Raw genomic sequence first — 115,343 nt, forward strand, 5'->3', positions numbered from 1 at the left:
CATGATCACCCACATGGACAAGCAGATTGGCGCACTCATGCAGTTGCTCCGGGAACTGAAAATTGACGACAACACACTTGTCATGTTCTCGAGCGACAACGGCACAACGTTCAACGGCGGGGTCGAAGCCGCTTATTTCAAGAGTGTTGGCCACCTGCGGGGCCTCAAAATGGATGTGTACGAAGGCGGCATCCGCGAACCGATGATCGCCCGCTGGCCCGGCCGGATAGCCGCCGGAAGGGTGACTGATCACATTTCGGTGCAGTACGATCTGCTGGCGACGCTGGCCGAACTTGTTGGTTATCAACAGCCTTTCGCCACCGACGGTCTTTCGTTTCTGCCCACGCTGCTGGGCCAACCGACCCGGCAGAAAAAACACGAATTCCTCTACTGGGAATATCCCGAAAAAGGCGGTCAGCTGGCGATTCGGATGGGGAACTGGAAAGCCGTCAAGACCGATGTGCGCAAAAACCGGAAAGGCCCCTGGAAGCTGTACGATCTGCGCAAAGACGAAAGCGAAACCACCAACCTGGCCCCTCAGCACCCGGACCTGATCAAACAATTTGATGCGATTGTCGCCCGCGAACACACTCCGGCGCACATCAACGAGTGGGAAATCATTAATCCAAAGATTCCTGTTGCGACGAAGCCATAGTTCCGGTCGTTGGGCAAAAGCCGGTCTGTTCCAATGCGTTTATGCTTCTACAAAGAGGTCATGTGGCCAACGATCAGCTTTTAACATTCGGGTAATACTGCCGCGGAACAAATTTTAAGACCGCCCAATAATACCCTATAAAAAATATAGATTTAGTTTGGAATTTACACAAAGGCCTATTACCTTTGCATCATCATCTTAATTACTTCTTCACGAAGTAGTTCCGGGACGCCGGTACGATGGGTTTATAAAGAAAGGGGGAGAGACAGGCTCGATGAACCCTTAGCAACTTTCCAAAGGCAATGCTGGCGGAATAAGTGCTAACCTGCCTAAAACAATTAGGAACTATAAATTAACAACCATCATGAAAAAGCAAACTTCGTATCAGCGTTGTGATCCCGATCAGGATTGGCACTTGGCCCCGATCCGGTAATCCACAGATCTCTCAACAAAGAAATAGCCAGCGGTAGTCAGCGCTGGCTATTTCATTTTTAGCGGTTTCTGGTTCAATAGGCCAACAGCCGCCCGCAGGCAATTATAGCCAGCCACACCAGAATCGAGCAGATGGCCGCGGCTTTGGCCCCGGGCGGTGTTTTATCCCCTTGCCAACCCGCTGGCGACCGAAACGTAATTCGGTGAAAAACGGCTACGTTCACCCCCGCCACCACAATCAGGATCATTTTTAGCCAGAACATGGGGTCGTTCCCGAGCGATTCGGCGTTCGTACTGAACAACAGCAGACCCGACGGTACCACGAGCGCCAGTCCCCGGCGTGACCAGGGCAAAACATGCGCTGCCAGGTCATCCACCGGTAGTTTCGGGGAAAACCCCAACAGGCGCCAATCGAAGACGAAGGCTCCGCCCACCAGCAGCACAATACCGACAATGTGAACAATTTCGAGTCCGGGATACAGCCAGTTCGACTGCCGGATGGTAGCGGCCATCCCGGTATTTTCGATCTGTTGTAGCCATTCGACGGGAATAGGCCCGCTCATCGGCGGAGCTCGTATTTGTTTCCGTCAATAAAAATGCATTCGGCGCGCATCTCATCTTTGACTTTCTTATGTGGATAACCCACCACCCGCACCGAACCGCCTTTTTTCAGCATGTCGGCGCTGACACCCCGCTCCTGCATCCGGCTGGTAGGTGCCAGCACCACCAGCCAGGTTTTGTCTTTGTCTTTCACCCTGGCCGTTGCGTGCGGATTCTCGTACTTGAAATCTTCGATGGTACCCGTGTAATCCAGTGTTTTGGTCTGGTCGTAATCGGCCCAGCCGTGGTGCAGGGGCGCAAAAGCGGTTCCCAGAAAAAGCAACAGCGCAACCAGCGAAGTTTTTAATAAAGCCATGATTTTAAGGTTTAGAGCGTTATGAATAGAGAAATAATATAAAAGATAAGAAGCTTCTGCGTTGGGTTGAATCTATCCCAATTGCACGGGCAGATGACGAATTCTTTGTCCGCAAGCCTGGTAAACGGCATTGACCAGAGCCGCACCCGTTGGACCCTGGACCGCTTCGCCCGCACCCAACGGTTTTTCATTGGGTCGGTCAATGACCACCACCTCCGTTTCCGGCACGTCGCTGAACCGAAAAATCGGGTAAGACACCCAATCCCGGCTGCTGACGTGCTGTTGATCAAACTGGACTTTTTCTTTCAGCGTCCAACTGGCGGCCTGTATCATACCGCCTTCCGTCTGGTTTTTGATACCGTCCAGGTTGATCACTTCGCCCGCATCAATGACCGACCACATTTTCAGCACCCGCACCGTCCCGGTTTTAGGATCGGCCCGTACCCGCGCGGCCACGGCGCAGTAAGCGGCCACATTTTTATACCGGGCAAACGCAACACCGATTCCCTCGCCAGGTTTCGGTTTATCGGTTTTGATCAGTTCCTGCAACTTTTTCAACACCGCAACGGCCCGCTCATCGGCCAGATGCATAAGTCGGAATTCGAGCGGATCCTTGGCGGCTTTGGCGGCCAGTTCGTCCATAAACGATTCGATGGCAAACACGTTTCCATAGGCCCCCAGGCTGCGCAGGGCTGACACCCGGAGCGGTCCTTCAAAAAAGTGCGCATCTACTTTCAGGTTTGGAATGGTGTAATACGGCTCGGAATTGCGGTAGCCGCCCCCACTATACCCCGATGACGGTTGCGAAAACGGTTTTTCCAGCGAACGGGCCGCCAGCAAATTACCGGGTTCACCGCCCGGCCGGGTGCTGTGCGAGTCCGTCCAGACCCCATACCGCCAGTGGGTTATCTTTCCCGAACCGTCCAGCCGGGCTTCAACATCCATCTGCATGGCGCTGCCGTACGGTTCCCAGCCGTGTTCATCATCGCGCGACCATTGCAGCCGCACGGGTTTTCCGGGGTAGGCCATCGCCAGCAAAGCCGCATCGGCCGCGACATCATCCGCTCCGTTGTGGCCGTAGCATCCGGAGCCCGGAACGCCCACTATGTGAACCGCTTCCGCGGGCAGGTTCAGCATTTTCTTCAGGGCTTCCTGCAACGGATAAACTCCCTGGCTGTGGGTCCAGACATGCAGCTTTTCACCCTGATACCAAGCCACGGCGCACGACGGTCCAACCGACCCGTGCATGTGGTACGGCTTAAAATAACGGGCCTTCAGCGAACTCCCCGCCGATTGGTCCAGCCGGTTTACGTCGCCGGTTTCTTTAACCGTCCGGTTTTTGGCAGGTAGTTTCTTAATGTATTCCGCCAGGTTCTGATCATCCGGCAGGGGTTTGGCCGTTTCCCACTTGGTTTGTTCCCGGGCTACCAGTTGCGCCTGAACGGCTTCGTATTCTTCCGTGGTGATGATGCCCACAAAATCGCCGTTGACGACGGTTTTCAGAACGCCGGGCACCGCTTTCTTCACAGCCGCTTCATCGAAGGACCTTAGTTTGGCTCCGTACGCCAGCGGGCGCACCACCCGCGCGTGCACCATACCCGGCAGGCGCAGGTCCTGCACGTACAACGGCTCAGCCCGTGCCATTCTTTCAATGTCCGCCCGGGGAATGGCTTTCCCGACCCAACGGTATTCCGATTTTGGTTTGAGTTTTACCGGCAGCCGTACTTCGTCGGTCAGTTGCGCGCCGTTCAGCAGTTGCGCGAACGTCAGTTGATCGTTGCTGTTTTGAGCGGTGATGGCTCCATCGGCCAGGCTGAGTTCTTCGACGGGTTTGTTCCAGCGCCGGGCGGCCATGTCCAACAGCTTCTGGCGTGCGGCTGCGGCTGCGTAGCGTACCGCCATGGCGCTGTTTTCGATGGAACCGCTTCCGGCCGTGTAGCCTTCGTGCGGAGTGCGACCGGTTTCGGCCAGATGGACTTCCACCCGGTTCAGTTCCATGTCCAGTTCCTCGGCGGCCACTTGCGCGATGGCGGTGCGAATGCCCTGACCCAGTTCCATTTTGCCGGTTAAAATCCGAATTCGCCCGTCCTCCAGCACTTCCAGCCAGGCGTTGATCCGCGGTTGTTGCCGCAACGAACCCGGCAGTGAATCCTGCAAAGGCGGTTGGGGCGCAGCCGACAAAGGCTGGCAGGCAAACGAAAAACCGATGGACAGGCATCCGGCCGTTTTCAGGAAATCCCGTCGCGACAGAGCAGGAGTAGTCGTTGGCTCGTTCATGTCGGGAAGAAGTTACGGATTAGAGTCGTTGGCGGCCTGGCGGATGGCCCGGAGAATGCGCGAATGGGTACCACAACGGCACAAAACCCGCTCCATGCCTTCGCGAATGGCGGCTTCGTCGGGGTGCTTATTTTCAGACAGTAAAGACGTTGCGGAAATGACCATGCCATTCAGGCAATAGCCGCACTGAGCCGCCTGCTGCTCCACAAATGCCCGCTGTACGGGATGTAGCTTGCCGTCGGGCTGGGTCAGTCCCTCAAGGGTGACAATGGCTTTGTCGGTGACGGTTTCAACGGGAACCAGACAACTGGGCTTTGCTTTCCCGTCCAGCAGGACCATGCAGGCGCCACATTGCTCCAGACCACAGCCGTATTTAGGCCCATTCAACTGGAGATTGTTTCGTAAGACGTAGAGCAACGGCGTGGCCGGATCGACCTCAACGGTGTGCCGCTTCTGGTTTACTTCGATGGTTAGCCTGGCTTTCATGATCTTGCCTTTTGTTCACCGGTGTGTAAGCTAACAACCCGTTAAAAAGCAATTTGTTGGACAACCGTACCCGCGGCTGAACAGACTAGCCCTTGCCGGTCTGGGTTTGCTCCTGAACCAGAAATTCTTTCAGGCAACCGCGGATGGCAACGATCAGATCGTACTCGCTGGCTTCGAGTACGAACGTTTCGGGGAGTTTGCAGAACTTCAGAAAAGCCGTCAGTCGCTCTTCTTTCAAGTCCGTGATGCGCGAAATCCAGACGGGATCCAGCCGCGCCGAGTAACGTTGCTTGTTGCTTTCGGCCTGATTGAACTGCTGTAGTTTGCGCTCATTTTTGGCTTCTTTGCTAAACTTGCCGTATAAGGCCGAAACGGGGCCTTTTAACGTCATTTTGGGCGCCAGTGTTTTGTAATCGTACCCCATCCGCCCGACGTTACCGAGTTGTTTGCCCACCAGTTCCGGGGCCGCTTTGATCACAATGACGGGTTTGTTGTTGTGAATATTCAGCTTTAGAAATTCTTCCTTGAAACGGCTTTCGGTCCAGCCTTTGATCACAACCTCATTCAATTGCTTTACTTCCTGAACCATTTCCGCCAGTAACTCTGATTCGTCGGCGGGGACCACCACGCGCTCGGCTTTGTAACCGACACAGGAAATCAGTAACGTATCATTCGGGGAAGCAGTCAGCCGGAACTGGCCGGACTCGGTACTGGTCACCGCCCGGCGGAGAGTAAGGTTCTGAACCGTGGCCAGCGCCACGGGTTTCCGGCTGACCTTGTCGATCACCGAACCACTCCGGATGGTTTGGGCCACACCGGTCAGCGTCGTTGATACCGCTAAAAGAAAGAAGAGGAGCGCTTTTTTCATACAGTCCGGGGGCCAGTAAAACGGCAACGGCAAGCTACTTCTTTTTGCGATAGGCGACCCGGATTTTAACATTTTTTAGCTTTCCCGGCTCCGACCCAACTGCCTTTTTCGGATCATTGCTCGTCAGACGCTTGAATAAACGCCTTTGCTTTCCGGACGTTGGTGTTGATCCGGTCGGTTTCAATCAGGCCGTCGCGTAATCGAATAATCCGGTGGGCGTATTCGGCAATGTCTTCTTCGTGCGTTACCATGATTACCGTGTTGCCTTTGCTGTGAATCTGATCGAACAAATCCATGATTTCGTAGGAAGTCTTGGTGTCGAGGTTTCCGGTCGGTTCATCGGCCAGCAAAATACTGGGGTCATTCACCAGCGCCCGCGCGACGGCCACGCGTTGCCGCTGCCCACCCGAGAGCTCATTGGGGCGGTGTCCGGCCCGGTGTTCCAGTCCCACGTTTTTCAGGGCCTGCATGGCTTTTTCGGTCCGATCGGCTTTGCTGTAACCCGCGTAAATCAGCGGCAGGGCGACGTTTTCCAGCGAAGTCTGCCGGGGAAGCAGATTAAACGTTTGAAATACAAAGCCAATCTCTTTATTCCGGACTTCCGCCAGCGCATTTTCACTCATGTTACTAACGTCCTGCCCGTTCAGGATATACGAGCCGGACGTAGGGGTATCCAGACAACCCACGATATTCATCAACGTTGATTTGCCCGAACCCGATGGACCCATAAAGGCTACGTATTCCCCTTTTTTCACGTTAATTGTCACCGATTTCAACGCTTCGATGACTTCGCTGCCCATCACGTATCGTTTGGAGATCTCGTGGGTTTCAATAATGTTTTTGCTCATAATCAGTTGAAAACAGCCTACACGGTAATTCCGGACAACGAAACAGGATTAGGTCGTGGCGATTTTACGTTTACGCAGAAAATAATTTCGGACAAACAACCCCGTCAGGATCAACATTTCGGCGTTGGGCAATTCGGTTACCAGTTCAATAGTCCCTTCGTCGGCCAGAAACTTCCGCGTGCGGTCGTAGTGCACAATTTCCTGTCCGGAATGGGTGTCGGGATCGTCGGTGACCAGACTCCACTCGTGCATCATAAAGTTTTCCCGTTGCCAGACGTACTTCTCGCCGGTTTCTAAGTGGACACTCGCGCCGTTGAACACCCCAAAGTCAATCCGGCCAATGATCTTGTCACCGGCGTTTTTGTCGTGAATGTTGACCGAATGGGCCAGAAATCCCGTGACATCAAAGAAAATATGAACATCGTTCAGGTAGGCATCAACATCCCGAACCAGCAGATCGCGGTGCATAGCGCCCACGACCCGATCACCGTCCATGATCACGACCTGACGGCTAAATGCTTCATTCACCCAATGCAGTTGCTTTTCCATAGAAAACAAGGATTTGGAACAACTGTTAAACTTACTAAATTATTGGAATGACTCCCGCTGTTTTTCAATCAACGCACGTCTGGCCTGATAGCTTGTCAGAAATGCCTGATAATCGGCGGGCGAGGTAGCCGCCCGGAGCCGCGCCAGGCTCTCCTCGGCGTAATCGGTCAGCCCCTGATCCAGACAAAGCAGGGAATACAACTTCAGCAAATCTGCATTGCGCTCGTTGAGCGGCAATGCTTCCAGCACCAGGTTGTAGGCCCTTTCTGTCTTACCGTTCTGCCGTTCAAACGCAGCCGCTGCCGACACAATTTCGGCGTTGAAGGGTGCCCATCGAAGCGCTTTGTTGTAAGCCTGCCGGGCCTGAGCCGCCTGCCGTCGGCCCTGGTAAGCCTGCGCAAGAATGAAATCCTTTTCCGCCTGAAACGCTGGTATAACCTCCTGACGGCCATCGGATATCGTCTGCTCAAACTGCCCTTGAGCATTGCGCAGCCGCAGATACGCTACCGTCATGGCCGATCCGGCATAGGCGCTTAATTTGGCTTCCTGCGGAATCTGCCCGTACCAGCTTTGGGCCAGGGGCGGCTGGCGGGCGGCCAAATACCGCTTCGACAGGACCGATGCAACGATGGTTTTCAGGTTGTCATCCCGCATGGACGCATACAGCTCCCGCTGTTTTCCGGCCTGGTCGAGCAGGGGGTCATACAGCAGGGCAAAGGCTTTTTCAAGATCCGTGGCCGGTTGCTTTTTGCCGTACAATACCTCCGCCAGTGACCGTACGGCGGGATCGTTGCGTCCGGCGTTTTCCCAAAGCGACTGCGCCATGAACGAATCTCCCGACTTGGTTCGGGCCAGGGCCTGGTAATACATCGAGAGCGTGTCGGTATTCTGAGCCAGAATGTCGGCGGCTTTGCCATACAGCCCCTGCTCCAACATCCAGAGGCCCGTCACAGAATTATAAAATTCGCCGGTTCGCTGATTGTCGCTGGCCAGCTGGTCGGTCAGCTCGAACGCCGTTCGTTTGTTGGCGGTGTAATAATTCGCCACCGCCCGGGCAAACAACAGGTCATCCGTAAAATCCTGATTCGCGGGGTTCTGCCCCATCTGATACAGCACGTTGAGCAAAGTTGTATCCGTGGCCCGGTTACCGACCGCGTAATTATACAAACGCGCAAACCGCCCTACGCTCAGCCCGGCATCCGTCAGCGGTTCGTCGAGCCAGTCGGGGCGCGGAATGGACACGCTGTCGGCATTGGAGCGGAAAAAAGCCAGGGCCGACCGGTTGGCTTCGTAGGACTCGTACGACCGGGCCTCGGAAGCATTCGCCAGCGAATCGAGTGAAACCAGCCGGGGGTTGCGCGCCCAGAACGCCAGCAAGTTCGTCTGGGGCACCTCCTCGCGGGCCGTGTTCCCGGCGGCTGCGGCCAGGTAATAGTAAGCTGAGTCGGCTACGCTGGTTCGGGCGTAGAGATAGCCCAGGTTGTTCTGCAATTCCCCGTTTTCCGGAAAGGCCCGGATGCCGCGCTGTAACATCTTGACGGCTTCAAAAAACAGGTTATCCTCCAGCAACACCGACGTCAGCCCGGCATACGCCTGCGGAGAGGGTTGTTTGAGCAGGGCCCGCTGAAAGTAGTAAGCCGCCGTCACCTTATCGCCCTGCTTCAGGGCCAGCGATGCCATGGCGTAATTGGCCTTATGGTTCTGAAATTCGGCGTTCAGAGCCAGCCCGTAGTATTGTTCGGCAATTCGGACCTCGCCCGTCTCGGCGTGAAAGTCGCCCACGGTATTGAAGTATCCGGCAACGGCCTGATTCAGCGGGAAGAAATTCTCGACCCCCATGATGACCACGGTCAGGATAATGGCCACCAGTCGGGTTTGCCACAACGAAAACCGCGTGGGTTTGTACAGCACTTTGTAGACGGGCAGGGCCTGGCGGTAAAGCGGTAGAAAATTTAAAATAACGTAGACGACAAACACCACCCCGGTTGCCAGATGGGTGTATACAATGACATCCTCCAGCGCTTCAACCAGCGGATCATTGGCGGATGCAAACGCATACGCGATAGTCAGCGTAGTGATAAGCGCCATACCCAGGTACAGAAACGCCCCGCCGTCGTGAAACGACATGAAGTTTTCGCTCTGCCGCAGTTGCTGCCGAAAACCCCAGAGCCCCAGCAGCAGTGAAATCAGAAACAGAATGAACGGACTAACCACCACCGGATTCCAGTTGATCACTTTCGTATTATTCAACCAGATCAGCAGTAAGTTGATCAGGTACAAAACGCTGATAAATAGAAAATTATTCAGCCCGAGCGGACGACCCGATCCGTCGCTGCGGGTGTTGCGGGGCACGGAGGTAACGTACACCAGAGCCGCAATGATTTCCGCCGAAATCCAGAAAATAAAGACCAGCGACAACACCAGCAACCCCGGCAGGGCGTAGCCCACAAACGCCAGCGCCGGTGACGATTGCCCCGCCAGCTGATCAACGGCCAGCCAGCCCAGCCCGGTCAGGGCCGCAAAAACAAGCAGCCGAACGGGCAGGAGAATCTCGATGCGAAAGGCGTGGAAGTAGTAACTGACCAGACCCAGCACCAGCACCAGGGCCAGAAACGGCAGTCGCCCGCCCAAAGCCGTTGCCAGAACGCCGGGTAATTGCAGTACCTCCAGCCGGAATGTAGCCAGCAGGACAATCAGCGCGGCCATTGATACCAGGTAGTACCAGCGCGGAAGCCGGGAGATGGCCGCCAGCACGAATACCAGTCCTGCGCAAACGCCCAGCGTTACCAGCCGGGCCGCCAGTCCGTTGGCCTGCATGGCTGAAGCCACAAACTGCTCGGTGACGATGTAGGTTTTGCCGGTAACGGTGTAGTCGAACAACCCATCCGTAAAGGCGCGGATGGTAGCGGGCAGCTCGCTTAGTTCGCTCAGGACGTTCCAGCGCACCACATTTTGCAGGCCCAGCATCCAGGCCCAGATCATTCCTACGATGGCCGTGCAGAACAGGACCAATCCCGTTAAATAGGCCGTTCGATGGGCCGTATTCCAATTTTTCCAGAAAAAGAGCATAGTATTAAATACAACCGGCCAAGATAGAAAGCTCGCCGGTTAAACTACTCATAAGCAACGCTGCGACGGATTAGTTAGTGCCTCGCCGGCAAACCGATTCAATAAAACCATTTATTTGGTGAAATGGCTGTTTTTTTCGCAGCGAATGGCCTGATTCTCTTGTTCATCGCCCCCGCATCTTTTTTGCAGATGGATAAATAAGACCGGCTCAGGCCCAAATCTTTGTTTTGTGCAAACGGCAAAAGTGGGCCCTTCCGTAGCAAACTAACTGTAACAAAAACGATTTGGGTCTTTAAATCTTAAAAGTAGATTAAAATGGAACTTGGGTTTCAGCAAATTATCAACTAATTTTGCAGTCGCATTTAACACGCTTTTCCTATTTAAATTTCTCAACTTCATAGCATGACAACTGCAACAGCAACGAATACGGGTAAAATCACGCAAGTGATCGGCCCGGTTGTTGACGTGAGTTTTGAGGGCGAAGGGTCGCGGCTACCGGCGATTCTGGACGCTCTGGAAGTCACCAAAGCCAATGGCCAAAAAGTTATATTGGAATGCCAGCAACACCTTGGTGAAGACCGGGTTCGCACAATTTCGATGGACGCTACCGAGGGACTTGAACGCGGCATGACCGTAGAGCACCTGGGTACGCAGATCACCATGCCGACGGGCGACGGAATTCGCGGACGGTTGTTCAACGTCGTTGGTACGGCCATCGACGGTATTCCGCAGCCTCAAAGCACGGGCGGTTTGCCCATCCACCGGAACGCTCCGAAGTTTGAGGACCTCGCCACGTCAACCGAAGTACTTTTCACCGGGATTAAGGTTATCGACCTGCTCGAGCCCTACGCCAAAGGGGGTAAAATCGGTCTGTTCGGTGGTGCCGGTGTAGGAAAAACGGTATTGATTCAGGAATTGATCAATAACATCGCCAAAGCCTACTCGGGTCTGTCGGTATTTGCCGGTGTGGGTGAGCGAACCCGCGAAGGAAATGACCTGCTGCGCGAGATGATCGAAGCCGGCATTATCAAATACGGCGATGATTTCAAACACTCGATGGAAGAAGGTGGCTGGGATCTATCGAAAGTGGATTCAGACGCGTTGAAAGAAAGCCAGGCTACCTTCATCTTCGGACAGATGAACGAGCCCCCCGGAGCCCGCGCCCGCGTAGCCCTCTCAGGGCTGACCATTGCCGAGCACTTCCGTGACGGTGACGGTACGGGCCAGGGCCGTGACATTCTGTTCTTTATCGATAACATCTTCCGGTTCACCCAAGCGGGTTCGGAGGTGTCGGCCCTCCTGGGCCGGATGCCGTCGGCCGTAGGGTATCAGCCTACGCTGGCTACGGAGATGGGTACGATGCAAGAACGCATTACGTCAACCAAACGCGGTTCGATCACGTCGGTACAGGCCGTTTACGTACCTGCCGATGACTTGACTGACCCTGCTCCGGCTACGACGTTTGCCCACTTGGATGCCACAACGGTATTGAGCCGGAAAATTTCCGAGTTGGGAATCTACCCCGCCGTAGACCCGCTGGATTCAACCTCCCGGATTCTGACTGCCGAAATTTTAGGTGATGAGCACTACAACACGGCTCAGCGTGTGAAGGAAATTCTGCAACGCTACAAAGAATTGCAGGATATCATCGCCATCCTTGGTATGGAAGAACTTTCCGAAGAGGATAAAATGACGGTGAACCGGGCCCGCCGGGTACAACGCTTCCTGTCGCAACCCTTCTTCGTAGCGGAACAGTTTACGGGTCTGAAGGGCGTTCTGGTACCGATTGAGGAAACCATCCGTGGTTTTAACGAAATCATCGACGGTAAATGGGATCACCTGCCGGAAGCCGCTTTCAACCTGGTTGGAACCATTGACGATGCCGCTGCTAAAGGCGAACGTCTGTTGAGAGAAGCCGCCGGAAAATAAGTTGGATTAAAAGACAAGAGATGTGGGATAAAAGACATTTGTGATTCGTCACGGCGGTCTTTCGTCTCACCTCTTCCATCTTTCATCTTAAGCATACAAAATAATGCATCTGGAAATCATTACACCGGATCGGAAAATCTTCGCCGGCGAAGCAACAGCGGTTACCTTTCCGGGCAGCGAAGGTCAGTTTCAGGTTCTGAACGACCACGCTCCCATCGTCAGCACGCTGGCCCGCGGACCGGTCACGGTAGCCACCAGCACTGGAACCCAGACGTTTACCGTAGATGGTGGCGTGGTGGAAGTGCTGAATAACAAAGTACTGGTTCTGGCGGAAGCCGTCATTGCGGCCTAAACCGTTCCGTATTGCCCTCCTAAACCCCCGAGAAGCCAGTGACGCTTCTCGGGGGTTTGTTTTTAGTGGCTATCCCTGCGGCTGAAAGCGGTACAGATACGGCGCTTTGTTGGCCGCACCCGTAAATTTCTTCTCCAGACGCTCCAGCACATTCAGCTCCAGCATTTTTTTCTGAAAATTGTTGCGGGCAAACGGTTTGTCAAAAATGGCTTCGTAAAGCTCCTGCAACTCCTTCATCGTGAACGTTTGCGGCAACAAATTGAAGGCAATCAGCTTTTGGTCAAGGTTCAGGCGCAGCGTTTCGAGCGCGTTGGCCACCATTTCGTTGTGGTCCATGATCATCGGCGGCAACTCCTTGATCGGACACCATTCGATAGACGCGTCCATTTCACTCTTCTGAGGCACCACTTTGTTAATATCGACCAGCGCGTAATAACCAATTGACACAAACCGCCGGGTAATCCAGTCAAACTCTTTCTGATTGAACCAATGATCCCTCAGTTTCTCCTGATTGAGCTGAACCAATCGCTCCAGGACTTGAAGGTTGGTTCGCTGGGCATCACCAAACACCCTGAATTGTTCCAGATAAATGTCTTTAATACCGGTTCGTCCTTCCAAGATCCGGCGGGCCGCCTGGTCGATGTTCTCATCCTGGTAAATAAACCCCGCTGGCAGCGCCCAGAAGTCGCCCCTGAAATTCATCTTCGGAACCAGAACCTTAAGTTGTTTCTCCTGATAACCGAAGATGACGCAATCAATTGAAAGCTGCTGAATGTAGTTCTGTTCACTGGGCGCTTGCATAACCGGTCGGTTTCCGTCGATAATTGGGTTTAAACTTAGCATTTCTTCACGTTTTACCCGTTAAGACCATTCTTCTTTCTAAAGGATCAGGGCCTTCTTACCCATCTTCTGCTCTTCCTACTTTTAGCCATTGAAAGCAGAAATTGGTAAAAATCCCTTTCCTGTTTCCATCAAATATCAAGTTCCCTTCATAAATAGCACTGTAAATATATCAAATTGAATTAATTTTATTGTCTCATAAATAGACAATAACAATTTTTATTTTTTACATTTGTTCATCTTCGTGAACGACTCTATTAAGATGAAAACAAACATTTTCAAACTCGCAGCCCTGCTTTACGGATTAGGGTTGCTGCTTCATTCTGCTTTAGCCCAATCTCCCGCCCGCAACGTCCTTGTCTTCAGCAAGACAGCTGCCTTTCGTCACCAATCTATCGAAGCGGGCAAGAAGGCGCTTGCCAAAATGGGGGGCGAAAAGGGCTTTAAGGTGAATTTTACCGAAGAAGCAAACCAGTTTACCGAAGGCAACCTAAAAAAATACAACACTGTTATTTTTCTCAACACAACGGGTGATGTCCTAAACAACGAGCAGCAGTCGGCCTTTGAGCGCTACATTCAGGCCGGTGGTGGTTACGTAGGCATTCATGCCGCTACCGACACCGAATACGAATGGCCCTGGTACGGTAAGCTGGCGGGTGCTTATTTTTTAGACCATCCCATGACGCCGAGCAATGTGCAGAAAGGCAAATTTATCGTTGCGATGAAAAGCCATTGGGCGACGCAGGGAATGCCCGATACCTTTGAGCGAACCGACGAATTTTACAGCTTCAAAAATATTTCTCCCAAAATCAACGTTCTCCTGACCATTGACGAAAAGAGCTACATCGGCGGTAAGAACCCTGATTTCCACCCCATGAGCTGGTACCAGGAGTACGACGGTGGACGGGCCTTCTACACGGCCATGGGCCACACCGACGAAACTTTCTCCGAACCGCTATTTCTCAATCACCTCTGGGCCGGCATCCAATATACCACCGGGGGCAATGCGCCCAAAACGCTGGATTTCTCGAAGGCCCGACCCGAAGAAAACCGGTTTACCAAAGTTGTTCTTCAGGAGAAACTGGACGAACCGATGGAGCTCAGCGTCCTGGACGACAGCCGGGTTCTGTTGATCCAGCGCAAGGGGGAAGTACGCCTTTACAACACCAAAACGAAGGAACTCAAAACCATCGCTACCATTCCGGTGAGCGTTAAGTATGTGTCCAAAGAAGGAAAAGAGTCGATGGGGGAAGATGGTCTGCTGGGTTTGAACAAAGACCCCGACTTTGCCCAGAACCACTGGATCTACCTGTATTACTCCGTACCGGAAGAGCCGAAAAACGTATTGGCCCGCTTCGAGCTGCGCGGAGATGAACTGGTCATGGAGTCGAAAAAAGTGCTGCTGGAAGTACCGACCCAGCGCGAAGAGTGCTGCCATACGGGCGGTTCGATTGCCTGGGACCGGGCCGGTAACTTGTACCTCTCCACGGGCGACAACACCAATCCCCACGGCTCTAACGGCTTTAGTCCCAGCGACGAACGGGAAGGCCGCAGCGCCTGGGATGCGCAGAAATCATCGGCCAATACCAATGATCTGCGGGGTAAAATAATCCGGATTAAACCCCAGCCCGACGGCACGTACACCATTCCGGAAGGCAATCTTTTCCCGAAAGGCACCCCGAAAACCCGCCCGGAAATCTACACGATGGGCCATCGCAACCCCTTCCGTATTTCGGTCGATCCGAAAACCGGCTATCTGTACTGGGGTGAAGTAGGGCCCGATGCCGCCAAACCGGATTCAGCCCGTGGCCCGGCCGGACACGATGAAGTTGGGCAGGCCCGTAAGGCGGGCAATTTCGGCTGGCCGCATTTCGTGGGCGACAACAAAGCCTACCACAAATACGATTTTGCCGCCAGCAAATCCCTCGAGAAATGGGATGTGAACGCGCCAACCAACAACTCGCCCAATAATACGGGCCTGAACGTGTTGCCCCCCGCGCAAAAGGCGTTTATCTGGTACCCGTATGACGGCTCACCCGAGTTTCCGCTGGTGGGGGCCGGTGGGAGGAATGCCATGGCGGGCCCCGTGTATCACGCCGATGCGTTCGCGAAGGCCCCCCGGGCTTTTCCCAAGTACTACGACGGCAAACTGCTGACCTACGACTGGATGCGGGGCTGGGTTATGGCGGTAACGATGGATCAGGAAGGCAACTTTCAATCGATGGAGCGCTTCATGCCGAGCTATAAATTTTCCAATCCGATGGACATGGAGTTTGCCGCGAACGGTGATCTGTACATGCTTGAATACGGTTCGGGCTGGTTCACGGCCAACGACGACGCCCGATTGATCCGGATTGAATACAACGGAGGAAACCGCCAGCCGCAGGTTCAGGTTGCGGCCAATAAAATGGGTGGATCGGCTCCCTTAGCGCTGAAGCTCAACGCCAAAGGAACAACCGACGCCGACGGTGACGCCCTGACCTATTCCTGGAAAATCACCTCCAAGAATGGTTTCGCTCAGGTTATTAATTCGTCCGACGCCAATCTGACGCTGGGCAAAGCCGGTGTTTACAAAGCAACCCTGACCGTCAACGACGGCAAAGGCGGAGTGGCTTCCCGGTCGCTGGATATTTCCGTGGGGAACGAACCGCCGGTGTTGAGTCTGGACATGCCCGGTGCCAACAAATCGTTTTACCTGGCCAACAAACCGTTTCCATATGATGTCAAGGTAAGCGACAAAGAAGACGGCACCCTGGCCAAAGGCATTGACCCCGAACGGGTTGCGGTAAACATCGATTACCTGGCCGAAGGCTACGATCAGATCGCGATTGCGCAGGGACACCGGTCGGCCGACGCGGGGGCGCTGCTGGCAACCGGTAAAAAACTTCTCGAAGCAAGTGATTGCAAAGCGTGCCACAGCCTGACTAAGAAATCCATCGGACCGGCCTACGCGGATGTTGCCAAAAAATACAAAGGTGATAACACGGCGCTGGAAAGACTGGCGAAGAAAGTCATCACGGGCGGAGGAGGTGTCTGGGGAGAAACGCCGATGTCGGCCCACCCACAACTGTCCACCGCCGATGCCGCCGAGATGGTCAAGTACGTTCTGAGCGTATCAGGTGAAGCCGCCAATAGCAATTCCTTACCAGTGAAGGGCACTTATGCGGCTAAAATTCCGGCGGGAGATAAAGGCAAAGGAGTTTACATTGTGCGCGCTTCCTACGAAGACAAAGGGGCCAAAGGACTCCCCCCGCTGCGCTCGGAGCAGACGCTCGTACTCCGTAATGCAGCCATTGACGTACACGGCTTTGACACCTACGATAACGTCAATAAGATGTCTTTCGGGGGCAACAACCTCGCCATTCCGGCCAAGTCGGGCGCCAGTATGAGTCTCAAACAAATTGATCTGCAAGGCGTATCAGCATTTCGGATTATGGCAACAGCCCCCAAACCGCAGCTTAATGCTTCAGGCGGCAAGATCGAATTACGACTGGATAGTCCGACGGGTAAGCTCCTGGGCGAATCCGCGTTTCTGGAACCTTCTGATAAACTGGATTTCAAACCATCGGAGCTGACCATTCCCGTCAAGCTACCCGCTCCATCCGACAAAAAACCGCACGATGTATACGTGGTCTTCGTCAATCCCAACCAGGCGCTCGGAAGCCTGATGGTGGTCATGAGTCTTGAAGCCGTCCTTGATTCTAGCGCCCAGTAAGTGACCTCCTGGAAAGCCCGTACCTGCTCATTTCACCATACCAGGAATGAGGAGTTTCTTAAAGTCTTCTAACTCGTTAACCTGATTGTTATGAAGAAATTAACCCTTCTGGCCTGGATGCTGCCGGCGTTGGTCGTTGCGCAGCCGTTACCGCTCCAGAAATCCTTCCAGGAACCCCCGAATGCCGCCCGGCCCCGCGTCTGGTGGCACTGGATGAACGGCAACATCACCAAAGAGGGTATTACCAAAGACCTCGAATGGATGAAGCGCGTGGGCATTGGCGGCTTTCAGAACTTCGACGCCAGCCTGATGACGCCCCCGGTTACACCCAAAAAACTGGTGTTCATGACGCCCGAATGGAAAGACGCCTTCAAACACACGACCGATCTGGCCCAGCAACTCGGCCTGGAAATGGCCATTGCCGGTTCGCCGGGCTGGAGCGTGACGGGGGGACCGTGGGTGCCGGCCAGCGATGCCATGAAAAAGTACGTCTGGACGGAAACGCGGGTTACGGGCGGACAAGCGTTTTCGGGTAAATTACTCCAACCACCCGCTACGACGGGCAGCTTTCAGAATGTTTCGATGCCCACCGGGGGAGGATTTAGCGGTTCAGAACCAGCGGGCGAACTGCCTACTTATTACGCCGATGCGGCCGTCATTGCCTACCGTATACCAGCGGCCGAAAGGCCGCTGGCCGCATTTAATCCCAAAGTAACCTCGAGCGGTGGGAGTTTCAACCTGACCCAACTGACCGACGGCGACCTGGCTAAAACAACGCTGCTGCCACCGACGGAGATCGGTCAGGACATGTGGGTTCAGTACGAATTCGACAGTCCACAGACCTTCAAGGCGTTTACCATTGTGGGCGCAAGCAGCGGAGGCCCCCTGGCGGAATTTCGAGGAGCACCCGACAACCGGGCGCTGAAAGTGAGCGACGATGGGGTGACGTTCCGGGATGTGGTGGTTATTAAAGGCAGCACGGTTCCGCAGAATACCATGAGCATCGTGCCCACCACCGGTAAGGTTTTCCGGTTTACGTTCAAAACGCTGCAACCACAGGGCAACCCCTTTGCTTCGCTGTTTGGCGGTAGTGCAGCCCCCGGCAAGCCGGAGGGTATTCCCGTCGCCGAACTGGTGCTGCACAACACCGACCGGATTGACCTCTTCGAAGAAAAAGCCGGTTTTAGTCCATGGAAGGAAGATACGCATTCGCTGATCAAGACCGACGCCGACGCCATTCCGACCGAGGATGTTGTGGATCTGACGGCCAAACTGAGCCCCGACGGTACACTGAACTGGACGCCCCCCGCGGGTAACTGGGTGGTCCTGCGCCTGGGTTACTCCATCACGGGCCGTAAAAATCACCCGGCCTCGCCCGAAGCTACGGGGTTGGAAGTGGACAAACTCGATAAGGTGGCCGTTCGAAAATACATCGATACCTACCTGGACATGTACAAAGAGGCCACCGGCGGAAAAATGGGGGCAAAAGGCCTGGGATACATGGTGCTGGACAGCTACGAAGCCGGCCACATGACCTGGACGAAATCCATGCCGGATCAGTTTGCCAAACGCCGGGGCTACGACATCAAACCTTGGCTACCCGTACTGACCGGCCGAGTTGTGAAGAGCGCCGAAGCCAGTGAGAAATTTCTGTGGGATTTCCGCAAGACCATCGGTGAGATGATTGTGGAGAACCACTACGAAACCATCGGCGACGCCCTGCACGCGCGGGGAATGAAACGCTATACTGAGTCGCACGAAAACGGTCGGATTTACCTGGCCGACGGCATGGACGTCAAGCGGAAGGCCGAAATTCCGATGTCGGCTATGTGGACGCCGGGTAGTCTGGCTGCGGGGGCAAACGAGGAGGTTCGTAGCGAAGCCGACATTCGGGAAGCCGCTTCGGTGGCCCACATCTACGGCCAGAATCTGGTGGCCGCTGAATCGATGACGTCGGTCATGAACGCCTTTAGCTGGCATCCGGAAAAACTCAAGCGCACGGCGGATCTGGAAATGGCGTCGGGGCTAAACCGTTTCGTGGTTCACACGTCGGTTCATCAGCCACTTGATGATAAGAAACCCGGCTTTTCGCTCGGCCCCTTCGGTCAGTATTTTACCCGGCAGGAAACCTGGGCCGAACAGGCCAAAGCCTGGGTAGATTACCTAAGCCGAAGCTGCTTTTTGTTGCAACAGGGCAAACCCGTCGTGGACGTACTTTATTACTACGGCGAAAACAACAATATTACGCAGGTTTACGCCCAGAAGCTTCCCGCCATTCCAGCGGGCTACGCATTTGATTTTGCCAACGCGACGGTCTTGAAAGAAGCCCTGAGAATAGATGGTGACCGGATTGTCACCCCGAGCGGTCAGTCGTACCGGGTGCTTGCCCTTGACCCCACGGCGAAAACCATGACGTTGCCAGTTTTGAAAAAAATGGACGAACTGGTCAAAGCGGGCATGAAAGTGGTGGGTGCCAAACCGGAACGCTCCCCGAGTTTAAGCGATAATCCGGCGGAATTTACCGCGCTGGCGAATCAGATCTGGAGCAATCCAAACGTATCCGCCGAGCCGCTGGAGGCCGTATTGAAGCGGATGGGCGTGGCGAAAGACGCCGACATTACGGACGCCAGGGCGGATGTGCTGTACGTACACCGCCAGACCGCCGACACGGATCTTTACTGGCTCGATAGCCGCAGCGAGAATCCAAACGAAGCCACGGTCAGCTTCCGCGTAACCGGTAAAGTGCCCGAACGATGGAACCCGGAGACGGGCAAAACCGAAAAAGTATCGTACCAGATCAAGGAAGGCCGTACGGTCGTGCCGCTCAAGTTTGAGCCGTGGGAAGCTTATTTTATTGTTTTCCGCGACAAAGCGACGGCTGTCTCTTACACTAAACCCGCGGTTACGGAGTCACCGGTGGCCCGGATTGAGGGCGCGTGGACCGTGCGGTTTCAGGAAGGCCGTGGCGCTCCCGCGCAGGCCAGCTTGAACACCTTGGCGTCCTTGTCCGAAAACGCCGATCCGGGAATCAAATATTTCTCCGGTACAGCCGCTTACACCAACACGTTTGAACTGCCAACCCTGCGCAAAACCGGCTCGTATGTTCTCGATCTGGGCGACGTAAAAAACATCGCGGAAGTAGTTGTAAACGGCAAGAATGTGGGTACAGTCTGGAAGAAGCCTTTCCGCCTTGACATCACCGGAGCCCTGAAACCGGGCCGTAATGCCGTCCAGGTAAACGTCACAAATCTGTGGGTAAACCGCCTGATCGGGGATTCCCAACCCGGTGTAACGAGCAAGGTTACCTTCACGACCCTGCCCTTCTACCGGGCCGATTCCCCCCTGCTTCCGTCGGGTTTGCTGGGGCCGGTTCGCGTCCTGACAACCACGACAGGTTCAGGCCTGGTAAAGCAATAAATCTTTGTTTCACCCTAAAATGCAAATCGTTTTACTTAACTCTATTTAACCATGAAAAAAGGTAGCCTTTTTCTTTTCGTTTTCTTTCTGGGCCTCACCTTCCGGGGCTTCTCACAAGCACCCGCTCCCGAAGACTTCTTTGCCGGAAAGTGGGAAATCGTCATCACGGGAACACCGAACGGCGATGCCAAATTCATAACAAACCTTGTCCGAAAAGACGGTAAGCTCACCGGTGAAATGGCCGATCCCACCGACGCCACCAAGGAGAAAATACCGCTGACCAAAATTGAAGAGAGTTCCGACAAACTATCCCTCTACTTCACGGCGCAGGGCTACGATGTTAACGTCGATCTGGCGAAAGTCGACGATGACAACCTCAAAGGTTCCCTGATGAATATGTTTGATGCTAAAGCCAAGCGCCTGAAAGAGTAAACGAACGCATTTTTGACACAGGTTACGGACAGGGCGGTGAACAATCACCGCCCTGTGTTTTGTCCGGCCTTTTCGATTCGCAATTCAGGCAGAAAACCAAACTGGTAGAGAATGGGCAGAAGAGAAAAAACCATGACACACTCTTTACTACTGACGGCCATCTCAGAAAAAGGTAACACTAAGTTTTATGGGGCTGATGACCAAAACTGTAGCCTCATAAATCTGGAAAACAGCTTTGTTGTCTGAAAATCCCTCAGGAACTGATTAGTCCGGGCAACAAGTGCGGCAAATATGCCGTGTTTATCGAGTGAAGTTAGGTTTACTGAATTTTTCGTGAGCTGAAACTGGCAGGCCACAAGCTAAAAGACAAGCAGGAAGATCTGTCCCCCTGCCTTTTGCCCCTCAGGGCCTTAACCCCGTTGGCAGGGGAAACAATTACACCAGTTTCCTTAAGCTGGCCGAATTAGTTTTCAGGTGGCTAGTACCCAGTAGATTATAAATAAGCAGAAGAGCGCATAAGCCAGATCAAATAGAATAATCTAATCTCTGAAAGGGGTTACCTATCGCGCAAAATACAAACGACAAAACTTTTCCTAGCGGTTTTGAAGAATGTTCAATAGAGGCAGTTAGTCTTGGAGACTGATAGTTACTTCATTATGATCAGGCCTACAAATCCGCAATCACCGTAATCCCGCCTTTCGTTTTCTCGCCAATTTTCACTTTGACATCGGCATCTAGCGGCAGGAAGAGGTCGACCCGGGAGCCGAACTTAATGAAGCCCAGTTCGTGGCCCTGCTGCACCTGCTGGCCTTCTTTGGCATACCAGACAATCCGCCGGGCCAGCGCCCCGGCAATCTGGCGCAACAAGATTTCCGCGCCGTTTTTAGCCCGGATTACCACCGAGGTCCGTTCGTTTTCCGTACTTGATTTCGGATGCCAGGCCACCAGGTATTTGCCGGGGTAGTATTTTACGTATTGAACCGTACCCGTAACCGGATGGAAATTAATGTGCACGTTCAGGGGCGACATGAAAATAGACACCTGCCGACGCGGCTCCTTGAAATATTCCGGCTCGTTGACTTCTTCGATCACGACCACCGTACCGTCGCAGGGCGAAATCACGTGCTGGTCGTTGAGCGGAGTAGACCGGCGGGGCTTGCGAAAAAACTGGAGAATCAGCAGAAACAGCACCAGACTGATTGCCAACACCAAGGTGATCGCCGTTTCGTTGCCATTGAACAGGTACGAAACAGACAAAATGTTGACTGCCAGCAGAATCAATACAGTCCAGAATAAAATTTGGTATCCTTCCTTGTGGATGGTCATACGTGTGGAAAATCAGTTGCGACGTAGAAAGCGGAGTTGGAGCGTGAAGGTACGAAACAAACGCCATTGCCTCCAATTCGAACCAATACATTCCCCACCCTACCCAGAAACGGTTCCAGCCCGGTTGGCGGGCTGGAACCAAATTCGAAATCAATAGCCGCCCCGGTATTTATAGGTACTGGCCACTTTGTCGATGGCGACGATGTATGCCGCCAGCCGCATGGATACTTTGTATTTTTGTGAAGTTTCAAACACGCGGTCGAACGCATCTTTCATGTTGCGGTCAGCCCGGCGGTTGATCCGGTCGAGCGTCCATTTGTAACCGATGCGGTTTTGTACCCACTCGAAATAGGAAACCGTTACCCCACCAGCGTTGGCCAGAATATCCGGCACCACCATGATTCCCTTCTCGTTGATGATGTCGTCGGCGCTCGCTGACGTGGGTCCGTTGGCCCCTTCGACAATCATTTTCGCCTGAATGGAATCGGCATTTTCGGCGGTAATGACGTCTTCTTTGGCCGCCGGTACCAGCACATCGACCGGCAGCGCCAGCAGTTCTTCGTTGGTAATCCGTTCAGCGCCTTTGTATCCGTCGAGCGTCCCTTTGTTAGCGTTCCGGTAAGCCATGGCCGCCCCAATATCCAGCCCTTTTTCGTTGTAGTAGCCGCCCGACACGTCGCTGACCGCCGTGACCGTCACCCCTCGTTCGTGGAGCAACTCAGCCGCAAACGACCCCACGTTTCCGAACCCCTGCACGGCCGCCGTTGAGCGGTAAGGGTTGATCCGTAATTTATCCATAGCCGCCAAAGCCGCCACCGTCACTCCGCGACCCGTAGCCTCATTGCGCCCTAGCGAACCTCCCAACACCAGCGGCTTTCCCGTTACCACGCTATTGATGGTCATGCCGCGGGATTTCGAATATTCGTCCATTAACCACGCCATTTCGCGCGGACCGGTTCCCATGTCGGGGGCCGGAATATCGCGGTCAGGACCGAAAACGTCGAGCATCGCTACGGTATACGCCCGCATCAGTCGCTCGATTTCGCCGGCTGACATTTCCCGCGGGTTGCACGCAATACCGCCTTTGGCACCACCGTAAGGAATATCAACGACGGCGCATTTCCAGGTCATCCAAGCCGCCAGTGCCCGTACTTCATCGAGCGTTACGGCCGGATCGAACCGGATGCCACCCTTGGACGGCCCCAAAATGGTGGAATGAATTACACGGTGACCTTCAAAAACTTTGATGGAGCCATCGTCCATGGTGATGGGCAGACCCACTGTCACTTGCCGGGCTGGTACCTTTAAAATGTAGTACATTTCTTCGGTTATCCCGAGCATCTGTGCGGCCGCATCGAATCGAGACATCATCGATTCGAGGGGGTTTTCTTTATCTTTTATAGGCGCTGGTTCTATATAAGCCATGATACTGTTTTTTAGTTGGTAAGTTTAATGGTGTGCTGATAGCAAACTTACCAAAAAAGACAACGATATACGTTAAGAACTATTTTTTCGAGGATTTGTATAATTCCTGGTTCCAAAATCATTTTTGTCTGGCATCTCATACATCCAAACATCGCTGTGCTAACCCCTCACTAAGCCAAATTTTGATTGGTGTTTTTGGGTAATTACCAATAACTGTTTTTTGAACTTTTTTTTATACGGTAGCCCTATTCGTTGAAAAAGAATCAATAGAGTTGTAATTTTGTTGTTTCATTGACGGAAATATTTTCACCCACTTAACTAGCTGATCAGTACGATGGTTCAGGAAGAAAAGAAAAGATACTCGGAAGAGGAGCTAAAAGAGTTCGAGGTGCTGATTACTCAGAAACTGGAAGTCTCCCGCAGTGAGCTAAACTACATCAAGGAAACGCTCAGCAAGCGTAACGATAGCGGTACGGATAATACGTCGGGTACCTCTAAATTACTTGAAGACGGTGCCGACACCAGTGAACGTGAAAACTTCAGCCAGCTGGCCGCTCGTCAGCAGAAGTTTATTCAGCAGCTTGAAGCAGCTTTGATCCGAATCAAAAATGGCACTTACGGTATCTGCATCGACACCGGCCGGCTTATCCCCAAAGAGCGGCTGCGCGCTGTTCCCCACACCCAGCAGACGATCGAAGCCAAATTGAAACGGGCGTAATTCTGCTCAATAATTTGAGGAAAATATTTTAATACCTGGCCCGCTCCATACGCATGGAGCGGGCTTTTTTATAAGCACCAAAGTGACCGCCCGGATTCTGATTGCGACCAAAAGCAAAAAACTACGCTGGATGTCAAAGATTTTCTAAACAAAACGGATAATAATTGGTAACTACTACAGCAGCCACAAATGAAGAACCGTTATGCTAGAGAAACTGGAAGAAATCAGAGAAAGCATTTTTAAATACCTGGAAGCCCGGATCGAATTATTCAAACTAGAAACTCGTAGCCAGGTCGAAAACATTGCTTTGAACGCCGTACACGGCATCGTCCTTGGGTTTTTGATAACCATCACCACGATTTTCCTGTTTTCCTTACTGGCCGCTTACCTCAACGAAGTATTGGACAGCCGGTATCTGGGATTCCTGATTGTAGCCGGTTTTTTCCTCCTGTTGACCTTAATCTGGGCTTTTGCGAAAGGCAGCATTGAAAACATGCTCCGCAAAATGACCTATAACATAATTAAAAACCAGCAGGAGAAAAAAGCGGAAGAGCGGGCCGAAGCCATTGATGACCTGATGACCCAAACGCGCGAATCACTGAGGGAAAGCGGCCCGTTGAAAGAGTGAAAAACTGGCAATTCCCCTCAAATTAATAACTAAGTAGGACGTATTTTCACAAGTCAATCCATTTTTTACTAATTTTAGAACGCTCTTTTTATGGATACGAATGTGCCCTTTTCAGATACTGCGGCCCGCCGGGCGGAGTTGATGGAAGCCACCGAGCAGTATAAAAGTTCGATTGAGACCAATGTCAAGGCCTTGAAAGAGGATGCTACCGAAGTCGGTAAAACCGTGGCGCTGGTTGCAGGAGTTTGTCTGGCGGCTTATGTCGTAGCCAGCATTGTGTTGCCCAAGTCTGATAAAAAAGACGACGAATACGATGCCGATTACGATGAAGACGACGAATACGCCGGTGGCAGCACTCGTGCCCACGCGCGACGGGCCGCCAAAGCCGCCGAAGAAGCTCCTAAAAAATCGGCAATCGGTGGGGCTATTACCGGGATTGTGACGTCTATTTTGACTAATCTCGCCCGGCAGCAGCTAACTGAGTTTATTTCGCGTATACGTCAGAATAATGCAACCACACAACCAGAACCAGGCCAATACCCGTAACTCGCTACTCAATACCCTGTATGACCGCAAGGAAACAGGGCAAAAATCATTTGCCGTCTTGCTCGATCCCGATAAGATCGAGCAAGACGCATTTAAAGACCTGCTGATCCGGAGTGTCGAAAACCGGGTCGATTTCTTTTTTGTAGGGGGTAGCCTGATTACCAACTTTATTCTGAAGGAAGTTATTGAGACCATCCGGACGTACACAAACATTCCGGCCATACTCTTCCCCGGCAATAGCCTGCACATTGAGCCGAGTGCCGACGCCATTCTGCTGCTTTCGCTTATTTCGGGCCGGAACCCGGAATTTCTGATCGGACAGCACGTCATCGCGGCACCGCTTCTGAAAAAAAGTGGCCTGGAAATCCTCTCAACGGGTTACATGCTCATCGATAGTGGCGCACAAACGACCGTTTCCTACATTAGCAACACCACGCCCATTCCGCACGACAAACCGGGTGTAGCCGCCTGCACAGCCATGGCGGGGGAAATGCTGGGACTGAAATTAACCTACATGGACGCCGGCAGCGGAGCCCGGTGGCCGGTTTCACCGGAAATGATTGCCACCGTCCGGGGTTGTGTTGATACGCCCATTATTGTGGGCGGAGGTATCAACTCAGTCGAGCGCGCCCAGGCCGCCCTGCAAGCTGGCGCGGATGTTATTGTGGTTGGCAACGGCATTGAAAAGAATCCGGAGCTGCTGCCTGAAATTGCGGCTGTTGTTCAGGAAATGAACCGGCAATTGGCGTAAGCGATCACTCCCCAAAGGCGAAAAGAAAGCAGGACTCATTGGGTACTATCTTACGGCATGGACCTTGCCGCCAGACTGGCGACATGTTGCCGATATTCTTTTCGGTCATACGGCTTTACTTTGCCGTCTCGCTGCTTACAAACCGACTGAATAAATCCGGAAGCTGGTAAACAATCAAGGTAAAGATTACCCCCCAGAACAGGGCGCTAACCAGCATGTAACTGAAAATCAGGGAACGATTGACCCGGAACGACACGGCCAGGATGGTGCCACCGATGGGGGTCAGCAGCAAGGGTGTCAGGAAAGCAATGCCCAGCATACCCGATCGTTTCCAGACCCGAACGGCCAGCCGCGTCCGGGCGCTGAAACGCCGGGGCTTTGATGGTCGGAAGCGGTTCCAAAGCGCCTGCAGAGCCGTCCCGGCATACGTAACCAGCACCACGCTGGCCATCATCCCGGCTGCCGTAAACAGCCAGGTCTCAACCCAGGATAGTCCAACGGCAACGCCGGTCACAGGACCGCCGATGAACTTTACCATACTGGCCGCCAATACCGACAAATACTTCGCAATTTCCATAGTGGGAACCAACCAGATCTAATTTCGTTAAAAATAACAGCATTCACGATTAAATAGTTATGCCATGCCGGTTCTCCGACAGTCTTCGTTTCCCGGATCACCCCGCTACCAGATCAACGGTCATTTGCAAACCATTCTTCCCAGCCTCCTCCGCAAGGTGGAGGGTGTATTCTATGAGCGCGAACGACTCACCCTGTCCGACGGTGATTTTGTAGACCTCGACTGGATCGACCGCAGCAGCGACAAACTTGTGATCATGACGCACGGTCTGGAAGGCGACTCGAAGCGGCATTACATCAAAGGTACCGCCAAGCTTTTTGCGCAACAGGGGTGGGATGTCCTGGCCTGGAACTGCCGCTCGTGCAGTGGCGAAATGAACCGCGCGTTCCGGCTTTACAACCACGGCGAAATAAATGACATTGACGAGGTGATTACCCATGTGCTGCGGACCAAACCGTACCGCGAACTGGTGCTGATCGGTTACAGCATGGGCGGCAATATTGCCCTGAAATACGTGGGGGTGCATGGTAAAAACCGGCCGGATGTACTCCGGAGCGTGGTGGCCGTGTCGTCGCCGACGGACCTGGAAGCCAGCGCCAAACAGCTCGACCGGCCACAAAACCGGTTTTACCGCAACCGGTTCATGAAAAAGCTGATCATCAAGTTGCAGCAGAAAGCCGATCTTTTCCCGGGTAAACTGGACATGACCCAGTTGCAGCATGTTCGGCTCTGGCGTGATTTCGATCAGCATTTTTCGGCTCCCGTGAACGGATACCGCGATGCCGACGATTTTTACGCGCAGGCTTCGGCCGTTAATTACATGAGCAGCATTGCCGTGCCGACGCTGCTGATCAACGCCCAGAACGACCCGATTCTGTCGCCGGAATGTTCGCCCGCCTGGCTGGCCGAAAAACACCCGAACATCTACCTGGAAACGCCCCGAACCGGCGGCCACGTTGGGTTTGCCATTCGCGGTGATGAATTTACCTGGGCCGAACGCCGGGCACTGGAGTTTGTCCGGCAGACGGGGCGGTGATGTTTTTTTTACCGTATCTTTCGCATTCAACAACCCTTTCCCATGAACCTCGTTTTTGCTGACGCCTTCACCCTCAACCCCGGCGATCTCGACTGGACGCCCCTCACCTCCCTCGGCCACGTTACGCTTCACGACCGTACCGCCCCCGACCAGCTAATCGAACGCCTGAAAGACGCCGATATGGTGCTGGTCAATAAAGTAAAGCTGAACCGTCAGACGCTCGAACAGTTGCCCAACCTGCGGTACATCGGCGTAACGGCAACCGGCTACGACATCATCGACTGGAAGGCCGCCCGGGCCTTGGGCATTGTTGTCACCAACGTGAAAGGCTACAGCACCGAGTCGGTGGCGCAGGTGACCTTTGCACTTCTGCTCGAACTGACGCATCGGGTGGGCCTGCACGCCGACAGTGTCCGGGCGGGCGACTGGGCGCGCAATCCGGATTTTTCTTACTGGAAGTCTCCGCTGGTGGAACTGGCCGGAAAAACGCTGGGCGTTGTCGGGTTTGGCGACATTGGAAAACGCGTGACGGATATCGGAGCCGCGTTTGGTATGAAAATTCTGGTCAACCGCCGGCATACCGACGAGCAGCCTCCGGAGGGCATTCGTTACGTAGACCAGGCCACCCTCTTTGCCGAAAGCGATGTGGTATCGCTGCACTGCCCGGCTACCGACGAAAACCGGGGTTTTGTGAACGCCGAACTGCTCAGCCGGATGAAGCCGACAGCTTTTCTGATCAACACCAGCCGGGGGGTACTCATCAACGAAGCGGATCTGGCCGAAGCGCTGAACAACGGGCGGCTGGCCGGGGCCGGTCTGGATGTACTGGGGACAGAGCCGCCTGCCGCCGATAACCCCTTGTTCTCGGCTCGCAACTGTCTCATCACTCCTCACCTGGCCTGGGCCAGCCTGGAAGCCCGCCAACGGCTGCTGCACGAAATCGTCGAAAACATTCATGCCTTTTTTGCCGGTAAACCCCGCAATGTGGTGAACTAAGCCGCTTTCCATAAATTTTCTGGATAGCCCCGCAACGCATTGCGGGGCTTTTTCGTCTGGTCGATTGTACCGTTCCGTCAATTTGGTAACAGGTAATGGCGTTGCCGCTGGCAACTTTGTATCTTTCTTTTTCAATAGGTTACGATTTATGCTTCAACGTTTTACCAGTTCTGATAATGAATATGCTGTTGAATCGGCGCGCGGTTGGGCTTTCCGTGCGCCACTGCTTCAAGATCGCCCTGTGTAGTCTGTTGCTGGGCCTCCTGACCACCCCGGACGGGTATGGAAAACACATCTATGGCGGAGAAATGAACCTGCAGGCAACAGCCCGCCCGAACTACTCTACCCTTACGCTAACCCTTTATCTGGATCAGGCCAACGCTTCTCCCAGCAGCTACGAACAACAGATAGACCTCTACATTTTCCAGAAAAGCGATCATAGCCTCGTTACGACGGCCCGCGTTCATCAAACGGCTTCCCAGCGGGTTCGCTACGAAAACCAGGCCTGCGCCGACCTGCGGAACCTAAGCGTACTGGCGATGAACTACAGCACCGAACTTTATTTAAACCCCAACACGTTCAGCGACCCCGGCGGCTATTACGTGGTTTGGGATCGTTGTTGCCGGAGTGCCGATATTAGTAACATTCAGGACCCCGGGGGGGAGGGTATGGTTTTTTACATGGAATTTCCTCCGGTTCAGCGTAACGGTGCGGCTTTTCCCAATTCGAGCCCGCAGTTCAGCTTTCCTAACGGCGACTACATCTGTGTAGGAAAGCCCTTCCAATTGAATTTTGGAGCCACCGACACCGACGGTGATCAGCTCCGCTATTCGCTGGTGACACCATTGGCCGGGTACACGAACAGCACGGGTTTGTTTACCGTGGGTGACGGCAGTTCGCACGAAACCTATCCGGAAGTAAGCTGGCTACCGGGTTACAGCGCCACCACCGCTATTCCCGGCAATCCCGCCCTGAAAATTGACCCGCAAACCGGGCAACTGAGCGTAACGGCCAGACAGGCCGGACTCTTTATTTTCGCGGTCTTGTGCGAAGAATACCGCAACGGCGTCCGGATCGGGGCCATTCGGCGGGAATTTCAGATGCCGGTGGTCGATTGCGGCAACAACACCCCACCCCCGCCGGTGATCAGCTACAAAAACATTGAAACCCTCGATTTATCCATCTGCGAGGGCGCCACCGTCACCTTGGCCACCGAAGCCGATCCGCGCTGGTCATACCAGTGGCAACACAACGGGGCCAACATGGCGGGCGCAACCTCGGCCACCGTAACCGTCAGCGAACCGGGTGATTACGTGGTCGTCAAGAGTTTTGCTTCCATCTGCGGCAACGACACCACTTCAAAAATAACCCGGGTGCAGACGCTCCCGCCCCCCGCAGCCACCATTACTCCCGATAAAGAACCGAAGTTCTGCGAAGGCCAATCGCTGGCCCTATCAATCCAGCCCGAAAAAGGAACAAGCTATCAATGGACGGAAAACGGTACGGCCCTGCCCGGCGCAACCGGCTCGTCGATCACCGTCAACAAAGCCGGGTTATACGGCGTCCGGGCTACTTCATCGCTGGACTGCGTTAACCGCGACAGCCTGGCGGTGGTGGTCAATCCGAATCCGACCGCAACGCTGACCAGTTCCACGACGGCCATTTGCCAGGACGGTGAAGTCCGGCTGAATGCCTCTGCGGGTTCCAATTTTCAATACGAATGGCGAATGGACAACACTGCGCTGGGTACGGGTACAGCCGCAACGATGCAGGCCCGGCTGGCCGGTGCGTACCAGGTTCTGGTTACCGACGCCAATGGTTGCCAGTCGCTTTCGGCTCCCTTGCCGCTCAGCATCGTTCCGCGCCCGGACATGCAGTTCGACACCGTTGCCCCCGTCTGTGCCAGCCGAACCGAACCTGTGCTGCTCGCTGCCAGTCCGGCTGGCGGGGTATTTTCCGGCGCGGGTGTTACCGGCAATCAGTTTATTCCCTCAAATGCCGGGGCGGGGTTGTACACGATTACGTACACGTACGCCGGAAATTCAGCCTGCCCGGCCGCAATCAGTCGGCAGATCCGCGTGGAGCCTTCGGTTGTGATCAACATGCCGGAACGAATCACGGTGTTGATGGGCAATTCGGTTCCGCTCAAACCAACCCTCAACGGCCAACCGGTTCGCTTTCAGTGGGAGCCACCCGAAACCCTTTCTGACGCCACCACCCAGAACCCGACGGCTACCCCGCCGACATCAACCACCTACAAGCTGACGGTGACCTCTTCCGGCGACTGCCGGAGCGAAAAAAGTGTTCTGGTTGATGTGTTGAAGCGGATGTTTATTGCCGACGCATTTTCACCCAACAACGACGGCATCAATGACGCGCTGGAAATTCGCAATACTGATCAGTTTCCGGATTGCGAGGTAACCATTTACAACCGTTGGGGCGAAGTGGTTTTCTTCTCAAAAGGCTACGACAAACCGTGGAACGGCACCTACCTCAATCAGAAGGTGCAAGCAGGCACTTACCAGTATCGCATCAAAACCAACCAGCCCATACTGCCCGAATACCGGGGATCTGTCCTGGTCACGTATTGACGACAAACTGTCCTTCAGGTTTCATTTTTAATAACGCCGGGTGGCGTCTAAGCGTCCGTCTGTCGTATCAAATGGTCTTTCAAAGCTGATAAAACCGATAACGGTCGGCTAACAGAACGGTAGCCTATAAATTTTATAGAAAAAGTATATTTAAGCGTACCACATTCATTTATTTTGTACTTTTCGGAGTCAATAGCAGGGTGTTGTGGATGTAGTTAATCGACTCTATTGACACGATAGGGAAGTTAGTTTAGCAGTATTGAAAATGACGGAAACAGGAGTGGGGGCTTTACCCTCCAAACTGCCGTGGGTTGGAACAACCATCTTCACGGTTATGTCGAAATTGGCGACTGAAACGGGAGCCATCAACTTGTCGCAGGGATTTCCGGGATTTGACTGCTCACCGGACTTAGTGGCTCTAGTGGAGCAGTACCTGAAAACAAGATTTAACCAGTATGCTCCCATGACCGGCGTACCGGCCTTGCGGGAGGCCCTGGCGCAGAAAACCGAGCAGTTGTACGGCGTTGTATACCACCCGGAATCCGAAGTAACGGTTACATCCGGCGCCACAGAAGCCCTGTTTGCCGCCATTACGGCGGTGATCCGGCCCGGCGACGAAGTGATCGTATTTGAACCGGCGTACGACAGCTACGTCCCGGCCATCGAGCTAAACGGCGGTGTTCCGGTCTTTGTAACCCTCACCCCGCCTACCTACGCCATCGATTGGGCAGCCGTTCGGGCGAAGGTTACAGAGAAAACGCGGCTGATCATCGTCAATACGCCCCACAACCCGACGGGGCGCGTCTGGACGGCCGACGATCTGGAACAACTGGCCGCGCTGGTCAATCACCGCGACATCTGGATCGTGAGCGACGAAGTCTACGAGCACATCCGCTTCGACGGCCGCCCGCATCTGTCGCTGGCAACCCACCCGGTTTTGCAGGAACGCACGTTTATCTGCGGCTCCTTCGGCAAAACGTTCCACATTACAGGCTGGAAAATTGGTTACTGCCTGGCTCCGAAGGAGTTGACCACCGAGTTTCGGAAAATCCACCAATACCTGACGTTCAGCACCGTTACGCCCATTCAGCACGCGCTGGCCGATTACCTGAAAAATCCGGAGCCCTACGAAGCCCTGCCCGCTTTCTACGAACGCAAGCGAGACCTGTTTCTGGGGAGCATCCGCGGATCACGGTTTGAGTTTCAACCGACCGAGGGCAGCTTTTTCCAGACCGTTTCCTATCAGGCCATCACGGACGAATCCGATTATGAGCTGGCCGTTCGGTTGACCAAAGAGATCGGGGTTGCGTCCATTCCGGTTTCGGTGTTCTACCGCCAGAAAAACGATTACAAGATTCTGCGTTTCTGCTTTGCCAAAGACGACGAAACCCTGCTGCGGGCCGGTGAGCGGCTCAGTCGATTGTAACTTCTTTGTTCAACACCATGAATACAACCTCTGTCAGTTGCCCCGTCGATGGGGTTAAAGTCAACGAAAATAAGGTTCGCACGACTGCATTCTTTGTGTGGGCTCTGATGAGCACCTACTTACTGACGACCGTTTGGGTAATCCCGGCGTTATTACTTGCGGATTTTGCGCTGCGGGCCTTCAATTTCGGCCAATGGAGTCCGTTGGGCTGGCTCAGCGGGCGGTTTGTCAAAGCCTTTCGGTTACCGGTTCAGATGATTGATCAGGGACCAAAGCGGTTTGCCGCGGGCATCGGCCTGGTTTTCTCGACCACCATTCTGGCGTTTCACCTGCTGGGCCTGAATCCCCTGCTCCTGGCCAGTATCATCACCCTTTTCGCGGCCCTGGAAGCCTTTGCCGGTTTTTGCGCGGGCTGCCACGTTTACACGCTTCTTCAACCTATTCTTAGAAAAAAGTAACGCAAACCCTCTTCTGCAATATGACCCCTACCGTTGCCAATCGGACCTGGTTGCCCGGTCTGGCAACCGATGACAAGCAGGCAATGAAGCCCACACAGACATGGAAATTACGGAGCTGAACTGGATGGCCCTGGCCGTTCCCTTCTTTCTGTTTTTTATGGGACTGGAATACCTCGTTTCCAAATGGCAGAAAAAAGATTACTTTCGATTCAATAATTCGGTTGCCAACATCAACGTCGGGATTGCCGAACGGCTGCTCGACACCTTCACGGTCGGCGCGTTTTATTTTGTTTACGATTACCTCCACCGGCACTACGCGCTGTTTGACCTGAAACCGGGCATTCTGAGCTGGGTCGCTCTCTTTCTGGCAACCGACCTGGTTTGGTACTGGTATCACCGGCTGGCGCACGAAATCAACCTGTTCTGGAGCGCCCACGTCGTTCACCACCAGAGCGAAGATTTCAACTATACGGTTTCGGCCCGGATCACGGTTTTTCAGGCCATCATCCGGACCGGCTTCTGGACGGTTCTGCCCCTGATCGGCTTTCCGGCGGAGATGATTACTACGCTGTTGCTGCTACACGGTTTGTACCCGTTCTTTATCCATACCCGCACCATCGGCAAACTGGGTTGGCTGGAATACGTTTTTGTAACGCCCTCCCACCACCGCGTTCACCACGCCAGCAATCCGGAGTACCTGGATAAAAACTACGGCGATGTGCTGATCATCTGGGACAAGCTGTTTGGCACGTTTGTCGAAGAAAAGGAAGACGCCCAGGAGTTGGTTTACGGCCTGACCAAACCGCTCGAAAGCCACAGTTTTTTGTGGCAGCAGTTCCATTTCATGATGGAGCTGGCCGAAACCGTTCGCCGGACGCCGGGCTTCGGGCCGAAGCTGAAAGTCCTGTTTGGCCGTCCGGACGACATCGACCCGACGGTGCGGGATCAGCTGGAAAAACGGTTTCTGTCGCGCTCGTCCGTCCGCAGCGGCAACCGACGGTTTCAAGGCTACGTCTTGGGCCAACTGATTGGCATCCTGGCTATCCTGTTTGTTTTTCTGCTCTTTGAGAAACAGGTCACCCTGTACCACCAGGTCTTGATTTCCCTGTTTATTCTGATTACCCTGGTCAACTGTGGAGCGTTGCTCGAGCAGCGCCAATGGGTTTTTTACTTGGAAATCAGTCGCGTTTCGCTGCTGGTCCTGGCTGCGTTGCCGTATCTGCACGATCCACTGTACGTACGACTGTTCTTCCTCGGATTTTTACTGGTCTGGGCATATTTTTCCAGCCTTCAGAAACAGTATTTGCGGCTGGTGTATGGCCTGGCTGTTCCAATCAACAAGTAAAAAAAAGCCGGAGCTGAATCTCCGGCTTTCCTTAAAAGGCCGTGTGGCCCAACACCTTATCCAGTTCAACCGTTGCCGTCAGGTAGTCGTAAATCGCCTGCAGGTAGTTGGATTTGGCCTGCGTGAGCGAGAGTTCCGCGTCCGAGAGGTCCAGCCGCGAAGCGATGCCCTGTTTCCAGCGGTCGCGGGTGATGCGGTACCCCAATTCGGCAACAGTAACGGTTTGTTGTTGGGTGGCGATGCGCAGCCGGGACTCTTCCACATTGGAAAGGCTGATCTTGACCTGAGCGCGTACTACTTCCTTCAGGTTGAGCAGTTGGGTTTCGCTCTGCTGGCGGGATATAACGGCCTGCTGAATCCGGGAAACCGTCCGAAAACCGCTAAAAATCGGAACATTTAGCTGCAAACCGATGTACGAACTGAGCGGCCAGTTGTAATGATCCAGGCGTAAGTGGTTGGCCTGTGCCTGTGCTTGCAGCAAGCCGATGGCCGACAATTTAGGAGCGCGTTCGGCGGTTTGCAGGGCAATTTGTTCCCGATTTAGCTTTTCCGTCAACTCCAGCCGATGCACCTCCGGCCGGGCCTGAACGGCATCCAGAAAAGCATCGGCTCCGGGCGCCACAAACGCGCCGGAATCGTAATGCAACGAATCCTGAAGGTCCACGATTTCGCGTTCGTCCAGACCCATCGTCCGTTTTAAAACCGTCTTGGTGATTTCAACCTGGTTGGTCAGGCGAATGATTTCCGGGCGCAGGTTTTCAACCGAAACAAACGCCCGCAGCGTGTCAACCCGCGAAGCCCGGCCCTGGGCCAGCAGCGAACGGGCGTCTTTCATAGCCTGCTCGTTCCGCACCAGACTTTGCTGCTGAAGCCGAAGTTGCGCCTGCGTAATGAGCACATCCAGGTATGCTTTCTTGACCTCCGTCACGACACTGGCCCGAACTTCGTTGCGTTCCTCCGCCGACGCGTTTTCAAGAAGCTGCGCGGCCCGAATTCCCGAGCCGATGCCTGCCTGAAACAACGGCTGCGACACCGCCACTCCGCCCAGGAAAGCGTTGGAACCACCCACCCGGAACGTTGCCAGGTCATTCTCGCCCAGGCCAACAAAGCTGCCCGGCAAGAACGAAACTTGTTTCAGCGGAAAATACAGATACTGGGCCGAAGCTGATACCGTAGGCAGGGCATAGCTGCGGGCTTCGCGAATTTTCTCGGTCGCCTTGGCCGTTTCCAGCGTCGCCACCTGAAGATCACGGTTTTTCTCCAGGGCCAGCCGGACGGCGCTCTGCATGGTCAGCGGTCGAGGCTGCGCCGGGGCTGGCAGGCTATTAACCAAGCTAAAAATCAGGGAAATAAATGAAATATAATGCGGTTTCATGATGCGTTACGAAGGAGTTAAACAAGTTCCGGCACTTCTTCCGGCTTCGGTTTGGGAACGCGGGAGAAGTACGAATACACCGCCGGAATGATGTAGAGCGTCAGCAGACCGGCAAACAGCAAACCGCCGACGATTACGGTGCCCAGCGAATTGCGGCTGTTTTCCGTCAGTGCAATCGGAATGGCTCCGAAAATCATGGCGAGGCTGGTCATCAGAATCGGGCGAAACCGGGAAGCTGCGGCCACTTTAGCGGCTTCCAGCGTACTCAGACCGTGTTCTTTGCTCTGGTTGGCAAATTCCACGATCAGAATACCGTTTTTGGTGATCAATCCAATGAGGGTGATGATGCCGATCTGGCTGAAAATGTTCAGCGTCTGCCCGAAAATCCAGAGGCTCAGCAGGGCGCCCGTCATGGCCATCGGTACGGTCAGCAGAATAATGAACGGGTCGATCAGGCTCTCGAACTGGGCCGCCAGAATCAGGTAGATCAGCACCAGGGCGAAAATAAACGCGAACAGCAGGCTCGACGAGCTTTCCGAAAAATCGCGCGATTCGCCGGCCAGTGAGGTTTTGATGCTCGGCGGAAGCACTTTCTTGGCAATCCGGTTCATCTCGGCCACCCCGTCACCGATGGTTTTCCCCGGTGCCAACCCGCCCGAAACCGTTGCCGAAATGGCCTGGTCGTAGCGGTAGATGGCCGCCGGGCTGATGCTTTCCCGGAACGAAACCAGGTTGTCGAGTGATACCATATCCCCGGTGCGGGTGCGGACAAACAAGGCCTTCAGGTCGTAGGGCGTGTCGCGTTCCTGCCGTTGCAATTGACCAATCACTTCGTACTGCCGGTCGTTGAAGATAAAATACCCGTAGCGTTGTCCGCTCAACGCGAGTTGCAGGCTGCGGGCAATTTCGGCCACCGAAATTCCCAACTCGGCGGCTTTGTCCCGGTCAATTTTGAGCACCAGTTCGGGCTTGTTGACTTTCAGGTCCGAATCCACAAAACGCAGGACATCGCTCTTGCGGGCTTCGGCCATAAACTTGGGCAGCGCATCGGTCAACGTTGCCAGATTCGGGGCCTGTAGAACGTACTGCACGGGTTGCGCCTGACCAAACCGGCTACCGATGGTGGGCGGCTGCACCGGGAAGACCATCACCCCCCGAAACTGCTGGGCGTTCCGGGAATAAATTTCAAATACATCCGCCTGCGAGGTGGTCCGCTCATCGGCTTTTTTCAGGAATGTGTTCTGAACGGCAACGTTAACCGGTGCGGGTGGCCCGAACGTGAGCGCCAGAATCGAATACGTCTGAAACAAACCCGGCGTGGAGTCGGCCGCAAACCGGGAAATTTCGTTCATGTATTTTTCCGTGTACTCATACGAAGACCCCTCGGGCGCCAGCACCGCCAGACTGATCTGCGAACGGTCTTCCAGCGGAGCCAGCTCAGACGGTAACTGCCGACCAATGATATAAATCAGGCCGAAGGTAGCCGCCAGCGCCACAAAAGCCGTCCAGCGGTACCGTAAAAACCAGCTCAGCGATTTTTCGTACGCCCGGTTTAAGGACACAAAATACGGCTCGGTTTTGCGGTACAGCCAATTCGGTTTTTCCTGGTGTTTCAGCAGGTACGCACTCATCATCGGCGACAGCGTGAGCGCCACGAAAGCCGACACCAGCACCGAACCCGCCACGACAATGGCGAATTCCTGAAAGAGTTTGCCAGTAATGCCCGGTAAAAAAAGGATTGGCAGAAAAACGGCCGCCAGCGTAATGGTGGTCGAAATGACGGCAAAATAGATTTCTGATGAACCTTTGAAAGCCGCCTGCAGCGGGCTCATGCCTTCTTCGACTTTGGCGTAGATGTTTTCCAGCACCACGATGGCGTCATCCACCACCAGCCCGATGGCCAGTACGAGCGCCAGCAGGGTCAGAATGTTGATGGAATAACCGGCCACGTACATGATGAAGAAGGCTGAAATGATGGAAACCGGAATGGCAACGACCGGAATGATGGTCGAGCGCCAATCGCGCAGGAAGATGAACAGGATCAGAATAACGAGTCCGAAGGCGACAAACAGCGTTTCTTCGACTTCGGAAATAGACGCCCGGATGGGTTCCGTAAAGTCTTTCCCGATGGTCAGTTCGTAATCCGACGGTATTTCCCGGCGCAATTCTTTCAGACGCCGGTAAAACTCGTCGGCAATTGCGACGGCATTGGCCCCCCGCTGCGGCTCAACAAACACCCCGATGGTGGGTGAATTGCCTTTCAGGCTGTTGAGAATGGCCGTCCGTTCGTTTTCAGCTCCCAATTCCGCGTAGCCAATGTCTTTAAACCGGATGATGGTGCTGCCCTCCTGGCGGATGATCATGTTATTGAAATCCTGCTCCTGCGTCAGCCGCCCCAGCGTCCTGACCGTTAGTTCGTTCTGATCCCCTTCCACCCGGCCCGACGGCAAATCCACGTTTTCCTTGCGCAGCGCCTGTTCGATGTCCGCAGGGGTGAGCTGGTAGGCCGCCAGCTTGGCCGGATCGATCCGCAGCCGCATGGCGTATTTTTTCTCCCCGGCAATCCCCACCCGTTTCACACCCGGAATGGTCTGCATCCGCTCCTTGATAACCGTTGAAGCGATGTTGCTTACCTCCAGGATATTGCGGGTTTTGCTTTCAACGGCCATAAAAATCACGATATCACCCGCGTTGGCCTTTTCGACGATGGGCGGATCGACGTCGCCGGGCAACAACCGCCGGGCTTTGGTTACTTTGTCACGTACGTCGTTGGCGGCCGCTTCCAAGTCGGCATCGAGGTTAAATTCGACGGTGATCACGCTGGCGGCTTCGCGCGAAACCGACGAAATGGTTCGAATCCCGTTGGCTTCCCCGATGGATTCTTCCAGCGGTTTCGTGATCTGGTAGGCAATAACGTCGGGGCTGGCCCCCGGATAGGTGGTGGTGACGGTTACAATGGGCGAATCCGTTACTGGGTATTCCCGGACTCCCAGGTACGAAAACCCGACGATTCCGAACAAAATAATCAATACGGAGAGTACACCGGCCAGCACGGGCCGCTGAATACTAATTCCTGATAAACTCATGATTGGCAGTGAATATGATGGCCTTTGATCGAGCGAAGAAGGCCGTGGTTAGATACCGTAGCTGGCTATACGTGCTCTATTCAGTTTACATTGGCAGCTCTGACGGCAACACCCGGTTCCAGACGCAGCAGGTTGGTGGTCAAAACCGTATCGCCCAGCGACAACCCATCCAGAATCTGAACGGTGCCTTTGGTGCGGCTGCCCGTTTTCAACTCCCGCTGCTCCGCTTTGCCGTTTTTAAGGGCGAACAAGGAATACCCTTTGGGATTGGGAATCAGGGCCTGCGTGGGAATCAGAATACCGTCGGTGGTTGTGTGCAGGATAAACGCAATTTTTGCCGATGATCCGGGAACCAGCTTGCCGCTGCGGTTTTCGCTGGTGGCTTTTATCAGCAAACTCCGGGTGTTCAGGTCGGTTTTCGGTTCGGTTGCAACAACCCGGCCCCGGAACGGCTGACTGCTGTTTTCAGTGGTAAACTGGATCGTTTGCCCAATCCGAACGGCCGAAGCGTATTTTTCGGGAACCGTAAACGAAACCTCCACCCGGCTGACATCATCCAGCGACGTTAAAACCGTCGACGGGGTTACGTAGGCGCCAACGTCTACTTTATTCAACCCCAGTTTGCCGGAAAAAGGCGCACGGATTTCCGTTTTGGCCAGATCAACGTCCACGATGGACATTTCGGCCTGCAGCACATTCAGATTGGTCGCGATCTGATCGTACTCCTGCTGATTAACGGCTTCGGTCGCCAGCAGCTCGCGGAACCGTTTTTCGTCCAGGCGGGCGAGTTTCTCCTGCAGGGCGATTTTTTTCTTTTTCGCCAGCAAATCGGCATCGTCCAGTTTGAACAGCAGCGTTCCCTGCGTCACGTAGCTTCCTTCGCGGGCGTAAATCCGGGTTAATTTGCGGGCGACTTCACTCACCAGATCCACCTCCTGATTGGCCGCGATGGTGCCGGTGGTTTGCAGCTCGTCGGTAATGGTTTCCGGTTTCACCACAAATACGTCCGCAGCTACGCGGTGATCGTCGGGCGCAACGGCCGCTGCGGTTAGTTTTTTAACGGGAGCGGCTTTGTTGGAAAATAATTCGGGGGTAAACAGAAAGAAGGATACCGTCAGGACGAAGATGCTGATCATCAGCGAGACCGTCCGAATCGATTTTTGAGATTTCATGGGTAGAAAATTTATTGTTCTAATGTTTTACGAATATCGAACTTTAATTGTTTTATGGTTGTCGAACAAGGCACTCTAAAAATGGGTTCCATCGTTTATAAAAAAAGAGTTGAATTTTTTTACTGCTAATAATCGTTGTATTAGCAATTCATGTAGCTACTTCTTTTTAGAGCGGCTGCACACTGAAATCGAAGCGACTGAAATGAAGCAATATCAACACCCGACCCTCGACCAGATTACCCTGACAGGCATCCTGCACGCCCTCAGCGATCCGGTCCGCCTGAATTACGTCCAGTGTTTAGCCCGCGAGCTGGATGAGCGCCCCTGCGGTACCATTCCAACCCCGGTGGCGAAATCAACGATGTCGCACCATTTGCGTGTTCTGCGCGAAGCGGGGTTGGTTCGTGTCCGGACGGAAGGCACGCAAAGCCTGACATCGCTGCGGCTGGAGGAAGTGGAGTCTAAATTTCCCGGTATTCTAAAAGCGGTTCTGAAAGCGGCCAATCAGGAACAGCCGCTGGAAAAATAGGAGGTATGCGATGGGATTGACCAGCCAACTTTTGGGCGACGCTGGCTGTGGAAGAATTTATAAACAGGCCGGGCAGTGGCATGATTTCGCCAGCCCGTGGGGCAAGTCCACGGGCTGGTATTTTGGTTAATTTGTCAACCCGGTTAGAACGCGATGCCGAACTGGAACCCTACCGTTACGCTCGCGGCATGGTTGTTTCCGAAGCGCACGGGAATCGGTACGGCCACGAAGTAACCGCTGTTTTTGTTCTTTTTGACAATCTTGTTCAATACCGGGGTAAAACCGTAACGGCCCGCAGTTTCGAAAGCTGCTCTTCCGGCCAGCGTAAAACCGTGGCCCAGACCAAGTAGAATGCCGGGGTGAAACAACAGGTTCGCCATGCGGCTGGTCCCGTTCTCCGCCCGGATCAGGGGCACAACTTCAACCGAAAAACCCACTTTCTGACTTTTCCAGAGGTTGATTCCGGTGGGCAAACCAACGACGTAATAGTCATTGAAGTTTGTTGCGGTTCCTTCACGGCTGAAGGTGACCAACGGATGCAGAATACCCACGTAACCGGCCATCCGGGGATAAACCGGCGGGCTCTCCTGGGCCAACAGTGTGCCTGAGGCCATAAACAATCCAAAGCTGAACAGGTGGAAAACCGTAATTTTTGCAAACGTACGCACGACAAACAAAATAACTGGTGAAACAAACGCGAACCGTACCGCCGACGGCTCTTTTCACCACAATGCTAGCCAGTGCGTTCCTGACAAGATAGAACAGAATCAACCTTTGGAATCGCTTTTACGTTTGGCCAGACTTTTTCGAAATTCGGAGGGGCTTTTGCCGGTATGCTGCCGAAAAATTCGGGTAAAATGGCTCTGGTCGGAGAAGCCCGTCAGGTACGCGATTTCCGCCAGGCTGTTCGTGGAGCTTTCCAGCAACTGAGTAGCTTTTTCAATCCGGGCCTTCCGGATGTATTCGCCAAACGAAAGATCATCGAAGTACCGGGAAAACTCCCGCGACAAATAGGTAGGGTTCAGATCCAGGTTTTCCGAAACCGTTTTCAGGCTCAGGTTCAGGTTGGTATCGATGTGGTTCTGGATGAGGTTCCGGAGTTCGCTGGTCCACCCGGGCACCTTGGTGGTCTTGGCAGTTTTCTGGCTCAGGTAGGTTCGGTAAATTTGCAGCAGAACGTGCTCTGTAGGGTTCTGGACGTGTTTGGCCTGGGGCAAATACGTGGCCCAACTGTACAGCGAATCGTAAATGATCATGGCCTTCTCCAGCAGTTCCTGATCGTCGCGAATCAGAAAAGCCATCCCGGCGGCAATGGCCCACAACCCCGCCGACTGGCTGGCGACCGAATGATCATCCAGGTCAGCGCCCCGGATGATGGGGGCCATAATGTGCAGCGCCGGGTCTTTCAGGTCGTACTTTTTCAGGAAATAGTCGAACGTGCACTGGTTTTCGTAGTGCGTAAATTCGACGCCGGGAATGTCAAACGGGATGGCCTGTAACGTCTCGGCCAGGGGCCGCACCTGAGCGTCGGGAACAAAAATGATTTGGGCATCGGGATCGATAAACCGTTTGATGAGCCACGGACAGGCTATCCGGTCGATCTTGGGCCGTTCACGCGTGATCCATTTCATACTCCGAATGAGGTCAGGAAGTCCACTTTCTCCTAGGCAATCTTACGAAATAAGTAGCGAATCCAGCGAAATCCGGTCAATATACGGCTTTAATTCTTCGGTATCCAGAAAACCACGGACCAGCGTAACATCAAGCCACCGTTGACAGATCCACATTTCAACGAAAAAGGAGTTGACGGCGTAGAGGTGCAGCCAGAATCCGGGCAGACGCTTGGTATCCAGCAGAATACCCGTTTGCCAGACGATGTTCAATTGCTCCTGAAAGGTCAGGCCCCGAAAGTGGGCGAGCCCCTTTTTTTCTCGTTCACTTTTCATGGATATGCCGCGGCCAGCGGGGTATGGATTCCGATCAGTGGATTTGGGAAGCAAATCCGGGGACAATGAATTCGACTAAAAACCGGTTTCGGGGATACGGAAAGGCAGCGCCGGGAGCCCTTGCCCACCTGACTATTTTCCAGAAGCTTTGATCGACACTTTCGCGGGCTCTTCTTTCAGCAACTGGTCGATGTCGGCGTTGAATTCTTTCACAAATTCTTCGTAGTAAGCGCCGGTGGCCGGTCCGCTGTACCCCGTGTGAATTTTAGCAATTTCGCCCTGACGATTGATGTAAATAGTCGTTGGAAAAGCCACAACTTCGCTCAGCGCGGGCAATACCGACGCAGCAAATTTCTTGTCGGCCTGACCCGCAAACAGAATATCATACTCAATACCGATGCGGTTTTTCAGCGCTTCCAGCCGGGTTTTGGCGAAGGCCGGATCGTTTTTGCGCTCGAACGCCAACCCAATCACCTCCACACCCCGCTGGCGGTTGGCCTGATACCAGGGCGCCAGAAAAGCCGCTTCGTCCAGGCAATTGGGGCACCAGCTACCCAGCAGCGTTACAATGACCACTTTTCCCTTGAATTTCGGATCGTTCAGCGAAACCGGTTTGCCGGTAAAAGCATCCGGCAGCGTAAAGGCAAGCGGCACGCCTTCTTTGGGCTTCGTCAGGGTATAGGCGTCGGGCAGAACCGCCTGCGCGTTGCGCGTGCCCTTGATCGGCTGTGCACCCCGGGCGTTAATCCATTCGGCGGTGAGCTCGTTACCGCTGATTTTCCCCCGGATCAGCGAGGGGCTGGAACCGCTGAAAGCCGACAAGGCAAACTCATCGCCCTGCACCACGCCCTCCAGATAGCGGTAATCGCCGGTCGTTGCCAGGAACGTTCCGGTGACCTTGCTGCCCGACTGGCTGAAAACGCCCACGGTTTTGGTGTTGCCGATGGTTACATCCCATTTGCCCTGTAAACTTACCGAAGCCGCAGCGGGTTTCTCGACAAACCGATACCGTTTGCCCTGCTCGGCCCGAAACGGAATACCGGCATCGGCGGGGGTGGTATTCAGCCGCTTGAAGACGCCCGACAGCGTTTTAGCATTTTCCAGTTTGGCCGCCAGCACCGCGTCGTAAACATCAACCGGGAAAAACAGCGAATCGCCTTTCTGCGTAACGCCTTTCAATTCAAACCGTTCGGAACCGTTCAGCAGCCAGGCCGTCTGGCCTTTCAGCTCGAAGTTGAACGGCGCTTCCTGCCCGCCCGAAACGGTAAAGGCACCCCGCCAGAAGCCGTCCTGCGGTTTGTTTTGCGCCTGGGCGGTAGCTCCCGCCAACAGCAGACCGAGGGTTGCGAAGGTGATTATCTTTTTCATTTTATTCAGGTTGTTGATGATGTTGTACTTAAAACAGACCCCAGACGTTGCGCAGGCTTAACCCGATGATGACGATACCAACGATAATCATCAGGTATTTTGGATTGACTTTGCCACAGACGTAAGCCGCAAAGGGTGACGCCAGCACCCCACCCAGCAGCAAACCGAGCGTAACGGGCCAGTTTCCGGTACCAATCATCAGGATAAACGTGCTGGCCCCGGAAGCGGCAATAAAGAATTCCGCCAGATTGACCGAACCGATCGTGTAGCGCGGGTTACGGCCTTGTCCAATCAGGGAAGAGGTAACCACCGGTCCCCAGCCTCCTCCGCCGACAGCATCGACAAAGCCGCCCAACAACGCCAGCGGCCCCACAAACCGGGTTTTTTCCTTGGCTTTCTTTTTCCGCAGGGCTTTGCTGATGATCACGACGCCCATTAAGACGAGGTAAATCGAAATGTACGGCTTGATCAGGTCGCCGTCGAACGAGCTTAATATGTAGGCGCCGATGATGGCACCGGCCACGCCCGGCAACACCAGCAGTTTGAACAGCTTCTTATTGACGTTCCCGAATTTCCAGTGGGAAAGCCCCGACGCGCCCGTGGTAAACACCTCAGCGATGTGCACGCTGGCGCTGGCGGCCGCCGGACTAACGCCCAGACTCAGCAGCAGCGAAGTCGAGCTGATGCCGTAGGCCATGCCCAGCGCCCCGTCGATGGTCTGCGCCACAAAACCGGCCAGCACAAACAGCCAGAACGTGGGGTGCACCAGTTCATCGACCACCGGCTGAATTGGAATGTTCAGAAACTGCCAGGCCGCGATGCCAATGATCAGCACCAATACAACGATCCCCGCGATTAGCAAACGCGGATTGATAACCTGCGGACGGCTTGGAACTTGCGTATCAACCATATCGAAACAAGTAAAATATTTAGCCTATGTACTATATAGACAATTACTAAAAAAACAGAGCCAGAGGTTTCTCTGGCTTGGTTCTACAAACGTGGGACAAAATTTCTTATTTACAAACTTAATCCGCCAGTTTTTTCCGCCCTTGGGTATTATTTAAACTTATAGTCGGAAAAGTCCAAGATTGGCGCGCTGTTATTTCACCCGAACGCAGCGGAATCCCAGGTTATTGCTCCCACTGCTGACCTCGCCTTTTCCCCGGCTGCCGGCTTTGTAGCGGATGCAGTAATCATCACTGCACAAGAACGAGCCGCCCCGCTGTACGTACTTTACCGTGCCGGGCTCGTCAGGATCGTAGCTGTCCTGCGGACCCGTCGGGTTGTTCTTCGGACTGTTGCGGTAGTAATCAGGACGGTACAAATCCTGGCACCATTCCCAGACGTTGCCGTCCATGTCGTACAAACCGTACGGATTGGCCGGAAACGACTGCACCGGAGCGGCTGCGGCAAACCCATCTTCCGTCGTGTTTTTGCTCGGAAAACTACCCTGGTAGATATTGGCAATCCACTTGCCGCCGGGTTTCAGTTCTTCCCCCCAGTAATAAGTATGGTTACCCTTACCCCCCTGCGCGGCAAACTCCCATTCGGCTTCGGTCGGCAGGCGCTTCCCGGCCCACTTGGCGTAAGCGGCCGCATCTTCGTAGCTGACGTGCACGACCGGCAGGTTTTCCCGGCCCTTGATGCTGCTGTTTGGCCCTTCGGGATGTTGCCAGCTGGCTCCGCTGACGTACTCCCACCACTGCAACGGGTTGTCCAGCGATACTTTTTGCGCCGGGGGTGTAAACACCGCCGAACCCGGTACCAGCTTGTCCGCCGGAACCCCGGGGTAGTCTTTTGGATTGAGTGGCCGCTCGGCTACGGTGACGTAGTTGGTTGCGGCCACAAACCGGGCAAACTCAGCGTTGGTCACTTCGTGTTTATCCATCCAGAACCCGGCCACCGTTACGGTATGCAGCGGGCGGGCATCCGGAAACTCGTCGGAGCCCATCTGGAACGTGCCGCCGGGAATCCAGACCATATCGTCCGTGCTGCCTTCGCCCGCCGTTGCGGTGACGGAAGCAGCCTGCCGGATGGCTGCTGAACGGGATGGCATTCCCTTGGCGACGCAATGCGCTCCGCTGTCGGTTTCGGCGGTTTGCTCGGCGGTCGATTTCGTGTCCGAATTGCAAGCCGTGAATGCCGCCAGAAACACGCAGCAAAACAGCATTCTGATCAGGCACTTGCACACCGTTTTACTCCCCGTTTTCCACAATCTTGAGTGCTTCATCGTCTTTGTACTTCCGAATCTGGTCTTTCAACTTATTCTTTAAATCCGCGGTAATCGCTTCATATTCTTTAACACCGTACACATTCCGGAGTTCCTGCGGGTCTTTTTTCAGGTCATACAACTCCCAATACTCTTTCGGGCCGTAGAACCGCACCAGCTTGTACTGGCTGGAACGCAGACCGACGTGCGGTGAAACGCGGTGGGGCTGCGGGTATTCGTAATAATGGTAGTAAGCTTCCTGACGCCAGTTGGTTTTCTGGCCTTTCAGCAGCGGCAGAAACGACTCGCCCTGAATCTCTTTGGGTATGGCCGTTCCGGTCAGGTTGAGCATCGTCGGTGCCCAGTCAATGTTAGAAACCAGTTCGGGTACTTTCGTACCGGGTTTGATAACGCCCGGGTAGCGAATCACAAACGGTGTTTTCAGCGACTCTTCGTAAATAAACCGTTTGTCGAACCAGCCGTGTTCGCCCAGGTAAAAACCCTGATCGGACGCGTAAACGACCACGGTATTCTTCGCCAGCCCGGATTTATCCAGGTAATCGAGCACTTCGCCAATGTTGCGGTCCAGCGAGTTGGCCGTTGCCAGGTAATCTTTCAAATACCGTTGGTACTTCCATTCCACCAGCGCCTTGCCACTCAGCTTTTTCTCGTCAAACTCCTTGCTGATTTTGTTCTCGTAATAGTCGTAAAACGCTTTTTTCTCTTCGGGGGAGAACCGGTTGTAAACACCGCCTTTCTGGTAATCGGCGTGTACTTTCAGGTCTTCTTTCAGGCGCATCGTTTTGTCGATGGTCATGTCCTGATTTCTGGCGGCATCGCGGTTTTCGTACTCGTCGTAGAACGACGCGGGCAGCGGAAAATTCACCTTATCGTACGCGCCCAGATCCCGGATGTCGGGCAGCCACTCGCGGTGCGTGGCTTTGTGACCCACCACCAGAAAGAACGGTTTTGACTTGTCCCGCCCATTCAGCCAGTCGAGCGACAGTTTGGTGGTTACGTTGGTGACGTACCCCGGATAGCGGGTTGTATCGCCCTGGCCATTGACGAAATCCGGGCTGTAGTAGTGGCCCTGACCGGGCAGCACGTTCAAGTAATCGAAGCCGTGCGGCAAGCTCCCCAGGTGCATTTTCCCGATCCAGGCGGTCTGGTAGCCGTTCTTCTGCAACTCTTCGGGAAATACCGGCTGGTTGATCTCAAACTTCCGTTCGTTGACCTTGTAGCCGTTCAGGTGGCTGTATTTTCCGGTCAGCAGGGTCGCCCGGCTGGGTCCGCAGATGGAATTGGTAACGACGTTATTGTAAAGAATAGCGCCTTCTCTGGCAATCCGGTCGATGTTCGGCGTTTTGGCCAGCTTGCTGCCGTAGGCACTGATGGCCTGATACGCGTGGTCGTCGGAAAAAATAAAAATCACATTGGGCCGGGTGGCCTGCTGTGTCTCGGGCTCCTTCGGGGTGTACCCCGGAACCGTTACGAGTACAGCCGCCAACACCGCTACGGCCCCCATTACACTTACGCCAATTCGTTTATTCATTTCAGGTTACTGTTTACTTGCGTTACTGCCTCTTCCGGCCACAACACCGGTTTTCCGGTCGTTTTGAACGTGGGAAGCTGGGCGTTCCAGGTCTTCAACTGCTTAGTAAGCAGCAAAGCCAGTTGTTTTACTTTGTCGGGGTGCTGGGTTGCCCGGTTTTTTAGTTCACCAATATCATCGTTCAGGTTGTACAATTCCAGACCCGCGGTCCGGTGGTCGTAGACTAGCTTCCAGTCGCCCTGCCGGATGGCGCTCGCCCAGTGCAACATCGGTCCTTCAGCGGCAATCCAGCGGTTTGGGTGGTGCCAAACCAGGGCGCGGGTGTCGTCTTTGCGCTTCGGATTTTTCAATAATGGCAAAAAGGACTTTCCATCAATTGATTGAACGGTTAACGGTTTCTGAACCCCCGCCATCTCCAGAATCGTCGGGAAAAAGTCTTCCACAATCACGTACTGTTCGACCACGCCCCCCGGTTTGACCACCCCCGGCCAGCGCACCAGCATCGGCTCCCGAATACCGCCTTCGTACACCGATCCTTTGCCCGCCCGCAGCGGCAGGTTGTGCGTGTGTTCGGTGCCACCCCGCTGGGGTTTGGTGCTCAGTCCGCCGTTGTCCGACATAAAAATAACCACGGTATTGTCCGCAAGCTGGCGCTCATCCAGGAAATTTAGCAGGTCACCCAGGCTTTTGTCCATCCCTTCCACCAGCGAGGCATACTTCGCTTCGATGCTGTCCAGACCCGCTTTTAAATAGTTATCGACAAACCGCGGATCGGCCATGATAGGCGTGTGAACAGCGTAATGTCCGAAATACAGAAAGAACGGCTGCTTGTCCTGAACCGGTTTTTCCAGTGCTTTGATGGCTTCCAGCGTCAGGGCTTCGCTCAGAAAAACGTCCTTGCCGTGGTAGGCTTCCAGCCCCGGAACGGCGTTGCGATTGGGCTTCCCGTTAACTGGGCGGTCGTACTTATCGGTGCCCAGGTAGCTGGCCGGGTGTCCGATTTCATTTCCACCAATATTCACCTGAAACCCCAGATTTTTTGGGTCCGAACCCGGTGTTCCCGCCGAGCCGAAGTGCGCCTTTCCCGTGTGAATGGTATAATAACCGTTCTGGCTCAACAGCGCGGGCAGTGGGGTTGCGTGGAAGGTATGCTCGACACCGGCCACCGGGCTTAACCCGTTGATGTTCCAGTCCACCGAATTCAGCGATGAGTCGGCAAAGTCGGTATTTTTATTCTTGTTCGGCGAGGTCCAGTGCGTAATCCGGCTGTGAGCCGCGTTGACTCCACTCAGCAGGCTTGTGCGGGTGGGCGTACAAACCGGCTGGGCGTAAGCATTCGTAAATTTCAGTCCCTCTTTCGCCAGCCGTTCCATGTTCGGCGTCCGGTACCGGCGGTTCAGGTCGGTAGCCTGCTTCCAGAACGGCACGGATGTATCCTGCCAGCCCATGTCATCGACCAGAAAAACGACGATGTTGGGCCGAGCCGGTTTCTGCGCCCAAAGACCGTTTGCGGCAACAACCAGCAAACCGATAAACAGCCGAATTGTCAATGAAAGTTTACGCATTCTTTGCCCTTATTTATAGCCGTCATTCTGTTTTAAGTTCGGGTTGCGGTCAATTTCGCTTTGCGGCAACGGGAACAGAACCTGATGATCAAACGCGACTTTACCGCGCGCTTTGGCGTATTCAATAAACTTACCGTGCCGGATCAAATCCTGCCGACGAAGTTCTTCCGAGAAAAACTCCCAGCCCCGCTCTTTCAGCAAGTGCGCCCGCAAGGCGTCTTTCGTGGTGAAATCGCCGAGCCTGAGCGCAGCTACCCCCGCCCGGGTCCGCACCTGGTTGATCAGGTCGATGGCTTCCTGCGTGGGGCCGTTCAGCTCGTTGAGCGCTTCCGCCCGGGTCAGCAAAATATCGGCGTAACGGTACACCGGAAAATCGTTGCCCATCACCTCGCCGGTTGCGCTCAGGTCTTCCCTGAACTTAAAGCTACGAACATCATCGGTTCCGAGCTTGATAATTTTTCCGTTAACGTCCTCGTATTCCGTAATAATGGCCTGCCGCCGTTGGTCCGCGGGATCAAAGGTATTATAAAAACCCGACAGCGTTTTGAGCTGCGTCGCGTAGTTGGTCTTGGGTGCCGTCCTGAATTTGTAGTTCGGCGGGGCCGCGTGGGGGAGGTAATTGTCGCCCAGACCCGGTTGCGCCAGACTAGGCCGGATGTAGATAAACTCGCTGTTTTTCTCGTTGGCAATGTCGAACAGGTCCGTGCGGTTCGGGCCGTTGAACAACTGATAAACATTCAGGTCGATGACCTTTTTGGCGGTTTCGGCGGTTGCCTGCCACTTCTTGTTGTTCAGGTGAAACCGCGTGAGGAGCGACAAAGCCGCTCCTTTGGTTGCCCGGCCGTATTGCGTTGCGACGGTCGGTAAAATGTCCGCGACGGCTTTGAATTCCGTTTCGACGAAATTGACAAACTCTTCTTTGGCCGCGCGGCTGGGCCGGTCGTCGCTGCTGGTGACGCTGCTCGTAATCAGCGGAACCGGCCCGAACAATTCGTACAAGGTCTGGTAGGCGCTGGCCCGCAGAAACCGCGCTTCGGACAGGATTTGTGCCTTGCGGTTTTCGTTCATCGCAATGGCGGGCACCTGATCCAGAATCAGATTGGTCCGGTAAATGGTGCGATAATGCAACGACCAGGCGGTTTCGAAAAACTCGTGGGCGGCATTCCAGGTAAAATCTTCCAGCGGCTGGGCCAGACTCCGCAAACCGCCTTCCCGGTCAATCAGCAGGTCGGTGTTAACCTCGGCCAGCAGCAGGTAATTTCGGAAACCCCGGCGCTGCTCCACCGCATACGCCGAGTTCAGCAAGCCTTCGGCATCGTCGGCTTTCTGGAAAAAATTGTTGGGACCGAAAGCCGAATACACTTCCTCTTCCAGCGGGTTGGCGCAACCCGTCAACAGGCCAATCAGGGCTACATAGAGTATCTTTTTCATCGAAGTTCGTGATTAAAAATTAAGGTTCAGGCCCAGCGTGTAGGTTCTCGTCAGCGGATAGGCGTTGTAATCCGCCCGGACGTTCGACGTACCGAACGCGCTCACTTCGGGATCAGAGCCGGTGTATTTTGTAAGGGTGAACAGGTTTTGCCCCGTCACGTAAAGCTGGGCGCTCCGGATGGCTTTCAGCCTCGTAACTGGGATGTTGTACCCGAGTTGAACGTTTCTCAGCCGAATGAACGAAGCATCTTCCACGGCCCGGCTGTTGATGTTGGTGGCGTAGGCCACTTTCGGCGGAATGCCGGACGAGTTGGCGTTCGTCGGGTTGGTGGGGGTCCAGCGGTCGGTGTAAGACTCCGCCAACCGGTTGCGCCGGAACGAGATCGGATTTTCGGATTCGGTGCGGTTCAGGTTGAAAACGCTGCTGCCCTGGACGCCCTGCAAAAAGAACGACAACGTCAGCGGGCCGTACGAGAAGTCGTTGTTGAAGCCGAAGGTATAATCCGGGAACGGCGAACCCAGGATGGTCCGGTCGGCGGTGGTGATCTGGCCGTCGCCGTTCACGTCGCGATACCGGTAGTCGCCGGGGTTGGCCAGCGGCTGCGGGGAGGATTTAATGTTGTCGCCCAACTGATACACGCCGTCAATCACATACCCAAAAAACGAGTTGAGCGGATAACCCTTCTGAATGATGCTGAAATCTTTCGAGAAACCGGCTTCACCCTGCAAAATATACGGCAGCCCCGCCAGATCGGTTACTTCGTTGCGAATAATCGAGAAATTGACCGACGAGCGCCAGGTGAACGGTTTCTGGATGTTAATAGTATTCAGCGTGATTTCCAGCCCGTTGTTTTTCATCCCGCCCACGTTTTTGAAGGTCGTTGAAAAACCGGTTGTGCGCGGAACGGGTAGTTGCAGCAACAGGTCCCGCGTGTCTTTGTGGAAATAGTCGATGGAACCCGTCAGGCGGTTGCCAAACAAACCAAAATCGACGCCGAGGTCAAGCTGGGCGGTGGTTTCCCACTTGAGGTCGGGGTTGGGGAGCTGCGTAGTCGAGACCCCCACGTACGAAACCCCGTCGAAAATGGCGTTGCCCTGTGGCCCCAACAACACCAGCGATTTATAACTACCAATGTCCTGATTACCCGTCAACCCGTAGCTGCCGCGCAGTTTCAGGTCCGACAACACCGTTACCGCTTTCAGGAACTCTTCTTCCTTGATCCGCCAGCCGAGCGCTACCGAGGGAAAAAAACCGAATTTGTTGTTCTGCCCAAACCGCGACGAACCGTCGGCCCGGAACGAAGCCGTGAGCAGGTATTTGTCCAGCAAATTGTAGTTCACCCGCCCCAGATACGATTGCAACTGATTCTGATTCCGGCCCGAACCCACGTCAAACGTCGTGCGGGCACCGGCTGCGAGGTTGTTGGACAGCAGCGCGTCCGACGAGAAGTTCTGCGACCCCGCCCCCACGTAATCATTCTGGAACTGCTGATACGTGTAACCGCCCAGCACTTCAAGCCGGTGAGCCTCGTTGAAGGTTTTACTATACCGGGCCGTCAATTCGAGCAGGTAGTTGCTGGCGTTGCTGACCTGCACATCGGCAATTCCGTTGGTGGCCTGCCCGCGCCGGGTCTGACGCGAAATGTAGCTGTCGCGCCGGGCGCTCTGGCGGTCGGTTCCGGCGTTGAGTTTCACCGAGAGTTCGGGCAAAATAAAGTATTCGGCAAAGAGGTTACCGAAGGTCCGGTTGGTTTCGGCCACGTCTTTTACTTCGTTCGCCAGCGCCACCGGGTTTTCGAGGTTCACGATGAGCGTCTGGGCGTAATTGCCGTTGGCGTCCCGGATGGGCAGCGTCGGGTCCTGGAAAATGGCGGTATTGACCACCCCGGCCCCTTCGTTGATGCTGACGCCGTTCGGCACAAAATCGTCTTTCACCAGGCTGGTGTTCAGGTTCAGGCCAAACTTGAATTTGTCGTCGTTGTAAGTCAGGTTGGCCCGACCGATGTATTTTTTGATACCCGAACTGATGATGACGCCCTTCTGATCGTAAAAATTAGCCGATGCGTAATAGTTGAATTTATCCTGACCGCCCGAGAACGCCAGCTGGTGGTTGCGCGTGTAGCCGGGGCGGTAAATTTCTTTCTGCCAGTTGGTTCCGGCTCCGATGGCGGCAATTTGTTCAGCCGTAAATTCCGGGGCCAGTCCCTGATCTTTTTTCAGGTCGTTCAGCAGGCTGACGTACTGCTGCGTGTTCAGCATCGGAATGGTTTTGGTCACATTCTGAAAAGCCGTGTAGGCGTTGTAATTGACTTTCAGCTTGCCTTTGGTTCCTTTTTTCGTCGTCACCAGAATGACCCCGTTGGCCCCCCGCGAGCCGTAAATGGCCGTCGCTGATGCATCTTTGAGCACTTCAATGGACTCAATATCGGCCGGGTTCAGTGCGTTCAGCGGGTTGCGAACCGCCCCATCGGTGGTGACCGGCGAGTTGGGCACAACGGGTGAATTGTCGATGGGCAGACCGTCAATGACGTACAGCGGCTCGTTGTTGGCGTTGATGGAGTTGGCCCCCCGGATGCGAATGCTCACTCCCCCGCCGGGTTCGGCGCTGGCCTGCGTGATCTGTACCCCGGCGGCCCGGCCCGCAATGAGTTGATCCACCGACGTCTGAACGCCTTTGTTAAACTCCTTCGAATCCAGTGAGCTTACGGCGCCAGTCAGGTCACTTTTCTTCTGGGTACCGTACCCCACCACCACTACTTCGTTCAGTTGCCGGGTGTCGACGATGAGCTTCACGTCGAGCTGGCTTTTGCTGTTGACCGACACTTCCTGTCGGATGAAGCCTACGCCCGAGAACACCAGCACGGCATTCGGGGCCGCCTGAATCTGGTAGTTACCTTCCGCGTCGGTGACGGTTCCCTGCGTCGTGTTTTTGATCAGCACGTTGATGCCAGGAATACCGTTCCGGTCGTCTTCGGAAGTTACTTTTCCTTTCACCGGGCTTTGCGAATAACCCGCTACCTGGAGGAAAATGAAAAAAGCCGAGAGCAGCCGAAAGCCAGCTTTCTGATTGGTAATATGGTACAGGTATTTCATGGAGGGTTTATGTTTGCAGGTATATTTGATTAAATCCAGAGATTTAGAAGATTAATAAGAACGAGTAGAAACCGCTTTGGCATTCCCAAAACGTCAACCGATCAAATAAGAAAGTAAATCAACAACAGCAACAACAACCGGAAGCGAATAGGGTTGTTGAAAAAGGGCCATCAACAGGTGCGGACGGTCTAGCGTCCCGCCGGAAAGGTCTGTTTAAAAGCGTAGAATTTTTCATGATGCAGGCTCCAGCTAACCGTGAAATCAAATTCTTGTTATTCCAGCAACTTAGTGGAGTAACAAAGGAATAGGATGCCACAAACAAAACCAACACTTCCCCGGGAAAAATGTGGATAAACCAATACATTGTTTGCATTGTGCAAATCCCGAGGCTTTGGGCGGCCAAAAAAATATTTCGCAGAGCTTAGCGGAGGGCATCAGAGAAGAGATCAAAGGCTTCGCTAAGCGTTAGAAACCGTTACGATACAACCAACAAACCAACCGTGTATACAACTGATTTTGACGCCGTTGTCGTCGGTTCCGGTCCGAATGGGCTGGCGGCTGCCATCACCCTGCAACAAACCGGGCTGTCGGTGTTGGTGCTGGAGGGAAAACCGACCATCGGCGGGGGGGTGCGTTCGGCGGAGTTAACGCGGCCCGGTTTTGTGCATGACGTCTGCTCGGCCATCCATCCCCTGGCGATCAACTCGCCTTTTTTCCGGACACTGCCACTCGCCGATCACGGATTGACGTATATCGAGCCACCCGTGGCGGCTGCCCACCCGTTCGACGACGGCACGGCGGCCATCCTGACCCGGTCGCTGGAAGAAACCGCCCGGCTGCTGGGCGCGGACGAATCGGCGTACCTGGACTTGTTTAAACCGCTCGTTGACCTCTGGCCCCGCATCGACGCCGACGTGCTGGGGCCGTTGACGTTTCCGAAGCACCCCGTCGATTTTGCGCGTTTCGGGCTCAACGCCTTACCCCCTTCGACCTGGCTGGCCCAACGGTTTAAAACCAGACAGGCCAAAGGACTCTGGGCGGGCATGGCGGCTCACTCCATTCAGCCGTTGTCGAACGTGGCCACGTCGGCCATGGGCATTGTGCTGATGCTGTCGGCCCATGTGGGGGGCTGGCCGTTGCCAAAGGGCGGTTCGCAGCAGATTGCCAACGCCCTGGCCTCCTATTTCCGGTCGCTGGGCGGCACAATTGAAACAAACCAGTATGTTACTTCGCTGGGCCAGTTGCCCTCGGCAAAAGCGATTGTGTTTGATGTAACGCCCCGGCAACTGCTGCAAATCGCCGGGCACCGGTTTTCCGCGCTTTACCGATGGCAATTAAAACGGTACCGCTACGGAATGGGAGTTTTCAAAATCGACTGGGCGCTGGATGGACCGGTTCCGTTTACCGCTGAACGCTGCCGTCAGGCCGGGACGGTTCATCTGGGCAACACGCTGGAAGAAATTGCCAACTCCGAACGACGGACCGCCCAGGGGCACCATCCCGAACGGCCGTATGTCCTGCTGGCTCAGCAAAGCCTGTTTGACGAAACCCGGGCGCCAGCGGGTCAACACACGGCCTGGGCGTATTGCCACATCCCCAACGGTTCGGAAAGAGATATGACCGAGACCATTGAAAAGCAGGTCGAACGGTTTGCTCCCGGTTTTCGCGACCGGATTCTGGCCCGGCACACGATGAACCCGGCCCAGATGGAAGCGTACAATCCGAACTACATCGGGGGCGACATCAACGGCGGCATTATCGACATTGGCCAGTTGTTTACCCGGCCCGCCCTGCGCTGGTCGCCCTACCGGACCTCCGCCAAAGGACTTTATATCTGTTCCTCTTCTACCCCACCGGGGGGTGGGGTTCACGGCATGTGCGGGTATCACGCGGCCCAGCGGGTGTTGAAAGATGTGTTTGGCCGGTAATTCCGTTTTTCTCCCTATCTTGGCTATTTCATCAACTCATCACCGCCCGTTAACCCGGCCATGAAAACCTTTTTAACCCTTACCAGTCTGCTCCTTGGCCTGACCCCGTCTTTCGCTCAGGATCAATCCGGAATTCCAGCCGAAGCCCGCGCGGCCGCCCAGTCCGTAAAGCCGGAAGCGATTAAAGCCCACATGCGCTTTCTGGCCGACGATGCCATGGAAGGCCGCAAACCGGGTACGCGGGGCTATCGGCTGGCGGCCAATTATGTGATCTCCCAATTTGAAGCCCTGGGCCTGCAACCGGCGGGCGACGAGAAGACGTACTGGCAGAAAGTACCGCTGCGCCAGTGGCGGGTGCAGGAGGAAGGCAGTTCGCTGGCGTTCATCGGGAAAAATGGCCAGGAACAACCGTTGACGTTCGGGAAGAATTATACGCTCAGCCCGGTTTACGGGGATGAAATAAGCGAAATAACCGCGCCGGTTGTTTTCGTCGGTTTTGGCGTGACGGCCCCCGATCTGAATTACGATGATTACAAAAATGTGGATGTTAAGGGCAAAATCGTCGCGTATTTCAACGGCGCTCCGGCGGCTTTCCCGTCCAACCAGCGGGCCTACCACGGCTCGGCCAAGCTCGAGAACGCAGCGGCCCACGGTGCGGTTGGCGTGATCTCGTTTAGCCTGCCCACCGACGTTCGCAACCGCATGGAAGCCTCATCGGGCCGGGTGCGGCAGGGTACTTACCGCTGGCTGGGCAAAGATGGCAAGCCGCAGCGGGTTTTCCCGGAACTGAAGGGAGTAGCCTCCCTGGGCGATTCAACGGCCCGGACGGTTCTTGCCCAATCCGGCCGCTCGCTGGCCGACATCATCGCAGCTGCCAACAAGAGCATCCCGCAGGCGTTTCCGCTCAACTTTTCGGTTCGGATGAAAACCGAAACCCGTTCCGGGGGGGATATCACGGGTTATAACGTAGTAGGTGTGCTGCCCGGAACCGACCCGGTGCTCAAAAATGAATACGTGGTTTACGCGTCCCATCTTGACCACCTCGGCATCGGTCGGCCCGTGAAAGGAGATTCGATTTTTAACGGGGCGCACGACAACGCATCGGGCGTGGCCATCAACCTGGAAGCGGCCCGGATGTATGCCTCGCTGCCGACCAAACCCAAACGTTCGATTTTGTTTGTGGGCGTCACAGCGGAGGAAATGGGCCTGCTGGGCTCCGATTACTTTGCCAGCAACCCGACGGTTCCAAAAGAAAACATTGTAGCCAATCTGTGTCTGGACATGCCGTTTTTTTTCCACTCCCTGATAGACATTGTCCCTTACGGTTCGGAGCATTCCAGCATGGCGAAGGAAGTCAATACCGTGGCGAAGTACCTGGGTGTCAAGGTGGCCAAAGATCCCATTCCGGAGCAGGTGGTGTTCATGCGCAGCGACCATTTCAGTTTTGTCCGGCAGGGGATTCCGGCAATTTACATCAAAAGCGGTACCGAAACCGGCAATCCGCAGCTCAATGGCCTGAAACTCAACCTCGACTGGCGGGCCACCATCTACCACTCTCCGCAGGATGAAATTGATCAACCGTTCGATTTCAACGCGGCTGCCAAACACGCCCAGCTTCAGTTCCTGATCGGTTACCTGACGGCCCAGAACCCGAAGCGGCCCACCTGGAATCCGGGCGATTTCTTTGGCACCAAGTTCGGCTCCCAGCAAACCGTTAAATCGCCGGGTGACACAGGAAAATAAAACAAGCTTAAAGCCATGAATACGCTCAAAACCGTCGTAACATCATTCGTATGGATGCTCCTGCTTGGCTCGTGTGAAAAACCCGACTGCCAGGCGCCACCGCCGTCCTATGGTTTTGCGTTTGTGGATACTTCAGGGCAACAGCTGACGGATACCACGCTGGCCCGGTCGGTTAAACTGACCTACGCGGGAGCGTCTGGAACGCCAACTCAGGTGAAAGAAAGTGATTTTAAAGCCCAACCGTCCAGCCCGTATCCCTACGTCTACGAAGCATCCTACAATTTACTGGTTCAGGCGGCTGAAAAGGGCCAGAACGGCTACACCGTTGAGATCGGTGGAAAGCCACGAGGAACGTTAAACCTGAAAACATACGTCAATCGTACCCCCTGCAATGGCTGGTACAATCTGGCAGAAGTTCGCTACGACAACACCGTTGTGAACCCCATGATCGGCAACGGGGTTACTTACGTTGTTTTTGTCACCCTGTAAAAACGGCAACGGAATCAACGCCCATAAAAAAACCACCCGGCCGGGTGGTTTTTTTATGGGCGCTAGAATCTTAAACGTTCATCAGCGACTCCCGACGGCGCATTTTACCGGCCGGAATGCCGAACATCATCTTGAACCGGCGGCAGAAATAAGCCGTGTCTTTGTAACCGACTTCGGCTCCGATTGCCCGGATGCTTTTCTTCGACGTGCGGAGCAGGCCCACGGCGGATTCCATCCGCTGGTATTCGATATAGTCCTGCGGATTGATTCCCGTCAGCATTTTGAAGTACTGACCGACGTAATCTTCCGAAACGTTGGCAACGTTGGCCAGCACCTTGTTCGACAGGTCACCGCCGAGGTTATCTTTGATGTAGGCGAAGATGTCGATCAGACGGGGATCTTTGAAGTACGTACTATTGGTCACCAGCTGCTCAACGAACAGACGGTTTTTCAAAATGTAACGAATGACTTCAATAACGATTTCCTCGGTTTTGATTTTGATGATCCGTCCTTTACCCGCTGTCTCCAGCATATCTTCCGCCAGAATCTGGTTGATGGTCTGCACCAGCGAATCTTCCCGTTTGATAATAAACGGCGGCACGTCCAGTGAGTTGAAGAAGTTCACCGAGTCGAATACTTTCGCTTCGAAGGATACGTACCCGAACGAATTGGGCATGTTCGCGATTTTCTGCGGATCACGGTTGGCTTCGAAATACTGTTCTCGGTGAATCATGAACTCCTCGTTCGTGACCGTTTTAGGCTGCGACGCATCTCCGTAAGTTACGGTTACGTGCTTGCCGCCCGGAATGAACAACATATCACCCACGTCTACCTTCACTTTTTCTTCGCCGAACGATACTTCGCCGTTGTAAAGAACGGTTAGTGTATTCTCAACGTCGTAATAGTTTTTGATGGTTATGGGTTGTAAAATGCGGATGTTGCGAGCCTTGATGAACTTCACACCCAGCGATTCGATTATTTTATTATAGTCTTCCATAGGGGGAAAGTGATGTACCTACATTGATTATTTTGCAAAGTTGCACAAATCTAATAAATTGTACAAATCTAATAAAGCCCTCACTCTTGCGAAAAGATAAAAAAAATAGCGCGATACCCATAAAGTATCGCGCCAAATTTTTGAAAAATTGTGCTGCCGCTGAAAAAGTTCTATTTAACAAGCTCCCGGGCGATAACTAATTTTTGGATTTCCGACGTACCTTCATAAATCTGCGTAATCTTCGCATCCCGCATTAATCGCTCCACGTGATATTCTTTTACGTATCCGTATCCCCCGTGAATCTGAACGGCTTCTGTAGTTGCCCACATAGCGACCTCCGACGCAAATAATTTAGCCATGGCCGCAGCCTGCACAAAATCTTTTTGTTCGTCTTTCAACCGGGCGGCTTTGTACACCAGCAGCCGGGCGGCTTCAATTTTGGTAGCCATTTCGGCCAGCTTGAACTGAATGGCCTGGTGATCAAAAATTTTTTTTCCGAAGGCCTGCCGTTCCTGCGAATACGCTAAAGCCAGTTCGTAAGCCCCGGCGGCAATCCCCAGCGCCTGAGCCGCAATACCGATCCGGCCCCCGTTCAGCGTAGACATCGCGAACTTGAAACCAAAACCGTCGTCGCCGATGCGGTTTTCTTTCGGCACCTTTACGTCGGTAAACATCAGCGAGTGGGTGTCAGACGCCCGAATGCCCATCTTGTCTTCCTTTTTGCCAACCGCAAAGCCGTCCTGCCCTTTTTCAACGATCAGGCAACTGATGCCCCGGTGTTTTTTTTCGGCGTCGGTTTGCGCCATAACGAGGTAGACGCCCGCCGAATTGCCGTTGGTAATCCAGTTCTTGGTTCCGTTCAGCAGATAATGGTCGCCCTCGTCGATGGCCGTCGTGTGTTGCGATGTCGCATCCGAACCCGCTTCCGGCTCCGACAGGCAGAAGGCCCCAATGGTCTCGCCCGTGACCAGCCGGGTCAGGTACTTCTGTTTTTGCTCTTCGCTACCAAATTTCTCCAGCCCCCAACAAACCAGCGAGTTGTTGACCGACATAATAACCGAACAGGAGGCATCGACTTTGGAAAGTTCTTCCATCGCAATTACGTACGAGACGGTATCCATGCCGCCCCCGCCGTACTCGGGTGCTACCATCATGCCCAGAAAGCCCAGTTCGCCCATGCGCCGGACCTGCTCGGCCGGAAATTTAGCCAGATTGTCGCGCTCGATTACGCCGGGCAGCAGTTCGGTTTGCGCAAAATCCCGCGCGGCTTCGCGCACGGCCTCATGCTCTTCGGTAAGGTTAAAGTTCAGACCTGATAATTCCAGTGTGGACGACGTCATAAGCGGTGAAGTGTTTAGTCCGTACTAATTTTCCGGTCGAAGAATTTACGGGTTTTCTCCATTCCTGTCAATCCTTCCGATCTTATTTTAATTGTAATCTAAGAATAAAAGTCAGGGCGTAATGACCACTTTGCCCAGCACTTGCCGATTCATCATTTCGCGCAGGGCCTGCGAGGCTTTTTCAAGCGGGTACTGCACCTGAATGTGCGGCCGGATGTGCCCCTGTTGATAAAACGTCAGCAATTGCTGAACATTATTTCCATTGTCGGCGCGTTGCTTTTCGGCAAACGCCCCCCAGAACACTCCCACCACCGAGCAGCCTTTCAGCAACGGCAGATTAAGCGGAATCGACGGGATTTGTCCAGCCGCAAACCCCACCACCAGATATCGTCCCTGCCAACTGACGGAACGGAGGGCGGCTTCGGTCAGGTCACCGCCAACGGGATCGCAAACCACATCGACGCCCTGCCCGCCGGTTATTTCCCTGAGCCGTTCGCGCAGATCGTCGCGGCTGTAATTAATCACATCGCTGGCCCCCGCCTGCCGACAAAGTGCCAGTTTCTCGTCGGTTGAAGCCGCAGCAATCACCCGGGCGCCCATCATCCGGCCCAGTTCGACCGCAGCCAGCCCAATGCCCCCGGCGGCTCCCAGCACCAGCAGGGTTTCGCCCGCTCGCAGATTGGCGCGGTCTTTCAGGGCGTGGTACGAGGTCCCGTAGGTATACATCAGGGCGGCCGCCGTCCCATACTCCATACCGTCCGGCAGCGGAAAAGTCTTGTGCCCGTCGGCCAGCGTTTCTTCGGCAAAACCGCCAAAACCGGTGAGCGCAAACACCCGGTCACCGGGTTTCAGGTGCGTAATACCCGCGCCCACTTCTTTCACGATGCCGGCCACTTCGCCCCCGGGCGAAAACGGAAACGGCGGCTTGACCTGGTACCTGCCCTGAATCATCAGGGTATCCGGAAAATTGACCCCACAGGCTTTGACCTCAATCACCAGCTTGCCGTTAGCGGCTTTCGGCGACTCAGTTTCTTCAAGCGTTAGATGTTCGGGCGGGCCATACTGGCGACAAAGAAGGGCTCTCATACTTTACGTAAAGATCACGATTAGCGCAGCACCGGTTACCATAATAGCGGCACCGACGAGCTTCTGAACAATATTTTTTTCCTTGAAAAACTGATAGCCAAACAGCACGTTCAGCAGGGCCGAGGTTTGAAACAGCGCCAGCACGTAACCAACCTGCATTCCGTCAAACGCGACGTTGGTGGAAAATTGCATACAACCCGTTGAAACAAACAGGGCCGCGCAGGTCCCTTTCTGCGCCGAAAACACCCGAATCTGTTCCTTCAGGCGACGGCGCAGTGTCATGATGATCCAGCCGAAGGAAAACAGAAAACCAAGCACGCACCAGAGCACAAACGTGGTCATGGCCGACGACAGCAGCATGGCGCGTTTGATAAACACCGCTTCGATGGCCGAGCAGACCAGCGCGATCAGCCGGAACTGAATTTCCGGTTGTTTCAAAATATCCAGTGAAAACCCGCGGCCCCCTTTCCCGGACCCCAGCACCACATAGCTCCCGGCCACAATCAGCGCCACCCCCACCGCCCCCATCCAACTCGGAATTTCGTTCAGCAACAGCATACCAAATACGATGCTCACGACGGATTTATAGGCGTTAACCGGTCCCAGCACGGACAGTTCGCCCGTTTGGATGGCTTTGATCAGGAGTACATTGCCCAACACACCGATTGCGTTAAAAAGAAGGACGTTCCACCAGAACTCGTGGGGCAGGCTGTCCAGGTCTAATTTGGCCCAGAAGGGAATGGTTAAAAGACTCAAAAAACCGTACGTTGCCGAGGAAACAAACAACGGTTCCGCCGAGCGTTGCGTGAGCTGCTTCTGAAAAACGTTCGATAAAGGACTTGAGACGATGCGGACAACAATGGCAACGGTGGTCAGGGTGATGATAAGTAATACCATGTATTTTGTAATCTTGTAAAAAACTCCGCTTTATGCTTCGCTTCGGGCTTCTGATCAGCTTTTGCTTCCTCATTTCTTCTGTCTGGGCACAGAAAAAAATAGCCATCACCGTCGACGACCTGCCGGGCGTTACGCAGTTTTACCGCTCCCCCAACGGCAAGACTGAGATGAATCAACGGCTCATCCGGCATTTTACCACCCACCGCGTCCCGGCCATCGGTTTCGTGGTTTCGCAGTGGCTATACGGCAACGATGGCCTGGACCCGAAGCAGGTCAATGTACTAAAAATCTGGCTTGATGCCGGGCTGGAACTCGGAAATCACACCTTTTCCCACAAAGACTACACCGTGATCAGCATTCCGGAGTATCAGGATGAGGTGGTGCGCGGGGAGCAAATCACCAAACAACTCGTCGAACAGCGGGGCCAACCGTTTCGTTTCTTCCGGCATCCGTTCCTGCGCAAAGGCGAAACACCCGCCAAAAAAGACTCCCTGGAACAGTTTCTGGCCCGGCGAAACTACCGCGAAGCGCCCGTAACGGTCGATAATTACGATTTTATGTTTTCGCAGGCCTACGACAACGCGCTTCTGAAAGGAGACACCGCGACGGCGGCTGCGGTGGGGCGGCAGTATCTGGATTACATGACGGATTATGTACGGTATTACGAAGCGCAGTCGGACTCGCTTTTTGGCCGACCGATTCCGCAGGTGCTGCTGACGCACGCCAACACGATCAACGCGGCTTACATGGGCGCGTTGCTGGATCGACTGGCGGGGCGGGGTTACACGTTTGTTTCGCTGGACGAAGCCCTGAAAGACGACGCCTACCGTTCGGCGGATCGTTACATCGGTAAAGGCGGCATCTCGTGGATCCACCGCTGGGCCCTGACGCGGGGAAAAAAGGGAGCGTTCTTCAAGGGCGAACCGGAAGTTCCGGCCTCAATTACCCAACTGGCCGAAGAAAAGTAACCGGTCGTATTCTTTAGCCTGAAAGGTGGTAACCGGCTTAGCCCGCAAGCAGCAATTCAGTCCTCATCCCTTCCGGTTCAAACCAGTTTTCGGGCTATACCGTCCGAACGGCGTTGCTTTGCCGACGGTTTTCCCGCAATTTTGGATTACCATGCGCAACCTTATCCGCTACCTTCGCGAACACCTGAAAGCCGATTTCCGCGTTGATCTCTACGCCCTGGCGGCCCTGTTTCTGGCCGTTTGCATCAGCATCAATTATTACCTGGACCTCGAAGACAGTTACATCGACGCTTACCGGGGCGACAACATCCGGATCGTATTTTATTTTTTGCTGTACGCGTTTGCCTATTACTCCGGCGTGGGGTTGTGGACCCGTTTTCACGGGCGGCCGGACATCTGGCGACGGCGGGATTTCTGGATATACAGCCTGTTTGGTTTAACTATTTACAGTTGGTATGCCGGTTATTACGGCTTCAACGAATGGAGCCATGCCGTTTTTAACGACCAGATTTACGCGTTTGCCTTCTACTGCCTGCGCAATTTGCAGTCGCTGATGACAGTCATTCTGCCGCTTGTGCTGTTCTACCGGTTTGTGGAGAAAGAATCCAACGGTTTTTACGGGATGCGTCCCAAATGGAAAGGGCTGCAGATTTACTTCATTCTGTTGTTGTGCATGGTACCGCTGATTACCTACGCATCGTTTCAGCCGTCGTTTCTGGAATCGTACCCCACCTACCGCGACACGAATGCCAACGAATTTTTCAACGTACCGGAATGGGTAACGGCCCTGGTTTACGAACTGGCCTACGGCTGGGATTTTGTGCCCACGGAACTGATGTTTCGCGGTTTTCTGGTCATCGGAATGGCGCAGATTCTGGGGCGGGGGGCGGTACTGCCCATGGTGATTACCTACGCGTTTATTCACTTCGGCAAGCCGCCCGGCGAAACCATCAGCTCCATTTTTGGCGGCTACATTCTCGGCGTCATTGCGCTCCAGACCCGCAGCATCTGGGGCGGTATCATCATCCACCTCGGTGTGGCCTGGCTGATGGAACTGGCGGCTTTTGTTCAGCTGGGGCTGGAAAAATAAATACGGGAGTAACGAAGACCGTAGCCGTTCGTTACTCCCGTTCGGTATACCAATTGGCCGATTACTTTGCGTCTCCCGACAACGGCACAAACCGGGCCGACAAATCGGGGTCTTTCATGTCTTTATCGAGCGGAAACATCGGCCGCTGGATTCGCTTGTAGGGCAACCGAAACAAGTCCTGATCGACTCCGCCGGGGGTCAGGGCCATGATCCAACCCGCCTGCATGTTGTAGAGTTCGGGTTCGAGGTAGCCGATTTTCACAACCACAATGTCGGCTTTCCGCGGAGCCAGCCCCAGCCGGGTGAAGTCGGCTTCCTTGTGGTACGGTTTGCGTTTCTGGGTGACAATGACGTGAACGCTGCCCACTTTCACAACCACTTCGACCTCGGCATCTTTGTCGCCCTTGACGATGGACTCAACCGTACCTTTGAGCGGAACCGGGGGCGCAAACCGGGCGTCTACGTTCGCTCCCGCCTTGCCTTCCACCTGCCCGCCAACGCCAACCGCCATCGCTTTTTTCACCAGTTCCGGATCGGGAATCGACGCGTAAATGAGCGAAGGACCGTCGGCCCGCCGAAATTCCGGACGCGCCAGAATCTGCGTGAGCGTCCAGGTAACATCGCCCGCTCCGCCCGCCGTCGGGTTGTCGCCGGTATCGCTGATGAAGAACGGATGTTTGGGGCTGGTCAGGGCCTGGGCCAGTGACTCATCCAGCGTGCCCGTAGGAGCTACAAAATCAAACTGAGTACGGACGTTCCAGAAATCCCGGGCCAGCTTTTCGGCCGTCTGGGTTACCTTGGCTTTATCGTCACCAACGGCCATGACCACGGCGTGGTTGCGCGGCTCGTCGGCCCAGGCGTAACCAATCCAGATAGCCGCGTCCACAATTCCCTCCTGCTTGTCGGCCAGGGGAGCTACTTGCTGGTAGAGGCTCTTGCCCGGTTCGATGCGGGTGCTGGTTTTTTCGCCCGGCAACAGGATCGGAATGGGAATCCAGGCTTTATAGGCCGGTTTGCCTTTACCGCTTTTAAGCCGCTCCAGCAGGTTAACCACGGCGCGCTCCTTGGTCTGCATGGCATCTTCGTGCGGAGCCAGCCGGTAGCACGTCATCAGGTCAGTATTTTGCGCCAGCCGCCACGACACGTTCCCGTGCAAGTCCATCGACGTGGAAATAAGCGTCTTGTAGCCAACAACTTTCCGGATCCGGATCAGAAAATCTCCTTCCGGATCGTCCAGGCCCTGAACGCTCATGGCGCCGTGAATATCGAAGTACAGGCCGTCGTAAGGCCCGTATTTTTTAAGCGTATCCAGCGTCTGATTCACCAGCGATTCGTAGGCTTCCCGCGTTACAGCCCCGCCCGGCAGGGATTTACCCACCACGGCAGGCAGCCAGAGCGCCTGTTTGCGCAGGGGCGATACGGGCATCATAAATGGGTAAGCGTTGAACACCTCCGGACCGTAACGGGCGTGAAAAGCGGGCTCAAGCGTAACGGCCGGGGAAAACGTGCTGGATTCAATGCCCAGACCGGCAATGGCAACGCGGGGTAACGGCTTCTGCCCGGCGGTAGTGTTCGACTGGGCAACGCCCGAGTAAATGCTGAAAAAACAGGCGACAAGGCCTAAGAAAAGCTGTTTCATGCCTACAATTTAAATTATTTTAAAGAGTCGGCAAGGCATTTAATGATTTTGACGAAAACCCGCCTGGTGGATACCAAAAATTCAAAAGGTTATCCAATTTGCGTTCAGGATAGCTCATTTATAAACCCAGATTGTGCAAAACCGGTGTATATTTCCGTATCACGAGTTCTTTCCAGAACAGGCCACAAACCGATATGCCAGAACGACTTCTGAATCACCTGACCCGATTTGTAACCGTACCGGCTGAAGACCACGCCAGGATCGTGCCTTTTTTCCGGCCCATAACGCTGGCCAAAAAAGAAAACCTGGTGGAAGCCGGGCAACTCTGCCGGGCGAATTACTTCGTGTTGAAAGGCTATCTGCGGATGTTCTTTGTAAACGAAAAAGGCGTGGAACACACCACCCAGTTTGCCCTCGAAAACTGGTGGCTGACGGACGACATGGCTTTCCAGCAACGCCGAATCACGAATTTCTACATTCAGGCCGTGGAAAAAACCGAGGTGCTGGCCATCGATTTTCAGGCCCAGGAAGAGCTTTGCGCGCAGTTTCCCCAACTCGAACGGTATTTCCGACTGATTTATCAGAAAGCCTACGCGGCTGCTCAGCTTCGCATCAGGTATCTGTACGATTTTTCGCGGGAGGAGCTGTACCACCACTTTCATGACCGCTATCCCGATTTCGTCCAGCGCGTTCCGCAGTATCTGCTGGCGTCGTTTTTGGGTTTCACGCCCGAATACCTCAGCGAAATCAGGAAGAAAAAGCGTTCTTAAACCCGTTTAAGTTTTTCCGGAAAGCCGCTGTCTACTTTTGTCCCATCACCAGAAGACACGTATACAATGGAAAAGCGAATTAACATTCAGGTTATTGAACCCCAGGCGTTTAAGGCCATGTATGGGCTGGAAGGGTATCTGCAAACCGCCCAATTGACCAAAACGCACAAGGACCTGATCAAAATCCGGGCATCCCAACTCAACGGCTGCGCCTTCTGCATTGATATGCACACGAAAGAAGCCCTGAAAGCCGGCGAAACCCCGCAGCGGATTTTTCTGCTGAACGCCTGGAAGGAGACCGAGCTGTTCACCGAAGAGGAAAAAGTGATTCTGGCCCTAACGGAGCAGGTCACGCTGATTCATCAGAACGGCGTGACGGCTGACCTCTATCAGCAGGCTGAAAAACTGTTTGATAGTCACTATCTGGCGCAGATCATCATGGCCATCGTTACCATCAATGCCTGGAACCGGATTGCCATCAGTACGCACCTGGAATTGGGCAAATAAGCCCGAAGAGCCGTTTTATCACTTGAAAACCGGCTTCCGGCGAAGAAAGACAAAACCGGCTTCCTCCTGAATAATCTCCAGATTCGGATTGTAGCGAAACTGATCGATGTTGATGTTGCGGGTGACAAAAAAAGCGGGTTTGTCAACCGGGCCATTGATCAGCCAGTCTTCGCGGTAGCTGTTGGGGTTGGTCGGCGGTTTTTTCCGGAAATAGAACAGGTGGGCGTAACTTTTATAGCCGATGGGTTCAATATACACATCCTGGCCCTGTTTGGCTTCGTAAAAGTCGATAACGGCGCCCTGGGTATACCGTTCAATTTTGGGAACAATCGTCGGCAACACCAACCACAGCAGCAACGGTGTAGCCATAAATAAACCTACGATGCTCCGGAGGGGTTGCGACCGCCGAAACCACAGAATTGCGGCAATTGCCAGACCGTAAGCCGCTCCGATGATCCACTCCCACCCCGCCCACTCTACCGGTGCGGTCAGGTTGGCAGCCGCAAAGCGGTCTTTGATGTGCGGGATGAGGGCCGCGGCATTCATCCCCACCAGCGGCAGGGCGGCAATCAGCAGGCCCAGCACACCCCCGATGATGGCAATACCGCCTGTCAGCCAGCGGTTCCAGCTCAATTGCCCCTTCAGATAGCCGTACAAAACCGTTGCGGCCAGGTACGAAACCGGAAACCAGGCCATCGACGAGTAATGCACGATCTTGGTTTTGACGATGGAAAAGAGAATCATCACCACCCAGAACAAAATGACCATCCAGCGCCGGAAAAAAACCGTTTGCTCGGTTTGTCCGTGGGTTGCACTCGGAAGAAAACCGCGAATGGCCAGCAGCGACATAGGAAAACAGCCCAGCAGAACAACCACAAAATGGTAGTAAAACGGCTGCTGATGCCCCGCGTCGGGCGTCGAGAAAAGCCGGATCTGGTAGCGAATAAATTCCTCAAAAAACCACCAGCCGTTTTTGATCAGTTCCAGACCAAACCAGACCGAAGCCACCGCCAGGGCACAACCGAAAAAAGCCAGCCCGTTCCGGACGCTGAGAATCGGGCGAAACCGTTGAAGCGCCCAGTACACCAAAAAGGTCAGCCCGAGCAGTAAACCGCCCACGGGCCCTTTGGTCAGCACCGCCAGCCCGACAAACAGGCCCGACAAGACCGTCTGGCCGGTTGCTCGGGCAGTACCGTAAGCCGCTACCGCCCGCGCCATAAACCAGACACTCAGGAAGATAAACAGGTTAAACGTCGGGTCGATGATACCGGATTTGAAATACAGGTGGGGCGTCAGGGAACCGAAATAAGCCAGCGCCCACAGCACCCCAAACCGCTCGTCGACCATTTTTTTACCAATCGAATAGAGCACCAGCAGGGTAATAATACCGACCACCGCGTTTGGCAGCCTAGCCGCAAACTCGCCAATTCCGAACAGCTTCATCGCCAGCACCTGCAGCCAGAAAAACAAGGGCGGTTTTTCCCAGAAAGGCTGAAAGTTGATTTGCACACGGGTGTAGTTGCCCGTTTCGATCATTTCCCGCGCCGACTCCGCAAAATTGATTTCGTCCCAATCGAACAGGTGAACGCGGCCCAAAAACGGGAAGTAAAAAAAGGCGCCAACCAGAATAATCAATACGGGAATAAAGCGCGACGGAATTCGGGGCATAGCGTTGGGGTTGATTTTGCAAAAGTACGGAAACTCCCCGTTCGGTAGTGCGGCAGCGTATATCTTTGCGGCTTCATCTTACCAACGCTTCTGATGGCAACCCAAATTCGCATTGGCGTAATCAACGTGTCCGACCGGGCCAGCGCGGGCATTTACGAAGACATTCCCGGCAAAGCCGTGGTCGGTTTACTGACGAAATACCTGAACTGCGCGTGGGAACCGGTCTACCGCGTCATTCCCGATGAGCAGCCCCAACTGGAAGCCACCCTGACGGAGTTGGCCGACACGGAAGGCTGCTGTCTGGTGGTGACCACGGGCGGAACCGGCCCGGCCCGGCGCGACGTGACCCCCGAAGCCACCGAAGCCGTCTGCCAAAAGATGCTGCCGGGATTCGGAGAGCTGATGCGGCAGGAAAGCCTGAAGTATGTGCCGACGGCCATTTTGTCGCGCCAGACCGCCGGTATTCGCAACCAGACCCTGATTGTCAATCTGCCCGGTAAACCCACGGCCATCGAGCAATGCCTGTCGGTCGTTTTTCCGGCGATTCCGTACTGCATCGACCTGATCGGCGGCCCTTACCTGACCACGCACGAAGACGTAATGAAAGTTTTCCGGCCCAAGTCAAGCTAACTTACAATTGATTACCGAGGCCGTCGAGTTGGTCCTCAATCCAGTCCATACCGCGACCCAGCAGGGCCTGCATCAAACAAACACGGTTGTCAAAATCATCGTTGCCGGTTTCTTCGCTGTTCATAAAATCGCGGACCAGTCGGGCATTTTCGTTGACCTGTGGGTTCGTCACAATCTCGTCGCCATCGGTGCGGTATTCGGAAAAGGCGGGTAGTTCGGAGTCGAAGTGCTGGTAGAAGAGGTGGCCACGCGCCGTCCGAACGGCACACAAAATGCCGCTGCCCCGGCTGGTGGAGGGGGCCAGACTACCTTCCAGTCCTTTTTTCAGGACAATAACGGCATCAAAACCGGCCATGAGCGCCAGTTCCGCCGTCTTTATCTGTGATTTTACCTGAAAAACGGACGTAACCAGAATGCGGGCGCTGCACGGGTTCAGGATGCGTTCGAGCGTTGACAGGAACGGGCGTTTCAAGATAACGCGTCGGCGATCAACCCAGCGATTCAGGGCGGGCGAGAGCGCTTTCTGATCGAGCACCCAGCCAAACGGTTCCGGGGGCGTATTGATTTCGTGGTTGCTCTGCAGCATCTGACACCCCAGGTACAAATAAAGGTCGTGGGCGTTGAGCGTATATTTAGGACCCGGTGTCCGGCCAACAACCGATAGCGCCCCGTATCCGCGCTGCTCGAAAAAATGAGCCAGCAGGGGCGTAATCAGGTAGGTATGTTCAACCCCGTCGAACGGTTCGGCAATCTGCACCAGCGGCCGGTCCATGCAGCTCAACTGCCGAAAACCGGGCGTAATGGTTTCCATAGCGGCATTGTACAACCCGCGGTACTCATCGTTGGTCTCGTTCCGCACGCGCAGAATGCTGGTAGCCATGCCTTTAAACGTCTCACAATTTTCGTCCGTGAACAGGAAGTTCCCCAATTGGTGCGCTTCACTCGAACGAAGAATGTGGCCTTTCAGCAGTTTTGTAGCAATTGGAAATAGATTGGAAGGGAGATCCGGACAAACTTTATTAATAAAAAAAGTGGGATTCAGAAAGGAATCTTTTCCGAAAACCTGCTCGAGGGAACGCTCTTCCGGGGTAGGGCCTTTGGCCAGCAAAGCACCCAGGAAAGCCCCTTTCTGCAAAGGGTCCGCCTGGTCCGACAGCAGCACCTGCCGACATTCCTCCATCAGGGCGGACGGTAGTGGCCGGCTATTTTGCTTCCCGATTCCGATGTGCTGAATACCCCGCCCCAGCGCAGTTGCGGTAGGATCAGCGAGGAATTGCGGTTGATACATAAGCAATGATCACCTTGGAATTATAGCCGAATTTATAAAAAGAGCGATAGTTTACCGAAAAGCCCAACTATATTTAAGCAGTATTTTCAATAAATACCAATTATTTATTGGCATATGACTATTTTATCAATTTATATTTTGGAGTAAAATAAATTTTGCCAAATTTCCGATTACAATTGCAAGACGCGTTAAGATAGGGTTAAAGATGAGCGCTTTTCCCAAGTGAAAGGCAACCCACCAAACTATTTACCGCTGTGATGTAATTATTTTAAGAAAAAATAAGAATTCGGTCTCATGAACGCCGGAATCGGAAACGCCGGTCATGCCAGGCTTTGGGATTTCGATCCCAGTACCGGTTCAGAAATAAGAAGACGGCAACGGACGTAGCCGTCCCGATGATTGAACCAACGTAAATGTCTTCCACGAAGTGCTGAAAGAGATAAACCCGCGAGTAAGCCGTGATGATCGCCAGCAGCGCCCAGAACCAGCCCCGGCTTTTCTGCTCGTCGAGCAGGGCCAGCAGACAGAAAATGGCAAAAGCGGTGGTAGAATGACCCGACGGAAAACTGTTGTAGCTGTGAATATCCAGCCCCTCGATTACCCGGTATTGCCAGGTTGAGTGCTCAAAATACTTCAAGGGCCGCAGTGATTCCGAAAAAACCAGCTGTTTCAACACCCGGACGATGGCGGTAGACAGGAGGAAGGAAGCCGCCCCCATCAGCGCAAACCGAAACGAACGGAAAGCCAGCGCCACGGTGACCATAACGGCAAAGGCGCCGTCGCCCAGGTACGTCACGTTGCGGAAAAACAGATCGGCGCTGGGCGCGTTGCGGGCGTTGACCCATTGCATCAATTCCGTTTTGCTATAGATCAGCATCAAAATGCTGACCAGCGTGAAGGCACTCAGGTAGACGATAAAAAACGAGCGGTTTCGGGCGAATATATCCATGGGCGACAAAAATAAAAAGCAAACAAATTAAAGCGCAGCAGGCTGTAAATTACCTGCTAATCTTTTATGGTTCAGAAATAGTTTGTAACTTTGCGGACTATTTTGAGAAGAGCGTGAAGGAGCTGCAAAAATACGACATCCAGATCAGCAGCCTGGAAAACAAATCGTACGAATTTGACTTTGAATCCGGCGATGCGTTTTTTGAGGCTTTGGAACAGGACTTGATTCAGCGCGGATCGTTCAAGACGCATTTGGTTCTGACCAAATCGTCGTCCATGATCCAGTTGAATTTTCATATCAACGGTACGGTGGAATTGATTTGTGACCGGAGTCTGGACCCCTTCGATGAGCCATTGGCTATTCAGGAACAATTGTTTCTGAAATACGCCGACCACGCCGAAGAACTGACTGACGAAATTGAATTGATTCTGTGGGAAACCCAGCAGATCAACATTGCACGGTACTTGTTTGACTTTATCGTGCTGTCGCTGCCCATGAAAAAACTGCATCCTCGTTTTCGCGCAGAAGAAGCTGATGAGGACGAAGAGCAGGAAGGCAAAGTGGTGTATCGTTCGGAGTCCTCGACCGAGAATGAGGATGAAGCCAGCGAACCGCCCGTTGACCCGCGTTGGGAAGCATTACGAAAACTGAACAATAATTAATAATACCATTTGTTATTGCTTCCGGGCCAATCCGGTAACCGGAGAAATGACAAGATTAGACTGACAATTGATCCAATAAAGTTATGGCACATCCCAAACGCAGACACTCAAGCACCCGCCGGGACAAGCGTAGAACACACGATAAACTGACCGCGAAGGCCCTGTCTTTTGACGCAACAACGGGCGAAATCCACGTCCGTCACCAGGCGCACGTATTCGAAGGTAACCTGTACTACAAAGGTAAAATGGTTATCGAAAACTACGCACCAACGGCCTAACGGTTTATCCCTCCCCTGTAGGGGTTTTTTCCAGCGTACGAAAACTTCTTTCAGGAGGTTGGGGTTGACAAGTATTTCACAGGAATCTGCACTGGATGAACGTGAAATACTTTTTTATTGCCGGGCAACTAGTATTTTTACACGTTTGTTTACCAATTCAGCGCACCCAAACCTGGTTCAATGAGAATCGCAGTCGACGCTATGGGTGGTGATTTCGCTCCAGACGCTATCGTAGAAGGAGTTGTAATGGCCACCAAAGAATTACCGAGTGACGTTACCATCGTACTGGTGGGCCAACAGCGGATAATTGAAGATCTTCTTCAAAAGCATAATTATGCTGGCTCCGGCGTAGAGATTGTTCATGCCGAAGATGTGATCGAAATGGGCGAGCACCCCACGAAGGCGCTCTCGCAAAAACCCAATTCCAGCATCGGAATTGGGTTTAAACTTTTACGTGACAAATCGGTCGACGCCTTTTGCAGCGCCGGAAATACCGGTGCCATGCACGTAGGAGCACTCTTTAGCATCAAGGCCATAGAAGGCGTTCTGCGGCCCGCCATTGCCGGTTTTGTCCCGCAATTGAGTGGTGCTTCGGCGGTTATGGTTGACATTGGAGCCAATGCCGACTGCAAGCCGGAGATGTTGCTTCAATTCGGCGAAATCGGTTCGATCTATGCCCAGTATACCTTTGGCATTGAAAAACCGCGCGTAGCCTTGATGAACATCGGCGAAGAAGATCAAAAAGGTTCGCTGGTGGCTCAGGCGGCTTACCAATTGCTAAAGAATAGCCGAAAAATTAATTTTGTCGGCAACATGGAAGGGGGTGACTTTTTCCGCGACAAAGCCGATGTCATCGTGACCGACGGTTTCAACGGCAACATCCTGTTCAAAATGGGTGAGTCGCTTTACGAAATCACCAAAGAACTGGGCCTGAAGCACGATTTCATCGATAAAACGAATTATGAGTCGGTCGGCGGCAGCCCCATCGTTGGCGTTAATGGCAACGTCATTATCGCGCACGGTATCTCGTCGCCCCTGGCCATTAAAAACATGCTTAACCTGGCGAAAAGGCAGGTAGAATCCAACGCCTATACAAAAATTGCACAGGCTTTAAGTTGAAAATAAGACAAGCGATCAAAGACATGAGACAAAAGACTTGCGACACTCCACTAGTTGTATTACCCTGCTCCGGCTCTCTCGTCTCACGTCTACCTTCTTTTGTCTACCAAATCGATTGTATCACCGCGTATGAACAATAAAGCGGCAATTACGGGCGTATTCGGCTATGTACCGGACTACATCCTGACCAACGCGGAGTTGGAAAAAATGGTGGATACCAGTGACGAATGGATCACCAGCCGCACCGGTATTAAAGAACGGCATATTCTGAAAGGGGAAGGACTTGGTACGTCGCACATGGCCGCCAAAGCCGTTGAAGGGCTGCTGGCCAAAACCGGTACTGCGCCTAAAGATGTTGAGCTGCTGATTTGTGCCACCACGACTCCGGATTACGTATTTCCGTCGACGGCCAACCTGATTTGCGATATGACCGGTATCCGGGCCATCGGAAGTTTTGACATCCAGGCGGCCTGTTCGGGATTTTTATATGCTTTGACCATTGGTTCTCAGTTCATCGAGACCGGAAAGTATAAAAAAGTCGTTGTGGTGGGAGCGGACAAAATGTCGGCCATCGTCGACTATACCGACCGCACCACCTGCGTCCTGTTTGGCGACGGGGCGGGAGCCGTTCTGCTGGAGCCTAACACCGAAGGCAACGGTATTTACGATTCCATCATCCGCTCGGACGGTTCCGGCCAAAACCATCTGGTTCAGAAAGCCGGCGGAAGCCGTTACCCACCCAGCCACGAAACCATCGACAAACGCTGGCACTACGTCTACCAGGACGGCCCGTCGGTGTTCAAATTTGCCGTCAAGAACATGGCTGATGTTTCCGCCGAAATCATGGAGCGCAACCACCTGACGGGTAATGACATTGCCTGGCTGGTACCCCATCAGGCCAACAAGCGCATCATTGAAGCCACCGCCAACCGCATGGGCCTGGGCATGGACCGGGTCATGCTGAATATCCATAAATACGGCAATACCACCGCAGCAACCATCCCGCTTTGCCTGTTCGACTACGAATCGCAGTTGAAAAAAGGCGACAACCTGATTCTGGCCGCTTTTGGTGGCGGATTCACCTGGGGAGCGGCTTACTTGAAATGGGCAATTTGATTAGCTGAACCAAGATTGCGCTGATTTCCCGATTGATAACGATTTCATTTTAAATCATTTTAATCTCCGAAATTCGCGTACCGCCGTTTAGTATAATCCTTAAAACTCAGTGTAATCATAGTTCAGAAATTATGGCAACGACCGCAGATCTTCGGAACGGACTTGTGATTAATTTTAACCACGACCTGTTCCAAATCGTAGAATTTCAACACGTTAAACCCGGTAAAGGCGGAGCTTTCGTTCGGACGAAATTAAAGAGCCTTACGTCAGGTAAGGTACTTGACAATACATTCAATTCGGGGGTAACCATCTACCCAGTGCGGGTAGAGCGTCGGAAGTTTCAATACCTCTACAAAGACGAAACGGGTTATAACTTCATGGACAACGAAACATTCGACCAGATCAACCTGACGGATAAACTCGTTGAAACGGCTGACCTGATGAAGGAAGGCCAGGAGGTGGAAATTCTGATTAACGCAGAAACCGAAACGCCCCTGACCTGCGAAATGCCGCCTTTCGTTGAACTGGAAGTGACCTACGCCGAGCCGGGTATCCGGGGCGATACGGCCAACAGCCCCAAAAAGAAAGTTGAAGTTGAAACCGGCGCGACCATCATGGTTCCGCTGTTTATCGAACAGGGTGACAAAATCCGGGTCGATACCCGCACGTACGATTACGTTGAACGAGTAAAATAAAAAATGATGGAACATGAATGATGCATGGTAGATCAAGCCTATTCATCGTTCATCGTCCCTCATCACGCCGGCGACCCGGTCATCATTCAAAAAAGAGATGGACACGAAAGACATTCAGAAACTCATTGATTTCATCGCCCAGTCGGGTCTGGATGAAGTCAACATTGAGACCAACGAGCTGAAGCTGACCGTAAAACGATCTGGCCAGACTTCGGTTGCTCCGGGCCAGCCCGTTTCGGCGCCGGCTCCCCAGCCAGCCCAGCCCGCTGCTCAGCCAGCCGTTTCGGCGCCGGCGCTACCACCAGCCAGCCCAGCCCCTAAAGCAGATACGTCGAACTACCTGACCATCAAATCGCCGATGATTGGTACGTTCTACCGCTCATCCGGCCCCGACGTTGATCCTTTTGCGGAAGTAGGCGACGAAGTAAAGCCCGGGAAAACCGTGTGCATCATCGAAGCGATGAAACTCTTCAACGAAATCGAGTCTGAAGTAGCCGGCCGTATCGTCAAAGTCCTGGTTGAAAACGCTACTCCGGTTGAATACGACCAACCCTTGTTCCTTGTCGAACCCATTTAATGGCTGAATGAGCGAATGAGTGAATAAGTGAATAAGATCGAAATCACGCTTTTTATTCACTCATTCACTCATTTGTTCATTCATTCGAACTATATGTTTAAGAAAATACTTATCGCTAATCGGGGCGAAATCGCGTTGCGGATCATCCGGACGTGCCGCGAGATGGGCATCAAGACCGTAGCGGTTTATTCGACTGCCGACCGCGACAGCCTGCATGTGCGGTTTGCCGACGAAGCCGTCTGTATCGGTCCCCCGCCTAGCCGCCAGTCCTACCTGAATATTCCCAACATTATTTCGGCCGCCGAGGTAACCAGCGCCGACGCCATTCACCCCGGCTACGGCTTTCTTTCGGAAAATGCGGAATTTTCGCAGATCTGTGCCGATTACGGCATTAAATTTATTGGAGCCACCGCCGAGCAGATCAACGCGATGGGCGACAAAGCCACGGCGAAAGCAACCATGAAAGCCGCGGGCGTACCCGTCATTCCGGGTTCCGAGGGCTTGCTGGAATCGGTGGACGAAGGAAAACGCCTGGCAGCCGAAATGGGCTATCCGGTTATCATCAAGGCTACCGCCGGGGGCGGGGGCCGCGGTATGCGGATCATCCGAAGCGAGGCTGATTTCGACAAAGCGTGGCTCGACGCCCGTATGGAAGCCGGGGCCGCCTTCGGTAACGATGGTTTGTACCTGGAAAAATACGTTGAAGAACCGCGCCACATTGAGATTCAGATTGTTGGCGACCAGTACGGCAAAGTATGCCACCTGTCGGAACGGGATTGCTCCATTCAGCGCCGACACCAGAAGCTCGTCGAAGAAACACCTTCGCCGATTATTAGCTCCGAACTGCGGGAACGCATGGGCGAAGCCGCCATCAAAGGAGCGTCGGCCATCGGCTACGAAGGCGCCGGAACCATCGAATTTCTGGTGGACAAGTACGGTGACTTCTATTTCATGGAAATGAACACCCGGATTCAGGTGGAACACCCGATTACGGAAGAAGTAACGGATTTTGACCTGATCAAGGAGCAGATCAAAGTAGCCGCCGGTACGCCGATTTCGGGCAAGAATTACACGCCGAAGGTTTACGCCATGGAGTGCCGGATCAACGCGGAAGACCCCGCCAACGGCTTCCGGCCGTCACCCGGCAAGATCACGAACCTGCACTTCCCCGGTGGTCACGGTATTCGGGTCGACAGCCACGTGTACAGCGGATACACCATTCCGCCGAACTACGATTCCATGATTGCCAAGGTAATTGTTTCGGGTCAGTCGCGCGAGGAGGTCATCACGCGGATGAAACGGGCGCTGCAGGAGTTTGTGATCGAAGGGATCAAAACCACCATTCCGTTTCACATCAAGCTCATGGACGACCCCAAATTCCAGTCGGGCCAGTTCAACACGTCGTTCCTAGAAGGATTTGATTTCAGTACCTTGTAACACTCACGGACTCTGGTCCTGAGGATGCGCCGAGCCGGAAGCAGCACAATGCTTCCGGCTTTTTTATTTCAGCTTGCCTGCCAAACGGTATTTTCACTAATAATTTCTCCTCCTGCTTGGTATCTTCTGGCGAGAAGTCCATTTTTGAAGTATCATTATTCCAATCCAAAATTGTTATGCCAAAACTGAACCTCACGCTGGGCGACAAAACGTATTTCCCCTTTGTCCAAGGCCCCATTCCTTACGAAGGTCGCGAGTCGGACAATCCGCTGGCGTTTAAGTGGTACGACGCAAACCGCACCATTTTGGGAAAACCGATGAACGAGCTGTTTCGGTTTGCCGTCGCGTACTGGCATACCTTCTGCGGAACCGGCGCCGATCCGTTCGGACCAGGCGTCAAACAGTTTCCGTGGGATGCCAACGCCGACCCGATGGCGGCTGCGTACGAAAAAATGGATGCGGCTTTTGAATTCATTACCAAAATGGGAATGGAATATTACTGCTTCCACGACGTGGACGTAGCCCCGGAAGGCCGTTCCAACGCCGAATTTGAAAGTAATTTCCGGAAGATTGTCGATTACGCGAAACAGAAACAGCAGGCCAGCGGAGTTCAGCTGTTGTGGGGGACGGCCAACCTTTTCTCGCACGCCCGCTACATGAACGGCGCAGCAACGAACCCCGACTTTCACGTGCTGGCCCACGGCGGCTGGCAGGTCAAGAATGCCATTGACGCCACCATTGAGCTGGGCGGTTCGGGTTATACCTTCTGGGGTGGTCGTGAAGGCTATATGTCACTGCTGAATACCAACATGAAGCGGGAGCAGGAGCACCTCGGCCGTTTTCTGACGGTAGCACGCGATTATGCCCGCAAGCAGGGTTTCAAAGGGGCTTTCTACATTGAGCCCAAGCCGATGGAACCGACCAAACACCAGTACGACTTCGACGCGGCTACGGTGATTGGTTTCCTGAACAAATTTGGTTTGCAGAACGATTTTGAACTGAACCTGGAAACCAACCACGCGACGCTGGCCAACCACACCTTTGCGCACGAACTACAGGTAGCCGCCGATAACAACCTGCTCGGCAGCATCGACGCCAACCGCGGGGATTACCAGAACGGTTGGGATACCGACCAGTTTCCGATGGACCTGTACGAACTGACGGAAGCCATGCTGGTGATTCTGGAAGCGGGCGGTTTAAAATCCGGTGGGGTAAACTTCGATGCCAAAACCCGCCGAAACTCCACGGATCTGGACGATATTTTCATTGCCCACATTGGTGGAATGGATGCCTTTGCCCGGGCAGCCATCGTGGCGGAAGCCATCCTGGGTAAATCACAGTACAAAAAACTGCGCACCGACCGGTATGCCAGCTACGACAGCGGTGAAGGTGCCCGCTTCGAAAAAGGCGAATTGACGCTGGAGGATTTGCGTGACTATGCGCTGAACAACGGCGAACCGAAGCAAATTAGCGGCAAGCAGGAGCTTTATGAAATGATTATAAATCAGTATATTTAGAAGCTGATTACGGGTGCCACGGCCGGCGGCCGTGGCACTATTTTAATGAACCCATAAACCGTCGTAAACCATGATCGCTTTTTTGATAAGCCTAGGTGGCCTCGAACTCCTGCTCATCTTACTGGCTTTTGTCATCCCGGTTATCGCACTGATCGATATCCTGCGCAGCGATTTTCGTGGCCCCTATGACAAGCTGATCTGGGTCATTGTGGTCCTGGGTTTAAACACGATCGGCGTACTTTTGTATGCCCTGATTGGGCGCCGGCAACGCATCGCATGAAATCGCTTTTATTCTTTCTCCTGTTCACTCCGCTGGCTGCGGCTTTGGCCCAAAGCGACGACGAAAAAGCCGTGCGGACCGCCGTTACGCAGTTGTTCGACGGGATGCGGAAAGCGGACACCACGCTTTTCAAAGTTGTTTTTGCACCGGGCGCTTCTTTGCAGAGCATAGCTAAAAACAAAGAGGACGTAGTGAGCGTACGGAATGAGTCAATTGCCGACTTTGTTGCGTCGGTGGGCAAACAAAAGCCGGGGGCGCTCGACGAACGGCTTTCGGCGTACGACGTAAAGATCGATGCTGAAATGGCCATTGCCTGGACACCGTACGTTTTCTATTACAACGGCCAGAAAAGTCACTGCGGGGTGAATCTGTTTACGCTGGTAAAATTGAAAGATGGCTGGAAAATTCAGTCGATCATAGATACCCGTCGACGGGAAGGCTGCCCGGATTTGAAGTAGCCCATTCACTCACCCCGCCACGTGGGCGCCCGCTTTTCCAGGAACGCTTTCATACCTTCCTGCGCGTCGGCAGTTTGCTGAATCTGCTGAAATTGCTCGTACAGAAAAGCTTGCTGCTGATCCGACGGCAGCGTTTTGAGCTGTTGATAGGCCCGCAGACCAAACTGCATAGCCGTGGGAGAATACTGCTTAAGCTCGTCTGCCAACTGCTGGACGGCATTCTCTACCTCTCCGGCGTGAACCACTTCCGTTACCAGACCGATTTTCAGCGCTTCGGCGGCCGATAACGTCCGGGCACGGAGGCATAAGTCCAGAACGGTTCGGGCGGGCATGATTTCCAGCAAGCTGGCCATCACCTGAAACGGGAACAACCCCCGCTTTACTTCCGGCAGACTGAAGGTCACCGGATCAGCCGCCACGACGTGCGTACACCCGCCGATGAGCAAAAAGCCGCCCGCGTAGACCGCTCCCTGCACCTGGGCCAGACACGGTTTGTGCAAACCCGCCAGCAGTTCCCCCAGCCGCACCGGACCGGATGGTGCAGGAACGGTTTCCTCCTCCTGCTCTCCCGTCGACAAGCTTTTTAGATCCATCCCGGCGCAGAATACATTCCCCACAGCAGCCAAAACCACCACCCAGACCTCTTTTTCGTAGTGCGCATAGGTGAGCGCAAACGCCAGTTCGTTCAGCAAGGTTGGGTTCAGCGCGTTTTTCTTTTCCGGCCGGTTGAGCGTCAGCGTCAACACGTGATCGTTCTGTTCGGCCAGCAGATACCGGAACGTGTACGTTGGAAAAGAGGACGTTTGTTGGGCTGTGTAAAGCATTATAGTTCAGACAATAATCCGAGCGAATGACCGCTGGTTGTAATACTACAAAATTGCGTTTTCCGTTTCAACTATATTGGTTTCAACACCTGTTACTTTCCACGCCTATCCCCGCTCTTATGAAAATGATTACTACATTCCTGTTCGTTTTGAGCGCAGTCCCGGCATTCAGTACGCACATACTGGGCGGCTACATTCAGGTGCGAAACGTATCTCCTGCCACGTATGAAATCATCGTCAGGCTTTACTTGGAACGTTCGGGAACCAGTCAGCAGGAAATATCCATACCCGTTTGCTTTGATGACGGCTCCGAACCCGTCACGGCAGCCCGAAGCAGTAGCCTCGCGCTGGAAGGCGGTATCCTGCTGAATGAGTACCGAACAACGCGCTCGTTCAACGGCAGCGGTTCCGGCAACCGAACGGTAGCCGTGTCCATCCCCAATCGCACCGACTCCCGCAATGTTCCGTCGGCGCTCAGCATTCCTTTTTACATCCAGACGACCTTCACCACCGCACAAATCAACACCACACCGGTCTTTGAAGATCTCGACAATCGGCTGACCGGCCTGGCCAATCAGAAAGTCGAATACAATTTTCTGGCAAAAGATTCCGAAGGCGATAGCGTGGTGCATTACTTGGTCCGGGTGCAAAGTGGGGGTTGCGACCAGGGAGGCCAACCCGTCGCCGGTTACACGTTCCCTAACGACGTAACGCGCCGGGGAGTTTTCAGCGTTGGTCCGCAGACCGGCCAACTGGTCTGGAACGCCCCTACTGAAACGGGAAATTACGGCTTTGCGGTAGCGGCTGAAGAGTGGCGCAACGGCCAGCGAATCAGCGAAACGGTATTCGACATGATAGCCCTGATTGTCGATAACGCTGGCGGGACGCCCGGTACGATTCCACCTTACGAACCTGCGCTACCCGGAGGGCTGCTGACGGGTTGGGAAGAGCCCTCCAACGATCCGGATATTACGGTTGCGGCTTACCCGAGTCCATCCCCGAACCGCTTCCTGGTGAAGCTAAAGAGCCGTAAACCCACCACGGCCACGTTTCAGTTGCTGGACAACCAGGGCCGGTTGATTCAGGAAGTGACCACCCGGAAAGCGTCGCAGGAGATTGAAGAGCGAATCGGGCCTGAAAAACTGGCACCGGGTCTGTATCTGATTAGAACGTCGGTGCGGGGGCGGGTGTATACCAGCAAAGTGCTGAAGCAATAAGGCCGCTCAAAAGAGCTGTTTCCAGGTGCCTTTGATGCGGTTGTATTTCAAGGTGCTCGGCAGGGCTTTCCACCAATACCGGTTCATTTCCACCGCAAACGAAGGCTGCATGTAGCAATTGATGGCGCAACCTTCACAGCCCGGCAGCCGGCCCTCCAGCGCCACCAGCTTCTGCACTTCCTCCGAACGGTACAGGTTGTACAAATCGCCCTCGATGGGGAAATCTTTCAACCCGAGGTGGTAACACGGCAACACCAGTTTGTTTTCGGGCGAGATGACGAGCGTGGTGCTGCCTGCCAGGCAAACCGGGTCTTCAACGTGGTTGCCGCCATCGCGCCGGAGCTGAATGAAAGCGTCGTTGAGGTATACGTTTTTCTGTTTGCCCCACCACGTCATTTCCTGTAACGACTTTTCGGTAAATCCGGCCCCGGTTTCCACCTCGTTGTATTCGAAAACCGGGTTCAGGATCAGCACCAAATTGTTGGGCAGGCAGATTTCTTCGTGCAGTTGTTTGATCTGGTGGACGTTGTGCTCGAACACCGTAAACAGAATGTCCGGCCGCTCCCCCAATTGCCGGGCCAGGGCGATGGACTCCATCACTTTATCAAAGCACTTGACACCGCGCGATTGGTCGTGTTCCTCGGCAATCGGCGAATCCAGAGAAAAATGCAGCATGTCAATCAGGCCCCGCAACCGTTCGGCGTATTTCGGATACAAAAGGCCGTTGGTCGTGATAGTGGTAATCAGACCGAGCTTCTTGGCTTCGCGCAGGAATTCGTCCAGTTGGCGGTGCAGCAGCGGTTCGCCCCCCGTGAAATCAACCACCCGAACGCCCAGCCGCTTCAGATCCCGCAGGTTGTCGCGCACGTTTTCCAGCGTCACATACGGCGAAGGACGCTCCCAGATATCACAAAAACTACAGCTCGCGTTGCAGCGATAGGTCACGTAGTAGTTGCACAAGACGGGGTGGGAAACCAGACGCATGGGCTGTTACTGCAACATTTTAAACAAGGTCGTCAGCTTATCTTTCAGGTCCTTCCGATCGACGATAAAGTCCAGAAAACCGTGTTCGAGGACAAACTCGGCGCTCTGAAACCCTTCGGGCAGGTTTTTACCGATGGTTTCGCGAATCACCCGCGGCCCGGCAAACCCGATCAGGGCGCCCGGTTCGGCGATGTTAAAATCGCCCAGCATGGCGAAAGAAGCCGTAACGCCCCCGGTTGTCGGATCGGTCAGCAGGGAAACATACGGTATTTTCTCGTTCGACAGCAGCGCCAGCTTGGCCGAGGTTTTGGCCATTTGCATCAGCGAATAACCGGCTTCCATCATCCGGGCGCCCCCCGACCGTGAAATCATCAGGAACGGGGTCCGGGTTTTCAGTGAATGATCAATAGCCCGTGCAATCTTCTCACCCACCACCGAGCCCATGGAGCCGCCGATGAAATTGAAATCCATACAGGCCACCGTAACATCCTGCTCATTCATTTTGCCGTAAGCCGACCGAACCGCGTCTTTCAGGTTCGTTTTGGCAATGCTGGCTTTCACCCGCTCCGGATACGGCTTCGTATCAACAAACTTCAGCGGGTCGGCCGAAGTCATGTTAGCATCCAATTCGGTAAACGCTCCGTCGTCGAAAAGCAGCGAGAAGTACGCTTCCGAACCAATTTTCTCGTGGTAGTTGCAGTGTACGCAGGTGTAAGCGTTTAGCTTGTGCTCCCGCGTGTGCATTATTTTCTTGCAATTCGGGCATTGGTACCACAAACCGTCCGGCGCTTCGCGCTTCATTTCGGTCGGTGTATTGATCCCTTTTTCTTTACGGATAAACCACGACATAGGGTGTCAGTCTCCAGTTAACAGTTCGTATTCAAGAATTTGCTTACAAAGCAGGGGGCAAAGATAATAAGAAAACAGCAGGCACGGTTATAGTGCAAGATAGTACTTTCGGCGGGCGGGTTCAAATCGCTCGATTGCGTAACGCAGAGCCGTGCGCGGAAACCGTCCGGCATGGTCGTGCAGAAACTCCTCAAGGGCGTCCGAATTCTTTTTTCCGACCTCCCGCAGCATCCAGCCAACGGCTTTGTGCATCAAATCGTGCCGGTGATCCAGCAACCGCTCAGCCAGCTGAAAAGCGTCTTGAAACTGATTTTTGCGGATAAATGCGATCGTCGACACCATCGCGATCCGCTGCGACCACAACTGGTTCTCCCCCACGAGTTCGTACAAAACGCTACGGTCTTTGTCGAGCAAATACGTTCCGACGATTTCCGGACAACTCGTATCAACCAGATCCCAGTTGTTAACAAACGATTTATTCCGGAGATAATAATCAAAAATAAGTTTGCGGTTTGCCTCCCCGGAGCGCCGGGCCTGGTTGGTCCAGATAATCAAGCCCGTCAGACGGCACTCATGAAACGGGTCGCGGACGAGCTTTTCGGTTTCGTCGAGCGGCAGCAGCCGGTATTTTTGAGCAACAACGCGCTGGGGCGGCACGGAAATACCCAGAAATTGATCCCCTTCACCGTATTGCCCCGGCCCCGTTTTGAAAAACCGTTTAAAAAAGCTGGCTTTTTCGGGATTGCCCAGCGCCAGTAACTCAGCTTTAACGTCTTCGTAAGTCATCGCAGTACTCGAACTAAAACTAGAATGGGTTGTTATTGGAGCAACCGAACCACCTCGGATGAACGAACTTTAAGCGGATGAATACAAACCCTACCGAACCGATAAGCGAAAGTCCCATCATCATCATTGTCGGCACAAACCGCAAAAATTCCATGTCGCGCCACATCGCCGATTATTACCACGGAATTTTCGAACAACTGGGCGTCTCGAGTCAAGTTCTCGATCTGAGCGGCCTTCCCCCCGATTTTGTGACGACGGCTTTGTACGAAAATACGGGAAAAAATCCTGAATTCAACCGGTACAAAGAGGTAGTGGAGCGGGCCAAAAAGATGGTGTTTATCGTTCCGGAATACAACAACTCCTACCCGGGCGTGCTGAAGGCGTTTATCGACGGCATGAGCTATCCCAGCGGTTTGGCCAACAAAAAACTCGCGCTGGTGGGCCTGTCGGCCAATCATCAGGGGGGGGCTCTGGCACTCAGTCATCTAAGCGATATTTTCAGTTACCTGGGTTCAAATGCCCTGGCGTTGCGCGTGAAGCTGGCCAATATCCGAAACCACTGGAAGGAAGGTGCCCTGGAGGGCGACTTGTACAACATGCTGTTGCGGCAGCAGGCCCAGCAGTTGATCGACTTTTGAGCCCACTCCCAATTATTAACGAAAAAGCAGCGCTGAACCAGTGCTGCTTTTTCGTTAAAGCGATTATATCTCTCTTTTTAGTCATTCAACCGACTTCGGATAAAGTCTTTTTCGTTCAGAAGCGGCAGTTCATACAAGGTCACTTTCTGGCGGGCAAAGGCCGGGGTTTCCAATTCCCGTTCCCGATCCGAATAGCGAACCTGCACGAAGCTTTCGACCATTTTCTGAATTTGCAGCAGATCATCCTCCCGCTTTTCCTCCACCAGAAAGCCCTCATCCAGGTTTGGATAATCACCCCGCGTTGGCGTTTCGTCATAAACCGGAACGGGTACGGGCGCAGGTGCGTGCATATCCCCGGAAGTTGGCGTAAGCGGATTTTCAACCTCGTCTACCGTCTGCATTTCCGGCTTTACGTCTTCCTCCACCAGCGGCAACTCATCCAGCACTTCCTCATGCTCCTTCAGGGGCATACGCTGTGACCAGTCTTTGGGCGGAAAATCCGGCCGTTCCGACGGCAGATCGAAGCCTGCCGCAATAACCGTTACGCGAAGGTTCTTGCCCAGCTTTTCGTCCTTGATGGTTCCGTATTTGAACAGGTGCGCCTGCTTGTCTTTCCCGATTTTCTCTTTAATGTACCCCGTAATAACCTGCAATTCTCGCATGGTCGTGCGCGCATCCGGCCCCGAAGCCATCGTAAGCAGAATCCGTTTGGCACCCCGAATGTCGCGGTCGTTGAGCAGCGGTGAATTGAGCGCATCCTGAATGGCCGTCAAAGCCCGGTTTTCGCCCACCGCGTCGGCGGAACCCATCACGGCCTGACCGGCGCCTTCCAGCACCCGCTTCACGTCCATAAAATCGACGTTGATTTCGCCCTGCACGGTAATGATTTCGGCAATACTTTTAACGGCATTCGCCAGTACATCATCGGCTTTGGCAAACGCCTGATCCATCGGGAAATCTTCGAAGATTTCCGCCAGTTTATCGTTCAGGATCACCAGTACGGTGTCGCAGTATTCTTTCAACTCATCGATACCGCGCATGGCCTGGTCCAGCTTCTCGATACCTTCGAAATCGAACGGAGCCGTTACGACGGCAATCGTCAGCAAGCCCATTTCCCGGGCAATCTGCGCGATAACCGGAGCCGCACCCGTACCGGTTCCCCCACCCATACCAGCCGTAATGAACACCATTTTGGTGGGTTCATTGAGTACTTTCCGGATGTCTTCGGCATTTTCCAGAGCCGCCTGACGACCCACTTCCGGGTTGGTTCCGGCACCCAGACCAGACGTTAGCAGCGCCCCGAGTTGAATTTTCGTTTTAACGGGGCTATTGGTCAGCGCCTGGCGGTCGGTATTGCAAACAATAAAATCGACATCATTAACGCCCATCCGGAACATGTGATTGACGGCATTGCTACCGCCCCCACCGACGCCGATTACTTTAATAATTGGTTCCTCTTCCTCGTCGGCGAATTCGAACCTTATGCCGTACTCCAATGCCTCTGGCATACCTGTTAATTTTTGGTGCGCTAATGAATATCTATTGGGTAACTTCCGGGCCTGCCAGGAAGTTTACCGCCCAAAGGTACGTACTTATTGATTGTACCGGTCGTCGGGTCCGAGATCTTTGCTAATATCGTCGGTCAGGACCTTGCGGAACCAATCCAGGATACCACCTCCTTTTTCTTTTTTCTTTTCGGGTTCTTTGGTGCTTTTCCCGGCTCCCTGCCCCAGGTTGCCGTGCCCGTTGCTGGGATGGCTGACCGCCGGTTGCAGGACCGAAGTATGCAGCGGAATCCGGTCGTCGAGCCGCTTGAAACCGGCCCAAACCAGGCCAACCGCCGTAGCAAAAGCCGGGTCGCTCACCAGGTCGGCCTTGACGTTGTGTTCGAGCTGATCCGGAAATCCGATCCGGACGTCCAGGCTTGTAACACGCTCGAAAATCCGCTCAATACCCGAAATAGCGGCTGTCCCCCCCGTCAGCACAACCCCGGCGACCAGTTTATCGCGGTAGCCGGACCGAATGATTTCGGCCTGTACCATGGCCGCAATCTCTTTCAGACGGGCTTCGATCACCAGCGCAACGTTTTTCAGGAGAATATCCTTGGGCGGGCGGCCGCTCAGATTCGGTACGGCAACCACCTCGTTCAACCGGAAATCACTCGGATCGGCGCTCCCGAACTTGGTTTTCAGGAGTTCGGCCTGCGTCGGCAAAACCCGGCAACCGATCTCCAGATCCGATGTCAGGCTGTTGCCGGCGTACGGAATGACGGCAACGTGCCGCAGAACATTTTTGTGGTAAATCGCAATTTCGGTCGTCCCGCCCCCGATGTCAACCAGCGCCACACCGGCGTGTTTCTCTTCTTCGGTCAACACGGCCAGGGCCGATGCCAGGGGAGCGAGCAGAAATTTATCGTTTTCCAGCGGTTCGCGGCTGGGCGATACCGACCGGGCGCGCTGAATACACTTACGTGTATACGAAGCCGAACTCGTCTGAGCCGTGATGACCTGAAAATCAGCCTCAAGCTTGACGCCAATCCGCCCCACGGGATAGTCGATGTTGGATTCGCTGTCGACTGTGAAATCCATCGGCAGGACGTGCACGATTTCCGAACCGGCCGGCAACACCGAACGGTACATATCACCAACCAGGTGATCAATGTCGTCGGCCACTACTTCGTCGCCGGGCGAGGTACGGGTGATGCTTCCATGCTGCCGACGAGCCGTTATGTTTTGCCCCGAAAAACTGACATTAACAACGTGAATATCGATGTTGGCTTGCCCGGCGGCTTCTTCAACGGCACGGTTGATTGCTTCGACGGTTTGGCCAATATTAACAACGGAACCTTTCGTAACTCCTTTCGAGATGGCTTTCCCCACGCCCAGAACATCCAAGCGGGCGTGATCGTTATTGCGGATAAGGCGGCCAGCCACGGCGCACACTTTGGTGCTGCCGATGTCCAGTCCTACTATAATTTCTTCCTGCTTGGGTATCATTCGCACACTATCTGGTTACGGTACTGTACACTTACCTTCCGGTATCGGTCCCAGCCTTTCAAGGGCAGGATGTGTTTGTAAAATAATTTTATTTTCTCAAGTTTCATCTCCAGATCAACGGGCTGACCGATTTCAATCAGGCAGTCGCCCACCTGCGGAACCAGCGTTACTTCCCGGTTTTTGTCGACAACCACCTGCGCCACCTGCGCTTTCCAGAACGGGTCCGTTTCAATCTGCTTCAGCAACGCCAGCAAAGGCTGGTACTTTTCGGTGGTCAGCGACTGCCGCTGGCTGAAGTAAGAACCGGACAACAACACGACCCGCGCCGTATAATTCATCGAAAGCGGAAACCAGCGGCCTTCTTCCGTCAGGTAGTAACCGGCAAACGCCGATTTATCTTCCTCGCCATCGGGCACCAGCCGGGCGATGGGCCGCTGCTGCTTGATGGCGACGATGAGCGTGCCCTTCAAATCCCGAAACAGTTCGCAGCTCTTCACCAGACCGTTTCGTTCCAGGCGCTTTTCCAGTCGCTTCAGATTCATGCTGGCGAAATCATCGCCCAGCAGAGGGTCTGCCCCGTCGTTGGTCAGTGTACGCATCACATCGTTCCGGTTCAGAAATCGATGCCCGTCCACTTCATCCATCCGGATGTCGATCCCTTCGCACTGCCGATGGGTCTGCCGGTGCTCGGTAAAGGCGATTAGCCCCACCAAAACGGCAAAACCTGCTACGGTTAGCAAGAAGGTTCTATTTATGGGCAAAATAGAAAACATCCGTCTTTATTAACTCTAAAAAAGATTTATTTTTATTGATTGGTCTGAAATAAATTTCGCAGTACCGGAATCATCTGATCGATGTCGCCCGCGCCGATGGTGGCCACCAGTTCGGGCGGATCGTTGCGCAGAATGTCGGGCAACTCGGCTTTGGTACACTGAACTTTGCTTTCAGACGTAATGGATTTAAAAATCAGGTCGGCACTCACTCCTTCGATGGGCAACTCCCGCGCCGGATAAATGTCGAGCAGGATCACGCGGTCGGCCAGCGAGAGACTTTCTGCAAACTCATCGGCAAAATCCCGGGTTCGGCTATAGAGGTGGGGTTGGAAGATAGCCGTCACCTTGCGCTCCGGATACAGTGCTTTCAATGAGGACAAAAAGGCAGAAACTTCCGCCGGATGGTGGGCATAATCGTCGATAAATATAGTATTTTTTGATTTGAGTATGTATTCAAAGCGACGTTTTACCCCTTTATAATTTCCGAGCGCCCGCCCGATAGCTTCCGGTTCAACGCCCACCTGAAGAGCCGCAGCCGCAGCCGCAACGGCGTTTTCAGCGTTGTGAAAACCCGGCACCTGCAGGCTCACCCCCTCGATAACCCCGTCAGGATGAACAATATCGAAGACAAAACAGGCGTTTTCAATCCGCAGATTCCGGCTGTGGTACGGGCCTTCGTTGAGAGAGTATTCGTAAACCGTTGCCGGTGTGTGATCGGCCAGCGCCAGCCCTTTTTTCATAAAAAGAGCACCATCCGGCTTGATCTGTCCGACAAATGCCCGGAAAGACTCCAGCACGGAATCATGATTGCCGTAAATATCGAGGTGGTCGGCGTCGGTTGAAGTCACAATCGCAACCTGCGGAAACAAGGTCAGAAACGAGCGGTCAAACTCGTCGGCTTCCACCACGCAAATGACGTTTGACAGGTCTTCGGTTGGTTCGTTGAGCAGGAAATTGGTACCGTAGTTCTGGGTGATTCCGCCCAGAAAAGCCGCGCAGTTTACCCCGGCATCCCTCAGAATGTGGGCTACCATCGACGACGTGGTGGTTTTGCCGTGCGTTCCGGCGATGGCCACGGTTGTCATCCGGCTGGCCAGCAGGCCCAGCACCTGCGAGCGTTTCTGCAGGGTAAAGCCCTGTTCGGTCAGGTAAATGTATTCCTGGTGGTTTTTCGGAACGGCGGGCGTGTAGATGATCAGCGTTTCCGAACGGTTTTCCCGAAAGTGAACCGGAATCTGCTCGACATCTTCCACGAAATGAATGACCATGCCCTCCTGTTGCAGCGCGTCGGTCAGGGGCGTGGAGGTTTTGTCGTACCCGGCCACTTCATAGCCGTTCACCAGAAACCAGCGCGCCAGCGCACTCATACCGATGCCACCGATTCCCAGAAAATAAACGTAACGAATGTTGTCTAAAGTCATTTTTTTGGTTGGGATGCCGACGTAATCGCCCTTGTTAATCACGCAAACCGTCGTCCCTTATTTTATCAGTCTCAATACTTCTTCTGCAATTTCGCGGGCGGCTTTGGGCCGCGCCAGACCACTGATGTTCTGACTGAGCGTATGCTGCTGCCCGGCATCGGCCAAAAGCCGCAGAGCCGCCGGAATCAGTTCAGTCGCAGCGTCACGGTCTTTGACCAGCAAAGCCGCATTCCGGTTCACCAGGCTCAACGCGTTTTTCGTCTGATGGTCTTCGGCTGCCGTCGGCAACGGTACCAGAATGGCGGGTTTTGTCACCAGACACAGTTCAGAAATCGACAGCGCACCCGCCCGCGAAACCACCACGTCGGCTGCCGCGTACGCCAGATCCATTTCGTAGACAAAGTCGAAAGCTTTAATGCGGTCCGTTCCCGCATCAGCGATGGCTTTGCGGGCTCGCTCGATAAATGCCGTCCCGGTTTGCCACACGACCTGGTAACCCGATTCGATCAAGGCATTCAGGTCTTTCTCAACGCTTTCGTTGATGGTTCGCGCTCCTTGGCTACCGCCAATGATGAGCAGCGTTTTGCGGTCCGGTTCCAGCTTGAAAAACGACAGCCCTTCGGCCCGTTTCATACTCGCCTGCATAATATCCGTGCGGACCGGGTTGCCGGTTAAGATCAGTTTACTTTCGGGAAAAAATGCTTCCATCCCCGGATAAGCCACGCAAATGGTCCGCGCCTTGCGAGACAGCAATTTGTTGGTTAACCCGGCGTAGGAGTTTTGTTCCTGAATCAGCGTGGGAATGCCTTTCAACGAAGCCGCCAGCAAAACCGGTCCGCTGGCGTACCCACCCACCCCGACGGCTGCATCGGGCCGAAATTGCTGAACGATCTGGCGGGCCCGCCAGAAGCTCCGGCCGAGCTTGAACGGAAAAGCCAGGTTTTCGGCCGTCAGCTGGCGTTTGATACCGACCACGGGCAACCCGATGATCTCGTACCCGGCCCGGGGCACTTTTTCCATTTCCATCTTCCCTTCCGCCCCCACAAACAGGATTTCAATGGTCGGATCGATGGTCTTTAATTCATTGGCAATGGCAATCGCCGGATAAATGTGTCCGCCGGTTCCTCCGCCACTGATGATAATGCGTTTTGGCATAAAGAGTTTCGATTGCGATGAAAAAGCCCGTCAACGAGTCAGGCGGTTTTCATCAAATTGCTTTCGTCGGCTTCCCCCCGGCTGACACTGATGATAATCCCGATGGCCGTTCCGGTAAAAAGCAGCGACGTACCACCCATACTCAGCAATGGCAGCGGCTGGCCCGTCACCGGAACCAGACCCACCGAAACCGCCATGTTGATCATCGCCTGAATCACGATGCTGAACGTTAGCCCGGCCGACAGCAGACCGCCATAGGCCCGGTTGGCCTTTCGAATGGCCCGCATTCCCCGCCAGAGCAGGTAGAGATACGCCATGACGATAACGACGCCCCCGATCAATCCGTATTCTTCCACGATCATGGCAAAAATGAAGTCGGAGTAGGAATGGGGCAGGTAGTTCCGCTGGTGGCTGTTGCCGGGCCCCTGTCCGTAGATGCCGCCGTGCGCCAGGGCGATGTAGGATTGCTCCACCTGAAACTCGGGAGGCCGCTTTCCGTTGAAGGTTTCCCAGTAATTGGTTAATCGGCTGCCCGACGTTTTGGCCCGTTGGCCGAGCATGAGGGCAAAACTGCCCATGATCATACAAACGACCACCATGCCTACCAGATACTTCATTGGCACGCGGCCGATGTACATCAGCAAAAAGCAGGTTGCGGCCAGTAAAACCGCCGTTGAGGCATTACTGAGGACAATACAGGCGCAGATCAAACCAATCCAGATGATCATGTTGGTCAGGATGCTGGCATCGTATTCTTCCCGCTTGATGTGTTGCCGTTTGGCCAGCATGGCGGCCAGGTTGGAGATTAAAGCCAGTTTGGCCAAATCCGACGGCTGGAATGTCTGGTTGATCAGCGGGATGGTGATCCAGCGGGATGCTTCGTTGAGGTTGGTTCCCTTGAAATAGGCCCACAGCAGCAGCGGCACCGAAAGCCACATGCCAAACCGCGAAAGCCGGGCGTAATAGATGTAGTTAAACCGGTGGGCGATCCACATGCAGGCCAGCCCCAGCGCCACCAGCGCCCCGTGCTTGAAAAGGTAGTACTCCGTCGATTGCAGCTTCTGGTACGCCATCGTGCCGGTTGCGCTGTAAACAACGGCGATACTCATAATCGAAAAAAACAACACCACGCCCCAGATATGGTAGTCGCCCTTGATGTTGTTTTTCAGCCAGCCAGTCGGTGAAATTGTCATTTCCCTGATCAAGTTATGGGTGATGCAGGATGAACGCCGAATGAAAACCCGTTACGGCCGTTCGTTCGGCGTTTACCCTTCCTAATTCATCATTCTTTTCTTAACCGCTTCCTTGAATTGGTTGCCCCGGTCTTCGTAGTTGCGGAACAGGTCAAAACTGGCGCAGGCCGGAGACAGCAACACCGTATCGCCCGGCTGGCCCCATTCCAGGCCCTTGGCAACGGCTTCGTTGACATCCTGCGTTTCGAACAGGGCCGGAACCCGGTCGGCGAAATAAGTAACCAGTTTCTGGTTGTCTTTGCCCAGGCAAATCAGCGCTTTCACTTTTTCGCGCACTAGTTCGGCCAGCTGGCCGTAATCATTGCCTTTGTCGAGGCCGCCCGCCATCCAGATCACCGGCGTTGTCATGCTTTCGAGAGCGTAATAGACCGAATCGACGTTGGTGGCTTTGGAGTCGTTGATAAACTGCACCCCATTGATTTCGCCCGCCGGTTCGAGCCGGTGCGGAGCGTTCTCGAATGTCATCAGTCCCTGACGCAGGGCTTCCGGCCCCACGCCCACCGCCTGAGCGGCTGAGAGGGCCGCCAGCATGTTGATGGCGTTGTGCTTGCCTTTCAGGGGCAGCTCGGCGGTATCTATTCGGAGCGGCTGACGACCGTCATCCAGCACTAGCGTCCCATCGTTCAGGTGAGCGCCGGGCCGGGGCGTATCGATTAGCGAAACGGGCCGCCGTTGTACCGCCGGTTGCCGGTCCGCCAGTTCCCTGCCGATTACCGGATCTTCCTGATAATAGATCAGCGTATCGTCAGGCGTCATGTTCTGTAAAATGCGGAATTTGGAATTCGCGTAGTTCTGAAACTGGTATTCGTACCGGTCCAAGTGATCGGGTGTTATGTTGAGCAGAATGGCAACGTTCATCCGGGTGCGGTACATATCGTCCAGTTGGAAGCTGCTCAATTCCAGCACGTAATAATCGAATGTGTTTTCAAGAACCTGCCGGGCGAAGCTGTCGCCGATGTTTCCGGCCAGACCGACGTTAAGCCCGGCGGCTTTCAGCAAATGGTACGTCAGGAGGGTGGTAGTAGTTTTGCCGTTGCTGCCCGTAATGCCGATCAGCCGGGCGTTGGTGTACCGGGCTGCCAGCTCAATTTCCGAAATAACGGGAATGTTTTGTTGCCGCAGTTTCTGAATAATGGCGGCTTTTTCCGGAATACCGGGACTTTTGACTACTTCCTGCGCCTGAAGAATCTGTTTTTCGGTGTGTTGCCCCTCTTCAAACGGAATACCGTGCTGAAGCAGGGTGTTCCGGTAGGATTCCTGCAAGAGACTCTTGTCGGACAAAAAAACCGTATACCCCTTGGCTTTCGCGAGCAAAGCGGCACCAACACCACTCTCTCCACCGCCCAAAATAACCATCAACGGCACTTTACCTTCCATATCGTTATGTGCAAACCAGAAACAAAAATAGAGGTTTCGCCGTAGTCTGTCCGTTCCTCCGGCAATCTTTTTGAGAATAAAAAGAAACCCCGCTTGCGAGCGGGGTCAAATGGGTGGGTACAGCGGAAAGGTCATTCTTTCTTTTCCAGCGACGTCGATACACGTAACCGGTTGGCTGCCTTTACAATGAGAAACACAACCCAGGCAATAATCAAGAATTGAATCACAATATTGAGGAAGTTGCCGTAGCGGATGGCCACCTCCGGCGTATCGCCAACGGCGGCCCGCAGAACAATTTTCAACTCACTAAAGTCGATTCCACCGGTCAAGATACCTAAGATCGGATTGATAATGTCTTCGACCAGCGATGTGGTAATTTTTCCGAAAGCGGCTCCGATGATAACACCCACAGCCAAATCCAGTACGTTGCCCTGGGCAATAAAGGTTCTAAATTCTCTCAGCATGGTAGGCACAGTTTGATTCGCAGGAAGTTAAAAAATGTAACCATTCGGTCAAATCTTTTTACAAAAATTAATAACAGCATGGGCTTCCTGTTGCAAACTGGCGGTTACAGCTTCTCCTCTACCCAAACTTTCATGCCTTTCAAAGCCATCGGGCCGTATTGGGTTGCCAGGGCTACATCGGCGGCATCGCGCCCGTAAGCCACGACAATCCGGTTGCCTCGCGGCTCTTTCTGGGTGGCATCAAAAGTATACCAGCGACCGTCGACAAAAGCCTCAAACCAGGCGTGGAGGTCCATCGGATCGAGTTTGTAGAGATACCCGACCACCATCCGGGCCGGAATGTTCAGGCTCCGGCAGAGGGCAATTCCCAGGTGTGCAAAATCGCGGCAAACGCCAATGCGTTTTTCGGCGGTATCCACGGAGGACGTCGTTGCATCGCTGGTGCCGTACTGGTAGGTGATGTGGTTTTGAATCCAGCTTCGTATGGCTTCTACCTGGTTGTAGCCGGGGGCAAACCCCGCCGTAATGTCCATGGCCTGGGCTCCCAGCCGATCCGACTGGCAGTAGCGGCTGGGCAGCAAAAACTGCAGCGTATCGTCGGGTAGCTCCTCAACCGGAACAAACGGCGCTCCGAGTGCCACGTCGATGCTGTCAGCGGTTTCGGCGGTCAGCGAAATTTCAATTCGGAACGGTCCTGCCGGGGCAACCAGTCGCTGGCAGAGATTGCCGTAGGTATCGGTGTATTCAACAACCGGCGTGTTGGGTTCAATCTGGTATTCTTCGGAGATGATCCACTGCCCGGCGCCGGAGCGGGGGCGTAACATCAGCACAACAGGTGCCGGGGCCGGAACGTCGTAAGTGAGTTCACAGCCAGCGAAAAGCTTCATAAAATGGGATGATTGATGATTTACGTTCAGTAGGGCAGGCTAATGGCCAGCTTAGCGCTCTCTAATTTCTTTAAACCAAATGCTTCCGGAATTGTTGCAACAGCTGGTCACAAAACCTGTACGAACGGGCGAAACTGCAAAAAAGCCGACAGAATACCGCTTTGCTACGGCCTTCTGACGGCTTTTGAGGGCTTTCGGTAACGGGTTAAGCTACAGTTTTACCGAGTATTTTTTGGTATATGTCGTCGCCTTAAACTGTTCGAACGGTTCGGATTTATAGTGATCCCCGCCGATGAACGTAATGATCTGGTGAAAAACCGGCGGCTTCATGAAACCGGGAATGGGCTGAATAGCCTGAAACTTTTCGTTCATAAACACCACAGTCGGATAGCTAAGTTGGTTCTGCAACAGAGCTGCTGCCAGCTGGTGATAGCCCCGGTTGCCCTGAGCCACGTACACAAATTTATCTTTTCCGAGCACGATGTCCTCCTTCTGCTCGGCGTTGAGCTTGACGGCGTAATAATTTTTACTGATGTAGTCGGCCACCGAGGGGTTGCTGAACGTTTCGCGGTCCATCACCTTACACCAGCCGCACCAGTCGGTATACACGTCAATGAATATCTTTTTGGGCTGCTTCTGGTTTAGGGCAAAAGCTTCTTCAATCGTCAGCCACTTAATTTTGGCTTCTTCCTTAACGGCTTCGGGGCGGGGGCGGAAAGCAACCAGCGTGACGGCCACCAGCAAAAACGTGAGAATCAGGGAGAATGACTTGGTCATACAGGTAATGGTTTGCGCGAAACCGTCGGGAGTCGCCCTATCGATTGAATAACGAACAGTAACGAAGTAACAATATGCCATAACCGCAAGTTCATGGCCTTATTTTGACTTATAAACCCTGTAATGGTAACAAGATTGGCACTAGAAACAGCAAGACTGTACAAAATTAAATTATTCAGAACGGGTTTTGGTCGTCGTCCAAATCTTTGATGGAACCAAATCCCATAACAGTCCGGAAAACGGGATGGTCGCGCAGTTCAGTGGCCCGCATAATTTTGTCGCTGCCGAACTTAGCTTTCACGTCGTATACGGCTTTGCGAAGTGTATTTTTACGGGTGTTGTTTTCAAACAGGCTGAACGGCACCAGCTGGGCCGGCATGAAGCGAGACACGCTGACGCTCATGCTCCGGATCGAGCAGCTCAGGATGGGTTCGCACCGGTCAACATCCTGAAACCGTCCGAAACGCTGCCGAATCAGGGTATACAGTTCCATGCTATCCTGCCCGGGTTCGGGTAGTTTGATTTCATCGCAGTAATTCCGACCGTCGTGGTAGCGGCAGTAAAACGTTACGTCCTGGCAAAAAACATCCTGCTTTATCATCCGGCGTTCGAGCGACAGGCAGAGCGATTGCAGCAGTTCGTCGAGTTGCTCCGGCGATTGCCGCTGACCAGCCGAAACCGTTCGCATGGCCTGCATACTCTTGTACTCAACGGTTTCCAGCTCTACTTCGCCCCCGAAGTTCAGCCGAAGATGCCAGTGCCAGCCGATGATGCTGTTGCAAACCACCCGCAGCCGCTCCGGCAACGCGTACCGCAGATCCAGCGGAGTCAGGATGCCCTGGGCCTGCAACCGGTTGGCCATGCGCTGCCCGATGCCGGGCAGGTCGGTTAGTGAAAGGTCTTTCAAGACGTCGTCGATGGTTTCGGGCGTAATCATAACCAGACCGTCCGGTTTCTGGAGACCGGAACCCAGTTTTGCCAGAAACGCATTGGGCGCAATACCGATGGAACACCGCAGCCAGTCGCCGACTTTTGTCCGGATATCGCTTTTAATCTGGCGCGCCACCTCCCCGACATCTTTGTACATCAACTGACAGCGGGTCAGGTCAACCACGACTTCGTCGATGCTTTTAGGAAACACATCGGGCGTAAACGTCCGCAGCACTTCGATAATGGCCCCGTGAAATTCCCGATACCGCTGGGCGTTGATCTCAACCGGCACCAGTCCCGGACAACTCTGCGTGGCCTCATCCAGCCGCATTCCCAGCCTGACGCCCAATTTTTTGGCTTCGATGGAAGGTGCTATCACGCAGCCCTGCCTGCCGGTGTAGACGCAGACCGCCACGGGTCGATCACGCAGGTAAAAGTTAACCTGCTGCTCACAACTGGCAAAAAAGCTGTTCATATCGACGAACAAAACCGTCGGCTTTGTGTATTGCTCCATCCGCTCCATTTTATGATTTGGCTAGCATATAATATTATTCTGGCAGGTTTCATCGGATTTGTTGTTTTATTTAGTAAATTTGATCACAATATATAATACTTGTATTATAACAGTCAACAACTATATCATGTTTAGCGAACCGGGAAAATCGTTTGAGGAGGGTCTGGAACCGATTCAGGAACGGCTACGGCAGGTGTTCGACGCTCTGGAAATCAGCATCTACCAGGCCGCTAAAGACCTGGGTGAGAATTCATCGAAATTTTACAACATCCTGAACGGGCGCGCCAAGCCGTCGTATGACACCATCATGCGGCTTCTGGAGCAATACCCGCAGGTACGGGCCGACTTTCTGTTGCGGGGCCAAAAACCCGTGATCGACGAGCCGGAGCAAAATGGGAAGATTATTGAACTGGAGGTTCGGTACACCGACCTTCCGTTCGTACCGACGCGTTTCTACGCCAGTTTCATCGAGACCTACACCGAAGGAATCAGCATGGCGCAGATGGAAACGTACCGCGTTCCGGTCCACATGATCGGAAACTACAAGAATCCGGTGATTATCGAGATTTCCGGCAACAGCATGACCCCGCAACTGGCCAACGGTGCGAAAGTGCTGGCCGTTCTGGTGGATCCCAACAATTGGGAATACCAGTCGGGCGGTATTTACGCGGTGATCTACCGGGACTTTTTTGTCGTTAAACGCATCAAAGACAACGAACTGCTGACCAAACAACGGTTAACGCTGCACTCCGACAATCCCAACGGCGGTAGCGTAACGGTTCCACTGAAAGACATTCGCGGCATCTGGAAGATTGTCCGCGTGATTGATTCGCCGGTGGAATAACAACGTGAGATTTTATAAAAAAGCGGGCCTGAACGCGTTCAGGCCCGCTTTTTTATGCGGTTATCGTTCGTTTTTCAACTCAAAAGGCTCATTGGTCGTCAGCCACGAAAGCCATTTATTCTGGGATTTCATCACCTGTTCAATTACATCCCGCACCGCCCCGCGTCCGCCCGTTATGGGCGACACATAATCACAGACGGCCCTGATTTCGTCGGCGGCATCGGCCGGGCACGCACTAAGCAGATCCGGGCGGGAAAGAATCTGAAAATCCGGTATATCGTCGCCCATGTACAGCACTTCGTCCTCGTTGATCTGATCCCGGTTCAGGTAACCGATGTAGGCATGCAGCTTCTGCTCCGTCGGTCCGCCCATAAAAATGTCTTTGATTTTCAGAAATTCCAGCCGTTTCCGCACGCCCACCTGATTGCCCGCCGACAGCACCGCCACCCGGTAGCCCGAATGCACCGCCCGTTCGATGGCGTAACCGTCCCGAATGTTGAACGTCCGGAATTGTTCGCCCGATTCCAGCGCATTAACGCTCCCGTCGGTCATAACGCCGTCGACGTCGAAAATAAACGTGGTGATTTTTCTGAATCGTTCCTGTAGTGTGTTCATTTCTGCTTACCGGTTTCGGCTAAAATACGGTCTAAATTTCCGTTTGGCCTAATTTTCTTCTAGTTTTAACGTCCGCCAAGGATAGTTGCTTACACGAATGGAATTCAGTAAACTGGCTGCACACTACCAGGAAAGTCTTTTTCGGACGATCCTCCCGTTTTGGATCAAACACAGCCGCGACACGGTTTGTGGGGGGTATTTTAATGCGCTAAACAGCCAGGGCGACGTTTTTGATACCGACAAAGTTATCCAGTTACAGGCGCAGCAAATCTGGGCCTTTTCCTTTTTGTTTAATCAGGTAGACGCGCTTCCGCAGTGGCTGGAGCTGGCACGGCACGGCGCCGATTTTTTGATGCAGCACGGCCGGTTCGAAAACCGCTGGCTCGGCGTCGTTGACCGGCGCGGACGGCCCGTTGCTCCGGCCCTTACCGTTGCCCCGGCCTGCTCGGTTGCGATGGCGTTTGCCCAGTTGTACGCAGCCACCAGCGAGCCGGAATTTGCCGACCTGGCCCAGCAAACCGTGCTGACGGTTGTTGCCGATCGCCAGCAGCAGCACGAACAATGGGAAAAACAGCTGGGCGGTTTCCGGCAACTGAAACATCTCCGCGAGCCGATGGCACTCCTGAAAGCCCTGCTCGAAACCCGTCCGCTGCTGGACCCGGACTTTTACAAGCAGGCCACTGAAGCCGTTGTTAACGAAATCCAGAACGAATTTTTCGATAAGCGCATCACGGTTTTGCGCGAACAGGTGTTACCCGGCGGGTCGTTCTGCGACAGCCCGGCGGGTCGGCGGCTGCACGGCGGGTACGGCTTTGAAACCGCCAATTACCTCCTGGAAGTGGCCGACCTGACCGGCAACCGGCGGCTGGCGCAGCAGGCCGTTCAGATGGCGCTTCACCTGGCGGACCTTTGCTGGGACGAACCTTCGGGCGGGTTCCTTCAGTACGCTGACTTGAAAGACCGGCCCAGCGTCGACAGTGAGTGGGACCGCAAACTCTGGTGGATTCACTCCGAAGCCCTGGCGATTTTTTCGCGGGGGTACATCCACACCCGCCAGAACGACTGCCTGAAGTGGTTCCGGAAAACGCACGAATACACCTGGCAACACTTCCCGGATAAAACCCATCAGGAGTGGTTTACCGTACTCGACCGCAAAGGCCAGCCGGTGGTAAGCAGCAAAGCTACCCCCGAAAAGGGGTGCTATCACCTCATCAAAGGCTTATATGAAACCTGGCGGGCGCTGGAAAGTGCCGCTCTCACCGATAAAAACCGTCAGGAAAACCGGTTAGAAATCCGGCTGGGCCGTCGAACTAATTAAGACCGTTGCTGAATACCGTCGGACAGCGTCCGGTACAAGTTCAGCAAATCCGGTCGACTGTTTAAATAATTCATGTGCAGGCTCAGCGTATTGAAATCTCCGCGCCGGGCGGGGCCGGTTTGCACCAGCGCCGGATGCCGGGCGTCGAGTGCTTTCTGGACGGTTTCTTCGATCAGGGGCTTCAGCAGGTCAAACTCCAGGTTTTCCGAATCGACCAGATCTTTGGCAACGCCGAACAGGTAGTTGGTGAAATTACAGGCCATCACAGCGGCCAGGTGTAGTACCATCCGTTCGTGGGAATTCACCAGGTAAACAGTTTTGCTAAGCTCCTGCCCCAGGGTCACCAACTGCGCTTCCGATTCGGGATCGCTGGCTTCGATGCACAACGGTATTTCTTCAAAATTCAGCACGCGGGTGCCTTTGCTGAACGTTTGCAGCGGGTAGAAAACTCCCGTCCGGACCGGCACATCGCTGTAAATAGCCATCAGTCGGCGGAGTTTTTCCAACGACTGGCTCCCGGAGGTGTGCACAACCAACGCATTTTCGGGCAGCACCAACTGGGCGGCTACGTCCTCCATCGCATCGTCCGGAATGGCCAGCACGAACAACGCCGACTCGCTTTCGGCAAAATTCAGATCGGATTGCAGCCGGGCGTCGTACAACATGGATAGGAGCTGTTGGGCGTTTTTTTCATCCCGGCTGTAAACCTCACAAATCAGATGAGCGGCATTTTCGAAGGCCATTGCCAAATGCCAGGCCAGATTTCCGGCCCCAATGAAGGACAGTTTCATGCGATAAAGATATTTTCTGAAAGCAAACAAAAAAGGAATCCCACGGTTTTTTCGGAGGTTAGTATAGACCGGGTACGAAAAATGGAAGTGATAATTCTACTACTTTACGCGCTGGTGCTTTTGTTGCTGTTCGCGTATAACTGCGGCCAGCTGAGTTTGATTATTAGTTATTTGCGCTCCAAGCGAAGACAGCGAGCGTTCCGGCAATACTCCGACAAACAGTCGCAGCCTTTACCGGTGGTTACGGTCCAGCTACCAGTTTATAACGAACTCTACGTTGCTTCCCGGCTCATTGACGCAGTAGCCAATCTGAACTACCCGCGTTCGCAGTTTGAGATTCAGGTGCTGGACGATTCGACCGACGAAACTGTGGGCATCATTGCCGAAAAAGTAGCCCAATACCAACAACAGGGCATTGATATTCAACACATTCGCCGGGCCGACCGTAAGGGCTTCAAAGCTGGGGCGCTGGCCTACGGACTGGAACGCGCCAAAGGTGAATTTATCGCCATTTTTGACGCCGACTTCATGCCGGAGCCGGATTTTCTGCTGAAAACCGTTCCGCATTTCGAAAATCCGAAAGTCGGCATTGTGCAGACCCGCTGGACGCACCTCAACGAAAACTACTCGGTACTCACTCAATTACAGGCGTTTGGCCTTAATGCTCACTTTTTCGTTGAACAGGGTGGCCGCAACGCCGACGGTTATTTCATGAATTTCAACGGCACGGCGGGTGTCTGGCGTAAAACCACCATTCTAGACGCCGGAAGCTGGAGCAGCGATACCCTGACGGAAGACCTAGACCTGAGTTACCGTGCCCAACTGAAAGGGTGGGAGTTTGTGTACCGCGAAGACATTGGCTCCCCGGCGGAATTACCCGTGGCCATGAACGCCCTCAAGTCGCAGCAATACCGTTGGATGAAAGGTGCCGCCGAATGTGCCCGAAAGCTGATGTTCAGCGTCTTACGTGCGCCCGAGATACCGTTCAAGATTAAACTACACGCATTCTTTCACTTGCTAAGCAGTTCGACGTTTATCCTGATTTTTCTGCTCGGTTTGCTCAGCGTGCCGGTTCTCTACATCCGCATTCATCATCCGGAATACCAGTCGGTTTTTCTACTCCTGGGCTTTTTCCAGGTCAACCTGATCATTCTTCTCTTGTTCTACGGAATTCCGTTCTGGCTCGAACGCCGGGAGAAAATCGAACAACTGGGGTACTATTTCCCGATGTATTCCTCCCTGATGATGGGTCTTTCGCTGCACAATACCATTGCCGTCATTGAAGGGTTCATTGGCCGAAAAACGCCGTTCATCCGTACGCCCAAATTCAACGTAAAAACTGGCAGCGACAGCTGGCGCAAAAACAAGTACATGAGCCTGGATCTGAACCCTTCCATCAACTGGCTGACGCTTTTTGAGGGCTTTCTGATGCTTTATTTTCTGTTTGGCATTGGTTTGGGCTTTTATTTTCACCAGTACAATATGCTGGTTTTCCACATCATGCTGGCCATCGGTTTTGGGCTGGTCTTTCTGTACAGCGTGTTTCATTCGCGGCTGGAATCCTGAACATAAAAAACCCGCAGCGCTCTTTATAGCATTGCGGGTTAAGCGTTACATTAACCTAACTAATCTCAAAATCTTAATTCGGGACGCAGTTCCGAATCAACTGCTTGAAGGCTTCGGCGACATAACGGCCCTTTTCAATATCGCCAAGCTGAATTTTTACCGTGTGGACGTAATCGGAAGGCTTACCATCTTTGAAGGTTTTCACCAGTTTTTCTTTTCCCTTCGTAATCAGACTGACGTACACATTTTTGCCCTCCACATCGAAGCTGGTAGCGTCGGCGTTAAAGTCTTTCAACGCCAGGTCATACACCAGTTCCGACGTTTTCTTTCCACTCTGCGTAACCGTCAGTTTCAGGTCGCAGGTACCGTTTTCAGGGACCATTGAATAACTTGTCAATTCTTTTTCACCCAGGTCTTTCGGCAATTGTTCCTGGATCCACGCCAGACGTGCCTGCTGGCTGGTGGCCGGCACCGGGCTCTTGCGGGATTGCGCACAGAGCTGAGCGGCTTTTTCGAATGCCAGCGATGTGTACCGAACAGTCTCCAGATTGTCGGCGGCCAACTCCAGGCCAGAAACGTAATTCTGACGGACTCCGTTTTTGGTGTAACTGATAAACTTGCGGTTGTCGCGGGTCTTCAGATCAATGGCGTACAGTTCTTTATCGACCCCGAGTTTGGTTCCTTTGTCCGCCAGATCGGCCAGATTGAATTCGTAGACTTCCTCGGTATTATTTTTATGGTTGGTTTCGCGCCGGGTGTAGGTACAGATGCAATCCGGCTTTAGGGTTTGTTCAATTGTGCGATCGTTGGTTTTGGCGGCCACTATGCTCGACTCGAGGTATTTCTGGGCGCTGGCCATGTTGGCAAACGTCGGCTTGCGGGATTCCAGTTGCTTCACGGCCTGTGGAATCAGCTTGCGCCAGGCTGCGGCAATGTCCCGAATCTTGTCGGCATCTCCGCTGATGATTTCAAACGACTGGACAACGTTGTCCAACTTGCCGTCTTTGGCGTAGCCTATCAACTTTTGCTTCTGCTGAGTAAACAAAGACAGCTCGAACCGCCTGCCTTTGGCTTCAACCTGCAATCCATCCAGACCCAGATCGCCGAGGTTGAACGAAAACGTTTCCGTCGATGCAGTCCCTTTGGCGCCAACCTCGCTCCGCCGAAAAACCGCCCGTAACGGGTTTCCCTGATCGAACGTCAGTGTTTGTTCGTAGTTGTCGGAGCCGATGGCTTCCGTGCCGATGCTGGTTTTGAGCCACTGGCGTAAATCGTCCAGCGACTCCGGCGTCCGGGCGGGTTTGTAGGCTTTTTCAGCCGCCAGAATTGCTTTTTTCAGGGATTCAACGAGGGCTTTGGCAAGCTCCGGATTGTCGGCGTATAATTTCACCCGGTCGGTCAGGCTTTTCAGTTCACCGTTTTCACTGTAGCGGACAAACTTGCGGTGCTGTTTGGTGTCGGCCATCACCGCAATGACGTCTTTCTCTACTTTGTAGCTAACCGAAGTCGCGTCCAGGTCCGACAGGTTCAGAAAATACTTTCCTTCATCCCCTTTGCCTTTCTCGCTTGTTTTCGTCACCGAGAAGGTAGCCCGGTAGTTGGGTTGCGACGCTTCCAGCTTCTGGACAAACTGCGCGTTCCCTGTCTTAACGGGTTGCAGTTGCGTCGAGACGCTGGCCAGGGGGCCGGTCATCAGGTCCTGGGCATTTGCGGCCACGCCGAACAGAGCCGCCAACCAGATCAATACTGGCTTTTTCATGATAAATTGAGTTCGTATTTGTTGTTGCTGTACGGCTTTCGGAAACCGTACGACAAAGATAGGTACCCGCAGACGGGCGGAAAGAAGAGTTGTCAGCAAACGGAATTTTCGGAAACTCAATTGCTTATTTCGGTGCCTGAACCGTAAACAAAGAACCCCGCCGGAAACGCGTTTCCGGCGGGGTTCGTACTTTGGTAAAGAGACTGACTTAGAGGTGAATTGCTTCGCCGTAAGCCGCTTCCGTAGCATCTTTGATGGATTCTGAGATGGTCGGGTGCGGGTGAACGGCTTTCAGTATTTCGTGACCCGTCGTTTCCAACCGGCGGGCCGTAACGACTTCGGCAACCAGCTCGGTTACGTTGTATCCGATCATGTGAGCACCCAGCCACTCGCCGTATTTTTTGTCGAAAATCACTTTCACAAAACCTTCCGGTGCCCCCGCGGCTTTGGCTTTGCCCGAAGCCGACAGCGGGAATTTACCCACCAGAATGTCGTAACCGGCTTCTTTGGCCGCCGTTTCCGTGTACCCAACGGAAGCGATTTCGGGTGTGCAGTACGTACAGCCCGGAATGTTGTTGTAGTTCAGCGGTTCGACGTGATCCAGCCCGGCGATTTTCTCTACGCAGATGATGGCTTCCGCGGAAGCAACGTGCGCCAGTGCCTGCCCTTTCGTACAGTCACCGATGGCGTAATAGCCTTCCACGTTCGTGCGGTAGAAATCGTCGGTCGTGATTTTGCCGCGCTCGGTTTTGATGCCGGTTTCTTCCAGACCGATGTTTTCGATGTTGGCCACCACACCAGCCGCCGACAGCACAACGTCAACGTCGAAGGTTTTCTCACCGTCCGGCGTTTTGACAAACACTTTACAGCCTTTGCCGCCTGTATCAACCTTCGTTACTTCCGAACTCGTGTAAATATCGACGCCCAGCTTCTTGTATTGTTTGGCGAGTTCTTTCGAGATTTCCTCGTCTTCCACCGGTACGATGCGCGGCAGGAATTCAACGATGGTCACCTTGGTACCCATCGAAGCGTAGACGTAGGCAAACTCTACCCCGATTGCGCCGGAACCGATCACCAGCATCGATGCGGGCTGGTTCGGCAGCGTCATAGCTTTGCGGTATTCAATTACTTTTTCGCCATCGATGGGCACGGCGGGCAGAGCACGGGCACGACCACCGGTAGCGATAATGATGTGCTTTGCTTCGTATTCAGTGGCTTTGCCGTCTTTATCCGTTACTTCGATTTTCTTGCCCGGTTTCACTTTTCCGTTGCCGGCCAGAACATCAATTTTATTTTTCCGCATCAGAAACGTAACCCCTTTGCTCATGGAGTCGGCCACGCCCCGGCTGCGCTTGATGACACCCTCAAAATCGGGTTTCGCTTCGCCGTTGATGGTGATACCGTAATTTTCCGAATGCTTGATGTATTCAAAAACCTGTGCGCTTTTCAGCAACGCTTTGGTGGGGATACAGCCCCAGTTCAGGCAGATTCCACCCAGACTTTCGCGTTCGACAACGGCCGTTTTAAGACCTAGTTGCGACGCGCGAATAGCAGCAACGTAGCCACCTGGACCGCTGCCGAGAACAATTACATCATATTGTGATGCCATATGTAAGGAATGTTAATGAACGATGAGGATTAACCGCGCAAGCGGCCCCGAACACTCTCTATTGAGGAACACAAAGTTAGACCGAAAAGTTGAATCTGCGGACTCGTGGCAAAAAACCGTCACGGATTTATTCATCTGTTGAACCTGGAAGGTGGCCGGGCGCGATAAATAGTGGCTCCCAACGGTCACAACCGCCTTTTATGGCCCAATTTGTGCGGGGATTTTCTGGTAATTTTAGTAAACTTGCGGTACCAGCCTTCCGGACTTCTATCCTGATGAAAATCAGCATTACATTCTTTCAGCCTTTGGAATTTTATAAACCGATGCTCTGTTGACGTATATGGAACAACCGCTCCAGATGAAAGCATCGTGTTTTGAATGTGTGTTTTTGGTCGATGATGATGAAGACGATCAATTTCTACTCCAACAAGTTTTTCACCAGTACAGCCCCGAGTGTCAAATCAGGCTATTAAGCAACGGCGTCGAACTGATCGAGGCCCTGGAAACAATAAATTCGCTGCCCGCTTTGGTTATGCTCGACCTGAACATGCCGTACATGAGCGGTTTTGAAGCCCTGGAAGCCATCCGCAAGGACGAAAAATACCAGTCTCTCCCCATTGTTATCCTGACCACTTCGGATCAGCAGATCGATCAGCAGCGGGCCATCCAGCTCGGTGCAAACGATTTTATCACCAAACCAACGTTGCTGGCCGATTACAGCCAGGTGGTACTCAGGCTCCGGAAGCAGTGGCTTGTCGGGCGCTGTGTCCGGTAAATCGGGTACCAGCGCTACCAGATCCGGCTGGCAATCAGGTTAATCAGGATGTTGACGATGAACGCCAGCCCGAAGGATACGGCCACCGAAAATTCCGGCAACAGAAAGGCCTGCAGAAACAAAAAGGTGGTAAAGCCCAACAAACCCATAACCAGCCCGCGCAAGGCGGTGATGGCGGCATTGCTGCCTTGAAGACTGTGCGAAAAAATCGCCAGAATGGATGTCTGGATGGGAAATGGCGTTAAAATACCGCTCCAGTTTGGCCCCAGCACGTGCGCCAACCCGGTAATCACCAACACAAACAAGGTTGTAATAACCATCCGGATCGGAATGTCGAACGGTAGGCGCCGAACCCGGAAGGGCTCGGTGCTGGGTTTCGGAAATACCCACAACGCCACCAGAATAGTCCCGATGACCAGGGCATAACTCAGGTATAAATCAAGCCGTAAATAATAGAAAATCAGCGCCGTGACGGTATAAGCCCCGTAGGCCAGCAGGAGCGCCGGTAACCACGACCACCTCCGGGAGAACGCCGAGTAGCTGAAGCAGAAAGCGATTAAAGCCAGAATACCGGTCATCACGCCCTGAATCGACCGAATCCCGAATTCCTTTCCCTGTTCCAGAATAAAAAAAAGCAGGATGGGCCCGGCAATCCAGGGCATGCTGCCAATCAATCCCCCAATTTTATTGCCCCATCTCCGAATGGCCAGGGTGATCAGGGCCATGACGGAAGGCATTAGCGTTAGTTTGAAAAGAAGAATATTCATTCGTGTAGTACCTACGGTCTGTAACCGGGCCATCTACCCCGGCACAACGCACGTTACAGTTCGTTTCCGGAGACAGTCCCCTGACTAAAAGCCTGAATGTTCCGGCAGGTCGTTTCCGCAATGCTCGCCAGCGCGTTGCGGGTAAAAAATGCCTGATGACCCGTAATCAGGACGTTCGGGAACGTCAGCAACCGCATGAAGGTATCGTCCTGGATGATGGTATCCGAAAGGTCTTCGAAAAACAGGTGGCTTTCTTCCTCGTAAACATCCAGCCCCAGGTAGCCAACCTGACCGCTTTTCAGACTCTCGATGACGGCCTGTGTATCGATCAGCGCCCCCCGGCCCGTGTTGATCAACATAACCCCTTTCTTCATCAGCTTAAGGGTATCGTGGTTGATGATGTGGTAGGTTTGCGGTGTGAGCGGGCAGTGGAGCGAGATGATGTCGGACTGGTTCAGCAACTCCACCAGGGACACGTATTCAATCCCGAGTTGCCGGGCTTCCTCATCTTCCATCACATCAAACGCCAGCAGATGGCAGCCAAAACCTTTCAGAATCCGGGCCGTCACTTTCCCAATTTTGCCCAGCCCCAGCAGCCCCACGGTTCGGCCGTATAAGTCGAAGCCCATCAGGCCGTCCAGCGAAAAGTTCCCTTCCTTAACCCGGTTGTAGGCCCGGTGGGTTTTGCGATTCAGCGCCAGAATCAGAGCCAGGGTATGCTCAGCAACCGAATACGGCGAATAAGCCGGAACGCGCACCACCCGAATACCGTGTTGCCGGGCCGCTTCCAGATCGACGTTGTTGAACCCGGCACACCGGAGCGCAATCAGCTGAACGCCCTGAGCGGCCAATTTCTGAATCACGGCGGCATTGGCCTGGTCATTGACAAACAAACAGACCACGGGCGAATCGGTCACGAGTTCGGCGGTCGTTTCATCCAGCGGAACTTTCAGAAACCGTAGGGTAAAGCCAAAATCGGCATTGATCTGTTCGAAGAAGGTGATGTCGTACGGTTTTGTACTGAAGAAGGTGACGTTCATAGGGCTTGGCATTTACGGACTGACCAAAAACAAAAAAACCGCAATCGGTTGATTACGGTTTTTTGCAGTGCCGAAGGCGAGACTCGAACTCGCATGAACTTGCGTTCACACGCCCCTGAAACGTGCGTGTCTACCAATTTCACCACTTCGGCATTGTTCCCATGAATTGGGACTGCAAAGGTGTCGTGTTTTTACTAAATATGCAAATCCTTACACCATATTTTTTTACGTTTTTTGCACCAAAAAGGCTTTCCTGCTGGTTTTGAGAACCTTTACAACTCTACTGATTCATACAGCGAGGGAATGGACACGTTCTGAAAACCCGCACTCTGTAGCTTTTGCCGGAAAATAACCTGCCGGTCGTATTCGCCGTGGACCAGAAAAACCCGCTTCACCCGCGCCGGATCCTGGCAGGACAGAAAGTCGAGCATTTCACGGTAGTCGCCGTGGGCACTGAACGAATCCATCACCTCCACATCCGCCTTGACCTGATACGTCTCGCCGAAAATTTTCACCTCCGAATCACCCCGCTTCAGCGCCCCGCCGAGTGTTTCCGGACCGCAGTACCCCACAATCAGAATCGTGCAGCGCGAATCCTCGATGTTGTTTTTAATGTGGTGTTTGATGCGCCCGGCTTCGGCCATACCCGACGATGAAATAATGATGCAGGGTTCGTCGCGGGTGTTGATGGCTTTAGAATCTTCCACATCCGACACATAATGCAGGTTCGGGAAGGCAAACGCATCGCCGTCTTTTTCGATGTACGCCAGAATTTCCGGGTTGAAACACTCGTCATGCTCTTTCATCAGATGCGTGGCTTTCACGGCCATCGGGCTGTCGATGTACACGTTCAGGCGCGGCAAATCGCCACTATTGGACAATTGATCGAGTGCGTAGATCAGCTCCTGGGTCCGGTCAACGGCAAAAGCCGGGATGATGAGCTTCCCTCCGCGCACCACGCAGGTTTCGTGCACAATCCGGAGCAAATGGGCGCGCACGTCGGGTTCCGGCTCGTGGAGTTTGTCGCCGTACGTCGATTCGCAAAGAATGTAATCGGCCTGCGGAAACGGCTCCGGCATTTTGAGTATCTTGTCGTGCGGTCGGCCAATGTCGCCACTGAAAAACACACATTTCTCCACGGTTTTCCCGTTGGTGTCGGTTTCGCGGACGGTCAGGCTGACGGCGGCACTGCCGAGCAAGTGGGCGGTATCGGTAAAAAGAACCTTGATTTCGTCGCCATTGAGCCAGAACGTTTCGCCGTAATTGACGGGTTTCATCAGATCAAGGGCGCGTTCCACATCGCTGGCTTCGTAGAGAATGTCGAGCAGCGGCCGCCCCTGGCGCTCCCGGCGTTTGTTGACTCGCTCGAGGTCTTTTTCCTGAATGTGGGCACTGTCGAGCAGCATGATCCGGCACAGATCGGCGGTAGCGGGCGTGCAGTAAATCGGGCCGTTGAACCCCTGCCGAACCAGCCGGGGAATCAAACCGGCGTGATCAATGTGGGCGTGCGACAGCAGCAGGTAATCGACCTCAGCGGCCTCGAATCGGAAATCCTGGTTCAGATCGTCGGTATTAATGCCCTGGAATAAACCACAGTCGAGCAGAATCCGCGTTCCGCGCTGGGTGGTAATCAGGTGTTTCGTACCCGTCACGGTGCGGGCGGCACCAAAAAACTGGATGTTCATAAATGATTGTTTACGCGTTAACCCCTCGTTGGGTGTAGGAATTGCATATTGAAAAAATTACGCCATATCGCCAAACGGGTCTGGAGTCGGCGCCGGGTAAAAGCCCTGCTGACGCTGGCGGTGTTATTTCTGGTCCTGAATCTGGCCTTTCCCCTGAAAATCCGCCCCCGGTACTCGACGGTCATTACGGCCGCCGACGGCACCGTTCTCCACGCCTTCTTAAGTGACGACGACAAATGGCGCCTGGTCACCGAACTGGATGAAATCACGCCGGTTTTGCAAAAAACAATTCTCCACAAAGAGGATAACTATTTTTATTACCATCCCGGCTTTAACCCGGTCGCGATGGCGCGGGCGGCTTTTCGCAACCTGACCACGGGCCGCCGAACCTCGGGAGCTTCCACCATCACGATGCAGGTGGTCCGGTTGCTCGAACCGCGTCAACGTACCTATACCAGCAAAATCGTTGAATTGTTTCGGGCCCTTCAACTGGAGCTCTTTTATTCCAAAGAGGAGATTCTGCAACTTTACCTTAACCTGATCCCGTACGGTGGTAACATCGAAGGCATTAAATCGGCCTCCATGCTGTACTTCGGCAAGCCGCCCCAACTGCTGAGTCTGGCTGAAGTGACCACGCTGGCGATTATTCCCAACCGTCCGTCCAGCCTGCGGTTGGGGGTAAACAATGCGCGCATTGTGCAGGAGCGTAACCGCTGGCTAAACCGGTTTCGCAAAACTGATCTGTTTACGCCCGAAGCCATCGCCGACGCACTTTCCGAACCGCTGACGGCCCACCGGCGCGCCATGCCCAGCCGGGCGCCCCACCTGGCCCGGCGGCTCAAAAAGCAGTACGCCGACCAACCGGTTATTCCTTCCTCCCTGCGCCCAAACCGGCAGGCTCAAACCGAGCAATTGGTCACGAATTACGTGGGTCGGATTCGGGCGTTGAACGTGCATAATGCGGCCGTGTTGGTGATCAACAACCAGACGATGGCGGTGGAAGCCTACGTGGGTTCGGCGGATTTTGCCAACCGCTACGATGGCGGGCAGGTCGATGGGGTACGGGCGGTGCGGTCGCCGGGCAGTACCCTGAAACCGTTGCTGTATGCGCTGGCCTTCGACAAAGGGCTTATGACGCCCAAAACCGTGCTGAACGACGTGCCGACCAACTTTTCCGGCTACGAGCCGGAAAACTACGACCGGCAATTTTACGGCCCCATCACCGTGGAGTCTGCGCTGGCAAACTCCCTGAACGTTCCGGCCGTGAAAACCTTGCAGCAGGTCAGTACCCCCAATTTCGTCGGCTGTTTGCAGAAAGCCGGTTTTGAAACTATCAAAAAACAGTCGAAAGACCTGGGCTTGTCGGTCATCCTGGGCGGCTGCGGGGTGACACTGGAAGAACTCACGCGCCTGTTTGCGGCCTTCGCCAACGGTGGCCAGTTTGCCGACTTGAATTTTGTCGCCACCCATCAACCCGATTCCCCGAAAAAAAGCCATCTGGTTTCGGCCGAAGCGGCTTTTCTGATTACCAACACGCTCACCCAGATTACCCGCCCGGATTTGCCCAACAACTTCGACAACAGCTATCACTTGCCGCGCATTGCCTGGAAAACGGGCACGTCGTACGGTCGGCGGGATGCCTGGAGCATCGGTTACAACCAACGGTACACGGTCGGTGTCTGGGTTGGTAATTTTTCGGGGGAAGGCGTTGCCGAACTCAGCGGAGCCAACATTGCCACCCCGCTGCTGTTCAGTATTTTCAACGCCATTGATTACAACTCGGCGCGTGGCCCGTTTCGGATGCCGAAAAACCTCTCGATGCGTCAGGTTTGCGCCGAAACGGGCGAGGTCCCGGGTGAGTTCTGCGAGCATAAAATCGTAGATTACGCCATCATGGGTGTTTCGCCCTACCGCCGTTGTCAGCACCAGAAAGCCGTCTGGACCAACGCGCCTGGTACGGTTTCGTACTGCGCCCACTGCCTGCCCGAATCCGACGGCCCGGTTCAGCGGTTTTATCCGAATCTGGCCCCGGAACTGATTGCTTTTTACGAAAGCCGCCGAATCCCGTATCTGAAAATACCGCCCCACAGCCCGGCCTGCACGCGGGTGTTTGCCCAGCAAGGGCCGCAGATTGTCAGCCCGAACGACGGCAGCGAGTACTTTATCAACCCGCAGCAGCCGCAGCAGTTACAACTGAGTTGTCAGGCCGACAACGACGTGAAACAGGTGTACTGGTACCTGAACGATAAATTGTACCAAAAAGCCGCCCCGACGGAGGCCGTTTTCTTCCGTCCGCAACCGGGTGCGCTCAAGATTTCCTGCGCCGACGACAAAGGCCGAAATACCGACATCCGGATTTTAATTCGGGCGGAATGACCCATTCGTTAATTTTTACGGAACGAACTTTTAAAACAGCTACACTTCATTAGATTTGTGCAATATCTTTCGGTAGACAAACGAAAAAAGACAAGAGAGAAAAGACGCCAAAAATCGATCCTCTCTTGTCTTTTTTCTCACCCCTATATTCTAATCTCTTTAACCTTGCATCCGCATGGCTACTAACCGACGTGATTTTCTACAAAAACTTTCAAAAGGAATCGGTGCTTCGGCGCTCTCGTTACCGCTGGCGGGTTATGCCGCCACGCTGAATCAGCAGGACCAATTTGCGCGCATCAACACGCTGGTTTCGCACCTGGGCGAACCGTTGCAGCAGGAGCGCAAGCTGGGCATGGCACTGGTTGGTCTGGGCGGCTACGCCAAAAATCAACTCGCCCCGGCCCTGCAGCAAACCAAGCACGTCCGGCTGGCCGGTATCGTCACCGGCACACCCTCCAAAGCCGAGGAATGGACGGCCAAATACAACATCCCGAAAGCGAACGTTTACGACTACAAAACGTTCGACCGCATCATCGACAACAAAGACATTGACATCGTCTACGTCGTTTTGCCGAACTCGATGCACGCGGAATACGTCATCCGGGCGGCCAAAGCGGGCAAGCACGTCATTTGTGAAAAACCGATGGCCGTGACGGTGAAGGAGTGCCAGGAGATGATTGACGCCTGCAAGAAGGCCAACCGCCAGCTAGCGATCGGTTACCGGCTCCATTACGAACCCTTTACCCAGGAAATGATGCGGCTGGGCCGGGAAAAAGTATTTGGCAACCTGAAGTTTCTGGAAGCCAGCGACGGTTTTAAAGCGGGTGATCCCAACCAGTGGCGGCTCAAGAAAGCGCTGGCGGGGGGTGGTCCGATGATGGACGTGGGCATCTACGCCATTCAGGGCGTCCGGCTGGTGACGGGGCTGGAACCCCTTTCGGTGACGGCCCAGTTTGGCCCCAAAACCGATCCGCAGAAGTTCAAGGACGTTGAAGAAACGATGTACTGGCAGTTTGAATTTCCGAACGGTATTACGTCAACCTCCACCACCAGCTACGCTGCGGGCGTGGAGCGGCTGTACGCGTCGGCAGAAAATGGCTGGTTTGAGCTGCGTCCGGCGTTCGGCTACGGCCCGCTGAAAGGGATGACGAGCAAAGGCCCGATTGAACAACCGGTGGTTAATCACCAGGCGATGCACATGGACGGTATTTGCAAGGATCTGATTGACGGCAAGCAACTGCCGAAGCACATCACGGGCGAAGAAGGAATGCAGGATATGAAGATCATCACGGCCACGTATCAGGCTGCTGAAACCGGGCGGAAAATAAAGATTAGCTAAAGAGTAAAAGTGGTATCGCAGCGTTGAGCAGAGAACATCAGAGGCTCCGCTTAATGCTGCGATACCACTCTTTTAAATCATTTCTTCCTTCCCATTGCGTATTTGATTCCCCCCAGCACGTGCGCCATGAACTGCGGGTCGGTGTAAGACTCGTCGGTATGCCCCCCACCGGTGTAGAAAGACCGTCCTCCGTCAAACTCCCGGTACCAGATGAACGGGTGGTTCTCACCGTTTTTGCCGCCTTTATACGTTTTCTCGTCCAGCTTGCCCAGCACTTTGATGCCCGGCACAATGCTCTTGTAGTCGTACCACTCATCAAACCGTTTCCAGCGGTCGGGCAACATTTTGGTGGCGAGGTGATTTTTATCCACGATCTCGATTTCGGCATTTTGCTGACTCGGGTGGTTCAGGAAGTAAGCACCCACCAACTGGTTGTACCAGGGCCAATCGTACTCGGTATCGGCAGCCGCGTGAATCCCTACGTATCCACCGCCTTTTTTGATGTACTGCTCGAAGGCCGTCTGCTGCTGATCATTCAGCACATCGCCGGTGGTACTCAGGAAGACTACGGCTTTGTATTTTTTCAGGTTGTCGGTCGTAAAAAGAGCCGCATTTTCGGTGGTATCAACGGTAAAATCGTTCTCCTGGCCTAGTTTTATCAGACCAGCTTTCCCGGCCTCAATCGATTTGTGCCGGTAGCTTTTGGTGCGGGAAAAAACCAGAACGGCATCTTTGGTTTTGGCGGGCTCTCCGGTAGTGGATTCTTCTGCTTTCGGCTCTTCTCCTCCAGCTGACGTACAGGCGATTAAGACAATAAAGCTAAAAAGAGTTAAAAGAGTTTTCATAGACAAGTTTAGAAGTGTACTATAAAAGTATCGGTTTTATGGTACTTTACTGTCCAGATTTCACCAATTTCTTTTCCAACCATGAAAGTCCGGCCTGCGATGCT

100 protein-coding genes, 1 tRNA gene and 1 riboswitch (2 of these 102 running past the window's edge) are annotated in these 115,343 nt (G+C 53.9%); of the genes, 44 read left to right on the top strand and 57 right to left on the bottom strand.

Annotated elements, in window-relative coordinates; translation table 11 throughout:
• Positions 1–655: the 3' end of an arylsulfatase gene (locus OQ371_RS06750; protein WP_265993031.1), read on the top strand. 890 nt of this gene lie to the left of the window's left edge; only the last 655 of its 1,545 coding nucleotides appear in the window; its start codon lies off the left edge, out of view; its stop codon occupies positions 653–655.
• A gap of 242 nt (positions 656–897) precedes the next feature.
• Positions 898–1,009, top strand: a riboswitch (SAM riboswitch).
• Positions 1,010–1,161: 152 nt separating this feature from the next.
• On the opposite strand, the gene OQ371_RS06755 is transcribed toward OQ371_RS06750, so the two are convergent.
• The 8 genes from OQ371_RS06755 to OQ371_RS06790 all read right to left on the bottom strand — a co-directional run bounded on the left by OQ371_RS06755 (position 1,162) and on the right by OQ371_RS06790 (position 10,100).
• The gene (locus OQ371_RS06755; RefSeq protein WP_265993032.1) at positions 1,162–1,650 is read right to left on the bottom strand and encodes a DUF6644 family protein; all 489 of its coding nucleotides are present in this window, start codon (positions 1,648–1,650) and stop codon (positions 1,162–1,164) included.
• A complete protein-coding gene (locus OQ371_RS06760) occupies positions 1,647–2,003 on the bottom strand; it encodes a DUF6152 family protein (RefSeq protein ID WP_265993033.1) in 357 nt (118 codons plus the stop codon). Before OQ371_RS06760 ends, OQ371_RS06755 begins: the two co-directional genes overlap by 4 nt.
• Before the next feature lie 72 nt (positions 2,004–2,075).
• Positions 2,076–4,280 carry a xanthine dehydrogenase family protein molybdopterin-binding subunit gene (locus OQ371_RS06765; RefSeq protein ID WP_265993034.1) on the bottom strand — a complete coding sequence of 735 codons (2,205 nt, stop codon included), beginning with the start codon at positions 4,278–4,280 and terminating at the stop codon, positions 2,076–2,078.
• 12 nt (positions 4,281–4,292) lie between these two features.
• On the bottom strand, positions 4,293–4,766 hold the full coding sequence (locus OQ371_RS06770; protein ID WP_265993035.1) for a (2Fe-2S)-binding protein: 474 nt from the start codon (positions 4,764–4,766) through the stop codon (positions 4,293–4,295).
• Positions 4,767–4,851: 85 nt separating this feature from the next.
• Entirely contained in the window at positions 4,852–5,634 is a 783-nt protein-coding gene (locus tag OQ371_RS06775; RefSeq protein ID WP_265993036.1) for a carboxypeptidase-like regulatory domain-containing protein, read from the bottom strand.
• Positions 5,635–5,747: 113 nt separating this feature from the next.
• Complete coding sequence (locus OQ371_RS06780) at positions 5,748–6,482, bottom strand: ABC transporter ATP-binding protein (RefSeq protein ID WP_310586620.1); 735 nt, start codon at positions 6,480–6,482, stop codon at positions 5,748–5,750.
• Positions 6,483–6,530: 48 nt separating this feature from the next.
• Positions 6,531–7,031 carry a hypothetical protein gene (locus OQ371_RS06785; RefSeq protein ID WP_265993037.1) on the bottom strand — a complete coding sequence of 167 codons (501 nt, stop codon included), beginning with the start codon at positions 7,029–7,031 and terminating at the stop codon, positions 6,531–6,533.
• 39 nt (positions 7,032–7,070) lie between these two features.
• Positions 7,071–10,100: a hypothetical protein gene (locus OQ371_RS06790; protein ID WP_265993038.1), complete on the bottom strand. Its 3,030-nt coding sequence runs from the start codon at positions 10,098–10,100 to the stop codon at positions 7,071–7,073.
• 402 nt (positions 10,101–10,502) lie between these two features.
• On the opposite strand from OQ371_RS06790, the gene atpD reads away from it, so the two are divergent.
• On the top strand, positions 10,503–12,029 hold the full coding sequence (atpD, locus tag OQ371_RS06795) for a F0F1 ATP synthase subunit beta (RefSeq protein ID WP_265993039.1): 1,527 nt from the start codon (positions 10,503–10,505) through the stop codon (positions 12,027–12,029).
• Between the two features lie 103 nt (positions 12,030–12,132).
• Entirely contained in the window at positions 12,133–12,381 is a 249-nt protein-coding gene (gene atpC / locus OQ371_RS06800; protein ID WP_265993040.1) for an ATP synthase F1 subunit epsilon, read from the top strand.
• 69 nt (positions 12,382–12,450) lie between these two features.
• On the opposite strand, the gene OQ371_RS06805 is transcribed toward atpC, so the two are convergent.
• Positions 12,451–13,182 (bottom strand): NUDIX hydrolase, encoded by a 732-nt coding sequence (locus tag OQ371_RS06805; RefSeq protein WP_265993041.1) that lies wholly within the window; start codon positions 13,180–13,182, stop codon positions 12,451–12,453.
• 301 nt (positions 13,183–13,483) lie between these two features.
• Here OQ371_RS06805 and OQ371_RS06810 point away from each other — a divergent pair, with 301 nt between their 5' ends.
• The 3 genes from OQ371_RS06810 (at position 13,484) to OQ371_RS06820 (ending at position 20,785) form a co-directional block, all read left to right on the top strand.
• The gene (locus OQ371_RS06810) at positions 13,484–16,936 is read left to right on the top strand and encodes a ThuA domain-containing protein (RefSeq protein WP_265993042.1); all 3,453 of its coding nucleotides are present in this window, start codon (positions 13,484–13,486) and stop codon (positions 16,934–16,936) included.
• A gap of 90 nt (positions 16,937–17,026) precedes the next feature.
• Positions 17,027–20,353, top strand: a complete 3,327-nt coding sequence (locus tag OQ371_RS06815; protein ID WP_265993043.1) for a glycosyl hydrolase — start codon at positions 17,027–17,029, stop codon at positions 20,351–20,353.
• A gap of 51 nt (positions 20,354–20,404) precedes the next feature.
• Complete coding sequence (locus OQ371_RS06820) at positions 20,405–20,785, top strand: hypothetical protein (protein ID WP_265993044.1); 381 nt, start codon at positions 20,405–20,407, stop codon at positions 20,783–20,785.
• Positions 20,786–21,451: 666 nt separating this feature from the next.
• On the opposite strand, the gene OQ371_RS06825 is transcribed toward OQ371_RS06820, so the two are convergent.
• Complete coding sequence (locus OQ371_RS06825) at positions 21,452–22,111, bottom strand: phosphatidylserine decarboxylase family protein (protein WP_265993045.1); 660 nt, start codon at positions 22,109–22,111, stop codon at positions 21,452–21,454.
• A gap of 150 nt (positions 22,112–22,261) precedes the next feature.
• The gene (locus tag OQ371_RS06830; RefSeq protein ID WP_265993046.1) at positions 22,262–23,536 is read right to left on the bottom strand and encodes a Glu/Leu/Phe/Val family dehydrogenase; all 1,275 of its coding nucleotides are present in this window, start codon (positions 23,534–23,536) and stop codon (positions 22,262–22,264) included.
• 334 nt (positions 23,537–23,870) lie between these two features.
• On the opposite strand from OQ371_RS06830, the gene OQ371_RS06835 reads away from it, so the two are divergent.
• The 4 genes from OQ371_RS06835 (at position 23,871) to OQ371_RS06850 (ending at position 26,179) form a co-directional block, all read left to right on the top strand.
• Positions 23,871–24,254 (top strand): TraR/DksA family transcriptional regulator, encoded by a 384-nt coding sequence (locus tag OQ371_RS06835; protein ID WP_265993047.1) that lies wholly within the window; start codon positions 23,871–23,873, stop codon positions 24,252–24,254.
• 202 nt (positions 24,255–24,456) lie between these two features.
• Complete coding sequence (locus tag OQ371_RS06840; protein ID WP_265993048.1) at positions 24,457–24,882, top strand: phage holin family protein; 426 nt, start codon at positions 24,457–24,459, stop codon at positions 24,880–24,882.
• 90 nt (positions 24,883–24,972) lie between these two features.
• Positions 24,973–25,428: a hypothetical protein gene (locus OQ371_RS06845; protein WP_265993049.1), complete on the top strand. Its 456-nt coding sequence runs from the start codon at positions 24,973–24,975 to the stop codon at positions 25,426–25,428.
• Positions 25,391–26,179 carry a phosphoglycerol geranylgeranyltransferase gene (locus OQ371_RS06850; protein WP_265993050.1) on the top strand — a complete coding sequence of 263 codons (789 nt, stop codon included), beginning with the start codon at positions 25,391–25,393 and terminating at the stop codon, positions 26,177–26,179. Before OQ371_RS06845 ends, OQ371_RS06850 begins: the two co-directional genes overlap by 38 nt.
• Positions 26,180–26,294: 115 nt before the next feature.
• Here OQ371_RS06850 and OQ371_RS06855 read toward each other — a convergent pair whose 3' ends face one another.
• Entirely contained in the window at positions 26,295–26,756 is a 462-nt protein-coding gene (locus OQ371_RS06855; RefSeq protein WP_265993051.1) for a hypothetical protein, read from the bottom strand.
• A gap of 64 nt (positions 26,757–26,820) precedes the next feature.
• Here OQ371_RS06855 and OQ371_RS06860 point away from each other — a divergent pair, with 64 nt between their 5' ends.
• The 6 genes from OQ371_RS06860 to OQ371_RS06885 all read left to right on the top strand — a co-directional run bounded on the left by OQ371_RS06860 (position 26,821) and on the right by OQ371_RS06885 (position 34,608).
• Complete coding sequence (locus OQ371_RS06860; protein ID WP_265993052.1) at positions 26,821–27,792, top strand: YheT family hydrolase; 972 nt, start codon at positions 26,821–26,823, stop codon at positions 27,790–27,792.
• Positions 27,793–27,834: 42 nt separating this feature from the next.
• Positions 27,835–28,788: a D-2-hydroxyacid dehydrogenase gene (locus OQ371_RS06865; RefSeq protein WP_265993053.1), complete on the top strand. Its 954-nt coding sequence runs from the start codon at positions 27,835–27,837 to the stop codon at positions 28,786–28,788.
• Between the two features lie 176 nt (positions 28,789–28,964).
• On the top strand, positions 28,965–31,379 hold the full coding sequence (locus tag OQ371_RS06870) for a T9SS type B sorting domain-containing protein (protein ID WP_265993054.1): 2,415 nt from the start codon (positions 28,965–28,967) through the stop codon (positions 31,377–31,379).
• Positions 31,380–31,644: 265 nt separating this feature from the next.
• On the top strand, positions 31,645–32,805 hold the full coding sequence (locus OQ371_RS06875; RefSeq protein WP_265993055.1) for a methionine aminotransferase: 1,161 nt from the start codon (positions 31,645–31,647) through the stop codon (positions 32,803–32,805).
• A 17-nt stretch (positions 32,806–32,822) separates the two neighbouring features.
• Positions 32,823–33,263, top strand: a complete 441-nt coding sequence (locus OQ371_RS06880; RefSeq protein ID WP_265993056.1) for a DUF4395 domain-containing protein — start codon at positions 32,823–32,825, stop codon at positions 33,261–33,263.
• Positions 33,264–33,363: 100 nt separating this feature from the next.
• On the top strand, positions 33,364–34,608 hold the full coding sequence (locus OQ371_RS06885; RefSeq protein WP_265993057.1) for a sterol desaturase family protein: 1,245 nt from the start codon (positions 33,364–33,366) through the stop codon (positions 34,606–34,608).
• A 31-nt stretch (positions 34,609–34,639) separates the two neighbouring features.
• Here OQ371_RS06885 and OQ371_RS06890 read toward each other — a convergent pair whose 3' ends face one another.
• From OQ371_RS06890 to OQ371_RS06900, 3 genes are all read right to left on the bottom strand, one after another.
• A complete protein-coding gene (locus OQ371_RS06890) occupies positions 34,640–35,983 on the bottom strand; it encodes a TolC family protein (protein ID WP_265993058.1) in 1,344 nt (447 codons plus the stop codon).
• Positions 35,984–36,000: 17 nt separating this feature from the next.
• Positions 36,001–39,069: an efflux RND transporter permease subunit gene (locus tag OQ371_RS06895; protein WP_265993059.1), complete on the bottom strand. Its 3,069-nt coding sequence runs from the start codon at positions 39,067–39,069 to the stop codon at positions 36,001–36,003.
• 80 nt (positions 39,070–39,149) lie between these two features.
• On the bottom strand, positions 39,150–40,241 hold the full coding sequence (locus tag OQ371_RS06900; RefSeq protein WP_265993060.1) for an efflux RND transporter periplasmic adaptor subunit: 1,092 nt from the start codon (positions 40,239–40,241) through the stop codon (positions 39,150–39,152).
• Positions 40,242–40,443: 202 nt separating this feature from the next.
• Between OQ371_RS06900 and OQ371_RS06905 the strand changes: the two genes are divergently transcribed.
• Positions 40,444–40,770, top strand: a complete 327-nt coding sequence (locus tag OQ371_RS06905) for an ArsR/SmtB family transcription factor (RefSeq protein WP_265993061.1) — start codon at positions 40,444–40,446, stop codon at positions 40,768–40,770.
• Between the two features lie 143 nt (positions 40,771–40,913).
• Here the strand turns inward: OQ371_RS06905 and OQ371_RS06910 are convergent, their stop codons facing one another.
• The 10 genes from OQ371_RS06910 to OQ371_RS06955 all read right to left on the bottom strand — a co-directional run bounded on the left by OQ371_RS06910 (position 40,914) and on the right by OQ371_RS06955 (position 53,937).
• Complete coding sequence (locus OQ371_RS06910; RefSeq protein ID WP_265993062.1) at positions 40,914–41,438, bottom strand: hypothetical protein; 525 nt, start codon at positions 41,436–41,438, stop codon at positions 40,914–40,916.
• A gap of 99 nt (positions 41,439–41,537) precedes the next feature.
• Positions 41,538–42,401 carry a chromate resistance protein ChrB domain-containing protein gene (locus OQ371_RS06915; RefSeq protein WP_265993063.1) on the bottom strand — a complete coding sequence of 288 codons (864 nt, stop codon included), beginning with the start codon at positions 42,399–42,401 and terminating at the stop codon, positions 41,538–41,540.
• Between the two features lie 42 nt (positions 42,402–42,443).
• Entirely contained in the window at positions 42,444–42,716 is a 273-nt protein-coding gene (locus OQ371_RS06920) for a hypothetical protein (RefSeq protein WP_265993064.1), read from the bottom strand.
• Between the two features lie 132 nt (positions 42,717–42,848).
• Positions 42,849–44,084: a TlpA disulfide reductase family protein gene (locus tag OQ371_RS06925; RefSeq protein ID WP_265993065.1), complete on the bottom strand. Its 1,236-nt coding sequence runs from the start codon at positions 44,082–44,084 to the stop codon at positions 42,849–42,851.
• 28 nt (positions 44,085–44,112) lie between these two features.
• Positions 44,113–44,994: a sulfite exporter TauE/SafE family protein gene (locus OQ371_RS06930; protein ID WP_265993066.1), complete on the bottom strand. Its 882-nt coding sequence runs from the start codon at positions 44,992–44,994 to the stop codon at positions 44,113–44,115.
• Positions 44,995–45,186: 192 nt separating this feature from the next.
• Complete coding sequence (locus tag OQ371_RS06935; RefSeq protein WP_374761438.1) at positions 45,187–46,317, bottom strand: formylglycine-generating enzyme family protein; 1,131 nt, start codon at positions 46,315–46,317, stop codon at positions 45,187–45,189.
• Positions 46,283–47,848, bottom strand: coding sequence for a sulfatase family protein (locus OQ371_RS06940; RefSeq protein WP_265993067.1), 1,566 nt, complete (start codon positions 47,846–47,848; stop codon positions 46,283–46,285). Before OQ371_RS06940 ends, OQ371_RS06935 begins: the two co-directional genes overlap by 35 nt.
• The gene (locus OQ371_RS06945; RefSeq protein ID WP_265993068.1) at positions 47,845–49,413 is read right to left on the bottom strand and encodes a sulfatase; all 1,569 of its coding nucleotides are present in this window, start codon (positions 49,411–49,413) and stop codon (positions 47,845–47,847) included. Before OQ371_RS06945 ends, OQ371_RS06940 begins: the two co-directional genes overlap by 4 nt.
• 9 nt (positions 49,414–49,422) lie before the next feature.
• Complete coding sequence (locus OQ371_RS06950) at positions 49,423–50,844, bottom strand: RagB/SusD family nutrient uptake outer membrane protein (RefSeq protein ID WP_265993069.1); 1,422 nt, start codon at positions 50,842–50,844, stop codon at positions 49,423–49,425.
• A gap of 12 nt (positions 50,845–50,856) precedes the next feature.
• Entirely contained in the window at positions 50,857–53,937 is a 3,081-nt protein-coding gene (locus OQ371_RS06955; RefSeq protein ID WP_265993070.1) for a SusC/RagA family TonB-linked outer membrane protein, read from the bottom strand.
• Positions 53,938–54,437: 500 nt separating this feature from the next.
• On the opposite strand from OQ371_RS06955, the gene OQ371_RS06960 reads away from it, so the two are divergent.
• Genes OQ371_RS06960 through OQ371_RS06970 form a run of 3 tightly spaced genes read left to right on the top strand, consistent with a single transcriptional unit; the run spans position 54,438 to position 58,097 of the window.
• A complete protein-coding gene (locus OQ371_RS06960) occupies positions 54,438–55,865 on the top strand; it encodes a phytoene desaturase family protein (protein WP_265993071.1) in 1,428 nt (475 codons plus the stop codon).
• Between the two features lie 60 nt (positions 55,866–55,925).
• Positions 55,926–57,608: a M28 family metallopeptidase gene (locus tag OQ371_RS06965; RefSeq protein ID WP_265993072.1), complete on the top strand. Its 1,683-nt coding sequence runs from the start codon at positions 55,926–55,928 to the stop codon at positions 57,606–57,608.
• A gap of 15 nt (positions 57,609–57,623) precedes the next feature.
• Positions 57,624–58,097 (top strand): hypothetical protein, encoded by a 474-nt coding sequence (locus OQ371_RS06970; RefSeq protein ID WP_265993073.1) that lies wholly within the window; start codon positions 57,624–57,626, stop codon positions 58,095–58,097.
• A 70-nt stretch (positions 58,098–58,167) separates the two neighbouring features.
• On the opposite strand, the gene OQ371_RS06975 is transcribed toward OQ371_RS06970, so the two are convergent.
• From OQ371_RS06975 to OQ371_RS06990, 4 genes are all read right to left on the bottom strand, one after another.
• Complete coding sequence (locus OQ371_RS06975) at positions 58,168–59,094, bottom strand: AraC family transcriptional regulator (RefSeq protein WP_265993074.1); 927 nt, start codon at positions 59,092–59,094, stop codon at positions 58,168–58,170.
• Positions 59,095–59,264: 170 nt separating this feature from the next.
• Positions 59,265–60,404, bottom strand: coding sequence for an acyl-CoA dehydrogenase (locus OQ371_RS06980; RefSeq protein ID WP_265994275.1), 1,140 nt, complete (start codon positions 60,402–60,404; stop codon positions 59,265–59,267).
• A 141-nt stretch (positions 60,405–60,545) separates the two neighbouring features.
• Positions 60,546–61,520, bottom strand: a complete 975-nt coding sequence (locus tag OQ371_RS06985; protein ID WP_265993075.1) for an NADPH:quinone oxidoreductase family protein — start codon at positions 61,518–61,520, stop codon at positions 60,546–60,548.
• Positions 61,521–61,523: 3 nt separating this feature from the next.
• Positions 61,524–62,417: a DMT family transporter gene (locus OQ371_RS06990; protein WP_265993076.1), complete on the bottom strand. Its 894-nt coding sequence runs from the start codon at positions 62,415–62,417 to the stop codon at positions 61,524–61,526.
• Positions 62,418–62,449: 32 nt separating this feature from the next.
• On the opposite strand from OQ371_RS06990, the gene OQ371_RS06995 reads away from it, so the two are divergent.
• Both OQ371_RS06995 and OQ371_RS07000 read left to right on the top strand, forming a co-directional pair.
• Complete coding sequence (locus OQ371_RS06995; protein WP_265993077.1) at positions 62,450–63,385, top strand: polysaccharide deacetylase family protein; 936 nt, start codon at positions 62,450–62,452, stop codon at positions 63,383–63,385.
• Between the two features lie 151 nt (positions 63,386–63,536).
• On the top strand, positions 63,537–64,475 hold the full coding sequence (locus OQ371_RS07000; protein ID WP_265993078.1) for a CPBP family intramembrane glutamic endopeptidase: 939 nt from the start codon (positions 63,537–63,539) through the stop codon (positions 64,473–64,475).
• Between the two features lie 61 nt (positions 64,476–64,536).
• Here the strand turns inward: OQ371_RS07000 and OQ371_RS07005 are convergent, their stop codons facing one another.
• On the bottom strand, positions 64,537–66,114 hold the full coding sequence (locus OQ371_RS07005) for a M81 family metallopeptidase (RefSeq protein ID WP_265993079.1): 1,578 nt from the start codon (positions 66,112–66,114) through the stop codon (positions 64,537–64,539).
• 194 nt (positions 66,115–66,308) lie between these two features.
• On the opposite strand from OQ371_RS07005, the gene OQ371_RS07010 reads away from it, so the two are divergent.
• Together OQ371_RS07010 and OQ371_RS07015 are read left to right on the top strand one after the other, a co-directional pair.
• Positions 66,309–66,884 carry a Crp/Fnr family transcriptional regulator gene (locus OQ371_RS07010; protein WP_265993080.1) on the top strand — a complete coding sequence of 192 codons (576 nt, stop codon included), beginning with the start codon at positions 66,309–66,311 and terminating at the stop codon, positions 66,882–66,884.
• Positions 66,885–66,950: 66 nt separating this feature from the next.
• Positions 66,951–67,391: a carboxymuconolactone decarboxylase family protein gene (locus OQ371_RS07015; protein ID WP_265993081.1), complete on the top strand. Its 441-nt coding sequence runs from the start codon at positions 66,951–66,953 to the stop codon at positions 67,389–67,391.
• Between the two features lie 18 nt (positions 67,392–67,409).
• On the opposite strand, the gene OQ371_RS07020 is transcribed toward OQ371_RS07015, so the two are convergent.
• Positions 67,410–69,059, bottom strand: coding sequence for an ArnT family glycosyltransferase (locus tag OQ371_RS07020; protein WP_265993082.1), 1,650 nt, complete (start codon positions 69,057–69,059; stop codon positions 67,410–67,412).
• A gap of 93 nt (positions 69,060–69,152) precedes the next feature.
• On the opposite strand from OQ371_RS07020, the gene mog reads away from it, so the two are divergent.
• Positions 69,153–69,689 (top strand): molybdopterin adenylyltransferase, encoded by a 537-nt coding sequence (mog, locus tag OQ371_RS07025; RefSeq protein WP_265993083.1) that lies wholly within the window; start codon positions 69,153–69,155, stop codon positions 69,687–69,689.
• A 1-nt stretch (position 69,690) separates the two neighbouring features.
• On the opposite strand, the gene OQ371_RS07030 is transcribed toward mog, so the two are convergent.
• The gene (locus OQ371_RS07030; RefSeq protein ID WP_265993084.1) at positions 69,691–70,977 is read right to left on the bottom strand and encodes an anthranilate phosphoribosyltransferase; all 1,287 of its coding nucleotides are present in this window, start codon (positions 70,975–70,977) and stop codon (positions 69,691–69,693) included.
• A gap of 292 nt (positions 70,978–71,269) precedes the next feature.
• Positions 71,270–71,926 (bottom strand): phosphatase PAP2 family protein, encoded by a 657-nt coding sequence (locus tag OQ371_RS07035; RefSeq protein ID WP_265993085.1) that lies wholly within the window; start codon positions 71,924–71,926, stop codon positions 71,270–71,272.
• Positions 71,927–72,039: 113 nt separating this feature from the next.
• Here OQ371_RS07035 and OQ371_RS07040 point away from each other — a divergent pair, with 113 nt between their 5' ends.
• The 10 genes from OQ371_RS07040 (at position 72,040) to OQ371_RS07085 (ending at position 80,065) form a co-directional block, all read left to right on the top strand.
• Positions 72,040–72,588 carry a YceD family protein gene (locus tag OQ371_RS07040; RefSeq protein WP_265993086.1) on the top strand — a complete coding sequence of 183 codons (549 nt, stop codon included), beginning with the start codon at positions 72,040–72,042 and terminating at the stop codon, positions 72,586–72,588.
• Between the two features lie 83 nt (positions 72,589–72,671).
• Positions 72,672–72,866, top strand: coding sequence for a 50S ribosomal protein L32 (rpmF, locus tag OQ371_RS07045; protein ID WP_265993087.1), 195 nt, complete (start codon positions 72,672–72,674; stop codon positions 72,864–72,866).
• A 180-nt stretch (positions 72,867–73,046) separates the two neighbouring features.
• Positions 73,047–73,985, top strand: a complete 939-nt coding sequence (gene plsX, locus OQ371_RS07050; RefSeq protein ID WP_265993088.1) for a phosphate acyltransferase PlsX — start codon at positions 73,047–73,049, stop codon at positions 73,983–73,985.
• Positions 73,986–74,114: 129 nt separating this feature from the next.
• Complete coding sequence (locus tag OQ371_RS07055; RefSeq protein WP_265993089.1) at positions 74,115–75,101, top strand: beta-ketoacyl-ACP synthase III; 987 nt, start codon at positions 74,115–74,117, stop codon at positions 75,099–75,101.
• A 131-nt stretch (positions 75,102–75,232) separates the two neighbouring features.
• Complete coding sequence (gene efp, locus OQ371_RS07060) at positions 75,233–75,796, top strand: elongation factor P (RefSeq protein ID WP_265993090.1); 564 nt, start codon at positions 75,233–75,235, stop codon at positions 75,794–75,796.
• 97 nt (positions 75,797–75,893) lie between these two features.
• A complete protein-coding gene (accB, locus tag OQ371_RS07065) occupies positions 75,894–76,373 on the top strand; it encodes an acetyl-CoA carboxylase biotin carboxyl carrier protein (RefSeq protein ID WP_265993091.1) in 480 nt (159 codons plus the stop codon).
• A gap of 93 nt (positions 76,374–76,466) precedes the next feature.
• Positions 76,467–77,810, top strand: coding sequence for an acetyl-CoA carboxylase biotin carboxylase subunit (accC, locus tag OQ371_RS07070; RefSeq protein WP_265993092.1), 1,344 nt, complete (start codon positions 76,467–76,469; stop codon positions 77,808–77,810).
• A gap of 176 nt (positions 77,811–77,986) precedes the next feature.
• On the top strand, positions 77,987–79,327 hold the full coding sequence (gene xylA, locus OQ371_RS07075; protein ID WP_265993093.1) for a xylose isomerase: 1,341 nt from the start codon (positions 77,987–77,989) through the stop codon (positions 79,325–79,327).
• Positions 79,328–79,397: 70 nt separating this feature from the next.
• Complete coding sequence (locus tag OQ371_RS07080; RefSeq protein WP_265993094.1) at positions 79,398–79,607, top strand: PLDc N-terminal domain-containing protein; 210 nt, start codon at positions 79,398–79,400, stop codon at positions 79,605–79,607.
• The gene (locus tag OQ371_RS07085) at positions 79,604–80,065 is read left to right on the top strand and encodes a nuclear transport factor 2 family protein (RefSeq protein ID WP_265993095.1); all 462 of its coding nucleotides are present in this window, start codon (positions 79,604–79,606) and stop codon (positions 80,063–80,065) included. The genes OQ371_RS07080 and OQ371_RS07085 overlap by 4 nt, the downstream gene beginning before the upstream one ends.
• Positions 80,066–80,070: 5 nt before the next feature.
• On the opposite strand, the gene OQ371_RS07090 is transcribed toward OQ371_RS07085, so the two are convergent.
• The gene (locus OQ371_RS07090; RefSeq protein ID WP_265993096.1) at positions 80,071–80,889 is read right to left on the bottom strand and encodes an enoyl-CoA hydratase-related protein; all 819 of its coding nucleotides are present in this window, start codon (positions 80,887–80,889) and stop codon (positions 80,071–80,073) included.
• A gap of 119 nt (positions 80,890–81,008) precedes the next feature.
• Here OQ371_RS07090 and OQ371_RS07095 point away from each other — a divergent pair, with 119 nt between their 5' ends.
• A complete protein-coding gene (locus tag OQ371_RS07095) occupies positions 81,009–82,106 on the top strand; it encodes a T9SS type A sorting domain-containing protein (RefSeq protein WP_265993097.1) in 1,098 nt (365 codons plus the stop codon).
• 6 nt (positions 82,107–82,112) lie between these two features.
• Here OQ371_RS07095 and OQ371_RS07100 read toward each other — a convergent pair whose 3' ends face one another.
• From OQ371_RS07100 to OQ371_RS07110, 3 genes are all read right to left on the bottom strand, one after another.
• Positions 82,113–83,090 (bottom strand): radical SAM protein, encoded by a 978-nt coding sequence (locus tag OQ371_RS07100; RefSeq protein ID WP_265993098.1) that lies wholly within the window; start codon positions 83,088–83,090, stop codon positions 82,113–82,115.
• A 6-nt stretch (positions 83,091–83,096) separates the two neighbouring features.
• Complete coding sequence (gene accD / locus OQ371_RS07105) at positions 83,097–83,939, bottom strand: acetyl-CoA carboxylase, carboxyltransferase subunit beta (RefSeq protein ID WP_265993099.1); 843 nt, start codon at positions 83,937–83,939, stop codon at positions 83,097–83,099.
• 87 nt (positions 83,940–84,026) lie between these two features.
• Positions 84,027–84,725, bottom strand: coding sequence for a DNA alkylation repair protein (locus tag OQ371_RS07110; RefSeq protein WP_265993100.1), 699 nt, complete (start codon positions 84,723–84,725; stop codon positions 84,027–84,029).
• A gap of 77 nt (positions 84,726–84,802) precedes the next feature.
• Between OQ371_RS07110 and OQ371_RS07115 the strand changes: the two genes are divergently transcribed.
• Positions 84,803–85,363, top strand: coding sequence for an NADPH-dependent FMN reductase (locus tag OQ371_RS07115; RefSeq protein ID WP_265993101.1), 561 nt, complete (start codon positions 84,803–84,805; stop codon positions 85,361–85,363).
• Between the two features lie 77 nt (positions 85,364–85,440).
• Here the strand turns inward: OQ371_RS07115 and ftsZ are convergent, their stop codons facing one another.
• The 11 genes from ftsZ to OQ371_RS07170 form a co-directional block, all read right to left on the bottom strand.
• On the bottom strand, positions 85,441–86,871 hold the full coding sequence (ftsZ, locus tag OQ371_RS07120) for a cell division protein FtsZ (RefSeq protein ID WP_265993102.1): 1,431 nt from the start codon (positions 86,869–86,871) through the stop codon (positions 85,441–85,443).
• An 84-nt stretch (positions 86,872–86,955) separates the two neighbouring features.
• Positions 86,956–88,359 (bottom strand): cell division protein FtsA, encoded by a 1,404-nt coding sequence (gene ftsA, locus OQ371_RS07125; RefSeq protein WP_265993103.1) that lies wholly within the window; start codon positions 88,357–88,359, stop codon positions 86,956–86,958.
• Positions 88,356–89,099, bottom strand: coding sequence for a cell division protein FtsQ/DivIB (locus OQ371_RS07130; protein ID WP_265993104.1), 744 nt, complete (start codon positions 89,097–89,099; stop codon positions 88,356–88,358). The genes ftsA and OQ371_RS07130 overlap by 4 nt, the downstream gene beginning before the upstream one ends.
• 65 nt (positions 89,100–89,164) lie before the next feature.
• Positions 89,165–90,553, bottom strand: a complete 1,389-nt coding sequence (murC, locus tag OQ371_RS07135) for a UDP-N-acetylmuramate--L-alanine ligase (RefSeq protein ID WP_265993105.1) — start codon at positions 90,551–90,553, stop codon at positions 89,165–89,167.
• Between the two features lie 57 nt (positions 90,554–90,610).
• The gene (gene murG / locus OQ371_RS07140) at positions 90,611–91,708 is read right to left on the bottom strand and encodes an undecaprenyldiphospho-muramoylpentapeptide beta-N-acetylglucosaminyltransferase (protein ID WP_265993106.1); all 1,098 of its coding nucleotides are present in this window, start codon (positions 91,706–91,708) and stop codon (positions 90,611–90,613) included.
• Positions 91,709–91,746: 38 nt separating this feature from the next.
• Entirely contained in the window at positions 91,747–92,901 is a 1,155-nt protein-coding gene (locus OQ371_RS07145) for an FtsW/RodA/SpoVE family cell cycle protein (RefSeq protein ID WP_265993107.1), read from the bottom strand.
• 81 nt (positions 92,902–92,982) lie between these two features.
• Positions 92,983–94,338: a UDP-N-acetylmuramoyl-L-alanine--D-glutamate ligase gene (gene murD / locus OQ371_RS07150; protein ID WP_265993108.1), complete on the bottom strand. Its 1,356-nt coding sequence runs from the start codon at positions 94,336–94,338 to the stop codon at positions 92,983–92,985.
• Positions 94,339–94,469: 131 nt separating this feature from the next.
• Entirely contained in the window at positions 94,470–94,802 is a 333-nt protein-coding gene (gene mscL, locus OQ371_RS07155) for a large-conductance mechanosensitive channel protein MscL (RefSeq protein WP_265993109.1), read from the bottom strand.
• Between the two features lie 104 nt (positions 94,803–94,906).
• On the bottom strand, positions 94,907–95,689 hold the full coding sequence (locus OQ371_RS07160) for a transglutaminase family protein (RefSeq protein WP_265993110.1): 783 nt from the start codon (positions 95,687–95,689) through the stop codon (positions 94,907–94,909).
• A 210-nt stretch (positions 95,690–95,899) separates the two neighbouring features.
• A complete protein-coding gene (locus tag OQ371_RS07165) occupies positions 95,900–96,466 on the bottom strand; it encodes a thioredoxin family protein (protein WP_265993111.1) in 567 nt (188 codons plus the stop codon).
• Between the two features lie 175 nt (positions 96,467–96,641).
• Entirely contained in the window at positions 96,642–97,910 is a 1,269-nt protein-coding gene (locus tag OQ371_RS07170) for a DNA polymerase Y family protein (protein ID WP_265993112.1), read from the bottom strand.
• Between the two features lie 127 nt (positions 97,911–98,037).
• On the opposite strand from OQ371_RS07170, the gene OQ371_RS07175 reads away from it, so the two are divergent.
• Positions 98,038–98,754 carry a LexA family transcriptional regulator gene (locus OQ371_RS07175; RefSeq protein WP_111628967.1) on the top strand — a complete coding sequence of 239 codons (717 nt, stop codon included), beginning with the start codon at positions 98,038–98,040 and terminating at the stop codon, positions 98,752–98,754.
• 60 nt (positions 98,755–98,814) lie between these two features.
• Here the strand turns inward: OQ371_RS07175 and OQ371_RS07180 are convergent, their stop codons facing one another.
• On the bottom strand, positions 98,815–99,369 hold the full coding sequence (locus OQ371_RS07180; RefSeq protein WP_265993113.1) for a KdsC family phosphatase: 555 nt from the start codon (positions 99,367–99,369) through the stop codon (positions 98,815–98,817).
• 97 nt (positions 99,370–99,466) lie between these two features.
• On the opposite strand from OQ371_RS07180, the gene OQ371_RS07185 reads away from it, so the two are divergent.
• Positions 99,467–100,687 carry an AGE family epimerase/isomerase gene (locus OQ371_RS07185; RefSeq protein ID WP_265993114.1) on the top strand — a complete coding sequence of 407 codons (1,221 nt, stop codon included), beginning with the start codon at positions 99,467–99,469 and terminating at the stop codon, positions 100,685–100,687.
• On the opposite strand, the gene OQ371_RS07190 is transcribed toward OQ371_RS07185, so the two are convergent.
• On the bottom strand, positions 100,684–101,478 hold the full coding sequence (locus tag OQ371_RS07190) for a Rossmann-like and DUF2520 domain-containing protein (RefSeq protein WP_265993115.1): 795 nt from the start codon (positions 101,476–101,478) through the stop codon (positions 100,684–100,686). The two genes, OQ371_RS07185 and OQ371_RS07190, sit on opposite strands and share 4 nt — an antisense overlap.
• Positions 101,479–101,559: 81 nt before the next feature.
• Between OQ371_RS07190 and OQ371_RS07195 the strand changes: the two genes are divergently transcribed.
• Complete coding sequence (locus OQ371_RS07195) at positions 101,560–103,044, top strand: cellulose synthase family protein (protein WP_265993116.1); 1,485 nt, start codon at positions 101,560–101,562, stop codon at positions 103,042–103,044.
• Positions 103,045–103,117: 73 nt separating this feature from the next.
• Here the strand turns inward: OQ371_RS07195 and OQ371_RS07200 are convergent, their stop codons facing one another.
• Together OQ371_RS07200 and lpdA are read right to left on the bottom strand one after the other, a co-directional pair.
• Positions 103,118–104,803: a hypothetical protein gene (locus OQ371_RS07200; RefSeq protein WP_265993117.1), complete on the bottom strand. Its 1,686-nt coding sequence runs from the start codon at positions 104,801–104,803 to the stop codon at positions 103,118–103,120.
• Positions 104,804–105,011: 208 nt separating this feature from the next.
• Complete coding sequence (lpdA, locus tag OQ371_RS07205) at positions 105,012–106,412, bottom strand: dihydrolipoyl dehydrogenase (protein WP_265993118.1); 1,401 nt, start codon at positions 106,410–106,412, stop codon at positions 105,012–105,014.
• A 358-nt stretch (positions 106,413–106,770) separates the two neighbouring features.
• On the opposite strand from lpdA, the gene OQ371_RS07210 reads away from it, so the two are divergent.
• Positions 106,771–107,187, top strand: a complete 417-nt coding sequence (locus OQ371_RS07210) for a response regulator (protein ID WP_265993119.1) — start codon at positions 106,771–106,773, stop codon at positions 107,185–107,187.
• Between the two features lie 14 nt (positions 107,188–107,201).
• Here OQ371_RS07210 and OQ371_RS07215 read toward each other — a convergent pair whose 3' ends face one another.
• The 4 genes from OQ371_RS07215 to OQ371_RS07230 all read right to left on the bottom strand — a co-directional run bounded on the left by OQ371_RS07215 (position 107,202) and on the right by OQ371_RS07230 (position 110,679).
• Complete coding sequence (locus OQ371_RS07215) at positions 107,202–107,954, bottom strand: hypothetical protein (protein ID WP_265993120.1); 753 nt, start codon at positions 107,952–107,954, stop codon at positions 107,202–107,204.
• 53 nt (positions 107,955–108,007) lie between these two features.
• Positions 108,008–108,994: a 2-hydroxyacid dehydrogenase gene (locus OQ371_RS07220; RefSeq protein ID WP_265993121.1), complete on the bottom strand. Its 987-nt coding sequence runs from the start codon at positions 108,992–108,994 to the stop codon at positions 108,008–108,010.
• Between the two features lie 68 nt (positions 108,995–109,062).
• Positions 109,063–109,146 (bottom strand) — tRNA-Leu (locus OQ371_RS07225).
• A gap of 120 nt (positions 109,147–109,266) precedes the next feature.
• Positions 109,267–110,679, bottom strand: a complete 1,413-nt coding sequence (locus tag OQ371_RS07230; RefSeq protein ID WP_265993122.1) for an MBL fold metallo-hydrolase RNA specificity domain-containing protein — start codon at positions 110,677–110,679, stop codon at positions 109,267–109,269.
• A 45-nt stretch (positions 110,680–110,724) separates the two neighbouring features.
• On the opposite strand from OQ371_RS07230, the gene pbpC reads away from it, so the two are divergent.
• Together pbpC and OQ371_RS07240 are read left to right on the top strand one after the other, a co-directional pair.
• Positions 110,725–113,055, top strand: a complete 2,331-nt coding sequence (pbpC, locus tag OQ371_RS07235) for a penicillin-binding protein 1C (protein ID WP_265994276.1) — start codon at positions 110,725–110,727, stop codon at positions 113,053–113,055.
• A gap of 175 nt (positions 113,056–113,230) precedes the next feature.
• Positions 113,231–114,394, top strand: a complete 1,164-nt coding sequence (locus OQ371_RS07240; protein ID WP_265993123.1) for a Gfo/Idh/MocA family protein — start codon at positions 113,231–113,233, stop codon at positions 114,392–114,394.
• Positions 114,395–114,471: 77 nt separating this feature from the next.
• Here the strand turns inward: OQ371_RS07240 and OQ371_RS07245 are convergent, their stop codons facing one another.
• Entirely contained in the window at positions 114,472–115,239 is a 768-nt protein-coding gene (locus OQ371_RS07245; RefSeq protein WP_265993124.1) for a ThuA domain-containing protein, read from the bottom strand.
• Between the two features lie 81 nt (positions 115,240–115,320).
• Here OQ371_RS07245 and OQ371_RS07250 point away from each other — a divergent pair, with 81 nt between their 5' ends.
• Positions 115,321–115,343, top strand: the start of a protein-coding gene (locus tag OQ371_RS07250; RefSeq protein WP_265993125.1) for an NUDIX domain-containing protein. It continues 415 nt past the right edge of the window; 23 of the gene's 438 nt are visible here — the first part of the coding sequence; it begins with the start codon at positions 115,321–115,323; its stop codon lies off the right edge, out of view.

This window comes from Larkinella insperata (assembly GCF_026248825.1).
Taxonomy (GTDB): Bacteria; Bacteroidota; Bacteroidia; order Cytophagales; family Spirosomataceae; genus Larkinella; species Larkinella insperata.

Bases quoted from the DNA above. Each gene is read 5' to 3' on its own strand.
- OQ371_RS06755 (WP_265993032.1), bottom strand. From the start codon at position 1,650: ATGAGCGGGCCTATTCCCGTCGAATGGCTACAACAGATCGAAAATACC.
- OQ371_RS06760 (WP_265993033.1), bottom strand. From the start codon at position 2,003: ATGGCTTTATTAAAAACTTCGCTGGTTGCGCTGTTGCTTTTTCTGGGA.
- OQ371_RS06765 (WP_265993034.1), bottom strand. From the start codon at position 4,280: ATGAACGAGCCAACGACTACTCCTGCTCTGTCGCGACGGGATTTCCTG.
- OQ371_RS06770 (WP_265993035.1), bottom strand. From the start codon at position 4,766: ATGAAAGCCAGGCTAACCATCGAAGTAAACCAGAAGCGGCACACCGTT.
- OQ371_RS06775 (WP_265993036.1), bottom strand. From the start codon at position 5,634: ATGAAAAAAGCGCTCCTCTTCTTTCTTTTAGCGGTATCAACGACGCTG.
- OQ371_RS06780 (WP_310586620.1), bottom strand. From the start codon at position 6,482: ATGAGCAAAAACATTATTGAAACCCACGAGATCTCCAAACGATACGTG.
- OQ371_RS06785 (WP_265993037.1), bottom strand. From the start codon at position 7,031: ATGGAAAAGCAACTGCATTGGGTGAATGAAGCATTTAGCCGTCAGGTC.
- OQ371_RS06790 (WP_265993038.1), bottom strand. From the start codon at position 10,100: ATGCTCTTTTTCTGGAAAAATTGGAATACGGCCCATCGAACGGCCTAT.
- atpD (WP_265993039.1), top strand. From the start codon at position 10,503: ATGACAACTGCAACAGCAACGAATACGGGTAAAATCACGCAAGTGATC.
- atpC (WP_265993040.1), top strand. From the start codon at position 12,133: ATGCATCTGGAAATCATTACACCGGATCGGAAAATCTTCGCCGGCGAA.
- OQ371_RS06805 (WP_265993041.1), bottom strand. From the start codon at position 13,182: ATGCAAGCGCCCAGTGAACAGAACTACATTCAGCAGCTTTCAATTGAT.
- OQ371_RS06810 (WP_265993042.1), top strand. From the start codon at position 13,484: ATGAAAACAAACATTTTCAAACTCGCAGCCCTGCTTTACGGATTAGGG.
- OQ371_RS06815 (WP_265993043.1), top strand. From the start codon at position 17,027: ATGAAGAAATTAACCCTTCTGGCCTGGATGCTGCCGGCGTTGGTCGTT.
- OQ371_RS06820 (WP_265993044.1), top strand. From the start codon at position 20,405: ATGAAAAAAGGTAGCCTTTTTCTTTTCGTTTTCTTTCTGGGCCTCACC.
- OQ371_RS06825 (WP_265993045.1), bottom strand. From the start codon at position 22,111: ATGACCATCCACAAGGAAGGATACCAAATTTTATTCTGGACTGTATTG.
- OQ371_RS06830 (WP_265993046.1), bottom strand. From the start codon at position 23,536: ATGGCTTATATAGAACCAGCGCCTATAAAAGATAAAGAAAACCCCCTC.
- OQ371_RS06835 (WP_265993047.1), top strand. From the start codon at position 23,871: ATGGTTCAGGAAGAAAAGAAAAGATACTCGGAAGAGGAGCTAAAAGAG.
- OQ371_RS06840 (WP_265993048.1), top strand. From the start codon at position 24,457: ATGCTAGAGAAACTGGAAGAAATCAGAGAAAGCATTTTTAAATACCTG.
- OQ371_RS06845 (WP_265993049.1), top strand. From the start codon at position 24,973: ATGGATACGAATGTGCCCTTTTCAGATACTGCGGCCCGCCGGGCGGAG.
- OQ371_RS06850 (WP_265993050.1), top strand. From the start codon at position 25,391: ATGCAACCACACAACCAGAACCAGGCCAATACCCGTAACTCGCTACTC.
- OQ371_RS06855 (WP_265993051.1), bottom strand. From the start codon at position 26,756: ATGGAAATTGCGAAGTATTTGTCGGTATTGGCGGCCAGTATGGTAAAG.
- OQ371_RS06860 (WP_265993052.1), top strand. From the start codon at position 26,821: ATGCCGGTTCTCCGACAGTCTTCGTTTCCCGGATCACCCCGCTACCAG.
- OQ371_RS06865 (WP_265993053.1), top strand. From the start codon at position 27,835: ATGAACCTCGTTTTTGCTGACGCCTTCACCCTCAACCCCGGCGATCTC.
- OQ371_RS06870 (WP_265993054.1), top strand. From the start codon at position 28,965: ATGAATATGCTGTTGAATCGGCGCGCGGTTGGGCTTTCCGTGCGCCAC.
- OQ371_RS06875 (WP_265993055.1), top strand. From the start codon at position 31,645: ATGACGGAAACAGGAGTGGGGGCTTTACCCTCCAAACTGCCGTGGGTT.
- OQ371_RS06880 (WP_265993056.1), top strand. From the start codon at position 32,823: ATGAATACAACCTCTGTCAGTTGCCCCGTCGATGGGGTTAAAGTCAAC.
- OQ371_RS06885 (WP_265993057.1), top strand. From the start codon at position 33,364: ATGGAAATTACGGAGCTGAACTGGATGGCCCTGGCCGTTCCCTTCTTT.
- OQ371_RS06890 (WP_265993058.1), bottom strand. From the start codon at position 35,983: ATGAAACCGCATTATATTTCATTTATTTCCCTGATTTTTAGCTTGGTT.
- OQ371_RS06895 (WP_265993059.1), bottom strand. From the start codon at position 39,069: ATGAGTTTATCAGGAATTAGTATTCAGCGGCCCGTGCTGGCCGGTGTA.
- OQ371_RS06900 (WP_265993060.1), bottom strand. From the start codon at position 40,241: ATGAAATCTCAAAAATCGATTCGGACGGTCTCGCTGATGATCAGCATC.
- OQ371_RS06905 (WP_265993061.1), top strand. From the start codon at position 40,444: ATGAAGCAATATCAACACCCGACCCTCGACCAGATTACCCTGACAGGC.
- OQ371_RS06915 (WP_265993063.1), bottom strand. From the start codon at position 42,401: ATGAAATGGATCACGCGTGAACGGCCCAAGATCGACCGGATAGCCTGT.
- OQ371_RS06920 (WP_265993064.1), bottom strand. From the start codon at position 42,716: ATGAAAAGTGAACGAGAAAAAAAGGGGCTCGCCCACTTTCGGGGCCTG.
- OQ371_RS06925 (WP_265993065.1), bottom strand. From the start codon at position 44,084: ATGAAAAAGATAATCACCTTCGCAACCCTCGGTCTGCTGTTGGCGGGA.
- OQ371_RS06930 (WP_265993066.1), bottom strand. From the start codon at position 44,994: ATGGTTGATACGCAAGTTCCAAGCCGTCCGCAGGTTATCAATCCGCGT.
- OQ371_RS06935 (WP_374761438.1), bottom strand. From the start codon at position 46,317: ATGAAGCACTCAAGATTGTGGAAAACGGGGAGTAAAACGGTGTGCAAG.
- OQ371_RS06940 (WP_265993067.1), bottom strand. From the start codon at position 47,848: ATGAATAAACGAATTGGCGTAAGTGTAATGGGGGCCGTAGCGGTGTTG.
- OQ371_RS06945 (WP_265993068.1), bottom strand. From the start codon at position 49,413: ATGCGTAAACTTTCATTGACAATTCGGCTGTTTATCGGTTTGCTGGTT.
- OQ371_RS06950 (WP_265993069.1), bottom strand. From the start codon at position 50,844: ATGAAAAAGATACTCTATGTAGCCCTGATTGGCCTGTTGACGGGTTGC.
- OQ371_RS06955 (WP_265993070.1), bottom strand. From the start codon at position 53,937: ATGAAATACCTGTACCATATTACCAATCAGAAAGCTGGCTTTCGGCTG.
- OQ371_RS06965 (WP_265993072.1), top strand. From the start codon at position 55,926: ATGAAAACCTTTTTAACCCTTACCAGTCTGCTCCTTGGCCTGACCCCG.
- OQ371_RS06970 (WP_265993073.1), top strand. From the start codon at position 57,624: ATGAATACGCTCAAAACCGTCGTAACATCATTCGTATGGATGCTCCTG.
- OQ371_RS06975 (WP_265993074.1), bottom strand. From the start codon at position 59,094: ATGGAAGACTATAATAAAATAATCGAATCGCTGGGTGTGAAGTTCATC.
- OQ371_RS06985 (WP_265993075.1), bottom strand. From the start codon at position 61,520: ATGAGAGCCCTTCTTTGTCGCCAGTATGGCCCGCCCGAACATCTAACG.
- OQ371_RS06990 (WP_265993076.1), bottom strand. From the start codon at position 62,417: ATGGTATTACTTATCATCACCCTGACCACCGTTGCCATTGTTGTCCGC.
- OQ371_RS06995 (WP_265993077.1), top strand. From the start codon at position 62,450: ATGCTTCGCTTCGGGCTTCTGATCAGCTTTTGCTTCCTCATTTCTTCT.
- OQ371_RS07000 (WP_265993078.1), top strand. From the start codon at position 63,537: ATGCGCAACCTTATCCGCTACCTTCGCGAACACCTGAAAGCCGATTTC.
- OQ371_RS07005 (WP_265993079.1), bottom strand. From the start codon at position 66,114: ATGAAACAGCTTTTCTTAGGCCTTGTCGCCTGTTTTTTCAGCATTTAC.
- OQ371_RS07010 (WP_265993080.1), top strand. From the start codon at position 66,309: ATGCCAGAACGACTTCTGAATCACCTGACCCGATTTGTAACCGTACCG.
- OQ371_RS07015 (WP_265993081.1), top strand. From the start codon at position 66,951: ATGGAAAAGCGAATTAACATTCAGGTTATTGAACCCCAGGCGTTTAAG.
- OQ371_RS07020 (WP_265993082.1), bottom strand. From the start codon at position 69,059: ATGCCCCGAATTCCGTCGCGCTTTATTCCCGTATTGATTATTCTGGTT.
- mog (WP_265993083.1), top strand. From the start codon at position 69,153: ATGGCAACCCAAATTCGCATTGGCGTAATCAACGTGTCCGACCGGGCC.
- OQ371_RS07030 (WP_265993084.1), bottom strand. From the start codon at position 70,977: ATGTATCAACCGCAATTCCTCGCTGATCCTACCGCAACTGCGCTGGGG.
- OQ371_RS07035 (WP_265993085.1), bottom strand. From the start codon at position 71,926: ATGGATATATTCGCCCGAAACCGCTCGTTTTTTATCGTCTACCTGAGT.
- rpmF (WP_265993087.1), top strand. From the start codon at position 72,672: ATGGCACATCCCAAACGCAGACACTCAAGCACCCGCCGGGACAAGCGT.
- plsX (WP_265993088.1), top strand. From the start codon at position 73,047: ATGAGAATCGCAGTCGACGCTATGGGTGGTGATTTCGCTCCAGACGCT.
- OQ371_RS07055 (WP_265993089.1), top strand. From the start codon at position 74,115: ATGAACAATAAAGCGGCAATTACGGGCGTATTCGGCTATGTACCGGAC.
- efp (WP_265993090.1), top strand. From the start codon at position 75,233: ATGGCAACGACCGCAGATCTTCGGAACGGACTTGTGATTAATTTTAAC.
- accB (WP_265993091.1), top strand. From the start codon at position 75,894: ATGGACACGAAAGACATTCAGAAACTCATTGATTTCATCGCCCAGTCG.
- accC (WP_265993092.1), top strand. From the start codon at position 76,467: ATGTTTAAGAAAATACTTATCGCTAATCGGGGCGAAATCGCGTTGCGG.
- xylA (WP_265993093.1), top strand. From the start codon at position 77,987: ATGCCAAAACTGAACCTCACGCTGGGCGACAAAACGTATTTCCCCTTT.
- OQ371_RS07080 (WP_265993094.1), top strand. From the start codon at position 79,398: ATGATCGCTTTTTTGATAAGCCTAGGTGGCCTCGAACTCCTGCTCATC.
- OQ371_RS07085 (WP_265993095.1), top strand. From the start codon at position 79,604: ATGAAATCGCTTTTATTCTTTCTCCTGTTCACTCCGCTGGCTGCGGCT.
- OQ371_RS07090 (WP_265993096.1), bottom strand. From the start codon at position 80,889: ATGCTTTACACAGCCCAACAAACGTCCTCTTTTCCAACGTACACGTTC.
- OQ371_RS07095 (WP_265993097.1), top strand. From the start codon at position 81,009: ATGAAAATGATTACTACATTCCTGTTCGTTTTGAGCGCAGTCCCGGCA.
- OQ371_RS07100 (WP_265993098.1), bottom strand. From the start codon at position 83,090: ATGCGTCTGGTTTCCCACCCCGTCTTGTGCAACTACTACGTGACCTAT.
- accD (WP_265993099.1), bottom strand. From the start codon at position 83,939: ATGTCGTGGTTTATCCGTAAAGAAAAAGGGATCAATACACCGACCGAA.
- OQ371_RS07110 (WP_265993100.1), bottom strand. From the start codon at position 84,725: ATGACTTACGAAGACGTTAAAGCTGAGTTACTGGCGCTGGGCAATCCC.
- OQ371_RS07115 (WP_265993101.1), top strand. From the start codon at position 84,803: ATGAATACAAACCCTACCGAACCGATAAGCGAAAGTCCCATCATCATC.
- ftsZ (WP_265993102.1), bottom strand. From the start codon at position 86,871: ATGCCAGAGGCATTGGAGTACGGCATAAGGTTCGAATTCGCCGACGAG.
- ftsA (WP_265993103.1), bottom strand. From the start codon at position 88,359: ATGATACCCAAGCAGGAAGAAATTATAGTAGGACTGGACATCGGCAGC.
- murC (WP_265993105.1), bottom strand. From the start codon at position 90,553: ATGACTTTAGACAACATTCGTTACGTTTATTTTCTGGGAATCGGTGGC.
- murG (WP_265993106.1), bottom strand. From the start codon at position 91,708: ATGCCAAAACGCATTATCATCAGTGGCGGAGGAACCGGCGGACACATT.
- OQ371_RS07145 (WP_265993107.1), bottom strand. From the start codon at position 92,901: ATGACAATTTCACCGACTGGCTGGCTGAAAAACAACATCAAGGGCGAC.
- murD (WP_265993108.1), bottom strand. From the start codon at position 94,338: ATGGAAGGTAAAGTGCCGTTGATGGTTATTTTGGGCGGTGGAGAGAGT.
- mscL (WP_265993109.1), bottom strand. From the start codon at position 94,802: ATGCTGAGAGAATTTAGAACCTTTATTGCCCAGGGCAACGTACTGGAT.
- OQ371_RS07160 (WP_265993110.1), bottom strand. From the start codon at position 95,689: ATGAAGCTTTTCGCTGGCTGTGAACTCACTTACGACGTTCCGGCCCCG.
- OQ371_RS07165 (WP_265993111.1), bottom strand. From the start codon at position 96,466: ATGACCAAGTCATTCTCCCTGATTCTCACGTTTTTGCTGGTGGCCGTC.
- OQ371_RS07170 (WP_265993112.1), bottom strand. From the start codon at position 97,910: ATGGAGCAATACACAAAGCCGACGGTTTTGTTCGTCGATATGAACAGC.
- OQ371_RS07175 (WP_111628967.1), top strand. From the start codon at position 98,038: ATGTTTAGCGAACCGGGAAAATCGTTTGAGGAGGGTCTGGAACCGATT.
- OQ371_RS07180 (WP_265993113.1), bottom strand. From the start codon at position 99,369: ATGAACACACTACAGGAACGATTCAGAAAAATCACCACGTTTATTTTC.
- OQ371_RS07185 (WP_265993114.1), top strand. From the start codon at position 99,467: ATGGAATTCAGTAAACTGGCTGCACACTACCAGGAAAGTCTTTTTCGG.
- OQ371_RS07190 (WP_265993115.1), bottom strand. From the start codon at position 101,478: ATGAAACTGTCCTTCATTGGGGCCGGAAATCTGGCCTGGCATTTGGCA.
- OQ371_RS07195 (WP_265993116.1), top strand. From the start codon at position 101,560: ATGGAAGTGATAATTCTACTACTTTACGCGCTGGTGCTTTTGTTGCTG.
- OQ371_RS07200 (WP_265993117.1), bottom strand. From the start codon at position 104,803: ATGAAAAAGCCAGTATTGATCTGGTTGGCGGCTCTGTTCGGCGTGGCC.
- lpdA (WP_265993118.1), bottom strand. From the start codon at position 106,412: ATGGCATCACAATATGATGTAATTGTTCTCGGCAGCGGTCCAGGTGGC.
- OQ371_RS07210 (WP_265993119.1), top strand. From the start codon at position 106,771: ATGAAAGCATCGTGTTTTGAATGTGTGTTTTTGGTCGATGATGATGAA.
- OQ371_RS07215 (WP_265993120.1), bottom strand. From the start codon at position 107,954: ATGAATATTCTTCTTTTCAAACTAACGCTAATGCCTTCCGTCATGGCC.
- OQ371_RS07220 (WP_265993121.1), bottom strand. From the start codon at position 108,994: ATGAACGTCACCTTCTTCAGTACAAAACCGTACGACATCACCTTCTTC.
- OQ371_RS07230 (WP_265993122.1), bottom strand. From the start codon at position 110,679: ATGAACATCCAGTTTTTTGGTGCCGCCCGCACCGTGACGGGTACGAAA.
- OQ371_RS07240 (WP_265993123.1), top strand. From the start codon at position 113,231: ATGGCTACTAACCGACGTGATTTTCTACAAAAACTTTCAAAAGGAATC.
- OQ371_RS07245 (WP_265993124.1), bottom strand. From the start codon at position 115,239: ATGAAAACTCTTTTAACTCTTTTTAGCTTTATTGTCTTAATCGCCTGT.